The sequence below is a fragment of the Pseudobacillus sp. FSL P4-0506 genome, from assembly GCF_038003025.1.
Classification (GTDB): Bacteria; Bacillota; Bacilli; order Bacillales; family Domibacillaceae; genus Pseudobacillus.
Genome location: NZ_JBBOOI010000001.1, coordinates 1 through 102500, shown reverse-complemented (window position 1 = coordinate 102500; position 102500 = coordinate 1). Strand labels below are relative to the sequence as shown.

The following is a 102500-nucleotide window of genomic DNA, read 5'->3' as shown; positions in this document are numbered from 1 at the left end:
GGCCAAATCATAGGTTACTGTGGAATGTGGCTCGTACTGGATGAATCGCAAGTTACCAATATCGCTATCCTCCCGGAGTTTCGTGGCAGAGGGTGGGGGGAGAAGCTACTCGTCGCTGTAATGAACACTGCCAGAAAGAGGGGAGCGTCTATCATGTCTTTAGAAGTACGTGTAAGCAACGAATCTGCTCAAAATTTATACAAAAAGCTGGGCTTCCAGCCAGGTGGGATTAGAAAAAATTATTATTCTGACAATCAGGAAGACGCATTAGTAATGTGGGTGAATTTATAATGAAAAAAGATATTTATATATTAGGATTAGAAACAAGCTGTGACGAAACGGCAGCAGCCATCATAAAGAATGGCCGGGAAATCGTATCTAATGTTGTTTCTTCGCAAATTGAAAGTCACAAACGCTTTGGCGGAGTTGTTCCTGAAATTGCGTCCCGGCATCATGTAGAGCAAATTACATTGGTCCTCGAGGAAACATTGCGTCAAGCCGATATGGCTTTTCAAGACCTCGATGCCATTGCCGTTACTAAAGGACCGGGTCTTGTGGGGGCTCTTTTGGTGGGAGTCAACGCGGCTAAAGCGTTAGCCTTTGCCCATCAGCTGCCACTTATAGGTGTTCATCACATAGCTGGCCATATTTACGCCAATCGTCTGATAAAAGAATTTGCTTTTCCGCTGCTGTCTCTCGTTGTGTCGGGTGGGCATACTGAGTTGGTACTTATGGAAGAGCACGGCAGTTTTCAAGTAATCGGTGAAACGCGTGATGATGCGGCAGGAGAAGCATATGATAAAGTAGCTCGAACATTGAACTTGCCTTATCCAGGCGGTCCTCACATTGATCGTCTTGCTGCTGAAGGAGAGCCAGTTATTGATTTTCCTAGAGCCTGGCTCGAAGAAGGGTCATATGATTTTAGTTTCAGCGGTCTAAAATCAGCAGTTATCAACACTCTCCACAATGCAGAACAACGAAGACAAGAATTGAGACCGGAAGATGTAGCTGCTAGCTTTCAGCAAAGCGTGATCGATGTTTTAACAGCGAAAACCATAAGAGCAGCAAAGGAATATAAAGTGAAGCAAGTACTGCTAGCCGGCGGGGTTGCTGCGAATAGAGGGTTGAGAAAGGCCTTGGAAGAACAGTTTGCCGAACTCGAGGATATCGAACTGATTATTCCGCCGTTAAGTCTTTGTACCGATAATGCAGCTATGATTGCCGCTGCGGGAACCATTCTATATGAGCAGGGAAAATTTGAAGATTTGGCGATGAATGGCTATCCAGGACTGGATATCGAACAATAATAAAATAAAAAGAAAGGACTGTTTTTCCACTAGTAACGCCCTAATGGAAAAACAGTCCTTTTTACTTGTTCACAAGCTGTGAATAACATGTGTATAAAAAGGTTATTCTGTGGAAAAGTCCTTTTTAAACTGCTGGAAAGCTTGTGTGTTTTGTGGATAAAATTGATTATTTTTGTGGATAATGTGTAAAAGTAATTAGGAATCAAGAAAACCGGCATGTTAGTTTGTGGGTAAGTCTGTGTATAAACGTCACAGCAGCCAATGGATTAGAGCCTACTCATGAAGAGTTTCCCACTCTTGCATAAGCTGCTCAATTTCTGTTTGACAAGCTTCGGTTTTTTTCTGAAGTTCCAATGACTTTTCATGATCCTGAAAGATTTCTGGCTGGCAAAGCAAGTCTTCGGCTTCTTCGAGCTCTGCTTCTAGGCTTTCAATTCTTTCTTCTATTTCTTCAATACGTCGGCGTTTCTGACGCTCTTTTTTCTTTTGCTCTTTATCTATATGGTAGTTGGATGAATCAGACGGTACGACTTCTTCAACGATTGGCAAAGAGGATTTTTCCAATTCAGCCAGCTCTTTTTGCTCTTGTTTTTTCGCGACATAATAATCATAATCCCCAAGATACTCAGTCATGCCATTATCGGACATTTCAATGACTTTTGAGGCAATACGATTGATGAAATATCGGTCATGGGAAACGAATAAAAGCGTCCCAGGATAATCAATCAACGCATTTTCTAACACTTCTTTGCTATCTAGATCAAGGTGGTTGGTTGGCTCGTCCAAAATAAGAAAATTAGCTTTTTGCATCATGAGCTTGGCAAGAGCCAGCCGTGCTTTTTCGCCACCGCTTAATGCATGAACCGGCTTTAGAACGTCATCTCCTGAAAAGAGGAAGTTGCCGAGCACTGTACGTATTTCTTTCTCATCACTGGAAGGGTAGTCATCCCATAATTCGTTTAATACGGTTTTATTAGAAGTTAAGTTGGCCTGTTCCTGATCATAATAGCCAATGAATACGTTAGTACCGAGAGAAAATTCTCCAGCTAATGGCCGCAGTTTATCCACAATTGTTTTGAGAAAAGTAGATTTACCAGCACCGTTTGGTCCGACGAGTGCCGTGCTCTCTTCACGTTGTATATACAGATTGAGATTTTGGGCAACTCTTTCTTCATCATAACCAATAGCAAGATTGTTTACTTTTAACACTTCATTGCCGCTCTGTTTTTCAATTTGAAACATGATATTGGCCGATTTTTCATCGCCATCCGGACGTTCCATCCGTTCCATCCGTTCAAGCTGCTTGCGGCGGCTTTGGGCTCTTTTTGTTGTCGAAGCCCGGGCAATATTGCGCTGGATGAAGTCTTCCAGCTTCGCTACCTGCTCCTGTTGCTTTTCAAACAGCTTCATATCTTTTTCGTATTGTTCGGCCTTCTGTTCTAAATAGTTACTGTAATTCCCATGAAATTTTTTAATGTGCTGCCGAGAGATTTCGTATACTTGGTTTACAACTTTATCAAGGAAGTAACGGTCATGGGACACGATCAAAATAGCGCCGTTGTAGCCCTGCAAATATTGTTCCAGCCAGGAAAGTGTATCAATGTCTAAATGGTTCGTCGGCTCGTCCAAAATAAGAATGTCGGGTTTTGTCAATAATAGCTTTCCCAGTGCGAGCCTCGTTTTTTGGCCGCCACTTAAAGTAGAGATTTTCGTTTCATAGTCAAAATCATGAAAGTTCAAGCCATGCAAAACCGAACGGATATCTGCTTCGAACTGATAGCCGCCGGACTCTTTAAATTCATTTTGCAGCAAATCATATTCCTTGGTGACTCTTTCATATTGGCTGGCATCTCCGTAAACAGCGGGATCCGCCATTCGCTCTTCCAGATGCCGCAGCTGCTTTTCCATGCTGCGCAAATGCGAGAAGACGGAAAGCATTTCATCCATGATTGATAAATCAGATTCCAGCCCGGTGTTTTGAGCAAGATAGCCGATTGTCGCATCTTTCGGCTTTAAGATATTTCCGGAATCATAAGAGAGGATACCGGCGATTATTTTTAAAAGAGTGGATTTTCCTGCTCCGTTTCTACCAACTAGAGCGATCCGGTCTCTTGTTTGTACTTCAAGTTTAATATTCGACAAAATGAGCTCTGCGCCGAAGTATTTTGTAAGCTGTTGTACTTGCAGTAAAATCATTCTTCTCACCTCAGTTTTCTACTTATTAGTGTAGCTGATTCTATAGGCCTGGGCAATTCTCTTTCACCCTTTCTGGGCGATAGAAAGGAAATAAAGTTGAAAGACAAGCCGTGCAAAATATTGTATGATGGAAGGAGTGATTGAATCGAAAGGTTATCAGTTTGGAAACAGCAAGCGCTGGGGGTATAAATATGAACCATGATCCATTAAGGATTCCGCAGGCGACGGCCAAGCGTCTGCCATTGTATTACAGATTTATCCAAAACTTGCATTCTTCTGGCAAGCAGCGGGTCTCATCGGCAGAATTAAGCGAAGCAGTAAAAGTAGATTCGGCGACGATTCGCCGCGATTTTTCTTATTTTGGAGCACTTGGTAAGAAGGGATACGGCTATAATGTCAGCTATTTATTGTCGTTCTTTCGCAAAACACTTGATCAAGATGAAATAACAAATGTAGCTCTTATTGGGGTAGGAAATTTAGGAACCGCTTTTTTGAATTATAACTTTATGAAGAATAACAATACGAAAATACAAATAGCCTTCGATGTAGATGAGGGAAAAGTAGGCAAGACGATTGGGGATGTTCCAATTTATCATCTGGATAATCTGGAAGAGAAACTACAATCAAAGGAGGTACCAGTAGCTATTTTGACGGTTCCTTCTACTGTGGCCCAAGGCATTACAGACCGTCTTGTGGAATGCAATATTAAAGGCATCTTGAATTTCACACCTGCGAGACTGAACGTTCCTCCAATGATTCGAGTGCATCACATTGATCTGGCTGTTGAACTGCAATCGTTAGTTTATTTTTTAAAGAATTATCCGGATGTCTCGGAAGAAAAGTCGGAATAGAATTATGCCGAAAAATCGGTTATGATGGAGGAAAGGAGGTGCTGCATAAATGGGATTAAGTGTAGGCAGTATTATATTGATTGCTGGAGCAGCAATATTAATCTTCGGACCGAAAAAACTCCCTGAGCTTGGACGCGCGGCAGGCGACACGTTGAAAGAATTTAAGAATGCCACGAAAGGGCTGGCGGACGACGATAAACCAGAGGATAAGAAGGATCCTCAGTAAGGTTAGGATGAATGACAATGAGTCGACAAGACATGACAATATATGAACACATTGGCGAGTTGCGGAAACGGCTCATTATAGTAATCGCTTTCTTATTCCTCACTATGATTGCCGGTTTGTTTCTGGCTGAGCCGATTATCCGCTATTTGCAGCATGCGGACGAAGCGCAGGAATTAACAATGAACGCTTTCCGTGTGACAGATCCTATAAAGATTTATTTTCAAATGGCTTTTGTCATCGCTTTTGTATTGACTAGCCCTATGATTCTTTATCAGTTGTGGGCATTCGTAAGCCCAGGACTGCTTGAGAAAGAGAGAAAGGTAACGCTTAGCTACATCCCGTTATCCTTGCTGCTATTTCTCGCCGGAATTGCTTTTTCTTATTTTATTTTATTTCCGTATATCATTCATTTCATGATGAAGTTATCCGGAAACTTGCAAATTGAGCAGGTTATTGGCATTAACGAGTATTTTCAATTCTTATTTCAAATTACACTTCCATTCGGCATCTTGTTTCAGCTGCCGGTTGTTACAATGTTTTTGACAAGGCTGGGGATTATTACACCTATGTTTCTTGCGCAAATTCGCCGCTATGCTTACTTTGTTCTGCTAGTGGTAGCAGGGCTTATTACGCCGCCGGATGTGATATCACAGATTATCGTGATGATTCCATTAGTTATTCTTTATGAGATCAGCATTTGGATCTCAAAGATTAGCTATAAAAAAACATTGCAGGCCGAACTGGAAGCGGAAAATGCAGAATAAAATAAGGCTGTCCAAAAAAAGAGCCGAACTTCCGCAAGAGCGAAAGTCAGCCTTTTAGAGAACAGCCTTATTTTTTTTCGTTGCTTTTCAAGCGCCAATACATAAAGAGCAGGCGAATGCCGGAACCAATATCCATCGTTGCCAGCAAGATGAGCAAGTAAGTGAAAAAGCCAAAGCCCCCCGTGTTGACATCTTGAATGGCTAAATAAGTAAAGAACGCGCCGAGAATAAGATAAAAAATCCCGGTCGTTAACGGTGATTGTTTCATTAAATTCCTCCAAATTTTAAAGCTATAAGCCTAAAAAAGCCAAGTAATAAAGCTTTGTATTTTTTCCGTTTCTTTCATCATCCGCTCTAATTCATCCGCATAAAAATATTGCACGACAATGACCAAGGAATTCATAGCCACATGGGCGAATATAGGAACAAGCAGTCTTTTTGTTTTTACATATAGAAAAGCAAACGTGAATCCCATCGATGAGTACAGAATGACATGTTCAGGTTCAGCATGAGCAAGGGCAAAAATAACGGAGCTGATCAAAGCGGATAGCCAGAAAGGAAACTTCTCATACAAGCTTCCAAAAATAATCTTTCTAAAAACGATTTCCTCTAAAATCGGACCGAAAATGGCAGTGGCAACCATCATCAATGGGACAAGCTCAATAATATGAATAATCGTTTCTGTGTTTTCGGACCCCATGTTAATTCCTAAAGCCGTTTCGATAGCGACGGCAATTCGCTGGCCAAACAAGGCGAGAAAGATGCCCGCCACTGCCCAAAAGATGGAAGGTCCCACCGGCAGTGGAGTCATCCGTTCAAGACGGCTGTTTCTGGTATCTTTCCGAAGGAGAAGCAATACAATAATCAGGGTGACCATGAAGCTGAACACCAGCCAATAGCCGGGAATAAGATTTTTCAGCGTTTGCGGATCACCTCCAAGGGCAAGCCCTGCTTTAAATAAAAGCAGAGGAGCAACCAGCCCCAACAGCTGCATTAAAATATAAGCGATTAAAATATAACCATACGTCTTCTTCAAATGAAAAGAGCTCCTTTATTTTAAGAGTGGAAGCGCCTGTTCAGCCGCACAGCTGGAACTTTGAGCGACTGGGCGCTGGAATAGATAATCATACAAGCATAGGGAAAGCCTGAGAAGCTGAAATCTAATAGTACTTAAAGAGTATTTTACTAATAAACAGACGATCATTCAAACGGAAGGGATTGTCACTATTTTCTCCCATTTAAAAAATGATTTGTAAAAAAAATTACTTCTCCCTTGCAAAAAAAAATCATTTTATTTATTATATTAATTGGGTTAGCACTCTTCATATGAGAGTGCTAATAAATAAAAACATTACATATATTCCAAGGAGGTTGTTTCACTTGTTAAAACCACTAGGTGATCGCGTAGTAATTGAGCTGGTTGAATCAGAGGAAAAAACAGCCAGTGGCATTGTATTGCCAGATTCAGCGAAAGAAAAACCACAAGAAGGGAAAATTGTGGCAGTCGGCAACGGACGTGTACTTGAAAGCGGAGAAAGAGTAGCGCTTGAAGTAGCTGTTGGCGACCGTATCATCTTCTCTAAATATGCTGGTACAGAGGTGAAATACGAAGGCAAAGAATTATTAATCCTTCGTGAAAGCGACATCCTTGCTGTAACAGGTGAATAATTAACAAATACTTATCTATTTTAAATAACTTAAATAATCAGGGAGGTTTTTCATATGGCTAAAGAGATTAAATTTAGCGAAGAAGCACGCCGCGCAATGCTTCGCGGGGTAGATCAGCTGGCGGATGCCGTAAAAGTAACTCTTGGACCTAAAGGACGCAACGTGGTTCTTGAGAAAAAATTTGGTTCACCGCTTATCACAAATGATGGTGTGACAATCGCGAAAGAAATCGAACTGGAAGATGCATTCGAAAACATGGGTGCGAAGCTTGTTGCTGAAGTAGCAAGCAAAACAAACGACGTAGCTGGTGACGGTACAACTACGGCGACAGTTCTTGCGCAAGCAATGATCAGCGAAGGCTTGAAAAACGTAACAGCAGGCGCAAACCCTGTTGGCGTGCGTAAAGGAATGGACCTTGCTGTTCAAACAGCTGTGGAAGCATTAAAAGAAATCTCTAAGCCAATCGAGGGCAAAGAGTCTATCGCACAAGTTGCAGCGATTTCATCTGCTGATGAAGAAGTTGGCCAATTGATTGCTGAAGCGATGGAGCGCGTTGGCAACGACGGCGTTATCACAATCGAAGAATCAAAAGGATTCACTACAGAGCTTGACGTAGTAGAAGGTATGCAATTCGACCGCGGCTACGCTTCTCCATATATGGTAACAGATTCTGATAAAATGGAAGCTGTTCTTGAAAATCCATATATCTTAATCACAGATAAGAAGATTGCAAGCATTCAAGAAGTACTTCCTGTACTTGAGCAAGTAGTTCAACAAAGCAGACCGCTTTTAATCATCGCTGAAGACGTAGAAGGCGAAGCTTTGGCTACACTCGTAGTGAACAAACTTCGTGGTACATTCAACGCTGTAGCGGTAAAAGCACCTGGATTCGGCGATCGCCGTAAAGCAATGCTTGAAGATATCGCTGTATTAACTGGCGGTGAAGTGATCACTGAAGATTTAGGTCTAGATCTTAAATCTGCAAATATCACTCAACTTGGACGCGCAGCAAAAGTAGTTGTTTCTAAAGAAAACACAACGATCGTTGAAGGAGCAGGAGACTCTGCCCAAATCGAAGCCCGCGTCAACCAAATCCGCGTTCAATTAGACGAAACAACGTCTGAATTCGACCGCGAAAAATTACAAGAGCGCTTAGCAAAATTAGCTGGCGGCGTAGCTGTGATCAAAGTGGGAGCAGCGACAGAAACAGAACTAAAAGAACGCAAACTTCGCATTGAAGACGCATTGAACGCTACTCGTGCAGCTGTTGAAGAAGGAATCGTTTCTGGTGGTGGTACAGCACTTGTAAACGTATATAACAAAGTAGCTGCATTGGAAACAGAAGGCGATGTAGCAACTGGTGTGAAAATCGTTCTTCGCGCGCTTGAAGAGCCAATCCGCCAAATTGCCTTCAACGCAGGCCTTGAAGGATCTGTCGTTGTCGATCGCTTAAAACGCGAAGAAGTAGGCATCGGCTTCAACGCAGCAACTGGCGAGTGGGTAAACATGATCGACACTGGTATTGTTGACCCTACGAAAGTAACTCGCTATGCGCTTCAAAACGCAGCATCTGTTGCTTCTATGTTCTTAACAACTGAAGCAGTCGTTGCTGACAAGCCAGAAGAAAACGCTGGTGGCGGCATGGGTATGCCGGACATGGGCGGCATGGGCGGCATGATGTAATAAGCCGCTTCATCCCTTGAGAGTTAAGGGTGTTATGTAAGATGAGAGTGGAATGCTAACATTTTGCTAACATAAAGGTTTTTAATAGAGGCTTCTCATGAGTTCGCTGAACTTATGGGGGGCTTCTTTTTTATTTCTTGCGTGGCGTGGAGATAGAAATTTTCGCGATGTGATCATCCGAGTGACCAAGCCTGTCCACCATTTGCTCGAGCCCTGCCCTTGTATTATATATGCCGGTTAAGAAGTAAAGAGGAAGCTCATTTTAAAGATGAGGATTAAAAGGCAGCAAATCTAGTTTGTGAATGGATAAACAGGGGCATTAATGAAGAAAGGAACTGCGTTTGCAGTTCCTTTTGTTATATCGCTATCGGGCAAATTAGTTAAGGAAGAAATATGCTAAAATACCTTGAAAAGAGTAGGTGATTTTATGAAATATACTATTTCGTCTCTATTTCTATACATCATCTCGCGGGGAAGAAGGTAGTGCTGTGAAAACAACAGGAATTTTTACCGACAAGGCCGATATATATGCGAAATATCGCCCTAGTTACCCTAATGAATATATTGATTATTTGTTTTCAGCTAGCCAGCTGAACCATGAGCGGATTGTGGCCGATATTGGCTCAGGTACCGGGATATTTAGCCGCCAGCTGCTGGAAAGAGGTTTAAATGTGATTGGAGTGGAGCCAAATGATGAAATGAGAAAGATGGCTGAGCAATCGTTAAAACGATATTCTCGTTTTAGATCAATAAAAGCAACTGCTGAACATACAACTGTGAAAGGGAGGAGTGTGGATTTAGTAACTGTTGCCCAGGCATTTCATTGGTTTGATAAAAAAGCATTCAAAATCGAATGTCAACGGATTTTAAAACAAAAGGCAAAGGTGGCTCTTGTTTGGAATAGCAGAGATTTAACTAACCCCATTATTAAAGAAAATGCGGAAATTTGCCAAAAGACCTGTTCAAATTTCAAAGGATTTAGCGGTGGCATAGAGGAAACTCCAGAAGTGTTTAATCGCTTTTTTAAGGATGGAAAGTATGAGTTCAAAAAGTATCAAAATGATGTATTTTTTGATTATGAAGGTTTTGTGGGAAGGAATTTATCAGCCTCCTATGCGCCGAAAAAAAATGACGAAGAGTATAAAAGGTTTGTTTTTCTCCTGTCAGAGTTATTCGAAAAATACAGCAAGAATGGAAAAATTGTTCTCCAAAACATAACGCAAAGCTATCTAGGCGGTGTTTAAACAACCAAACATAAAGGGGATTTAATTGAAGTTCCTAGGTTAAACCATTTTTCTATTTAGACTCACTGCAAAACAATTATAAGTAGTGTGGATTGTCCACACTCAGTCGGACAACTTTCTTAAGGGACGACCGTTTATATTCAATCGGGCTTGCATCGCCTCGTTTCGATCGCTTTTCTTAATTGCAGGTGGCCATCATTTCTAGCAAATATAAATGGGTTGTCTAAGATTTAGGAATCAGCCAATAGTTTACGTAAAAGGATAGAAGCAGGAGAATAGAAAGATTATATTTTTATGTGTTTTCAAGGCTCCCAGCTACTTTGGCTGGGGGCCTTTTTCTGTTATATTTGATTGCTGATTTTCACTGCAGGCGAACGCTTTTCCCGCTGAAGCCGCAGCCTTATTAAACAAGGGTTCCGGAAAAATGGTGATTCGTAAGTTAACTTTAATCTGGATCAATGGGAGCCAGCTATTTCATTCGATGAACAAAATTTGTCGGTTTTACCCTTTCTATAAAATTAGGCTTCTGTATTAGTAACGATACCCATGTATTTTACATAATTTGTTGATGAGTGCTCGAAATACTAAATGCATCCATCCAGTATACAGTTCTTTTGCGATTTAACTCGGCTATTCCTGTTTCAAGTTTTTGGCACCTATTTAAATTTTGTTTGAGGAGGAAATGAAAATGAATGATTTCCAAAGTGAACTTCAAAGCTTGAATGTTGGTGATTTCCAAGCGACGCAGGCAATCCCTTGGGATCAAAATCAGTACTATACGGACCAAGATCGACAATTGGGTAGTTTTGGCCGATGCTCTAGTTGTTTTAGATGTTCTAGCTGTTTTAGATGCTTCAGCTGTTTTAGCTGTTTTAACTGCTTTAATTGCTTTAACTGTTTTAGATGCTTTAACTGCTTTAGTTGTTCTCGTTGCTCATCTTGCTCCAGATGTAGCGGCTGGGGAAGTTAATCGTTTAGTTTTTCCTTTGAGAAAGTCCCCTGTATTGTTGCAGGGGACTTTCAATATAGGATAAGACATAACGGACAAATTGCTGTACATACGATGATAGTGGCAGTGATAATGAACAACTATGCTCATAAGGGGTAAGGAGGATAGAGATGGCAAATTTGAACCCTTCTATGCGTCTGAAAGTAAAAAGGGACACGTTTTATCTCCCTGAACCAAATAGAGGTGTGTATTTTCGAAACAACTTAAGTTCCTTCCGTATCGAAGGTAGTGGGATCGATCAATGGGTTGAAAAATTGTTGCCGATGTTCAATGGGGAGTATACGTTAGGACAGTTGACTAACGAATTGCCTGGCCCCTACCGGGATCGAGTATATGAAATTGCAGAAGTACTGTATGAAAATGAGTATGTTTGTGATGTAAGCCAGGACCTTCCGCATCAATTGTCGGATGATCATCTTAAAAGGTATGCATCTCAAATTGAATTTGTGGACAATTTAGTTGGTTCTGGGGCAGCCCGTTTTCAAGTTTTTCGTCAGGCCAAGGTGCTGGCAGTTGGCTCTGGTCCTATTTTAAATTCATTGGTTTCTTCTTTGATTGAATCGGGTTTGACTAAGATCCAAGTGCTAATCACAGACGAGGTGTCCACCAACAGACAGAGGCTAAAGGAACTCGTGGAACATGCGCGAAAAAAAGACCCAGCGGTTGACTTAAAGGAGGTTCCGCAAAAGAAGGAGAGTTGGCAAGAAATAGTGAAGCCTTTTGATTCCATTTTGTATGTGAGTCAGGAGGGAGAAGTAGAGGAACTTAGACATCTTCATAAAGTTTGCAGGGAAGAGAAGAAAATGTTTCTCCCTGCCATATGCCTGCAGCAGGTAGGTTTAGCAGGGCCATTAGTACATCCGGATTCCGAGGGATGTTGGGAGTCAGCCTGGCGTCGTTTACACCATTCTGTCTTATTCAAGGATAAGCAATTCCCTTCCTTCTCTGCCATCCCGGGATCGTTGTTAGCTAATGTGGTCGTATTTGAACTGTTTAAAGAGATTACAGGAGTTACAGGATTGGAACAGAATAATAGGATTTTTCTTCTGAATTTGGATACATTGGAGGGAAACTGGCATCCGTTTCTGCCTCATCCACTTATAACGAGCGATATATTCGCTGAATGGGTTGAAGATATTGAAAACCGACTCCAGACAGGTTTGGAGAAAGTTGAGCCAGGTAAATTACTTCTTTATTTTAACCAGTTGACATCAGAGGAATCGGGAATCTTCCATATGTGGGAGGAGGGAGATTTAAAGCAGCTTCCGTTAGCTCAGTGTCGTGTTCAGGTAGTCGACCCGCTGTCAGAGGGACCAGCAGAGTTGATGCAAGACATCGTCTGTTCGGGTTTGACTCATGAAGAGGCGCGAAGAGAAGCAGGACTAACTGGGATTGAAGCGTATGTGTCGCGAATGGTCGGTTTGGCCGTGAAGACTCTGCCGCTAAATAAACATGTTGATGGAGTTTTAGTAGCATCTGAGGAAATTGTCGGGGTTGGAGCTGGTGAATCGTTTGTGGAAGGTGTAGGCCGCGGGTTACAGAAGTGTTTGGCTGAGGAGCTTAACAAGCAACAACTTAATCAGAAGTATGCTGTCTCTCCAGTACATTTAAGTTTTATAGAAGATGAAAGATGCCGGTTCTATTTAGAGGCATTGACTACAATGCAGGGAGCACCCGTTATCGGAGCAGGGAAGGAAGTATCCGGTTTTCCTGTAGTATGGGTAGGTACGAAAGATGGATGGTATGGGCGTGCAGATTTAAATATAACTATGGCGTTACGGGGGGCATTACAGCAGGCACTTATCAGAGTGCAAAACAAATCGGATTCCTCTAATGAACTAGCCTGTGAAGTAACGTCCGTATTTTTGGAAGAAAAAACGCCAGTTAGTCTTAGTATCCCTGCGTGTGAAGAGAGGATACAAGCCGACATCCTACAAGGAGCCATGGAAACATTGAAACGGAATGGAAAACGGGTCCTAGTATTCGAATTAGGGCTTGAATCTGTTTTTAAAGAGCAACTAGACGGAGTGTTTGGTGTTTTGCTGAGAGAGGAGGAGTCACAATGAGTTCCTTCATATTGATTGTCGGGGAAGGGATGTTGGCGGAACTCGTAAGTGATGAACTGTTAGCACACCACCAAGTTATTCGCAAGTCCAATTTAGAGGAAGAAGTTCCGGAAAATATGGATTTGGCCCTTTTTTTGGATGATGGTTGGGAACCCTCTGTTCATCGAAAGGCGGAAGAAGTGTTACGAAAGACTGGTACTCCCTGGCTCAGAGGCTTCATTTCATTTGGAGAAGGTGTAATTGGTCCGCTTGTACGGCCCAATGCAGCCGGTTGCTCTCAATGTGCGGACATGAGACGTCTCATGGGAGGACGTGACCGTACAGAGATGTGGGAGGCACAACAGAAGCCGGCTGTGGCCGGAGGGATGGGAAGTGACCCGTGGGCTTCAAGTACCGGAATTTTACAAATGGCTTACCTGATCGGGGGTGAGGTCCAGAATGTATTACAAGGTAATCAGGCTTATTCGGAAGGGAAGGTATACCTAATTGACTTGAAAACATTGAAGGGCTCATGGCATTCTTTTCTGCCCAACCCGCTATGTCCGGTCTGTGGTCGATTACCCGATGATTCAAAGAGATTAGCCCGAATTTCGCTGCAGCCAAGCCCGAAAATCAGTTCCAGCAGTTTCCGCTGCCGCCCGTTGGATGAGATGAAAAAAGTTATTGTCAAAGACTATCTGGATAATCGTACTGGCCTTTTGAATAGTAAAATGTATGACCTAGTGCCTCCATTTGCTGATGCGAGTGTCAATCTGCCTATGTTAGCCGGAGATGAGGGGACAGCTGGACGGACTCATTCCTACGCAGAAAGTGTGTTGACAGCCATTTTAGAGGGATTGGAGCGGCACTGCGGTTTAGAGCCACGTGGCAAACGAACAGTGATACATGACAGTTTCCGTAACCTGGAAAATCAAGCGCTTAATCCATTAAAGGTAGGTGTACACGCAAAGGAACAATATGCGCAGCCTGGTTTTCCATTTAAATCGTTTGATCCTGACCGATCCATTAATTGGGTATGGGGATATTCGTTATTAGAAGAGCGTCCAATTCTCGTACCTGAGCTCCTTGCTTATTACAGTGTTGGATGTGGATCACAAGGTTTCATCTATGAAACTTCCAATGGCTGTGCGCTAGGAGGAAGTTTAGAAGAGGCCATTTTCTATGGAATTATGGAAGTGGTCGAGCGTGATTCATTCCTGATGACTTGGTACGCGAAGCTGAATCTTCCGCGCCTGGATCCTTTTACAGCTGACGACCAGGAGTTGAGCTTAATGCTCGAACGGATGCGAGCCGTCGCTGGATATGATTTGTATTTGTATAACTCCACCATGGAACATGGTATTCCAAGTATTTGGGCAATGGCTAAAAATAGAAAGGAAAAGGGATTGAATCTCATCTGTGCAGCTGGAGCCCATCTTGATCCGGTACGGGCGGTGAAAAGCGCGGTTCACGAGCTTGCTGGCATGATGCTGACCCTTGATGAACAATTTGAGGCGAACCGGAAGGAGTACGAAAGAATGCTGCATGATTCTTCCTTGGTGAGGCAGATGGATGACCACGGCATGCTTTACGGTTTGCCGCAAGCAGAAGAGCGCTTAAGTTTTTTACTTGACAACAATGGCCCCATGCGGACTTTTAAAGAGGAGTTTAAGTGGAAGTCGAATCATACGGATCTGACCGATGATTTGCAAGACATCCTTCAGGTGTTCCGTCAGTTAAATCTTGATGTAATTATAGTAGACCAGTCGACCCCAGAAACGATGCGAAATAAATTGTATTGCGTAAAAGTACTGATTCCGGGGATGTTACCGATGACATTCGGGCATCACCTTACCCGCCTGACAGGGCTTGAGAGGATACTCCGAGTCCCTATGGATCTTGGGTATACGAATAAACCATTGACACCAGAACAACTCAATCCATATCCGCATCCATTTCCTTAAGCAGTGATTAGGAGGTAGAGGATGAATCTGGAAGAATTTCTGCACAACCTTCATTTTAATGTTGATAAGGCAAATCAGCCGAACTGGGAAGTGGATTGGGAGGATGCCCCTCTTGCATATAAACTCTACCGTGGACTACCGGTTATTCCGTTGTCTGCGGAAGTACCGCTAACACTTATTAGAGGAGAACCTCCCGTAAGACTGGACCTTAATAAAGTCGGTCATTTTCTCTGGTATGTGTTCGGTTTCACTCAATTGAGTCAATCCGTCTCTCCAATGGATTCCACAGAGCAAGGTTCCTACCCTTTGCAGTCGTACCGGCGGTTTGCTCCTTCTGGTGGGGCGCTGTATCCCAACGAATTGTACGTGTATTTGAAGATAGAGGGAATCCCTGATGGCGTCTACCATTATGATGTAGCACACCATAGCCTGGTATTGCTGCGGGAAGGGAATTTCGATTCCTATTTAGCTAGGGCTCTGGGCAATCGGTGTGATATCTCCTCGTGTTTTGGTGTTGTCTTTGTGTCGACAATGTTCTGGAAAAATTTCTTTAAATACAACAACTTTGCGTATCGGCTCCAAGGGCTGGATGCTGGTGTGCTAATTGGACAGTTAATGGAGGTAGCGAAAAGGTTTGGCTTCGCCTCAGGTGTGTACTTTCAATTTCTTGATACCGCAATCAATCATCTGCTTGGACTATCGGAAATGGAGGAGAATGTATATAGTGTAATCCCGCTATCGGTGGAAGCAACCCTCTGGTCTACTAGCGGAAGGGACCTATACAAAAATGTTATATCGGAGGAATTGACACAAGAGCTGCCAGCCATTCAACCAGAACATTTCGAGCAGTCGCTTAGTGTCAAAGAATATCCGATGATAACTGCGATGAATGAAGCTTCTAGGCTGGATTCCACATGGTCATTTCGGGTGATAGAGGGGAGGGCAATGCCTGAACGTATGGAGTGCACGGTGGCATTGCCTGATATAAAGCCCCTGTCGTATGACCTGGCCGAGGCCTGCGGAAACCGATTTTCTCCCGACATGGATTTCATTTTAGGGAAAGTGAGTCAAGAACAACTGGCCACCCTTCTCCTGGAGGCAACGGCTTCTTTCTCATACAGAAATGATTTGGATGAAGCATATAGGAGTAACGGCCCTCGTGTAACAATTTACGGCTGTTTATATAACGTCGAAGGGATTGCAAATGGGTCGTACTATTATGACAGCGCAAAGCACAAGTTAAGAGAAATATGTCCTGGAGACCATCGACTCCATTTGCAGACTGGAATGTCTCTGGATAATGTGAATTTGCTCCAAGTGCCACTTTGCCTGCATGTGGCTGGTGATAAGGAATTCCATAAAACAGAACTAGGATACAGGGGGTATCGAATCCAGCAGATGGAAGCAGGCATGCTCGTGCAACGATTGCTTTTGGCTGCATCAGCTCTCGGAATGGGAGGACACCCACTTCTCGGATTTGACGCGAATTTGAGTGATGAACTCTATAAGATGGACCAACAAGGAAAGACCAGTTTAATCCAAATACCTATTGGCCCCTATCGCCCTCGTCCTTGGCTGAGGGGAAGTCTGCACAGCTAATTTAGGGGGGAAAGCTATTTATCTTGTGAGGGTTAAGTAAGGTGAGAGGGCTAACATAAAGTTTTTTAAAGGAGGCTTCTCATCAGTTCAATGAACTTGTGGGAGGCTTCTTTTTTCATTTCTTGGATGATGTAAGGGTACACATCTTTTGTAATTTGATCAGCAGGAGGCCATGATTTATTCGAGTGAGACATCGGCCTTGGCAAAAAGCGAAGTATGTGTATGCTTTATGTTGACTTAGCATTTAAATCTGCCACTCTGTTTTAAGAAGTTCTAATAACAATGGGATAACTATTAAGCGTTCAATGACTTCACACCAGTGAAAGACAAGAAGAGTGATTAGGTGTTATCTCATACCGGCATCATTACAGCCACTGGACAACACATACAACGTGGGTTTAAAGGAAATGGAAGTATACTTCTGGAAAGTTAATTGACGAATGTCTTCCATATATAACTTATATTGCTTAAAATAAAGTGAAAAATAGGGAGATCGTCATATGAAAAAGAAGTATGCCTTATGTTCGATAGTAACGACTCTTTTATTAGGGGCGTGTACAGGAATGAATAAGGCAGATAAGAATATAAACAGGACAATAGATAAAGCGGTAGCAATCCAGGCGGATGGAGAGCGGTCAGCACATCCCGCAGTCCAAGATTATTATACCCGGACTTTCCTCGTTTCTGATAGAGAAGCCGAAAAAGGATTTTATGAGATGAGAACATGGACAGATGCCTATTCTATTCTTATCCCTGCTGAAGCTACATTGGATGAGACCTATTACATGAAACGCGGACAGTCATGGGAGCAATTCCTTTTTTCGTGGATTGACGAGGAGACAAACATCTCGTATGGGGTCCAGGGACAATTCGAAGATGGAAGTTCAGAGGAGTCTGGCTTGAGGCGTTTGACGAGATATATGAATTTCAAAGATGAGTATGAGAAATCGGAGGACGATCATCATATTTATTATTATGGCAAGCTGATTACTGAAGTGGGCGGCAAAGACGGCAAGGAAAAGGTTCCTGTCTATTCATACCTTGGGTCCATAAAAGATAAAGGCAGCAGTAAAACATTGTCGCTCATTTATGAGCATAATTGCAGCGATTGGACCAACACATGTGAAGCGGATACGAAGGAGATCGAAGAGCACTTTTGGCGTTTGGTAAAAACTGTAAAATTTGACGACTGGTTTTGTTATGGAAAAGGGAATGGCGTAAGGGAAAAGTTTTAAGTCTTTCATATATCCCGAAGCAGAGCATTATTCAGGAATCGTCATTATTTTTAGTAATGTGTTTCAATTGAATAGTTTAAATCAAACAGGCCTTCCATTCATTCAGTTGATGAAAGGCTTTTTTTGACTATCCGTATGTTTATTGGAGATACTGATGAATAGTGATATAACCTTCTTGTTATATATCAAAAAGGTTCTCGAAAAACTATCTAATATGTGGTGATTGAATCAGTATATTGCAGGATTTTGCTACATACTATGTAAAGTTATATAAGCGTTACATGAGAGTATCATCGGCACATAACTTTTTCTATTTTAATCGGTGCTTGGACACAAGCGTTTGATGAAGGAATAAATGCCATAACGAAAAAGGTTGAAAAATTTTTATAATAATCTTTTCAAACATGTTGACACACATATCTTTTATGTGTTAAATTTATCTCGAATTAAAGATAATTTAATTTGAGATAAATTATTTCAAGATAGCTTAGTTGAAGATAATGGTTGCTTTCTCGACTTTATTTTTGAAAGAATACCTTAACTTAAAAAACATATACTCAAGGGGGAATTTTATAATGGCAAAATTTACAGTGGATCAATCACACTCTAGTATTGGGTTTGAAGTAAAACATATGATGGTGTCAAAAGTGAAAGGGAATTTTGACGCTTACACGGCAGAAGTAGAAGCAGCCGATTTAACAGACTTAACAACAGCTGATATTGCTTTTACGTTTGATGTGGCAAGTATTAATACTCGCTCGGAAGATCGCGATAACCACTTGAAATCAGGAGATTTCTTTGATGCAGAAGCATACCCGTCGATTACGTTCAAATCAACAAATATCTCAAAAGACGGCGATGACTATAAAGTAACCGGCGATCTAACCATTAAGGACGTGACAAAGCCAGTAACATTCGATGTTGAATTTGGTGGAAAAGGTACCAACCCATGGGGAGTAGAGGTTTACGGTTTTGAAGCATCGACAAAAATTAACCGTGAAGAATTTGGACTCACATGGAATGCGGCACTTGAAACAGGTGGCGTATTAGTCGGAAAAGATATCAAGATTACAGTGGAATTAGAAGTTAATCCACAAGCTTAAGTTCATGCATATGTGGGAGGCACTCTATTGAATCTATACCAGCTTAGAGGTATAGATTCAATAGAACTCTCTATACTATAGGAATGACAAGCTTTTACAATAAAAAGAGAGCAAAGAGCTTTATTTTTTTATCAATTATCTCGAATTCGAGATAGTTATAGGAGGTAATCAATAATGAACGAATTAAAAGGAGTACACCATGTTACTGCCATTACAAGCAGCGCAGAAAAAATTTATGACTTCTTTACGTATACACTTGGCTTACGGTTGGTAAAGAAAACGGTCAACCAGGATGACATCCAAACATATCACTTGTTTTTTGCCGATGATGCAGGGAGCCCGGGTACAGACATGACGTTTTTCGATTTTCCTGGCATTCCAAAAGGAATCCATGGAAACAATGAAATATCAAAAACCTCTTTCCGGGTACCAGCTGATGAAGCGTTAGATTATTGGGTGAAGCGATTTGATAAATATGATGTAAAACATAACGGGATTCAAGAGCAATTTGGTAAAAAGGTGTTGTCTTTTGTGGATTTTGATGACCAGCAATATCAACTGATCTCAGACGAACAAAATGAGGGAGTGGCTTCCGGGACACCATGGCAAAAAGGGCCAGTTCCTCTGGAGTATGCTATTACGGGATTGGGGCCTGTCTTTGTGCGAACAGCTTATTTTGATTATTTCAAGGAAGTACTGGAAAAAGTATTTCATATGAAGGAAGTGGCACAGGAAGGATCATTCCACTTATTTGAAATGGGGGAAGGCGGCAACGGTGCGCAGGTTATTATGGAGCACAATACCGTTTTACCTCAAGCACGCCAAGGATTTGGCACAGTTCACCATGCGGCATTCCGGGTGGATGAACGGGCAGACCTAGAGTCATGGCAACAGCGGTTAGCTGGATTTAACCTTCCTAATTCTGGCTATGTAGAACGCTATTATTTTGGCTCGTTATATACAAACGTTGCCCCTTCCATTCTCTTTGAACTAGCAACGGATGGCCCTGGTTTTATGGGAGACGAACCTTATGAAACACTTGGAGAAAAGTTATCTTTGCCGCCGTTCTTTGAAGAGAAACGTGAAAAAATTGAGTCACTCGTACGGCCAATTAATACCGTGCGTAGTACAAAGAACTTTGAGAAAGAATACTTGTAAGGAAGGGAAAGAAGCCACATGGGATTTTTAACTAAATTATTCGGCTCACAATCAAAGGAGGAACCATCAATGACTACAATAAATATCGGTATTATTTTAGGATCCACTCGTGAAGGACGTGTCAGTCCACAAGTAGGTGCCTGGGTAAAGGAAATAGCGGACAAACGCGGGGATGCAAATTATACAGTGATCGATATCGCAGATTACAAATTACCCCTACTAGGTGAACCAGGTGCCGACGCTTCAGGAGCGGCTGCATGGTCAGAGATCATTGCGAAACAAGACGGATTTGTATTTATTGTACAAGAATACAACCACTCAATAACAGGCGCGCTTAAGAATGCATTAGACTATTTACGTGAGGAATGGAATAACAAAGCTGCTGGTATCGTTTCTTACGGTTCAGTAGGCGGTGCTCGGGCAGCAGAACATTTACGTGGAATTTTAGGTGAATTATTAGTAGCGGACGTGCGTGTTCATCCAGCATTGTCACTATTCACTGATTTTGAAAACGGCACAGAGTTCAAACCAAAAGAGGTACAAGAAAGCTCAGTAAACCAAATGTTAGATCAAGTGATTCCTTGGGCCACTGCTTTAAAGACCATTCGTTAATTAAGATACACCATGTGCATGGTGACATGCACATGGTGTTATATAGTATGAAGACTGTGCAAATCGATATCAAGTGTATTGAAGGATGTGCTCAGTCGTTGTACGCCATTTTATAAAGGAATGGGTGAAGGGAAATGGAAAAAATCGCAGGGCATCATCATATTTCCATGATCACAAAAAATGCAAAAGAAACGAATGATTTTTATCAACATGTTCTTGGTTTACGCAGGGTAAAAGTATCTGTTAATCAAGATGATCCATCGATGTATCATTTGTTTTACGGAGATTTAACGGGAAGTCCAGGAACAGGGTTAACATTTTTTGAAATGCCGATGGCTGGCCGCACCCATCGAGGGACCAATGCGATTACCAGGATTGGTTTGCTAGTACCATCCATTGAAAGTCTTATGTATTGGAAAGAGCGTTTCGCTTTGTTTGGAGTGGAACATGGAGACATAACAACTTATGCAGGAAGAGACGCTCTTCATTTTGAAGATCGGGAAGGGCTCCGCATGGTGTTGTTAAATAATAACGGAGAACCTGTTCCTGATCATTGGAAGGAATGGAAGGATTCTGATGCTGAACAACGGCATCGCATTCTTGGAATGGGTCCGGTTGAAATAACTGTTCATTCTTTAAATCATTTGTCTAGCACGTTAGAAAATATTTTTGGGTATGCACTGTTATCACGCACGGATAAACAAGCCATTTATCAGTCGATGGCAGGTCAATCATTTGGAGAGATTGTCATTATCGAACAAGAGGGACCTAATGAAAAGCCGGGCAGAGGAAGTGTTCACCATTTAGCGATTCGTGTGAAAAATAGAGAAGAGTTGCGATTATGGGAGAAGCGCATCAAGGATTCGGGCTTTGCCATTATAAAAACAGCTGACAGATATTATTTTGAAAGTATTTATTTCAAGGAACACAACGGAATTTTGTTTGAATTAGCAACTGATGGGCCAGGCTTTACTGCTGATTCCTCTATTAAAGAGTTAGGAAAAACACTCGATTTGCCTCCATTTTTAGAATCAAAACGCGGTGAAATTGAGGCGAAATTGGAACCTATTGAATAAATTTTATGTACCAGTAAGAAAACAAGTACAAACCAACGAATAAATGGGAGAGAGAAAAGATGAAAAAACAGACAGCAGGGATTCATCACATTACTGCAATTGTAGGGCATCCACAAGAAAATATTGACTTTTATGCAGGCATATTGGGCTTGCGTCTTGTTAAACAAACCGTGAACTTCGATGATCCAGAAACATACCACTTATATTTTGGGAATGAAGGTGGCAAGCCAGGAACCATTATTACATTTTTCCCTTGGGCAGATGCATATAGAGGGCGTATAGGCGACGGACAGGTTGGGGTGACAACTTATGTTGTTCCTCCGGGTTCATTAGATTTCTGGAAGGACCGATTCACTAAGTTTGATATAGACTACACAATAGCAGAACGATTTGGTGAAGCATATGTACAATTTGAAGATCCACATGGTTTACAACTTGAAGTTGTAGAACGTGAAGGGGGAGAAGAAAACGGTTGGACATTCGGCAACATTACAAAAGACGTTGCCATTAAAGGCTTTGGGGGAGCGATCCTCTATTCAAGTCGCCCTCAAGAGACTCAAGCAACGTTAGTTGATGTAATGGGACTGGAAGTAGTGGGGACAGAAGGAAACTATACACGTTTTAAATCGACAGCAGATATTGGCAATATCATTGACTTGAAAATGACAACAGGTGTCCGAGGAAAAATGGGAGTGGGGACAGTACACCATATCGCATGGCGGGCAAAGGATGATCATGATCATTTGGAGTGGCAAGGCTACGCGATGGATAAAGGCCAACATGTAACAGAAATTAAAGACCGTAACTATTTTAATGCGATTTACTTCCGCGAATCAGGGGAAATCTTGTTCGAGATCGCGACAGACCCTCCAGGCTTCGCCCACGATGAAACATATGAAACGATGGGCAGTCATCTTATGCTGCCATCACAATATGAATCGTTCCGTGACCGTTTAGAGAAATCACTAATTCCTATTCATGTGCGTCCATTGGATGAGTGAAATAGAAGGGATCTATTAAATAGACAAACACACTAGAAATGAGGCCATAAAATGAAACATATTTTTCGATTAGGAGAAAAACCAGATAAACCCGTCTTGCTTTTATTGCACGGTACAGGTGGAGATGAACATGGGTTATTGGCATTGGCAGAAATCGTTGATCCGGAGGCTTCTGTACTAAGTGTACGAGGGAACGTATTAGAAAATGGAATGCCGCGTTTCTTTAGAAGATTAGCTGAAGGTGTATTTGATGAAGAGGACCTAATTTTTCGTACAAATGAGCTGAATGATTTCTTAGATGAAGCAGCTAAAGAATACGAATTTGATCGTCAAAATATTATTGCCATCGGTTATTCAAATGGTGCCAATATCGCAGCAAGCTTGTTATTTCATCATGCAAATTCTTTAAAAGCAGCGGTATTGCACCATCCTATGGTACCGAGACGGGGAATCGATCTCCCCAATTTATCAGGAAAGAAAGTATTTATAGCAGCTGGAACAAATGATCCGATTTGTCCACAACAAGAGTCCATAGAGCTTCAACAATTATTAGAAAGTGCCCAGGCATCAGTCACTGTGCACTGGGAAAATCATGGTCATCAATTAACTATGAGCGAAGTGGAAACGGCTAAACAATGGTATGAGCAAGTTTGGAAATGAAGAGAAATCGTATTGTGATAGATATCATAGTACCTTGATATAATGAGGTTAGAGGCGAATGCTCACTTTTTTAACGAGAACTTGCTTCTTAAAAGGGCCTTTCATCTGTTTAAGAAACTGGTGAGAGGCCTTTTTTCTATGTTAGCGTTCATGTAAGCCTCACATGTCTATAGGCCCCGTAGACTGCTGAATCTCCCTTGTTTTAAGGGATGTTCTGATCAATATCTGCTTTTTAACAAACGAGTTAGCCGCGTTTCAATTAGTTGGGTGATTTTAGTTCAAAAGTTCTATTGATCTTTATGCGATCATCGGGCTATTTTATTGAATAGTTAGTGTTATGTAGAAAGGACAGAATGTGGTGTAACTCTGTTCAGATTTAGTGGTAATATCTGCATAACAGGTACATGTCCATCTTCGAAATAAAGATTGGTAGAAGTCCCGGCCTGAGCATAAAGTTAAACTATTAATAAAGAGGGCGCAGCCCCGGCTATTCAGGCTCGAAACACCTATCAATAACATAGAAGGGACTACTACTTATGAAAAATGCAATATATTATATATTTGTGAGCAACAAAAAGGGCAAAGAGCAGAAAAGTATGTTATAATTTGTCGATGAAAGCTGTAATTTCACTACTAAAGCAACAAAGTTTCTTAACAGGAAGGAATGTGAAAGAATGAGTAACGGAATTTTCAAAATCCCAACACCTACAAATGAGCCTGGCAATACATATGCTCCAGGTACAAAGGAAAGGGAAACGTTAAAGGCAGAATTAAAACGCCAATCTGATATCGTTGTTGATATCCCTGTAATCATTAATGGCGAAGATAGAAAGACAGATACAGTGAAGCAAGTAGTTATGCCACATGATCATCAACATGTTCTAGCAAACTATTCACAAGCTGGAGAAAAAGAATTACGTGATGCTGTAGAAGCGGCAATGGCTGCAAAAGAAGCATGGGCAAATATGCCATGGGAACACCGTGCAGCTATCTTCTTAAAAGCAGCTGACTTAATCTCTGGTCCATACCGTGACCTAATGAATGCTGCTACGATGCTCGGACAATCCAAAACAGCTATTCAAGCTGAAATTGATTCTGCTCAAGAGTTAATCGATTTCTTACGTTTTGGCGTTGATTATGCTAATCAAATCTATCAAATTCAACCAGCAAGCATGAAAAATGTTTGGAATCGTACAGACTACCGTCCATTAGATGGTTTTGTACTAGCCATTTCTCCATTTAACTTCTCAGCAATCGGCGGGAACTTACCAGCAGCTCCTGCAATGATGGGGAACGTAGTTGTTTGGAAACCAGCAACAACTTCTTTATTAGCAAACTACTACTTTATGCGTATTCTAGAAGAAGCAGGATTACCAAAAGGCGTAATCAACTTCGTACCTTCTCGTGGTTCACAAGTATCTGAAGTAGTATTAACAGATTCTCGTATGGCTGGATTCCACTTTACCGGATCAACAAGCACGTTCCAGACAATTTGGAAAACAGTTGGAGAAAATATCGCAAATTATCAATCTTACCCTCGTCTAATTGGGGAAACAGGCGGTAAAGACTTTGTTTTCGCTCACGAAAGTGCACAAGCAGACAAAGTGGTAGCTAGCCTTGCTCGTGGAGCATTTGAATACCAAGGTCAAAAATGTTCTGCAGCTTCCCGTGCTTACATTCCAGCTAGCATGTGGGAAGAAGTAAAAGCAGGTTTAGTAGAAGAAGTTGCGAAACTTAAAGTTGGGGATGTTCGTGACTTCCGTAACTTCATGGGTGCAGTAATTGATAAACCAGCATTTGATTCCATCACAAGCTATATCGAATATGCAAAAGGTTCGGAAGAAGCGGAAATTATTGCTGGTGGCACGTATGATGATTCTGTTGGTTATTTCGTTCAACCAACAATCATTGTGACAACAAATCCAAACTTCAAAACAATGACAGAAGAAATTTTTGGACCAGTCCTAACGATCTATGTATACGAAAATGAGCAATTAGAAGAAACATTACATGCTGTTGATACAGCTTCTATGTACGCATTGACAGGTTCAATCTTTGCACAAGATCGCCAAGCAATTCAGTATTTAGAAAACCGCTTATCTGGCGCAGCTGGTAACTTCTATATCAATGACAAACCAACTGGTGCGATGATTAACCAACAACCATTTGGTGGTTCTCGTGGATCTGGTACAAACGATAAAGCAGGTTCTGTCTTTAACATGATTCGTTGGACAAGCCCTCGCGTTATCAAAGAAAACTTTGCACCAACTACAGATGTTGCTTATCCATTTATGGATGAAGAATAATATAAATGCAAAAGAGGCTGAGCCATTTTGGCTCAGCCTCTTTTTTATGCATTTTACTCTATCTTCTATCTCCAGCATGAGCGGTTATCATCTCCTTTCCTAGACAAAACAAATGGATCAAAAGCTTTATATGATTGTTCTAGCATATAAGCTGTCCCTTATGCCAACTAACGGGGAGGCCAGCTTTTTATATGGCTATTGTTTTGTTTTTATTTTATCCTCCGTTCAAAAATATGGTTCACTGAATTAATCATTTTCTTGAATACTGGTTTTGTTGTGATATATGAAGGGGCTGTCAGGCTGATCAGATTAAGCCATTAATGGACATGAGAAGGATATGATTAAGAAGTGGGATGATTCCATTTTTTCTAAATTATATAACAAAAGTATTGCATGTTTGTATGGAGGTTGAAATACTATAAGTAGACTATGAATTGGAGAATAGGAGAGGTGGAAATGAAAAATCGTTTTTATTTACCCATCGTCATGATCGTTCTACTGTTACTTGGTGCTGTCGGAAGCGCCTCAGCTTCTACTGTCACATATCATCCATCCCTTGTTCATAAGACGGGGAAGCTGGCTTATGAACATACCAAATATTTAACCTACAAAATTGGCAGCCGTGTAGCCGGTACAGCAAAAGAAGCAGAGGCAAGGGATTATGTGGAGAGCCAGTTTAAAAGAATGGGATATAATACGACTGTTCAACCGTTTTCTTACACGAGAAGAGGGGTGGAGTACCATTCATCCAATGTGATTGCTTATAAAAAAGGGAAGTCCAGTAAGGAAGTCATTGTAGGAGCCCATTACGATTCAGTTGCAGCCGGGAAAGGTTCGGATGACAATGCTTCTGGTATTGGTGTCATGCTGGAAACAGCTGAAGTATTAAAAAATATCAAGACCCCTTATTCCGTGAAATTCATTGCTTTCGGTGCAGAAGAGGCAGGATTGAAAGGTTCAACCTATTATGCTGGCCAAATGACAGAACAGGAGATTCATCATACAGTCGGAATGATTAATTTGGATAGTTTAGCTGTTGGTGATCATATGTATGTCTATGGCAACCTAGGGGATAAAGGCTTTATCCGCGACCAGGCTCTCAAAATCGCCGGAAAGAAAAAGCTGGATATTGGCACCAATCCGGGGGTAAACCCAGAGTATCCAGCAGGGACAACGGGAGATTGGAGTGACCATGCGCCATTTAATGAACTGGGCATCCCGTATGCTTACTTTGAATCAACGAACTGGGAAATCGGAGACATGGATGGTTATACTCAAACTGTCAAGCATGGCGGTGTATGGCATACTTCAAATGACACGTTAGATTTCATTGAAAGAGAGTTTCCTGGAAGGGTAGAGGAACACCTAAAGACATTCAGTCAGGCTTTGACCGAGCTTGTAAAGTTTTTCGGCGAGACAAGTACTGCGAAGTAAATATTAAACAATGAAAAAGCCAAGGGTGCGTAGACGGGACTGACCCCTATTTTTGAGACAGGGATCAAAACACCTTTAAGCAGCCAGCTGCCGATATTTGACCGGTGGCTGGTTGTTTAGTTTCGCTTGAATACGGATATGGTTATAATAGTGAATATAGCTTTCGACAGTTTGCTCTACGATAGCCGTCGTAGTGCTTGTCAACTCGTCGAGATAGAACGTTTCAGACTTTAGCGAGGAATGAAACGATTCGATGGAGGCATTATCAGAGGGTGTCCCTTTCCGGGACATACTCATGGTAATGCCTTTTTCTTTGACTGCCTGCTGATAAGCATAAGATGTGTACACAGATCCCTGATCGCTGTGCAGAATGCATCCCTCTGGGAGGGGTGGCAGCTGGGCCAGCGTATGTAGCACAAAATCTGTATTCTGGCAGCTTCCTAAAGAATAGGCAATGATTTCGCCGTTAAATAAATCCTGAATACTTGAAAGATACAGCTGTTTCTGGCCAAAAGGCAAGTATGTAATATCTGTGACGAGCTTTTGAAGAGGCTGATTTGCCTGGAAATCTCCTTTTAACAGGTTATCGGAAATATGACAGGGCTGTCCTGTTCGTTTGCGTTTCTTCACTTTTACCCGGCACTGCCAGCCATACTTCTGCATTACACGCTGTACCGCTTTATGGTTAATCGACATCTCTCGTTTTAATAAGGCCGTGATTTTACGATAACCATATCGAAACTTAAGGTCCCGGCACAACGTGCCGATTTTTCGTTCAACGATCTGCCTGGCTGTTTCTTTCCGGCTCCTGCTCTTCCAGCGATAATAAGTGGATCTAGCAATGCCGAGATGCCGGCATATTTCCCTGACGGGCATGCTGGTTTGGAGTTCTTTTACTAATTCTACAGCTGTTTCTGGGACCACTTCCTCTCCAATTCTTTGTACTTTTTTAGTACTTCAATCTGCTGTTTCAAATACCGATTTTCTGCCTTCAGTTTCTCTGTTTCACTTTCATACTCAGCCCCTTTTCCGAAGGAATACTGCTTGCCCACTGGCTGTTCAAATCGATGAAACTCGCCTGCTTTGTACCATTTCATCCATGTTTTAAGCTGTGTCTTATTTCGAATGTTTAATTCCTTTAAGACTTCTTTGACCGGCACCCCAGCTAATCTCATTTTTACAGCCTTCATTTTTACTTCCGCTGGATAACTGACTCTTGTCCCCATAGAAAAACACCTCCAAGTTATTTTCGAGTATCCCATACTCGTTTTCAACTTAAAGGTGTTTTTTATTTGTCTCACTTTATGGGGTCAGTCCAAGACTGCATCTCTTGGCTTTTTTTATTCTCTTTAGCAAGAAGTAATGGCCTCTGCTCTGATTTCTTGCCATTCCTTGCTCCTTTTAACTTGCTGAGGTAAAAGCGAATTTCTGTCATCTTTCTTGTTTTTAATGTTTATTCCTCTAGAAGGCGGTCTAAAGGAGTAGCAGACACAACGCGAGGAGGGTGCAAAATGCATAATGAACATGTTGTCAAGCAGATGGTGAATGAGACAAAGAAGCAAGAACAAGCGAAAGGGAACACGAAAGGAATCCAGTGGTGGCAGCTTTCGCTGATTGGCATCGGCTCGATTATCGGGGCGGGTTTTTTATTAGGGACGGGACTTACCATTAAGACGGCCGGCACTTCTATGATTTTTGCTTATCTTTTAGGAGGGATTATTGCGTTCCTGGCCTTCAGTGCTTTGGCGGAGATGTCAGTTCACGATCCTCAGGAAGGCTCATTCCGGACGTATGCCAAACTCGCTTTTGGGCATCGGATGGGATTTGTCAGCGGATGGATGTATTGGATTTCCGGTGTGCTGATTATGTCGAGTGAAGTGACAGCTTTGTCCATTTTCACTCAGTACTGGTTTCACGATGTTCCATTATGGGTTTTTGCGATTATTTATTCGGTGCTCGCCCTTGGAATCAATCTTTTAGGGATGAGCAACTTCGGAAAAGTCGAGACGGTATTTGCTGTGATTAAATTGTCCACTTTAGTGATTTTTATCTTGTTTGGCGTCTTGCTTCTTTTAGGGGTTATTTCCCCGGGGGCCGCCAAGATGCATGCAGGGTCTGTTTTTCATATGTCTAATATGTTTCCGCACGGCTTTACCGGCTGGTGGTCTTCTCTTATTTTTGCCCTATTTTCTTTTGGGGGAATTGCCGTCATTGGAGTGACTTCCACCGAGCTTAAGCATAAGGAAGATGTCAGTAAATCAGGGATTGCTTTAATCATCACATTAGTATGTCTATATGTCTTTTCTCTCTTTATGGTTGTATCAATGGTTTCTTGGACGAAGATTGGCGAGGGAGAGAGTCCATTCGTAACAGCGTTATCAAACTTCCCGATTCCTTATTTGGGGACCATTTTTAATATCATTATTATTAGTGCGGCATTTTCAACGATGGTCGGGTCGCTGTTTTCTATTACAAAGGTTTTAATCTCCTTGTCAAAGGATGGGGATGCACCAAAGTCGTTGTCTCATATAACCGAAAAAGGAGTTCCTTTGCGAGCGCTGATCCTTGGAATATCCGGGCTGGCTGCGTCTGTTATTGTTTCTTTCTTTCTGCCGAGTACCGTGTATGAGTATCTAACCACCGCAGCAGGAGTAACGCTGATTTTGAATTGGTGTATCATTTTATCTTCCCAAATTAAACACCGGAAGACTTATATGATCAGGGAAGCTGCACACACTTTTAAAATGGCGGGGGCACCTTTTACCTCCTATACTGGAATTTTATTAATTGCCTTTGTTCTATGCGGCGCGCTTCTCCGAGCTAATGAGCGATATGGCCTATTTATCAGTCTGGGAATTGTTCTAATGATCTTCTTGGCTTCTGCTTTCTTTACAAAAGAGAGAAGGGGGTAAAAAGATGGGACTTGGAATGATGTTAATTAAACTTGCCAGTGGTTTTGTGGCTCTTGTGATTTGTATGAAGTGGACAGGTACAAAAGGAATCTCTAATTTGACTCCTATTGACTTTATCTGGAGTATTATGCTTTCGGAAATATTTGGAAACGGCCTTTATGATCCACAAGTGAAATGGTATGTCGTGTTGATCATGCTCCTGGCATGGTGTGCGATCAAATTACTGTTTGATAAAATTATGTTTCATACAGATAAGGTGGAAATTTTTATATCTGGAAAGGAAGTTTTAATTATTCGTGATGGAGAACTTGATCATAAGATGCTCGAAAAGAATTGCCTGGATTTGAGAGATTTAAAAGAAGCATTAAGAAAGCAAAGCATCTTTTCCATCAATGAAGTGGAACATGCGTATTTAGAAAAGGATGGAAGTATAACAGTCAAAAAGAAAGCGGCATTTGAACCGGTTACAAAGGGCGATTTAAATATAAAGGTTAAATGATAGCTATTCGATTAACATTGGTTTAAGGAAATAGAGAAAAGGGAAAAGCGTAGGACGGAAGAAAATAGATAGAAGGAGGAGTCTTTCATGGCTAATAACAATGAGAAAGATAAAATGACAGTCGAAGAGGCTGGCCGCAAAGGCGGAGAGACTACAGCCCGTAAACATGGCAAGGAATTTTACCAGGAAATCGGAGAAAAAGGCGGCGAAGCACGCGCTGAACAGCGTGAGAACGACGATGATAATAAATAAAATGAGGAAGCTGTTCTATTAGTCAGTAAACATGACTTTTAGAACAGCTTCTTTTTTCTATAGTAAACATCGTTCCTATGGGTTTGAATATATTTCCATAAAGGAAAAATAATCTTTAGAGAAAAGGTAAAAAAGCCAGGCGGACTACCTGGCCTTCAAAGTATGATAGTTAAGGAATAAGGGGGAAAAGCATTTTATGATCTTGTCTTGTTATAGGGGACAACAGAGATTATGCGGTACCGCAGCTTAGACAGACTCGTATTAATAAGTTGTTGTGATAGAGTGTATTGAGTAGGAAGCATTTAAAGAGGACTTAAATCCAAAGAGCAACGTCTATTAAACATGATCCTGGGGAGTGCTTGTGTTTCTGGCTTGCTAAATGACTTTTCGTGGGATATCTTGACAGTCAAAGAGAAGCACACATCAACACACTGATGACTTTCTCATCTATATAACCAATCATTCTCTCTTTCCTTATTTTCTAATATAATGATTCTGCGATGGATCTTATTCTACTAGTGCTATTCATAAGGGGACACAAAAGAGAGTAATAAAAACTTTATAAAATGTTAATTCTTACAAGAAGTGCAATGAGGACTTGCAACAGCAATTGAATATTTACAACTAGGTCAGTATCAGTTGTTGTAATTCTGACGCCTCTTGAGTTCTCAACGTATGTTTGCTGCCGATTTACTTGGCTTGATTTTAGTCTTCCCAATAAATCTTGTGTAATTCTTTCGGCTTTTTCACTATCCGCAATTGATATGCTGATAACTAATGCGATGGCAGCTTGGAGCGCTACTTGCACAGAGAGTGCAGCTTGTGTGTCAGTTGTTACAATCTCCACATCTGCCGAGTCAATGACGATAATCTGCTCAAAAGATTGTTGGATTGTTTCAATTGTCCCAGTTAAATCCTGATTCTCATTGCTTAATGGATGACTTGATGAGGGGTCTAACGCACTCCAACTTCTATGGCATCTTCTTTCAGTTAGATCCATACCCTGCACTTCAGGGGCTTCACCGGCCCATACCCTACTTTCCTTCATTCTTTATTTCTCCTTATCATTTTTTATTTTTCCTAATGACCTATTTCTCGACATTTTTTGTTAGATTCTCTACGTTCTTTTTTAAATCTTTTAAGAGATTTTGTAATTCTTTCTTTTCACGTGCACTTAGTTTTGGTTTGTTCATTTTTGCCCCATGCTTCTTAAACAATTCACCAATCAAAAGGTCCATACTGGTTCTTGTGATTGAATCCTGTTGTTTGCCAAATTTCCCTGCCACTTAAACCCCTCCTTAATCATTTATCTACTGTTAAGATATGTACGGTGGAGGACAGATGTATGGATGCTTGTACTGAGTTATTTGCCTTTTTCTACAGGGCACCGTGTATCGCTCATCTTTTGTTTTAAGCTGTTCGTAAATTTAGTCCATTACACAACGATAAGCAAAGCATTAATTATTCATGACAATGTCCACAAAATGAGAGACATGAGGCAGCATGTCGATTTCCTTTTTTCTTGTACAAAGATAGGTAGGCCGCTTAATATCAATATCTTTAACATAGACCCTTGCGACCTGTTTTTGCTGAATATAGTCGGCTACAGCGATGGAGGGAGCCAGCATGACGCCAAAACCCGCGGCAACTGTTCGGATCGATTCATTTAATCCATATAGCTGCATGCCGATCTTTGGCAGAGGGGTTTTATGAAGATTGCATAAGGCAAGCAACAAATCTTTAGTGGAGCTGCCTTTTTCCCTTAAAATAAATGGCTCATCCATTAACTTTTCAAATGAAATGGTTTCTTCAGCAAGATGGTGATGGGAGGGAACAATAAAACAATATTCCAAATCCATTAGGAATTGATAATCCAAATCGGGGTGATGCTTGCTTTCTTCAATAACGAAAGCTAGATCGGCTTTATAGTGAAGCAGCTGCTCGATGACTTGCTGTGTATTTTCTGTTTTTACATTAATCATGACAGATGGATACGTTTCTTTGTAATGACACAACCATTTAGGCAATAGGAAATTGGCCGGCACGTAGGAGGCGGCAATATTTAAGTCATCTACTCCTGAATCTTTTATTTGGTCTATCTTATTTTCTATGTCATTCTCCAGATCAAACAGTCTCTGTGCTTGTTTATAGAGAAACTCACCATTAGGTGTAAGGGTGATTCCTCTTCCTTTTGATTCAATTAGCGTAAATCCCATTTCTTTTTCTAAATTCCGAATTTGAATGGTAACAGCTGGCTGACTAATTCTAAGGATAGCTGCTGCTTTGGAAACACTTTTCAATTCAGCCACTTTTGTAAATAAGCGAAGTGCGTGTATATTCATCTTTAAATCCCTACCTATAAATATAATTTATAAAACAATATAAATTATATATTATATTTATTGTTTTTACTTTTGTATTCTTTATATAGAGGAATAAAAATCTACAGATTTCACAACAGATGACTAACAGGGAGTTATAAACATGAAAATTGTTGTACCAAAGCCTTTTATGTATAAGGCAAAGACAAGAGCTGTTCTTTTACTTCATGGTTTTACCGGCAATACGATTGATGTCAAAATGCTCGGAAGGTATTTGCAGGAATACGGTTATACTTGTCATGCTCCCTTATATAGAGGGCATGGAGCAGATCCAGATCGACTCATTCAAACAGGTCCTGAAGATTGGTGGAGAGATGCAGTAGATGGGTATGACCATCTGACTTCAGAGGGATATGAGGAAATCGCTGTTATTGGTATTTCATTGGGAGGAACCTTCGCTTTAAAATTGGCTTCTTTTTTAAAAGTGAAGGCGGTTGTCTCGATATGTGCCCCTGTCTTAGCAAAAGATATCGAGGGTTTATATAGACGTGTGAACGATTACGCAGAAGGATATAAAAAATTTGAAGGGAAAAGTGATGGACAAATACGAGTTGAAATGAAAGACTTCACTAACATGCCAGTGGCTTCTTTGCAGGACTTACAGCAACTTATTAGTCAGGTGAAAAATAGCTTAAAGGCGATTGCCTCTCCTGTTTTTGTTTTGCAGGGGAGATTGGACCATCCTGTCTATAGAGAAAGTGCGGATATTATCTTCAATACAGTGAATGTAGAAAATAAGCTTATTCGCTGGTATGAAGATTCGGGTCATATTATTACACTAGGGAAGGAACGCCAACAGGTGTATGAAGACGTCCGTGTGTTTCTAGATTCCCTCGAATGGAAAAGACAGAGTGAATCTGATGATAACCATGAGTAAAGACAAACAGGCTGCCATGAACAAAGAGCATATCCAACAAGGCACGCCAGCCTTCAAAAAAGCTAATTTTGCATTATTTGCCGCTGGTTTTATTACGTTTGCCAACCTATATATTACCCAGCCGCTCTTGCCAATCTTCACGAAGGAGTTCCATGTCACACCAACAATGGCCAGCTTGTCTTTATCGTTAACTACACTTTCGCTGGCATTTGGTCTGCTTATTTTCGGTTCTCTTTCCGAGGCATGGGGACGAAAAAATATCATGTCCATTTGCATTGTCATAGCCTCTCTGTTAACTTTGGTCGTCGCATTTTCACCGTCTTTTAAGCTTCTTCTTATGCTGCGGATTATACAGGGGTTTGCTTTTGCTGGAATTCCTTCTATTGCTATGGCTTATTTAGGGGAAGAAATAGAGGGAAGAAGCTTAGGTGTGGCCATGGGTCTTTATATTAGTGGAAATTCCATCGGTGGACTTGCAGGAAGAGTGCTTATGGGAACGATAACTGATCTTGTTTCCTGGACAGCAGGTATGATTTTGCTAGGAAGCATCAGTCTAATTGCCTGTGTGTATTTTATGTGGGCGCTTCCGCCTTCCAAGCATTTTGTCTCACAGCCATTAGCTTTAAGGCCGCTGTTCCGGTCGCTCATGTCTCATTTGAAAGACCCGGTCTTGGTGTCATTGTTCTTGATCGCTTTTTTCTTGATGGGCAGTTTTGTAACTGTGTTTAATTATCTTGGTTTTAAGCTGACGGAACCGCCTTATTATTTAAGCATGACAATTATCGGCTGGATTTTTCTTGTTTATTTAGTAGGCACATTTAGTTCAACTTGGTTTGGCATACTTGCTGACAGGTATGGACGCCCTTTATTGATACTGACGGGCACAGTGCTTATGCTGTGCGGTGTGTTACTGACCTTGCCCATACCAATATTTTATAAACTGATTGGTATTGTCATATTTACATTCGGATTCTTTGGCGCCCATTCTGTTGCAAGCGGGCTAGTAAGCCGACATGCTACGCACGATATTGCTCAAGCCTCGTCCCTTTATTTATTTGCCTATTATTTAGGATCAAGTGTCGGTGGAGCAACAGGCGGTGTGTTTTGGTCGCTCTTTGGGTGGTCTGGAGTGACAAGCTTTACTATAGGATTATTAATCATCTCTCTTCTTTTAGTTCTAAGGGTAAAAAAACTATCTAAGGCCTGATAGGAAAAGGGATTGGGTAATAGAGAAAGAAGCTAATCCCTTCTCTATCCCCTTGTTAAAAGCCTCCTTTTTACTTATTACAGTTAACCGGATTTGGCTCGTCACCTTTGCTGGTAAATGATAGAATACAAGTGACAGAGGTTTAGAGGCAGGGGAGGTAAAGTGTGATGCAGGTTATTCGCACCTTGATTGTAGATGATCATGCTATCGTTAGAATGGGTGTAAAAATGCTTCTCGGAAAGCAGGGAAATATTGAAGTGGTGGGTGAAGCGGCTGATGGGCAAGAAGCTGTTGAGAAGGCGTTGTCTCTAAAGCCGGACCTCGTTATTATGGATCTCAGCATGCCTCCTGGCAAAAATGGTTTAGAAGCCACACGAGAATTAAAACAATCCCTTCCTGAAACCCAGGTTTTAATACTTACCATGCATGATGATGAGGATTATTTGTTTCAGGTGCTGCAAGCAGGCGCTTCAGGCTATATTTTGAAAAATGCACTTGATTCAGAATTGCTTACCGCCGTTAATGCCGTATGGGAAGGGCAAGCTTACTTGCATCCCTCTGCAGCTAAATCATTAGTGGAAGATTTTTTGAAACGAGTGAACTGCGGGGAAGATCTTTCTACCTATAAATTGTTAAGCAACCGGGAAGAGGAAATACTCGTATTCATTGCAAAAGGCTACAGCAATAAAGAAATCGCTGAGATCTTATATATTAGTGTAAAAACGGTGGAGACTCATAAAAGCCGGATAATGGATAAGCTTGGCCTTCAAAAAAGACATGAGCTAGTTGCCTATGCAATGAAAAAGGGGATGCTCAGTCTTGATCATCCCTTATAAACTATATAATGAACCAGAGAATATCAGGGAAAGCCCTGATATTTTTTTGTGTTTTCTGCCTTTATAATAAATAAAAAGTTATGAAAGGAAAGGATGAAGTATGGATAACAATATATTGGTCTATGCAGATAATGCCGAGCATGCACTAGAAGCTGTTAAGCGTGTTGTAAAGTGCGAGTCCGGCCCTTCCACAGCAACCATTACTTTTCTTTATATCCTTCCTGTTTCCGACCATCTGCAGGAAGTTTTTCAGGAGGGAGTGAAGCTTGCGGAGAAGCTTCATGACTACTCAGAATTTTTTCAGGAAGCAGGCAACTATCTCAACGAATTACAAATAAACCACAAGAAAATGGTTCGAATGGGGAACCCTTCCCAAGAAATCGCTTTAATCACCCAGTCGGATTGCTACGATTTGTTGGTTATTGCAAAGACTGCAAGTGAAGAGAGTGTAAAGTTAATTACACAAAAAGCAAAATGTCCTGTTTTCACTTTAAAGAACAACCATGAGGATTAATATTTTAACTGCTGTATAAAGTTTTGTAAGTGTCTGAAATGTTGCACGAGCTGTTTATAAGTGGATAAAGCTGTATCCCAATTTTCTGCTTTGGCCGCTTGTTCTATATCTTTGCTCAATTGGGTGAATTGCTCTGCATAAATGATAGCTGCAGAGCCTTTTAAATTATGCGCAGTTTTTACAGCCAAATCTTCTGAACGTTTCACAATCGATTGATGAAGGCGCTCCATTAAATCTGGAGTTGCTGATAAAAACATCTCCAGAAGCTCCTTTACCATGCTGCTGTCTCCGTAGCTTTTCTCCAGCTGATGGATAGCAATAGGGGCACTTTCCTGACCCTTACTAAGTACATCCACTTTTGTCTCCGGGAGAGACGACTCGCTTTTCGGCATCCAATGCTCAAGGACTTCACGCAGCTTCTCAAGTTTGACCGGCTTGCTTAAATAATCGTCCATGCCTGCCTTCAAATATTTTTCTCTGTCGCTTTTCATAGCATTGGCGGTCATGGCGACGATTGGTATTCGTTTCTCTGACGAGGGACTGTTTCGGATTGCTTTTGTCGCTTCTATTCCATCCATTATGGGCATCTGAATATCCATTAAAATTAAAGCGTAGTCATGTGTAGTTATTTTTTTAACGGCTTCTTGCCCGTTAGTGACGACATCCGCTGTATACCCTAGTTTTTCTAATTGAAATAAGGCCACCTTGCGATTCATCGGGTTGTCTTCTACTAGAAGAATTGGATGGTTCCTATTTATTCTTTCATGCTGACCGGTCATGCTATTCGTTTTCCTTTCCTCATTTGTGCCTTTTTTTGGTAGAGGATGGGCTAGGCTGACTATACAATCGAATAGCTGTGATTGTTTCACTGGCTTTGAAAGGCATGCGTCATACTCAGAGACAATTAAATCGTTGTTTTGTTCATTAAAATCATTAATTAAAATGAGATGAAGCTTTGACAAATAGGGAGTTTGCTTAACGATTTGGATAAACGTAGCAGGGTTCATTCCGAGATTCTCCAGATGAACGATAACGAGGTGATAAGGCTGTCCGTTAACAGCTTCTCTTTGCAGCTCTGCCAGTGCATCGATGCCATTATCAACACTTTTGTTCATCATTCCCCATGAGCTAACATACTTTTGCAAAATCTCACATTCCTCTGGATGATCATCTACAATTAATAGGCGCAGATGCTCCAAGGGCATATCGACCATGCGCTGTTCCATTTGCTTAGATGACTCCTCGATCGAAAACGGCAGGTTAAACCAAAAAGTTGATCCGTTTTCTTTCTCGCTTTCTACGCCTATCTCTCCGTCCATCAGTTCTACTAGCCGTTTTGATATGGCCAGTCCAAGGCCAGTCCCGCCGAATTTGCGAGTGGTCGAACCGTCTGACTGGACAAAAGGTTGAAACAAGCCATCCTGTTCTTCATCTGAAAGGCCAATTCCTGTGTCAATAATGGCAAAATGGATAACGGCTTTCCCGTCCTTGACTTCCTTTAAGATCGCGCGTATAAGGACATTTCCTTTTTCCGTAAATTTAACGGCGTTGTCGGAAAGGTTCAAAAGAACTTGACGCAGCCTCCCGGGATCACCAATAAGCACGTTTGGAATGGAAGGATCTATATAGGTTAGAAGCGATATCTCTTTATGGCGAGCCTTTGGCAATAAGATTTCTGCAATTCCTTCCACTAATGAAGTAGGGGTGAAGGAGACGTGCTCTATCGTCATTTTTCCCGCTTCCATTTTGGAGTAATCAAGAATATCATTAATAATCGTCAGGAGAGCTTGAGACGAATCTCGAATAATGCTGATATATTCCCGTTGCTTATGATTGAGGGGTGTATCCATTAATACATCAACCATTCCAATAATACCGTTCATCGGTGTCCGGATTTCATGACTCATATTTGCAAGAAACTGTGATTTTAACTTCGAAGCTTCAAGAGCGTGGTCTCGGGCTAGTGCTAGCGCCTCTTCCATTTTTTTGCGGTCTGTAATATCAATGCCAGATCCGACTACCTCGATGACAAAGTTGCTTTCAAAAATAGGGGAAAGGGAGATGTAAAATACCTTTCCGGCAAACGACCATTCATAGTTTACATTTTCTCCTTGAAAGGCTCGTTCATGATAGCTTTCTAATTCCATAGCTACATGTTTAGGAAAGATGTCAGATGGCGTTTTGTTTAAAGTGTTCATGGTCGTCAAGCCAATTTCTTGAGCGTTTTGTCCTGCCATTAACGTATAAACGATTTTTCTGTTTCTATCTTTTTTCAATTTAAATATTAGATTTTGCAGGTTTTTTACCGTGTGCTCAAAATTATCTCTGAGTGCTTTTTCCAAAGCTGCTTCTGTTTTTTTCCTTTCTGTAATGTCTTTTACAATACCTACAAAATGCATATCTTCCTCAATGAAAAACTGTGTAACAGCTAAATCCATCGGGAAAGTGGTCCCATCTTTGCGCTTCCCGGTTACTTCACGCCCTATTCCAATAATTTTGGCGTCACCGGTTTCCATGTAGTTGTCGATATACGTATCATGTTGGCTTTTATAAGGCTCGGGCATTAATGTATTTACTGTTTTTCCAATAATCTCCCCAGAAGAATAGCCAAATATCTTTTCTGCAGCTGGGTTGAATGATTCTATAAGTCCTTGCCGGTTGATCGTAATAATTCCGTCTATTACATGATCAATGACCAATTGGGCAATTTGTTCCCATCCATGCTCCTGTTTAGGATTCATTGTGTTCTCCTTTTCGTTAGCAAGCGTTCTTTTTCGTTTCATTTTACAAAAAAATAATGGGCCATTCCATAAATCTGTGTTAGAAATCAGGAAATAAAGGGAAATTTCATCGTAACTAAGGGAATGCCCTGATACCCGAAAGGTGTTCTTTTTTATATGATGGAATGAAGAACAATAAGAAGATAATGGAGGAGATATATATGACAAAGTACGAGAATATTCTCGTCGCTGTGGATGGCTCGAAGGGAGCACAGCGGGCGTTCGCAAAAGCATTAGATATGGCAGTTAACCAGAAGGCCCGCTTAACGATTGTGCATGTAGTAGATGCTACAGTTTTCCTTCCGGTAGAGCAATACAAAGATATCATTACAGCAGGGTCAGAGGAATACGGCCGGGAGCTGCTTGACCGCTGTGAAAAGGAAGCAAAAGAATTTGGTGTAGAGAACGTTAGGACGGCTCTTGAATTTGGTTCTCCCAAAGGACAGATTCCGGGGGTGGTGGCGACAAAATATGAAGCGGATCTGATTGTCGTAGGCGCGACTGGCTTAAATGCACTAGAGCGCTTCTTATTAGGAAGTGTATCGGAGGCAGTTATTCGCTATGCCCCATGTGATGTTTTAATCGCGAGAGAGTAATCATAAAAAGAAGCGTTAGATAAGCAAGTATTGATGCAGAATCAGGGAATATCCCGATACCTGAAGAACATTCTGTCCTCTATTATAAGAACCGAGAACACAACATTTTTATGGGGGAGATACTTATGGAAAAGTACCAAAACATTCTCGTCGCTGTGGATGGATCAGAGGAAGCAAAGCGGGCATTAACAAAAGCAGCAGGCATGGCAGCCGAAAATAATGCCCACTTAATTATTGTTCACGTAGCGGACCTTAGATATCTTACTAGATTGGAATTGTATGAGCGTTCTATCGTGTCTGAGGCAGAAAAACATGGTCGCGAGATGCTTGATAACTATAAAGAAGAAGCAAAAAAAATTGGCGCAGAGAATATTAGCACAGTCCTTGAGTTTGGCTCTCCTAGAATGGAAATTCCAAAAAACATTGCAGCCAAATATGAAGCAGATTTGATTGTTGTAGGGGCAACGGGTTTAAATGCGGTAGAAAGATTATTAATCGGAAGTGTATCAGAAGCGATTATCCGTCATGCTACCTGTGATGTCCTGATTGCAAGGACAAGAAATAACTAGAGAAAAAGAACCTATTTGAAGTAAACGAGCAGTGAATAAATGGTCGTCCCCTCTCACTTCCAGTGTTTGCAGGCATTACACTGGAAGTGAGAGGGGATTTTACTGTACCTAGAAAAATAGGAAAAGCTCAAACGTATTTCCTCACTTGAGAAGGAGCACTTGATTAAACTAAATGTCTCACAAATAAAACCCTGTCTCGATGCAGTCCGTCATAGTTAGAGTAAACTGAAACGCCATCGATTTTTTTATCGCCTTCTTCAATAGCAAAGCCCATCTTGGCATGATAGGCAATCGAAGCCTTATTGACAGGGGAGGTTATACAGCGGACTACATTTCGGCCATGTTGCATAACGGCAGTAAAAAATGATTATACAAATGCTTTCCAATATCATGCCTTCTGTAATCAGGATGAACTCCAACAAAATGAATATAGGCTTCATTTGGGTGGGATTGAGAAAGAAAGCCTATTAGAAAGCCCACAAGCTTGCCATCCTTTTCTGCCATGAAACTTGTATATGTAAAATGGTCAAAGAATAATTTTGGTAACATATCAGCCATATTCCTTCCTCCCCACCATTCATTGATTAGGGGAGAAATGGTGTAATAATCAGGACCTATCACTGAACGAATTTTCATTTATCCCTCCAATTGTGTAAGAAACCACATGCATTCCACTTTACCGTAAAGTGGAATGCATGTGGTTTTTTCGTTCTTCAATTAAAGAAAAAGATGCTTGTTTCGTTGTTTGTGCACTTAAGAGCATGGAACATGAGGAGGGATTTTCACAGTTAATAAAATAAAGGGGTGAAAATTTGTCCCTCTCAAAAAGTAAAAAACTTTACTTTTCTGTATAAAACCTTACAATCACAAGGTTCCTTAAGGGGTTAAAGGTTGTCATGAAGATTGCAATCTAATAAAGTGGATAAAAAAATCAATCTGCAGATAAGCTGTGCTTTTTTGAAAGCGATTGCCGGAATGGATAGACGGGTTAACCGCTCACACATAAGGCAGCATGCCTAGCTGTTTTTAGCGGCCATGCAGAAAGCATATGTTTATGAATTGAGCAAAGGTTTCAAAGGAAAAGGGGAGAGAAAAATAAGTCATGAAATTTTAGTAAAGGCAAATGAGATGAGGAATGAGCTAGTAGGCTATCGCAGATATCTTCATCAAAACCCCGAAATTGGATTTGAACTTCCTAACACTGTCGCTTACGTTGAAAAAATATTGACTGACATGGGAATGAAACCAAAAAAGTAGGAAAAGCCGGTCTTGTCGTAACCATCGGAAATGGCAATGGCAAAACGATTTTGTTACGAGGGGACATGGATGCCCTGCCGATGGAAGAAAACACAGATTTGCCTTTTAAATAATAAATGTTTGGGATGTACATCATAATCTTATCTTCAGCTAAATATGATGAATAGTAAAGTGGAAGTCATGGGGGTGAAATATGCAGAACCAGCCACAGCTGCCTGGCCATGTTAGTGCTGAGCAGTTTAATCAGATGTTGGTCTCTCCTGAATCATTTGCTGCGAAGCCCGAGTCTCTTACTGAACAGATGTTTGTTGAGCGTTCACTGACAGAAAATAGATTTTGGCTCAGGATTATGAAGGAACATGCTTTGTTTTTAGGAGAAGGGTTTAATCGTAAGGATACACAGCTCATACAGCAAACAGACAGGTTTCACTACTATTTTGAACAGCAGGAAAAAAAGGCGCACCAAGTGCCAAACAATGTAGCGCTAGTAAGAAAATTAAATGAGGAAAGCATAGAGCTAGTCCATGGCTTCCGGAACTTCAAAAGAAATTTACTAATCATGATCATAAATTGTAAAGTGAGCGGTTTTAATTTTCCTTTACTTGTTGACCATATTGCAAGGGAAGCCGAGTATTTTATGCGGACGTTAAAAAAGTTTAATAAGGGAATTTTAGAGCCTATTCAGGATGCCATAATTAATGAAAATGTCTTCTGGCTTAGAATCATGATGGAGCATTCCCGCTTTATTTCTTCATTACTGGACCAATCTGAAAGGAACTTAGTTAACACCGCGAGAAAATTTGGAGACGATTTTGAGACACTATTAAATCAAGCAAGAGATGTGGAATCCATGCTGTATCATAAACAGCCAACATACCCAATTATCGGCAGAATGAATAAAGACAGCGAAAATGCTGCTACAGAACTGCGAGCATTCAAGAAAACGGGGCTCGATCTGATTCGCTCTTGCCAGATTCGTAATGTAATCAATCCTTTATTAGCAGACCATGTTTTGCGGGAGGCGGATCATTTCTTGTATATGATTCATGTCCTAGAGGAAAGGCTGAATAAGAAAATGGCGGAGCAGCAGCGCTAACAGTTCTTATCTTTAGAAGAAGTGAGTATATGATGAAGACTGCAAAGGCAGATTTTGTTGATGGATTTATACCAAAACATACTTATGGTTTAGTGGATGACACTTCCGTTGAAGGCGGGCATGTTTATTATTGTAAAGTTGATGGCCAGCGGCACCGTGTGAGAGGCGTCGATCAGCCAAATGCAGGTAATAAAGGTATCAGTTAGCAAGAAGGCCTCCAGGAGCTGATTAAACAGTGGAAGGCCTTTTTGCGCTTTTATTACTTAAAGATAAATCGTCTTTCTCCATGATCATTTTGCAATTCAAATAGTGCCGGATTGCTGACGAAGCGACTAAGAAGTATATAGGCTGCCTCATCTGTTATGTCATCAGGGATTGTAATTCCGCTAAATGAGACCGAAGAAATAGAGGTGTGAAAATCGTACTTGAATTCATCATCCCCTGCATACACAAGTGCCAGCTTTCCTTTCCAGTCAATTTGGTAAGTTTGATGTTCAGTCTTTGTAAATTTGATTTCATGAAAGGCGGACGCATCGTGACCGAGCAAATAAACATCAAATGCAGTCAGGTCTAGATTGAGCTCTTCTTGTTGCTTCTCGGATAAAAAATCAATTTTAAATTCCATTCCGTCTAATGCGGCCAGATCAAATGGTGCCTGATCGCTTCCTACACGAAAACCTTTATTATCCCAAGCTTCGGATGACAAAGTACAGCTGTGATAGTTATTCCATACAATCTTAGCTTGCCAATCGTCTGCTTCTTCGTGATCCTCTTCTTCTAAATCGTCCTCCGAATCATCCTCATCATAATCCGCTGTTTCTAAATGAAAATCAAAATACAATCCTGCTTTTCCTTCTAAGGCCTCTTCTTCTTCATATTTGAAATGAGCCTGCCATTCAAATCGGGCTATTCGATGCCCATTTGGCCAAGGGTTATCTACAAAATAAATCCGATCCATCGTTATACACTCCTTATTTTGCATTTTCACTGTTTCAGGAAGCTTCCCTTCTTTCTAATTACAGTGGAGATTCCAATAATGTAAATGTATTCAAATTTCATTGTATAATAGAAAGATCAGTAGAAACATCCTGATTTATTACTCGCTTTCTGTGAAGACTTTGAGAATTAATATATTTAGGGGGACTGTATATGAAAAATCAGTTCTATTTGATCAATGCTTTTACTAAAGAAGCGTTTAAAGGAAATCCTGCAGCCATCGTTTTCTTGAGAGAAGAGCGAGCGGAACAATGGATGAAATTATTTGCGAGAGAGTTAAATCAGCCGATCACCACTTTTATTACAAAAGGGGACAGTGATACCTATCAACTTAGATGGTTCACACCGGCTAAAGAAATTGATTTGTGCGGGCACGGGACATTAGGAGCCGCGCACATTCTGTGGAGCGAGGGCTTTTCTTCTCCGGACGAGGTTATTACGTTTGACACAAAGTCGGGTCTCCTGCAAACAGAGCGATTAGAGCAACAAATTAGTTTAAGATTTCCTATAAAAGAATCCGCTTATGTAGAGGCAACCGCTCAATTGCAGCGGGCTATTAATTTTCCTATAAAAGAAGCTGCCTGGGCAGAAGATCGTTATATTTTAGAGCTGGAAAGTCAAGACATGGTTCACAACACCATACCTAATATAGAAGCGGTGAAAGAGTTAGAAGGATCAGGCCTCATCATTACTAGCCGAGGAGCAGATACATACGATTTTGTATCAAGGTATTTTGCCCCCAAGATAGGAATCGATGAAGATTATGTGACTGGCTCTGCCCATTGTGCCTTGGCATCCTATTGGCGCAGCCGCCTAAACCAAGAGAAATTTATTGCCTATCAAGACTCAAAGCGCGGGGGCGGAATAAAGCTGACAATCCAAGGAGACACAGTGGAATTGAGTGGAGACTGCATTACGATGATTAAAGGACAGTTATCGTAAGAGAAAACTGGCAAACTCATTTAACTGATGTTCTTTACACATGATGAGTCATATAGTATAGACCTAAATTGGCTGTGTTCGTTTATGATGCATACGAACACAACCAATTTCAGTGTAAGGTTTCCAGATGTCATCTTAAAGATTTCTCATGAGAAATACTACGTAGTTGATAGACGTTAAAGAAGAGAAGGCAATACAGAAAGGAATGAAATCAATGAATATTACAACATTTATAGGCAGTTCTAGAAAAGAAAGCAATAGTGAACGTCTTGCAGATTTAGTAACGAAAGATATCAAACATCAAAAAATTTATTTAAAGGATTTATTTATTCAACCGATTCACGATTTGCGTCACGCGGAGGGCGGCTTTCAATCAGTAGAAGATGATTATGACATCATCATCAACGCTTTCTTAGAAAGTGACATCGTTATCTTTTCTACGCCTATCTACTGGTACACTATGTCGGGGATCATGAAAAATATGGTTGATCGGCTCAGTCAGGCCATCCGGGATGAACGGTTTCCGCAGTTCACTGAACATTTACAATCTGTAGAAGCCATCGTTCTAGCTGTCGGCGGTGATGAACCAAAAATTAAAGGACTGCCTCTTATCCAGCAATTCCAATATACGTTTGATTTCTTAAATATGCATTTTTCTACCTATATTTTAGGAGAAGGCAACCGGCCGGGTGATATCTTACAAGATCAGCAAGCGCTAATACAAGCAGAACTATTAAATAAACGATTAAAGGAGTTAAGCTAGGGAAAGCGAAACCTTCTACGCTTCATAGGAGCAATTATCTCTCCTCTATTCATGCAGTTTTGAAACATTTCTATGCGGGTAAATGGAAATCAATAACAGCAGAGGAGAGATCAAAATGATTAAACTTGAAACGGAATTGGAAGGAAAGAGGGCATTATACGGAGAAGTATGTAGCTTATTCGAACATCATGGGCTCGTCATTGGCGGGAACTGGGAATTTGATCATGGAATGTTTGATACGACCTTGTATAGTGATGGGGGAGAATCGATTTACTTGCGCCTGCCATTCGATGTAGAGTCGGGCATGCTGGATGAAGATGATGCCTTGCTCGTCTTCAAAACACCTTTTGTCATTAAGCATATCGCCAATATTGGCTTAGATGATGATGAAAGCCCGGCGCTTGCATCCACCGGGTTGGATCAATTCCAAAGTCCGGATGACAAGGATGCGCCAATACATCGGAAAACGAATTGGGCCCTAGAAGGAGAGCAAAAGATTGCTCAAATAATCGATGAAATTCAATTTAGCCAAATTTAATAGGAGAAGCATCTTTAACTGTTCATAGCAGTTTGCTTGAGCTGGATTTTATAGGCCGGCTTTTTGATTTCTCTGAGCTCGCCCAATTAACCCTGCAGTCCAGGTTGATAGAGAAGCCCCTTTTTTTCTATTTGTTTGGTTAATTCTTCAGCAAAGGGGAGATGGGGATGAATCGTATACCGGACCGGATTTGGGGTTAATCCCATTGTTTCCTGCAAAGGAAGTAATCTCAGCCAGCCCTCAAGCTGTAATGCTCTTGCGATGATAAGATCAAAGTGATCTGCGATGTCAGGAGAGCAGCCGTTTACTTCTATGAAGTGCTGCATCAAGTCATCCCATTGCTCCTGTGTCGAAACTAATTGAGTTCTCATAATGTGTTGAAATGAGTGGCACTTTCTGCAAATAAGTTGGATATCTATGAGATGGCACACCTTATTTGCAAAATCGTATTCTTCTATCTCGTGAAGATGAAGGTGCCTCATTTCCTTCCCGGCCGCAGGGACCCATCCACAAATCGAGCATTTTTTTCCTTGCTGCTCCAATACTGCCGGGCGCAATTTTTTCCTCCAAAGGTGGTCTGTGACCGTCTTTCTGACCGTATTTCCGTGAAACATTGGAGGTTTAGCTGAAGGAAGCAGCTTAAAGTTCGTTAGGTCCCATTCTTCTGTCCTCATAAAATCATCTTCCTTTCTGTAAAAGTCAAACATTCAATCAAGTGGTTGAATGGGAAACATTTAAATAAATCTTCTTACTCTATGACTGTTACCCTGCCATCTTTATATTCGAATAAATAATCGCCTTCTTCGGCTAATAGAACAGGCAAATACTGATTGATCATTTCAGCAATCCCTAAATTGTCAGGGTTCATTATCCAATCGATGTGTTTCCAATCGAGAATGCCTTCTCTTGTTTTTTTATTGGTTCATTTCCTAATGCGGGATCCACTTCAAATAAGTACACGTATAATCCATCTTTTTTTCGATCACTCGTATCCCAGGTAATAATCCCTTTTGAATAATATTGATTTACTTTGAAGCTAGTCTCCTCAAACACCTCGCGAATGGCACCCTCATCCTCTGTTTCACCCGCTTCATATTTACCGCCAACACCGTTCCACACGCCCATGATAGGCGGCTTTTTGCGGTTTAACATTAAGATCCTATCATGACTTTTAAAAAAACAAACATTGTATTTAAACACGTAATCAGTCCTCTGCTTACATTCATTTTTATCGTCTAATTATAGAATACTGTCTAAATTAAATGATCACCAGTATCAAATAGTTTATAGTAATTTTGTGGAGAGGCTGGACGATATTTACAAATTTCAATAATAATAAAGAAAGAACAAGCCCGAAAAAGCTTTATTGCTTTCTTAAATAATGGGCTCTGTTAAAGAGGCATGCTGTTTTTTTCAATTGCCGATTGTAACGGAAAGCGTCCGCTTGCAGTGAAAATCATTGTAAGTATGAAGCTGAATAATGCCAAAGAAGAAGCAAGGAAGCAGAATGATATTTAAAAGCTAATTTTAGCGAGCACTTTAGAATTTACGATACTTTGTACGATAATATGGGCAACTTTAGATTTGAATATGCGGCTAAGGTGAAGGAGGAGGAAGGTGGGACACCAGTCTTACTTTGTGTACTTTAGAGGTCTAGACTGCAATAGCCAAGGAGCCTTTATCCTATTGGCTGCCTGCCATATTCGCTGTTAGCGGGTTCGTTCAGCTCTTATATATATGATTGAACTTAAAAAATCCATTCTTTTGGAGAGAACAGGGGGAAGAAATGAGAGTTTGTATAGAGAGTTTCGAAGGTTCGTATCCTTTTTATGTTGACGAAGTATTATCTGTTTTTGGTGAGGAAGTTAAAGACTTTAATTGGGTTTTTACTGATATTGAAGGCTACATTTTTCATGAAGAGAAGGAGGTTACATTACCAGAGCTTGAAGGGGATCTCGTAGTGTTAACAGGAAGTGAACTCTATTCTATTATTCAAGAATATAACATTCTATTAATATTCGGAGTCATTACCTGTGTTAGCCTTGATTTTAATATAGATGAAGTGAATGAATTTCCTTCTATTAACGATAACAGTTACTATTGGAGCAGAAATTACAAGTCTCCGCTTAAAGAAGCAAGAATTGAATTTGGTTTTTTTGATACGACCGTTGTCATTGTAACTACTGATGAGGCAGATTTAGTTGGAAAACTCAAGAGAAGTTTCCCGGCAATGTGTACTTTTGATGCCTTTTTAGAGAAGAGTTAGAAGGAGTTGGTAAGATATATTTTATTGAAAGCCAATAAAAAATACTATATGCCAATCCATTCTTTTGGCGTTCTCATTTTCTCTGCCATTCATTAAGATTCCCGATAATAGTTATGAGGTAGTCAGATAAATTTACGGTAAAAATTTATTGAATATTCAAAATTTAGACGTTAAAATTTTAATAACTTAAATGTATTGAAAATTCATCAAGCAGGATCAAATAACTAGGAGGGAAAGCTTGTTGGCCGTGTCTGTAGAGTCTGCCGTAAAATATTCAAATCCATATAAGAAATGAGGATGACAAATGAGCAAAGTCGATCTTTTATTTAAAAACGCCAATGTACTAACATTAGACAGCAAAAATCATCGGGCTGGCTCCGTCGCAGTATCAGAAGGCAGGATTGTTGGCATTTGGAAAGAGAAGGAACCTTCAAAAAGTGAATTGGAAATAACAGCCCAAACAGATGTGGTGGATTTAAGAGGAGCCACGCTTATTCCGGGATTTATCGACACCCATAATCATATTTTGGCATACGGACAAATGAAAAACCAGTTGAACTGTGGCACGCCGCCTAACCGGACAATAAACGATATAGTGGAGGTTATTCGAGAGAAAGCCAAAGAAATACCGGCCGGAGAATGGATTCAAGGATATGGCTATGACGACACTCTTCTTCTGGAAAAGCGTCATATTACTAGAAAGGATTTAGATCAAGCGGCTCCTCATCATCCTGTTTACATTACACACACCTCCGGGCACCTGGCTGCAGTCAACTCACTGGCTTTGCAAATAGGTGGTTTAACGGACACGATTTCTGATCCACAAGGCGGACACTATGGACGAGATGAGAAAGGCCGCTTGAATGGAGTGCTGTATGAATCAGCTGCCATGCAGCCAGTTATGAATCAGATGCCTAAACTGACTGTAGATGATATGGTCAATGCATTAGGCGAAGCGGCAAAGGACTACGTAGCACAAGGAATTACAACGAATTCAGATGCAGCCATCTTCGGAAAGGATGATTTTGAAGCTCATTTAAAGGCGGCAGAAAAAGGGGTAAACCCTATGCGCACGCAATTGCTGATTATGCATCACCTTCTTCGTAAAGGAGGCATGTTCGAGGGATATTCGGCTGCTGAACTGGACAGAGAAATTAGGGAGCGCTCTGGCGGCATGGCCAGACTTGATAGTGCGAAATTGTTTCAGGATGGCTCTATTCAGGGGTTGACGGGAGCTTTGCGACAGCCATATTATCAGAATCCTGATGTTACTGGTGGTTTGATTCATCCACAGGAAGCCTTTAATGAAGAGGTGGCCGATCTTCATCAGCGCGGCTTTCGGATTGCGACCCACGGAAATGGGGACCGCGCTATTGGTTCGATAGTAGAGGCATATGAATATGCTTTATCTAAGCATCCTCACGGCGATCATCGGCACCGCATTGAACATGTCCAGACCGCTACATCAGAGGATTTAGCAAAAATGAGGGAGCTTGGGATAGCTGGTTCGTTTTTCATTAACCATGTCTATTATTGGGGAGACCGCCATGAAAAAATCTTTTTAGGACCAGAGCGAGCAAGACGTATCAGTCCGTTAGCGGAAGCTATTAAGTTCAACTTGTTGTTTACGCTTCATTCTGATTGCCCGATTACGCCTATTTCACCGTTATTTTCTGTGTGGGCAGCAGTGAACCGTTTGAAAAAGGACGGCAGTATTCTCGGACCTGAGCAACGCATTGATGTCATCACAGCGTTAAAAGCCATGACTATTTACGGAGCCCAGCTAAACTTTGCTGAAAGCGTTTTAGGAAGTATTGAGATTGGAAAGCAGGCTGATTTTGCTGTGCTGGAGGCAGACCCTACAGCAATCCACCCAGAGGAAATTAAAGACGTTTCCATCCTCGCTACTTATATTGCCGGACAACCAGTTTATGGACATGAAGCGATAAAAACTTCCTAAACCGGCTATTAAAAGGCTGATGGCTCAAAAAATTGATTCTCATGGCAAGATAGGGACTAAGGGCAATTTACAGTATGCTGAAGCTATTTACGGACCAATAAACTTTAGGGGGAATCCATTTGAACGGATCCACATATGGTCTTAATCCAAAAATGATCATATTTTTGCTATTTATGGGTAATTTGATCTCTGGTCTGGATCGCTTTCTTATTAATTATGGAATTGTACACATCTCCAAGGATTTGCAATTGAACGCTTCTTCAACAGGATTGATATTAAGTATTTTCTTCTTGGGATATGCGATTATGCAGCTTCCCGGTGGATGGTTAGCTGATCGATTTGGTGCTAAATTAATACTTTTCCTTTCCATCGTTGGTTTTTCCCTGTTCACTGGCTTGACAGGATTAGCTTGGTCGCTTGCTTCGCTCATTGCCATTCGCTTTATTTTTGGCTTGGCAGAAGGCAGTTTTTTCCCTGCAGGGGCAAAATTAATTTCTTCCACCATTCCTCAAGAGCAAAGATCTCGGGCGATGTCTTTTTATCTTTCCGCACTGACGATTGCAGGTGTTGCCGCGCCTTTATTAGCTACAACGATGCTTCTTCAAATTGGCTGGCGGATGATGTTCGTGGTCATTGGGGTGTGCGGCTCTTTAATCGGCTTGTTGTATTGGTATTACTTAAAGCCGAAAAGAGAGCGTCCGCACCAGGAGAGCTCACCATCAATGGCTGAACAAGCCGAGCCTCCGGTAAAAGGTGTATTTAAAGTGTTGTTGAAAAATCCTATTGTATGGAGCTTAATGATAGCCTCTTTTGCCTACGGTTTTATTAGCTGGGGAACTGCCTCGTGGGTGCCGACTTATTTGGTAAATGAACGAGGGCTTAATTTGCGGGCTTTAGGTATCTTACAAATGATTCCTGCTGTCACGGGATTTGGTTTCTTTCTTCTAGCTGGTTATGTACTGGATAGAGTCAAGTCTGGCAATGAAAAATGGTTTGGAGCTGTTGCTGGAATAGGAATTGCAGTGATGGTGTATTTAATGTTCAATGCCCAGACGATTACAGGGTTAGTGATCTATCAATCGATATTGCCTATGTTCGCGGGGGTGCTATCAGTTGTTATTTTTAGCTTGCCGATCAAGCGCCTGCCAGAGGCGGTGGGTGGATCAGCTGTCGGAATGATTAACCTTGGTATGCAGGTAGCCGGTTTTGTTGCTCCGATATCAATCGGCTTTATGATTGATCTTTTTAACGGTTCCTATGACGGAGTCGTCTGGCTGCTCGTTGCCTTTGGCATTGTTTGTTGTTTAGCTTTCCTTACACTTACTTCGGATAAGGAAAATAGGGTGGAAGAGAATATTGAAACAAAAATTCCAATAAGCAGATAAAAAAAGGAGGAGAGTTGTTGGAAACAACTCTCCTCCTTTTATACTTTATAAGCTACCTCATTTGTCGCTAACGCACGTTCTTTACAACGTGTTTTTTAGGGAAGGCTGGTTTTACCTCAGCAATTAAGATCGCTGTCATAATTAGTACAGCTCCTATTACCATCCGTGCCGTTAATACTTCATGTAAAATTAAAACAGATAACAGCATACCGAAAAATGACTCTGTCGATAGGATAATGGCTGCCTTTGTAGCTGTGGCATACTGATGGGCAATATTTTGAAAAAGATAGGCAATCGCTGTTGAAAAAACCGCTAAATATCCAATTGAGTATAGCGCTTCTTTCTCAATGGTTGTTGGTATGTCGCCTCGAATGAAGACAACAACTATGCTAATCAGCGTAGCTGTGATGAATTGCATCATTGTCAGTGAAATGGCATCCTCTTTTTGAACAAAAAGATTCGTATAAAAAATATCAAAGGCAAAGGCAAAGGCGCACACAAGCGACAATGTATCACCTATATTGATGGTCATGGAACCTTGCAATGATAAAAAACCGATCCCTACAAGAGCCATGATTGAGCCGGCTACCTCATATCGATCAAGCTTGCGCTTGTAAATGAGATAAGCAATAAGCGGTACCACCACAACATTGACGGCTGTTAAAAAGGCATTTTTCGAAGGGGTAGTGTATTGCAAACCGACTGTCTGTAAAGCAAAGGCAATATATAAAATGGTTCCTAAAACGGCTCCTTTCCATAGGACCGATTTAGTGAATTTTTTAAATTTATATCCAAACAGCAGTGCAAGGATGAGTGTAGCTAAAGTAAATCTTCCTGCCATTACTTGATAAGCGTTTAAATATTCGAGTGCCATGGCAGTGACAACAAATCCGCTTCCCCAAATAACTGCTGTAATTAGCAGCATTCCGTCCCCTATATATTGTTTCATCTCTTCTCCTCCTGACTAAAATAAGGATATCATGAGAAGGGATACAATGATTTAAGTGTTTTTCTAAATTTTTGAGTTTATTTTTGGACGGATTCCAATGTTACAGTCTTTTCTTCGATCGTTTGGAGCAGCAAGTATAATGTCACTGCTGAAGATAAATTTTCATAAAAAACGAGATCGTTGCTAACAGGGTCTATTAATTGGCGTATTTTCGCCAGACGGTAACGAATCGTGTTGGGGTGACAGTGATGGACGGAAGCTACTTCTTTTACATTCCCTTTTTTTATCACAAAGGTGATCGCAGTATTTAGTAAGTCCCGGTCTGATTCTTTCTCCAGCAGCGCTCCCAAGTACGTTTTTACATAATTGTCCGCGAATTGCCCATCTTTTCGATAAAGCTCAATCAACAGCCGAACAGACGCCAGCTGCTTATAATGGCAAACAGGACGGCTCTCAATTTCGGCAATAATACGGGCATAGTAAGCTTCTTTGACGGCTAGGTGGAGCCCGGTCTGCGTAAGGTGAGCCTGACTGTAACCAATTGTTAATGCATCTGATGGAATCGCATAGAGCCCCATCCATTCCTTTAGTATGTTTTCAAATTGCAGCTGCTTGTTTCTGTCTGTAAAAATGACGAGCACACTTTGTTTGTATGTAGAAACAATGCCCGATTTTAAAAAAGAATCCAGGCGGGAAAAGGCAGACATCCATTCGTCGCTATCCGTCTGTTTCATATGAATATTCGCCGCAAACGCATAGTCGTCGAATGATTTATTTAGTTGCTGTAGAAAGGTCTGTATTTGATCAGCTGCTACCTCCTCTTCAATGAGGCAGCGCATCATATTTTCTAAAAAGAGCGCATGATCACTTTTCTTTATATGGTTCACCACTTCTAGAATGATGTCCTCAAAAAACTCATCTCCGCCGAAGCGCAAAATGGGGAAGTTTTGTTCATTTGCAAAAGCTAGAACATCATCGGGTAGATCTTTAAAAACGACTGGCTTATAGGCTAAGGCACTTACCTTTAAGTCAATCAGTTTTCTCACCGTGTCAATCAAACATCCGGGATTTTGATTAGCAAATAACAAGCTGCTGAGTACGAGGCTATGGGGGTTGAAGATCGTATCCCTTACTTGCTGAATACCTGCAGCAAATTCAAAGTCTAAAATTTCGACAGTCTGAATGACATTGCGCAATGCATTACGGCCGGCTACCACAGAAAAATCCTTTGCCACTGGCAACTGCAAAAAATCCCTTACCATCATTGCCCATCATCCTTTCAAGTAACGTAGGTAACTTAATTATAAAGCATACAAGCGTGATGAAAAGAGACACAAATTAAGCAGAAAGGCCTTAAGTATGTGTATAGTCCCTCATCCTTTCCATATTAAGAAAGCAGGTGAGCGTGCAGATAATCCCAAATGCTTTTGCCGATTAATATAACCGTCATCCCGATAAATAGTACTTTAACATAGGCAGCACCGCTTCTAATGGCTACTCTTGACCCTGCGAGTGCTCCTATGATCATCGCTATGCCCATAGGTATTCCATAAGCGAAATGAACGGAACCAAATAAAATAAATGTAATGAGTGCAGCCAAGTTACTCCCGAAGTTTAATACTTTTGCATTCCCGGCTGCTTCAACAAAATCAAATCCCAAAATTAAAAAAGCAAAGAGAAGGAATGAACCCGTTCCCGCGCCTAGAAACCCATCATAAAACCCAATAATGAATGCCGCAAAAATAATAAATAGCGTCATTTTAAAGGACAGCTTTGTAAAAGTGGATTCCACTCCCCAATCTTTTTTGAACAGCGTATAGATCGTTACTAGAATTAAGAGTATTAAGATGAGTGGTTTTAAAAATTCTGATGGGATAAGCTGAACTATATAAACACCTATTCCAGATCCTATGATCGACAAAGGAAGTAGCTTCAGAACCAATTGCTTCTTGACCTTTCCTGAACGCAAGAAAGAAATGGTGCTTGTTAAGGCGCCCATCGTGGCGGCCAGTTTGTTCGTTCCTAAGGCGATAGATGGGAGAAGCCCGGTAAATAGTAAAGCAGGAATGGAAATGAGCCCGCCGCCTCCAACTACAGAATCAATAAAAGCAGCAGCAAAGCCCGCTACCATTAAAAAAGTTAACAGACCGAAGTGAATCTCTTCCATACAAATCTCCCTCCAATATGCGTATATTTTAACAGAAAGTGGGTTGAGGTGAGAGAGGGGATATCGACTTGTTTTCTGACATGCTAAAGCCTGATCTGCCTTTCGAGATGCGCTTCTTTCACTTTCCTTCATCGAAAGAAGCGATCATGGAATTGATTAATGAATGGTTTATCCAAAAGGTTGTGCCGATAAAAAATAACCCCGTCCAATTCATTACTTGGCCGGGGTGAGCTGTCATTATGCGTAAGAATGCAATCCAGAGATGATTAAATTAACAAATACTTGATTGAAAATAATAATTCCAAAGCCTATGATAGCCATCCAGGCCGTCCTTTCACCTTCCCATCCCTTGCCAATTCTCAGGTGAAGCAAAGCAGCATAAAATAAAAAAGTGATAAGTGCCCATACTTCTTTTGGATCCCAGCCCCAAAACCGGCTCCAGGCCATTTGGGCCCAAATCATGGCGAATATCAAGCCGCCAAGAGCAAATAAAGGAAAGCCAATAACCACTGACCTGTAGGTAACCTCATCCATCAAGTCAATATTTACTCTTTGTGAAAAGGGCTTTAACAAAGAAGTGATTTTGCGTTTAGTTGTTAAGCGGATGAGTGCATAAATTAGGGTCCCAGTGAAAAATGACCAAAGAATTGCGTTTAATTTTTTAGCATCTATAAAAACCGGTATTTCAATGAGACCATTTTTATGATTAAGAACTTTTGTGCTATTTGGTGACTCTATAACAACCGATCCTTTAGGAACAGTGATAGCGGGCAACTGGTATTGATAGACCTCCACTTGTTGCTGTTGGTTCTCGAATCGCAAGCTCTTGGTATAATCTGTTACATTAAAGGACGTCGTAATAATGATAAATCCTAAAACGACTGTTAAAAAATACATAATTAATTCTAAAAAAAATGTTTGCTTGCTTTTTCGGTGTGGATCAACAGTTTTCAATAAAAAAATTAATCCTGTAATAAATGATATGGATAAAACGGCACTAGAAAAAGCAACGGTAATGACATGTATCGTTAGCCATTTGCTTTGGAGAGCCGGAATCAGAGGAGAAACTTCTTTTGAAAAAGCATTTGCATAACCAAGGACCAGCAAAGATATGGGAAGAACAAAGAGACCTATTACACTCTGGCGGTATATATAATACATGATTAAGAAACTGCCCACCAACATGATTCCAAAGAAAGTCATAAATTCATAAAGGTTGCTTACAGGAGCGTGTCCGGAAGCATACCATCTACTCGCAAAATATACTAGCTGCAAGAGAAATCCAGTTATTGTTAGTAAAAGCCCGATTTGAGAAAAAATCTTCTTTTTTGATTTTACTGATAATCCCCACGGCACAATAGCAACTAAATAGATGAGAAAAGAAATATATAACGCTGTACTGCTTAAATCAATTAATGAATAGGTAGACATTTCAAACCCCCTAAATTTCATGTGGCTGTAGATACTTTTTTGCCATTTGAATTCGCTTTCTTTTATGTATATAGAATCAGTATAGCTTCTTATCTTCCATTTTTGGTAATATGTGTGTGAAAATTATGTGTCCCAAATAATTGTGATTTCCACTAAAGATTCTGATACTCTAAATATCAAGGATAGCTTAACTACCTGATGCAATCATTAATTAACACATAACTTAAATGAATGAGAAAGGCGAGTCGCAACAATAATTGTTTAATTTTTTCCTGAAATTATTGATGACGGCTCTTTTTAATAGATATCCTGTCAATTGTTCAAGGGGATAAGGCAGACAGAAAAACTTACACAAAGAAAAGAGGGCGAGGGAATGGAGCATAAAACTGAGGGGGCGGTTGCTAGAGTTAATCAGGAGGGGCGATGGGACAGCTATATTGATTCACCCGAGAAGCAGCACCAGCTCTACCGGCGGACGTTAATGATTGTCATTCTTTCACAAATTTTTGGCGGGGCAGGGCTTGCAGCGGGAATCACTGTTGGCGCTCTTCTCGCCCAAAGTATGTTAGGAACAGATAGTTTTGCCGGAGTGCCGACAGCGTTGTTTACTCTTGGCTCTGCTGGTGCCGCTCTGTTTGTAGGCCGGCTTTCTCAGCGATTTGGACGCCGTTTAGGGCTTGGAGCAGGATTCTTAGCGGGCGGCATTGGTGCCATTGGAGTCGTTATATCGGCGGTAACAAGCAATGTTATCCTGCTTTTTATTTCGTTGTTCGTCTATGGAGCCGGGACTGCCACAAACTTGCAAGCGCGCTATGCCGGTACGGATTTAGCCAGTTCTACACAGCGGGCAACAGCGGTGAGTATGGCAATGGTGTCTACGACACTCGGTGCGGTGGCAGGCCCAAATCTGGTTGGTGTTACAGGGCGATTTGCTACATCTATTGGTGTTCCTGCATTATCTGGACCATTTATTCTGGCGGCGGCAGCCTACATTCTTGCCGGTTTGGTGCTTCTTTTCTTGCTGCGCCCCGATCCTTTTGTTGTGGCAAGAGCTATTGAAGAAAGGCGCATAATGAATGAACCTGATATTTCGGCTAAAAAGGCCGCTGTACCTGCTGCCAATAGTCGAGGAGTTATTGTGGGGGCAACAGTCATGGTCTTAACGCAAATAGTGATGGTGGCAATTATGACCATGACGCCAGTCCATATGCGTCACCACGGACATGGATTAAATGAGGTGGGGCTTGTGATTGGTATTCATGTTGGTGCCATGTACCTTCCCTCTCTTGTGACCGGTCTTCTTGTTGATAAGGTTGGACGCATGGCTATGGCGATTGCTTCTGGCATTACTCTGCTTGCAGCTGGAGGATTGGCAGCTCTAGCACCTGCTAATTCAATGTTTCTGTTGATTACTGCACTTGCTTTGCTGGGGCTTGGTTGGAATTTTGGGCTGATTAGCGGGACAGCGCTTATTGTTGATGCTACTCACCCGTCTACACGGGCGAAGACACAAGGGACGGTTGATGTGTTAATCGCTTTATCAGGAGCAGCAGGTGGAGGACTTTCAGGAGTGATTGCTGCTCATTCAAGCTATGCCACTCTTTCGATAACCGGCGGTCTTCTTTCTTTCTTGCTTATCCCAGTTGTTATTTGGTCACGGAGAAGCCGCATTTGAAGAAAGAAAGAAGAGACTGGATACGAATATTGACATTTATAAAAAGATAGCTATAATAGGTATTGCAAGTGGATACTTGCATTTTGGAGGAAGTGAATGTCATGGCAACTCAGGAAACTGCAGATAAAATTATTAATGCAACCATTGAGCTTGTGCGAGAAAAGGGCTACAAAGCAACGACGACAAAAGCCATCGCTGAAAAAGCCGGTGTGAATGAAGTGACCATCTTCCGTCACTTTGGCAGCAAGAAGAGTATATTAGAATCTGCTGTCCAAAGGTTTTCTTATGTGCCGCTTTTATCTAAAGCGATCCGCGAAAAAGTCGTCTGGGAGTTGGAAGAGGATCTATATTTACTGTCAAAAGCTTATATGGATTATTTAGTTTCCATTCAAGACTTTGTATTGATAGGGTTTAAGGAAGCGGGGCTTTTTCCGGAAGTAGATGAAGAGATCGCCAATATTCCATTAGAATTAAAGAAAGTTATGATGGATTATTTTCAAGCAATGGAGGAAAAAGGGAAGGTGGACTGTCCAGATATTGAATCAGCGGCTCTACAGTTCATCTATATGAATTTCGGCTTCTTTTTATCAAAGGCAAGGCTTGGCTCAAAAGTATCGTCTTTATCCATCGAAAACTATTTAAAAAACAGTGTACATATTTTTTCTAGGGGGATCACCCCCTAGAAAAAATTTTAAATAATATGCAAGTATGTACTTGCTTACAGGGGGATAAAAATGAATGCACTTAAATATTTTTTTCGGCAACCGGAAACCTTTGTTGGTATTTTAGCAGCAGCAGCTTTTCAGATTATCTTTTTCTGTGTGTGGATGACTGCTTATGATGGAGTAGATGAACGGATTGAAAACTTACAGATCGGGATTGTCAATGAAGACACAAGAGTTGGAAGAACCGTCGAACAAAACTTAGCGAGGGCTCTGCCGTTTAAACTAGAAAAGTATGAATCACTGGCGAAGGCAAGAGTGGATATGAATAAGCGTCATATTGATATGATTATTCAAATACCTAAGACACTTAGTGAAGATATTCAATCTGGAAGCACTGGAAATGTCGTTTATTGGATTAATCAAGCAAATGCAAGTATGGCGAAGTCTATGATGGAAAGCACAGCTAGTCAGGTAACCAGCCAGGTGAATAACAGCTTATTTTTAGTCCAAAAGAGCGAGTTATCTGGAGCTTTTCAACAGCAGATTACTCATATGATGCCTGCTGGAAAGTCAGCTGAAGCTGTTAGCCAGTCGGTTACAGAGCTGCTTAAACAAGTAAAGGATGAGCCTGTCAAAAGCTCTATTGTAAAAACAAATAAAGCAAAAGGATTCGCTGCTACAATGGTACCGATGATGATTGTGCTTTCATCATTTGTAGGCGCGATGGTGCTGACGATGCAGCTGCAAAATGCAGCACAAAAGTTAAAGAGCTCTTTCGGGAAGTGGGAACTTTTTTTCTCAAGGCAGATCATGAACATTGCTGTATCCTTCTTGCTAGTTATTCTAACAGTAGGGTTAATGGTTATTTTTAAGATTGGTGGTGAACATTCACTCATAGCCATCTACCTTTTCCAAGCTTTAGTATTTTGGGCTTTTCTATCTTTTGCCCAAATGTTTGTATTCTTGTTCGGCAACGGGGGAATGGTATTTAATATTTTGGCGTTATCTCTCCAATTAGTCACTTCTGGCGTCATTGTGCCAAAGGCGGTACTGGCCAATGGGTATAGTAGCCTTGGAGGATTTCTTCCGGCGACTTATGCAGCCGATGGCTATTACACGATTGTCTTTGGCGGGGATTCAGGAAATATAAGTGGAAATATGGGACAATTGCTATTAATGATTTTTGTGACAATGATCGTGTCAGCAACAGCAGTGTCTTTCAAGCGTGCCCGTTCCCCGCAGATCGCCCAAGAACAGACAGCTCAAGAAGGGCGATAGAAAGTAAGCAGCCGCAGGAAAGGTGGACTTCTATCCTGCGGCTTTTCTTGTTGTATTCACTTTTATTTTACAGTGAAGCGGATGAGTCCTTCTCTTCTTCCATATTTAGATCGGATAGTTTATTTTTAGAGAACTTTGCCAGAGCTAGCATATAAACGATGCCGATGGCTACCCAAACAAGTCCAGCTACAAGGGCATCGATGTGCAAATGATACCATAAAATCCCTGTTAAGCCAGCTCCGATAAGAGGCATAATTAGGAAAGAAAAAATATCCTTTGCTGTTTTATATCTTTTTTTCCGGAACACAAAGTAAGCAATAACAGACAAATTCACAAATGTGAAGGCGATTAGTGCACCGAAATTGATGACCGCTGAGATTAATTCTAGACTTGGCGCGATGGCGAGCAATGAAACGGCTCCGACTAATATGACATTAAAGGCAGGTGTTCGAAATTTGGGGTGAACGTAGCCGAACAGTCTGCGCGGCAGTACGCCATTCCGGCCCATTACGTATAAAAGGCGGGAAACACTGGCATGAGATGCGAGTCCGGAAGCGACAGTAGCAGCAAAAGCTCCTGATAAGAAAAAGAGCTTAAAGATAGATCCACCGACAAATAATCCGATTTCCGGCAAGGTATCGTCTGTTACTTTAAAGCCAGACAAATCCGGGAAAAGAGCCTGTGCAAAATAACTACAAACAAAAAAGATTCCTCCGCCAATCAGAACTGTCAGCATAATCGCTTTAGGCATGATCTTCTGGTCAACGGCCTCTTCTGTATACATCGTCACCGCATCAAAACCGATAAATGAAAAACAAACGACTGTGGCCCCTGTCAAAATAGCAGTTAAATGTATATTGGAATGAAACAATGGTTCGGTTGTGAAAATAGTTCCTTGCCCCATACCGTTAGATAATTGTTTAAATGCAAGGAATAGAAATGCCGCGATTAAGACTACCTCAAATACAACGAGAATAGAATTGAGACTGGATGTTTTTCCCATGCCCCACATGTTGATAGCAGTGATGATAATTACGTAACCGACAACCCAAATCCATGAAGGAACATCCGGAAAAACAGATTCCATATAAAGACGGATAATTAGTGCATTGATCATGGGAAGCAGCAAATAATCCAATAATGACGACCAGCCGACTAAAAAGCCGAGGTGAGGGTTCATTGTTTCTCTTGTGTACGTATAAGCAGACCCTGCGCTTGGAAATACTTGGACCATTTTTCCGTAACTAATAGCCGTAAATAACATAACTACTAGGGCCGCAATGTAGGCAAGTGGAACCACTCCATTTGTTTCTTTCGATACGATGCCGAACGTATCGAAGACAACCGTTGGAGTCATATAACCGAGCCCGAGACCAACAATCGCCCAAAGTCCAAGTGAACGTTTAAGTGTATGATTTCCTGACATATATCAACTCTCCCTTTTGTTCTCAAGGTGTCATTCAACAACTTGAAACGCTTTCATTTATTGGATACTCAGAACTACAGAGAGGCTTCAAGGTGGGCGTTTCATCATACATTAGTCCCTCCTTTTGATAGCTGCTTTCAAAATTTCTTCGCTTTAAACATTTGCAATTTTCGCGCCAATTAGTGGTATTTATTAGCTCATAGGCTTAATTTGTTTAAATAAACGATAAATCCGTTGAATGGATAGTGAACATGTATATTAGAAAAAGATAATTTTTATGAATTTTTGAATAATTTAACCTTGAGTGCATAAAAGAACTGTGTAAATAATGAGATGATGGGTAAATAGATCTATAAATGAGATTGATAATAGTTCTTCGGTTTTAGGAGGAGGGGTGTCATTTGAACGAAGAAACACAAAAAGCAGCTTTTATAAAAGCTGCTTTTGATAGATAAGGATTTAGTTGCTATGCTGATTTGATACTTTAACCATTTGCAGGATTTTTTGAAAAGCGTCATCTGTAGTTGCAGCTTCAATAGTAATCCTTTGCTTATCAGGGTAATGCTTAGTTGAATATTCATATTTAGGATCATAATAATATTCAAGCAAAAGTTTAATGGCCAAAGCAAAATCATGGCTTTCTAGCGCTTCTTCAATCTGCTTGGCGATAGGTGTGTGAATGCGCTTTTTAATTAGTTGAAAGGCTTCCTCGAAATGATGTGGATATTCCCAGGGCTGATAATCTTCTAAAATATTTCGCACTCTTTCTTCGACAGGCAGATGAAGAAACAGCTGAAGGCTGTTTTCTTTTTTCTCATTCAAAAAAGGAGGCAAATATACTTTTCCAATTCGTTTGCTTTCTCCTTCAATGAAAACAAAGGGTTCATCCTGATAACGCCGGATTTCACTGATAAGAAGGGAGTCGAATTTTTTCTGGTTGCTTGGCTCAAGGCCGATTTGTCCAAAAATTGACCCGCGATGACCGGCCATTTTTTCAAGATCAATGACAGGATAACCATGTTTCGATAACCGTTGCAAGATAGCAGTTTTCCCCGAGCCAGTGTATCCATTTAGCACGAATAGCTTCGGTTTGAATTGCTGGTTTTCTAGTTCCTGGACGACCCATTGACGATAGGTGCGGATACCTCCCATCAAACGGTTAGCACGGATGCCCATTAATTCAAGAACAGTGGCGGCCGTTTTGCTGCGCATTCCTCCGCGCCAGCAAAATACAGTCATAGGCGTTTTAATTTGTTTAAATTCAGCAATAAATGCGGGGAGCTTTTGTGAAAAAATTTGCAGTCCTCTTTCTTTTGCTGCTTCCACCCCTTGCTGTTTATATATGGTTCCAACTTCTGCGCGTTCCTCATCGTTAAAAATAGGAATGTTGATGCTGCCCGGGATGGTGGCTTCATTAAATTCTTTTGGAGAACGAACATCAACCAGTGTATGTGTCTCTTTTTCCTGTGAGGCCAATAAATCAGGCAGCGAGATATCTTGAAACATCTAGTTCACCTTCTATAGTTAATTAAGCGGTTGTACAACAATACGGCCTTTATTTTCTTCCGTTACTTCTCCAATAATTTTCGCCTCTACGCCTCGCTCTTGAAGCTCCTTAGCAAGCTGCTCCGCTTCATGGCCCGCTACTGAAATTAACAGCCCGCCAGACGTTACAGCATCACATAAAATCCAACGATCCACTTGATCAAGCGACTCAGGATAAGTAACGATCTCTTTTACATGTTCGAAGTTATTTTTTGTTCCACCTGGCACAGAACCTGCTTCAGCCAGTTCTTTCACTCTTGGAAGTACAGGAACTTGATCAGAATAAATTCGCAGTCCGACATCGCTTCCTTTTGCCATTTCCGAAGCATGCCCTAAAAGGCCGAAGCCAGTGACATCAGTAGCAGCGTGAACGTCATAGTCTGCCATTACTTCAGCGGCTGTTTTATTAAGAGTAGCCATTACTTTGGTTACGCGTGCGATTTCTTCTTCAGATAATAAATCTTTCTTTAGAGAGGTCGTTAGGATGCCGACGCCGATCGGTTTTGTTAAGATGAGCCGATCTCCTGGCTTTGCTCCAGCATTGGTTCTTACCTTCTCTGGGTGAACGACTCCTGTAACGGCAAGGCCGAATTTAGGCTCCTTGTCATCAATAGAGTGACCGCCTACCAATGTAACACCCGCTTCTTGTAGTTTATCACCCGCTCCGCGCAAAATTTCAGTAAGGATGCCTTTATCTAGTGTAGCGATAGGAAAGGCAACGATATTCAATGCTGTTATGGGTGTTCCTCCCATTGCGTACACGTCGCTGATGGCATTGGCAGCCGCCACTTGTCCGAAGTCATAGGGCCTGTCAACGATCGGTGTGAAAAAATCGACAGTCTGAACGATAGCTGTCGTATCATTTAAGCGATATACTCCTGCATCATCGCTCGTATCAAGTCCAACAAGCAAATTGGGATCAGATACAGCAGGCGGCAGTGTATGCAAAACCTGAGCCAAGTCGGCAGGGCCTATTTTACATCCACAGCCGCCTTTTGAAGACAAAGTAGTTAGTTTTATGGAATCAAATTTATTCATTTTAAATCAGCCTTTCATAAATTGAATATCTTTTATTTTAGCATAGGAAAAGAAAAAGGCCTGTGATGGTGACTTGAGCAGTCAAAGAGTGAATCCAAATACAAACTCATCTTAATGTGAGTATAGACAAAGTCTGGCTAAAACACACTTAGAGTGACGATGAAATTTTAATTGCAGCTTTCCTATCTAACCATGTAGGTAGAAACAAAACCTAAAATATAGCGCTGGGAGTTTGAAAGAGGAGGTTAAGAGGCGCGGATTCTTCATTTATAAAGCATGATACATTCTTTCTTTTGATGTGTAGATAAGGAGTAAAGAAGAATAAGAGTAAAAAGAAATTGCAGCAATCTGCCGGTGAGTATACGTTATAAAGAAATTAGCTAGCGAATGAGCATGATCGCTTCTTGAGTTCTCATTATTAAGAAATGATTATAAAAATTGCGAAATGCAGCTTCTTGCTAGTAACAGCCTATAAAACAACCAAAAGTATCTACTAATAGGTTGGCTGGTTGTTTTCTCTTCTTAAAAATGAGAAATAATCGGCAAAGTTTTTAAAGAGAGGCGCTGTGTTTTTTTGGTATGCAATTTGCATTAATTTTGTAAGCGTTTTATTTTTGAGGAAAAATGCCGATCTGGTAAAACAGCAGATGGAGAAAATAAGGGGAGAGAGGAGTCAAAATATGAAGGAAAAAGCCAGGAGAGAAGTAAAAAAGCCATCTATATGGCTAGCTTTAGTACCAGTTTTATTTATGATTGTTTCTTTATCCATTTCAGTCATTAAATTTGAAGCTGATCCACATATTCCACTGTTTCTTAGTACAATTGTCGCTGCGGTGATTGCTGTAAAATTAGGCCATAGCTGGTCAGATATTGAGAAAAGTATTTTTAAGACCATTATGTTGTCACTTCAGGCCATATTAATTTTAATGATCATCGGCTCGCTCATGGGTACATGGCTGGCGGGGGGCATCGTTCCAACGATGATTTATTATGGATTAGAAATTATTTCTCCCGCCTATTATTTGCTTGCTGCTTGTGTCATTTGTTGTATTGTGAGCATGGCAGCCGGTAATGCATGGTCAGCGGCAGGAACAGTTGGCATTGCATTGATGGGAATCGGACAAGGCTTAGGTATCCCTTTGCCAATGGTAGCGGGTGCCATTGTCTCGGGCGTTTACTTTGGGGATAAAATGTCTCCTTTATCGGAAACGACTAATTTAGCGCCAGCTGTTGTGGGAATTGGTCTGTTTGAACATATACGGAATATGATTTATACGACAGGGCCGGCATTAATCATCGCTCTCATTCTATACGGCATTCTTGGCATCAAATATTTTGGCGAGGGTTCCCGTGTGAATGATGTAGAATTGATTCAAAACATCCTTACAGACCAGTTTGTTATTTCTCCATTTTTGCTTATCCCGCCTCTCCTTATTATCGTCATATTAGTTTTAAAAATCCCTGCCATACCGGGACTGACCATTGGGTCCATTGTTGGCGCTTTATGTGCTTTGTTTGTACAGGGAGCAGGTATGCAGGATGTTATTGCTGCCATGCACACTGGATTTACAGCGGACACGGGAAATACGATTACAGATGAATTGTTGAATCAGGGCGGAATTGAAAATATGATGAGCATGATTGCCTTAGTTTTGATTGCCATGAGCTTTGGGGGAGTGCTTGAAAAAGCGCAAATTCTTGAAACAATTGTGGAAGTATTAGTAAGGAAAGTAAAGAGAACGGGCAGCTTAATTGCCACTACAGTTGTCACATGCTTTTCAGCCAATGCAGTCGGATGTGAACAATACATGTCGATCATCATACCAGGTCGTATGTACTTAGCGGAATACAAAAAAAGAGGACTTCATCCTAAAGTCTTAGCACGAACATTAGAAGATGCAGGAACGATGAGTTCACCATTAATTCCTTGGACGACATGCGGCGTCTTTATGCTCGGTGTTCTCGGAGTTAGCGCTTTTGAGTATGCGCCATATGCTTTTCTTGCCTGGATCAGTCCACTGATCGCTATTGTATACGCCTATCTAAACATTAAGATAGATCGGATTCCGATTAGAGAAGAACTCGCGAAAGAAGAACTTGTAAGAAACATAGACAAAATTACTCCATAATTTATCCGAGTATAGAGCTTTATCTTTTCGTTAATAAACTTTGTTCTAAAGTGAGGAAAATAATCAGAATATTTAATAAATGGTGATGGGATGATAAAAAAATTGCGCTTAAAAGGTTCCTATAAAGAAATAGGAAAAGGGCACGGTTCAGAAGGGAAAAGAGAAGTGCTGAAAAGTTTGGAAACTTATGAAACTCTCTTTTATGATTATAGTCAAATTCGTTGGAATGAAGCGAGGGAGATGGCTTTGAAGCACGCGGAAGCCATTTCTAAGTATGATGATGATTTAATTAAAGAAATGGAAGGAGTCGCTGCTGGAGCTGGCGTTGATTTTGAGGATATTTTGGCATTAAATACACGAAGTGAAATAGCTTTATCCGGTAAATACAGCCAATTTTCTGATGGATGCACAGCAATTGGTGTCATGCCCCCTATGTCTTCGGGTGTCATCATTGGACAGAATTGGGATTGGAAATCAGCACAGTCAGAGAGCCTTCTGTATGTAGAAATTGAGCAGACAGGAAAGCCAAATATAAAAATGATGACAGAGGGAGGGATCATTGGAAAGATCGGTTGCAATTCCGCTGGGCTGGGTGTTTGTTTAAATGCCTTGCTAACAGACAAGAAGTCTAATCGTATACCTATACATTTAGGGCTAAGAAGTGTATTAAATTCTTTTACCTATTCAGAAGCTATTTTGAGAATAGATGAAGGTCTCATGGCATCCGCTGCTAATTTTTTAATCGGTTCAGCAGAAAATCAAAACGGCATAGTTATGAATGTAGAAGTGAGCCCAGCCGGCATTGATATTGAAGAAAGCGTGGATGGCTATGTTGTTCATACGAACCATATTTGTTCCTCATTTATTAAATCTCATATAGCAGATAAAAATGAATACATTGAAACAGACTCACTGGTCAGAATGAACCGGGCAAGACAGTTAATCAGGGGACAGGCGGCTCAAAATAAAAAAGCGGGGGAAGCCAGTTTTAAACAATGGCTTTCAGATCAATATAACTTTCCCGATTCAATCAATCATTTTATCAACGACAAGCTACCTCCTCATAGAAGAATGGAAACTATCTTTTCTATCATTATGAATCTCTCAGAGAAGAAAATGCTTGTTTGCGTTGGAAAACCTTCGCAAGGTCCATACGTGGAAATGTAGCTAGAAGAGCTAGCGGAAGGAGGGCGGAGAAAGTGTGAAGCAAATATCATTATGGGAAGCGACGGAAAGAGAGAGAACACATAGGGGGAATTTACAGGGAGACAGAACGTGTGAGGTAGTGATTATCGGCGGGGGCTTTTCTGGTTTATCAACAGCGTATCATTTACAAAAAAATAACTGCCAAACAGTTATCCTTGAGAAAGAAAAGGTCGGCAGCGGGGCAAGTGGAAGAAATGGGGGCCAGATCTTGACCGGGTATGTGCTGTCTATAAGCCAGCTTACCAAAAAATACGGGCTGTCAGCAGCAAAGCAAATGCTGCAATTAACGTTGGATTCCATTGATCTTATTGAAGAGATTATTCAGGAAAATAACATTAAATGTCACTTTTATCGTGAGGGGCATCTGCATGCAGCTTATAAACCAGCACATTTAGAAACACTGAAGCGTGAACAGGAGAGATTGATGAAGGATTTTAGCTATGAAGTGCAAGTGGTCGAAAAAGCGGAGATGCAGCAGGAGTTGAATACTCCGCTTTATGCTGGGGGATGCATTGATAGAAACAGCGCTATTTTTCATCCGCTTAACTATGCACTGGCGCTGGCGAATCGGGTGGAAGAGCTGGGAGGGACAATTTATGAAAAAACAGAGGCCCTTAAAATTGACAGAATCCCGAATGGAAAAGTAACCGTGACAACAAATGAAGGCAAAATCACAGCGGATCAGATCGTGATCGTTACGAATGCTTACTCAGGAAGCCTCCATGAAGCCATTGGCAGATCTGTTATTCCTATTGAAAGTATTATGATTGCAACGGAGCCGCTGCCACCTGATACATTAAAAGGATTAATCAAGAAAAACCGAGGGGTCTACGACACGAAAAATTTGCTGTATTACTTTAGAAAAACAGCTGATCATCGTCTTGCCTTTGGCGGGTCGGGGAGAACAACGAGCCGGCGTGATGCTGGACGCTTATTCTTCCAACTTCGTGAAGGGATGAACCGGGTATTTCCTGACTTGGAAACCGCCCGTATTGAATATGAATGGAGCGGGAAGGTAGGCTTTACAAGAGAGAAAATCCCGTACATGGGGCAGCTTGAAGATGGGACTCATTTTGCTTTTGGATATGCAGGCCATGGAGCAGCCATGTCAACGCTGATGGGGAAACTACTCGCAGCGAACGTCCTTCAACTGGAAGAAGGGAAAAACCCACTAGAGAAAACAACCTTAACCCCTATTCCTTTTTACCGTCAGCACGCCAAGATCGTTAGTGTCATGAAATATTATTATCAGCTTTTAGATAAATTTTTCTAATTCATTTTCTGAGTAAGCTTTTTAACATAGCTGTCTGAAAGCCAGTAAATAGCTGGTTTTCCGGACAGCTTTTATTGTTAGTGTAAGCTTGATAAATAATTTATCAATTTTGATAATAACTTCTCATAAATGAGAAAAAAGCAAAAGGTAAAGAAAAGCCTACGAATATTCAGAATATTTTTTAAGGTGGGTATTTCTCTTCTCATAAATGAGAAAGACACATCTGTTTGATGCTGATTTCACTTGTTTTAGAAGTTGGCATAGCAGTTGCATTATATAGAAATGTAGCTATACACATAAAAGGAGAGGAAGAAAAATATGAGGAAATCTAATGAAGAAGCACTCCAAATAGCGACTGAGATATTGGAGTTAATTGAAAGCGATTCACTTAGTGAGAAGCAGAAAGATCAAATTATTGAAGATTCGATTTATAACTTTACTAACTTTGTAAATAAGGCAATTCTTGATCACCGTAAATCGGCTTCTACCGACTTTTCATTTGTAGAGTGGGAAGATGAGAAAGCTATTTTCCGTGACACGAAGAATCGGGAGTTTATCGACTGTCTTGGCGGTTATGGCGTTTACTTGCTGGGGCATCGTCATCCGAAAGTGGTAAAAGCAGTAGAAGCGCAATTAAAGCGGTATGCTTTGCACAGCCAGGAGTTAGTTGATCCGCTGCGCGGATATTTATCTAAGCTTGTAGCTGCTATTACACCGGGGGATATGCAGTATACTTACTTCACGAATTCAGGCGCCGAGGCTAATGAAATGGCACTTAAACTGGCGCGGCTCGCCACAGGAAAAACTCATTTTATTTCCACTGTAAATGGGTTCCACGGCAAAACATTTGGGGCTCTATCTTCGTCAGGAAAGGCAGTATTCAGAGAGCCATATTTACCGCTCGTCCCTGGATTCCACCACGTGCCGTTCGGCGATGCCGATGCTATGGAGAACATGATTAACCAGCTTGAAGCGACTGGAGAGAAAGTGGCGGGGATTATTGTTGAGCCGATCCAGGGAGAAGGCGGCATTAACATTCCATCCGCTGATTATTTTCCAAAATTAAGAGAAATTTGCGACGAGCATAACTGTGTCCTGATCGTTGATGAGATACAAACTGGCATGGGCAGAACAGGAACTTTGTTTGGTATAGATCATTGGAATGTGGTTCCGGATATCATGACACTCGGCAAAGCGTTCGGCGGCGGAGTCATGCCGATCACTGCTATGGTTGCCCGCCCTCATTTATGGGAAAAGATGGAGGAAAATCCTTTCTTGCTCGGTTCCTCCACATTTGGCGGAAACCCGCTCTGTTGTGCAGGAGCCATTGCGGGAATCAAAACGATACTAGAAGAAAATATCGTCGAGCAAGCGAAAGAAAAAGGCGATTATATTGTGGAGAAGTTAGCTGAAATCCAAAAGAGTTATCCGGAAGTCATGGTCGCCGTGCGCGGAAAGGGATTGTTAATTGGCATGGAGTTCGCCACGAATGAGATTGGCTTTGAGCTGGCCAAACGATTATTTAACGATCAAATCCTCGTAGGAGGGACATTGAATAATGCTACGGTGATCCGCATTGAGCCGCCTGCTGTTATTACGTATGAGCAGATTGATACGGTTATTGGTGCGATTGACAAACATGTAGCCAATCTGGCAAAAAAAACGGCTGTAACTAGTTAATAACAGGGCTGTGGAAGGCCCTGTTCAAATAAAGAAGAAGGAGATAGATAGTGAATGAGCCAGGCAGAAAAGTTATCAGTAATTGGTGAGTGGACAGATGCCACAAATCTACAGAAATTCTATATAAACGGTGAATGGATTGAGCCAATTAGCAAGGAGATCCTGTCTGTTATTAATCCGGCTACAGGTGAAGAGCTTGCTAAAGTAGCCTCTGCTAACGCGCAAGATGCAGAAAGAGCCATACACGCAGCACGATCCGCATTTGATAAAGGCCAGTGGCGTACCATGTCAGCTCACGAGCGGGCGAACATGCTCATGGAATTGGCAGCAAAAATTGAAGAACATCAGGAAGAACTGGCCGAAATCGAAACAGCTAACAATGGAAAAACTTTGAGAGAAGCACAAGCAGATGTTGCGGAGGCAGCAAAAACGTTTCGTTATTACGCAGGATTAGCGACGAAGCCATCAGGTGAGACCTTCGAGACAGGCGAGCCTCTCGTTTCGCGTGTAGTAAGAGAACCAATCGGCGTGTGCGGCCAAATCATCCCATGGAATTATCCTCTTCTTATGGCTGCCTGGAAGCTGGCACCAGCACTAGCAGCAGGCAATACATGTATTTTAAAACCCTCAGAATTAACACCATTAACAGCTATCCGTCTCTTTGAACTAATTGATGAAATTGATTTTCCAAAAGGAGTGGTCAATTTAATAAACGGCACAGGTCCGGATGCGGGGCAGCCGTTAGTTACTAGCTCTCTCGTTGATAAGATCGCTTTTACAGGCGGCACTGTCACTGGAAAGAGGATTATGAAGGAAGCAGTAGGAAACTTAAAAAAAGTATCGCTTGAATTAGGGGGGAAATCTCCAAATATCATTTTTGCTGACGCTGATTATGAAAGCGCTTTAGATTATGCGGCCTTCGCTATTTTTAACAACTCGGGACAAGTGTGTTCGGCAGGCTCGCGGCTGTTAGTTGAAAGGAAAATCTATGATCGCTTTACTAGTGATTTAGCTGAGGCGACTAAGAAAATCCGTGTAGGCAACGGAGCCGATCCTTCTTCACAGATGGGGCCAGTTATCAGTAAGCAGCACATGGAAAAGATAGAAAGATATATTGCAGTAGGTAAGCAGGAAAAAGCAACACTCCTCTGCGGAGGCCGCCGCTTGCTTGACCAAGGCCGTGAATATGGCTACTTTATTGAGCCGACCATCTTTATCGATGTGGATCCGCAAGCGACAATTGCCCGGGAAGAAATCTTTGGCCCAGTTCTTTGTGTGATTCCATTTGATACAGAAGAAGAAGCGCTTGAAATCGCCAATGACTCTCCTTATGGACTAGCAGCAGGGATTTTCACATCAAATACGGCGAAAGCAGAACGAATGGCCAAATATATCCGAGCGGGAGTGACGTGGATTAATACGTATGAACAAAATTTAGTAGAGGGGCCTTGGGGCGGTTATAAAGAGAGCGGGATTGGAAGAGAGCTTGGAACCTACGGATTTGATGAGTATACAGAAGTGAAACAAATTATTAATACATTAAAGGTAGAGCCGACAGGGTGGTTCGCGGATTGACCACTTTCAAAAAGAGGAATGGGAGGGGATAACTTGAGTGTGCCCATGGTTGAATTGAAAAGGGTAGCGAAAAGATTTAAAGATTTTGTCGCTGCAGAAGATATTAACATTTCTGTAAAGCCTGGAGAGTTTCTCACGCTGCTTGGGCCTTCAGGCTGTGGGAAAACCACAACCTTGAGGATGATTGCGGGATTTGAGCAGCCATCAGAGGGTGAGGTATGGGTGAATGGACAGATGGTCAATCACGTGGAGCCATATAAACGAGATGTAAATACCGTTTTCCAGAACTATGCTCTCTTCCCTCATATGAATGTATTCAATAACATTGCGTACGGGCTGCGCATGAAGAAAGTACCTAAAAATGAAATTAAAGAACGGGTAGAGAAAATACTTAAGCTCGTACAGCTGGAAAAGTTCGCTTCAAGAAAGCCTGATCAGCTGAGCGGCGGCCAAAAGCAACGGGTCGCTATTGCACGGGCTTTAGTGAATAACCCGAAGGTGCTGCTGCTTGATGAGCCGTTAGGAGCGCTTGATTTAAAGTTGAGAAAACAGATGCAGGTAGAGTTAAAACATCTTCAGCAAGAACTTCAAATTACATTCGTTTACGTTACCCATGATCAAGAAGAAGCATTAACGATGTCAGACCGAATTATCATCATGAATGAGGGAGTTATTGAGCAAGTTGGTTCACCGACTGAAATTTATGAACGTCCGAAGACTAGATTTATTGCAGATTTTATCGGTGAAACGAATCTATTCCAAGGCACTATAGTCCGAGCGGACGATCAATATGTCTTTCTTAACTGCGACAGCCACGAAATGAAAGTTTGTCACGAATTCAGCAGCCATATATCAGATGAAGCCTATGTGGCGGTTCGTCCTGAGAAGATTAAAGTCCTTGCTGCTCCGGAAAAAGAAATGACGGTTATAAAGGGCCTGTTTCAAGAAAAGATTTATGTTGGTTCGGTGACGAAATTAATCTTTGCACTGCCGAATGGACAGCATGTAACGGTTAATGAGACAGAAGAAAGCAGAAAAGCAATGGCGACAGGAGAGCAATTCTATGTTGGCTGGCATCCGCAGGATGCTGTATTGCTAACGTCCTAGCAGCTTTAAAGGAGGTGGGAAAATCGGAAAACTATGTAAATGCAGAGATGTATCTGTTGGGCAAATACTTGTATTTCATTAAATACCAAAAGGGAGAGGAATATTCATGAGAGCGATTGTTATGGGAGTAGGCGGAGTTGGACAGGTGGTAGCGTCGGAATTAGTTAAATCAGATTATCTTAAGAAATTAGTATTAGCTGATATTGTTACAGATCATGCAGGTGAGCTTGCAAAGGAGTACGGCAAAAAAACCAACGCTGAAATTATTGTTAAGCAAGTAAATGCAAGTAACTTAAAGGAAGTCGAAGCCTCCTTTCAAGATGTAGATGTTGTTATTCACTCAGGACTTCCAGATAACAACCTTGTTGTGATGGAAGCCTGTCTAAACACTAAAACCAATTATATAGATATGGCTGCAGCCAGCCCAGCCGGCTTGAAAGAGCAATTATCATGGAATGATCGTTTCAAGCAAGCTGGAATATTGGGAATTATGGGACTGGGCTGTGACCCTGGATTTGCAAATATCGCCGCTCGTTACGGCGTTGATGAATTAGATACAGTAGAGTCCATTTCCATTCGGGATGGGGACAATTCAAAGGTTGATTATGACGGATTTTGTGCTTACTTTAGTCCGCAAACGGCAATTGAGGAATGCTTGGCAAAGCCAAATTACTGGACAGACAAAGAGGGAATTCAATATTATTCGACACCGTTTGCTAATAAAGATGAATTTGAGTTTCCCGAGCCAGTCGGTTGGATGGATTGTTACAACGTAGAACATGAAGAACCGGTAACGATTGGAGATACAATCGGCAAGCAAAAAGGCTGTAAATATGTTGATTTTAAATATGCTCTTCATCCAGACTTTGTAAACACGCTTCAAGTTCTAAGCTATCTGGGGCTGGATAGCAGGGAAGAAATTAATGTGAAAGGAGCAACCGTTGCACCCATCGATGTAGTGGTGAAAACCATGCCTAAGCCAGCAGACTTAGCCGGCAAAATCCATGGGTACTCAGCAATTGGCGCTCTTGTAACAGGAACAAAAGGCGGGAAGAAGAAGGAATTGTTCATCTATACGATGGCTAACCATGACGAGGTATATGAACAAAGCGGGTTTCAGGCAACGGTTTGGCAGACGGGGGTTCCGCCAGTGGCAGCAGTTGATATGATGGCAGCCGGCTTGATGAATCAAACAGGTTGCATCCCGCCCGAGTTAATTGAACCCACTCCTATCTTAGAAAAAATAAAGGCCAGAGGGATGAATTGGGACATCATCGAGAAGACGGCACCGATCTATAAAGCAAAGAATAAAGAGCTAACAAACGCTTAATTAACTGAATATTCTGTCGTATTTTTCGATATGTAAATACTTTTATACATGGATGGGGCTGGAGAGCAGAGTGTGTATCTGCCGGGAACAGCCCCTCATTAAAATTTACGGAAAAGCAGGTGAGAACGATTGAAAAAAGAAAATGTGACTATTGCTACCGATCTTCCTATCAAGCCCAAAGTTAAAACCTCGAAAAAAAAAATTAACTTTGCTGCGATTTGGACACTTTCCCCCGTTACGATTTGGCTGCTGTTGTTTTTATTTGTACCGCTCTTTTTCATACTCATTGTCAGTGTGATGTCAAGAGGGACTTACGGAGGAATTGAGTATACATTTACTCTTGAGAATTACGCTCGGTTCTTTGAACCTCTGTATCTTCGAATTATTGTTGTCTCTATTGTTATGGCAGCGGCGACTACCTTCATCTGTGTTGTCTTCGGCTATCCATTTGCTTATATAATCGCCAAGTCACCTGTTAAATACCGGACCTTGCTGCTATTGCTTGTTATTGTTCCTTTCTGGACGAATTCTTTAATCCGTACGTACGCATGGATCGTTTTGTTAAGAACAGAGGGCGTTATCAACACTCTTTTATTAAAAATTGGACTGATTGCTGAGCCGCTTACTTTGCTTTATAACAGTGGAGCAACTTTGATTGGTTTTGTATACACATTGTTTCCTTTTGCCGTTTTACCTTTATACGCTTCTATTGAAAAGCTGGATCGAACATTTCTGGAGGCGTCGAGCGATCTTGGAGGGAGGCCATGGCAAACATTTTTAAACGTCACTTTGCCGCTTACCTTTCCCGGAGTAGTTGCCGCCTCTCTGCTTGTCTTTATCCCAACTTTAGGGCTGTTTTTTATCTCGGATTTAATGGGCGGAGCTAAGACGATGATCATTGGCAACCTAATTAAAAATCAATTTCTTACTGCTAGAGACTGGCCATTTGGTTCAGCAGCCTCGATTATTTTAATGGTTCTCACCTTGGTGATGATCCTCTTCTATTTGAAAGTATCTGGCGGAAAAACTGATGATACGGAGTTGTTGTAATATGAGCAAACTTACTCGTTTGCCTTCTGTTGCTTATGCCGCGTTTATATACTCATTCCTGTATGTCCCTATTGTTATATTAGTTGCTTACTCATTTAATGATTCTAAGCTCAACGCAGTTTGGAAAGGATTCACATTTGAGTGGTATGCCAAGCTATGGACCAATACCAGCATTTTAGAAGCAGCGAAGATCAGCCTCACCGTCGGATTTTTCTCCACTGCTATTTCCACTATGTTAGGAACGTTGGTAGCTGTAGGGATGTACCGATATCAATTTAGAGGAAAAGGAATAATAGATGCCATGCTCTATGTTCCTCTTGTAATGTCTGAAATAGTCATGGGCATTGCATTATTAGCGTTCTTTTCGATGGTACAAATCCCATTAGGAATGGGCACGCTGCTTGTGGCGCATGTAACTTTCTCGATCCCATTTGTAGTGGTTGTCATTAATGCAAGGTTAAAAGGGTTCGACCAATCCATCGAAGAAGCATCCAAAGATTTAGGAGCAAACGAATGGCAGACATTTCGTTTAATTACTTTTCCGCTTTTAGGCCCGGCTATTGCGGCAAGTGCCATGCTGGCATTTACCATTTCAATTGATGATGTTATTGTCAGCTTTTTTGTGGCTGGCCCAGATAGCACCACGCTGCCGCTGCAAATTTTCTCGATGGTCCGCCACGGGGTAACGCCGGAAATTAATGCTTTATCGACTTTAATGCTTGTTGTCACTCTTACCTTTGTTATTGTGGCTCAAAGGTTACAAACGAAAAAAAGATAAGAGTGGTTGATTATAAGGAAAATTACTGAATCGGGGGGAATGGAATGTGAAAGCGAGAAAGAAGGGTCGTTTACTGCTTGTGTTGCTGCTATTAACTTCTCTCGTTGTGGGAGGCTGTGGAAGTGAAGCAACTGACAGCTCAGACGAAAAAGTGCTCAACGTCTTTAACTGGGCCGAATATTTACCGAAAAAAGTTATTAAAGATTTTGAAAAAGAAACAGGGATTAAAGTCAATTACGGGACTTACTCTTCCAATGAGGAGATGTTTGCTAAATTAAATACCGGTCAAGGCCAGTATGATTTGGCCGTTGCCTCGCTTTATTATGTTGACGTGCTTATAAAGGAAGGGCTTGTTGAAGAAGTAGATAAAGAGAAAATCCCTAACATTAAAAATATTGGAAAAGAGTTTTTAGGAAAGGATGCAGATCCCGATGACAAGTATTCCGTCCCTTATTTATGGGGAGAGGAACTGATCGTCATGAATACAGAGCTCGTAGATAAAAAGGTGACTTCTATTAAAGATTTGCTGGACCCGCAATTTAAAAATAGTCTTGTCATGTTGGATGACCCGCGTACAGTCATTGGAGCCGCCCTGGCTGTTCTAGGTTATTCCCCAAACAGTACAGATGAAAAAGAAATAGAAGAGGCTGGAAAATGGCTCGAGAAATTAAAGCCGAATATTAAAGTGTTTGATAGCGATAACGCCAAAGCACTATTGGCGAGCGGAGAAGTGAAAGGCGGCATTGTCTACGGAGCTGAGGCGAGCCTCGCTATTCGAGAAAATAAGGCGATAGAAAAAATATATCCGGAAGAATTTTTAAGTTTGTGGCAGGACAACTTTGTTATCCCAAAAGGAGCGAAGCATAAAGAGAACGCCTTGAAATTTATTGATTACATTCTTCGCCCAGAAGTAAGCAAAGAGGTAGTAATGGATTATCCGTATGCCAATCCAAATACAGAAGCCGTAAAGCTCTTGCCTGAAGATATTCAAAAAGAAATTGATATTCCAGCAGAAGAGGCAAAGAAAGGCACATATATGAAGGATGTAGGAGAAGCAACGGTTATTTACGATAGAGTGTGGGCGGAGTTAAAGCAATAAAGGCAAATAGCCACTTTATTTTGGTCTGATCAATAGGGAGGGTTCTTCTGTGAAGGTAGCAATTGTTGGCGTAGGCGGTGTAGGCCAGGTGTGCGCTTCGGAACTAGTCAAGCAAGAGTCTCTTGAAAAGTTAGTGCTAGCGGACATTTGTATAGAAGCTGCAATGAGCATTGGGGAGAAATTGCAGACACAGACAAGGAGCGAAATTCTTGTGAAAGAATTAGATGCCCGCAACGTAAAGGAAATGACTCTTGCTTTTAAGGAGGTTGATGTAGTTCTTCACACTGGATTGCCTGAAAATAACTTTTATGTCATGCAGGCTTGCATAAATGCCCAATCCAATTACATTGATATGGCTTCAGTATCGAACGATTCATTGTGGAAGCAGCTATCATGGGATAAGAAATTTAAACAAGCAGGCATTCTCGGAATTATGGGTCTGGGATGCGATCCGGGATTTGCCAACATCGCTGCCCGTTACGGTGTGGATGAACTGGATACAGTTACTGAAATTTCCATTAGAGACGGCGACTGCTCAAATGTGGATTACGAAGGGTTCTGCATGTACTTTAGTCCTAAAACAGCAATTGAAGAATGCCTCGCTCTGCCTAACTACTGGACAATAGAAGAAGGCGAGCGGGTTTACCCTGTTCCATTCGCAAACAAGGAAGAATTTGAATTTCCGGAGCCGGTTGGACGGATGAATGTGTATAACGTCGACCACGAGGAACAAACAACGCTTGGAGAAACAATAGGTAGAAAAAAAGGTTGTAAATATGTTGATTTTAAATATGCCTTGCCTGATGACACGGTAAATGCTTTGAAAGTCATCCGAGACCTGGGGTTGAACAGCGAAGAGGAGATAGAAGTCAAAGGTGTAAAGGTAGCGCCGATTGATATGGTCGTTGCCTTAATGCCAAGACCAGCAGAATTGGCTGGTAAAATTCATGGTTTTTCTTGTATTGGGGCTCTTGTTAAAGGAACCAAAGATGGAAAAGATAAAGAGCTGTTTATTTATACGCTAGCCAATCATGATGAAGTCTATAAACAGTCGGGCTTCCAGGCTACAGTTTGGCAGACAGGTATCCCGCCAGTAGTGGCCGTCGATATGATTGCTGAAGGGACACTTGCTGCCAAAGGCTGCATTCCGCCTGAGTTAATTGAGCCGAAGGTATTTATGAAGAAATTAAAGGAGCGAGGAATGCAGTGGTATGTAAGGGAGAAGTCAACGACATATCTGACAAACAGTTAATTATAGCAAGGTTCCTATAGTATCCAATTAAGAAAAGATCGGGGGAAAAGGCTCAGTGGCTAAAGCAGATATCGTTTTAAAAGGAAATGCTATTTTTACAGGAGTAAATGATGAACCCGTCTCGGGGGCAGTCATTATTAAGGACAATAGAATTAGTGACATTTGTTCAAAAGAAAAAAGCAAAGATTATATTGGCAGCGACACGAAAGTATATAGCTTTGATGACGAGCTGATCATGCCGGGGTTTCACGATTTCCACCTTCATTTATTCTTGGGAAGTTTATATGCGGACAGCGTGTCACTCATCGATGCCAAGTCGGAGCTGGAAGCCGCTATAAAAGTGAAAGAGTTTGCCGATCAGCGGCCGGAAGATCCCTGGGTGTTCGGTTTTAGGTGGTATCACGTCCATTGGGATAATCATACACTCCCAAGCCGTCAAACCCTTGATGAGTTGATTCCGGATCGGCCTGTTTTTTTAGTCAATGAAGAAGGCCATGGTGTCTGGTTGAATACGAGAGCCATGCAAATGCTAGGCATCGATAGACATACTGCAGAACCGGCTTTTGGAAAAATATTTAAAGACGAGACGGGGGAGCCGACGGGTGTTCTCTATGAAACGGCGATCAGTTTAGCTCAGGCTGCTTTTCAATTGCCAAAAGAAAAAGAAAAGAGGTTGCTGGAGAGGTTTTTAAGAAAAGCGGCCAGCTTCGGGATCACCAGTGTTAGTGACATGCTGCCGCTTACAGGGTATGAATTAGGCGATATCCACTTATATAAACAATTTGAAGAAGAAGAAAAGTTAACGGCAAGAATTAATTTTTTGACTGTGTTGAACGGAAAACTGGATTATGCTAAACAAGTTCGCCAGTTGTTTAATTCCAGTAAATTGAAGTTTTCCGGCTTAAAGCAGTTTCTGGATGGCGTACCGGCTACTTATACAGCTCTTCTGCTGGAGAACTATACAGACTTCCCAACCAAAGGTGAGCCTTTCTTACCTCCGGAAACAATTAAATCGTGGGTTACTGAAGCCGATCGAGAGGGCTTTAGAATTCGTCTGCATGCTTGTGGGGACGGGGCCGTACGGTTAGGGCTCGATATCTATGAAGAGGCGATGAAAGCCAACGGCAGCCGGGATGCCCGACATACAATTGAACATATTGAAGTTATTGATCCGGCAGATATTCCCCGTTTTTCTGAATTAGGTGTAATGGCATCCATGCAGCCGGAGCATATGAACACAGAAGAATTTGCGAACAACGTTTATTTGTCTCGTCTTGGAGAAGAACGTTCCAAGCGGACATGGCCGATTAAAAGTTTACAAGATTCCGGAGCCAAGCTGGCTTTTGGAAGTGATTATCCCATCGTTGAAATTAACCCGCTCCCGGGAATTTATCGGGCGGTTACAAGAGTGAATGATAGCGGTGAACCAAATGGAGGATGGAACCCGGAAGAGAAAATTCAATTGGCTGATGCAATAAGATGCTACACTTCCGGTTCTGCTTACGGAGTTTTTGCAGAGGATGAACTTGGCACGCTGGAAAAAGGAAAGCTGGCCGACATTGCTGTTTTAGACCGGAATTTGTTCAATTTGCCTGCAAAAGAAATCCTGCGGGCGAAAGTAAAACTGACAATTATGGACGGAGCTGTTGTTTATGAACAGGCATTGTCTGGAAAATTAGCTATTCAATAAAGTCTTCTACATTTAGCAACTCTTCGGGAGGATGAAAAGAAGATGAAAAAAGGCAAGCGGGGGATCATATATTGGTTTAGCATCAGTTCACTTATACTATTGGCTGGGTTCATTCTAGGCGGCTGCAACCAAGAGGGGAAATCAAAAGAAGATGAAAAAGCTGTAAATATTTTTAACTGGTCACAGTATATTCCGGATCACGTCATCGAAAAATTTGAAGAAGAGACGGGAATAAAAGTGAACTATGATACGTACGCATCTAATGAGGAAATGTATGCAAAATTAAGCGCTGGTCAATCAGGGTATGATGTTGTGGTTCCTACTTTATATTACCTGGAAATTATGGAGAAACAGGGGATGCTCGAAAAGATCAATAAAGACAATCTTCCTCACCTGAAGAATATTGACCAGGATTTTATGGGTCTGTACGTCGATCCCAAGAATGACTACTCTGTTCCTTTTATGTGGGGGACAGGCATTATTGCCGTCAATGAAAAGCTCATTGATAAGGAAGTGACAGGATACAAGGATTTATTTGATCCGCAGTTTAAAAACAGTATTGTTGCTTCCGATGATATGCGCTTTGTTTTAGGTGCCATGCTCGCTATGGAAGGGAATGATCCAAACACACAGGACGAAAAACAAATTGAAGAAGCGGGCAAGCGAATGAAAGAGCTGCTGCCCAATATTAAACTGTTTGACAACGAAAGTCCTAAAACCGTTCTGGCAAATAACGAGGTGAAGGCAGGGATTTTATATGGGGGTGAAGCTATCCTGGCACAAAGGGAAAACCCTGATATTAAGCTTGTACTGCCCAAAGAATACCTTCTTTTATGGCAGGAAAATTTAGTGATCCCAAAAGGAGCGCCACACAAAGAAAACGCCGAAAAATTTATTGACTTTTTACTGCAGCCTGAAATCAGTAAGGAGATTACTATGAGCTACCCGTATGGAAATCCGAACAAGGAAGCTTTAAAGCTACTGCCGGAGGATCTCCGAAGCTTGATCGAGCTGCCTACAGATGAGCTGAAAAGAGGCATATATGCAAAGGATGTAGGAGAAGCAACAGCAATCTATGACCGTGTGTGGGCAGAGGTAAAGCAATAAATTAGCATGATCTTCGATGTAATGAGGAAAGGGCGGTTTTTATGCCGGTTAAAAAACCATCAAACTTTGATAAAAAGATCATTGTCCGTACGATTCGAACAGATGATTTTCATGAGATCATTGAGTTATCCAAAATTGCTTTCCCGCAAATGGAGCCGTGGGAAGCTCAACATTTGGAAAGCCACTTAAAGGTCTTCCCTGAAGGGCAATTTTGTGTGGAATACGGCGGAAGAATTATTGGGTCATGTTCAAGTTTGATTGTTGATTTTGAAGAATATGATGATGACCACAGCTTTGATGAGATTACGGACGACGGCTTTATTAGAAACCATGATCCGAAAGGATTGAATCTTTATGGAATTGATGTGGCTGTCCATCCAGATTTTCGCGGTATGAAAATAGGTCAGCGGCTCTACGAAGCTAGAAAGCAGCTTTGCAGAGAAAGAAATTTAAAGAGTATTATTATAGGCGGAAGAATTCCTAACTACAGTAAGCATGCTCATCGGTTATCAGCAAGGGAATACGTTGATGAGGTAATGAAGCAAAATCTATATGACCCGGTATTAACTTTTCAAATGATGAATGGCTTCGTATTAAAGCGAGTAAATTCCGATTATTTATCAGATGATCAAGCGTCTCTTAAACATGCAACACTAATGGAATGGTATAACGTCGATTACTTGCCAAAAGCCCAACATCATTATAAAAGGGCTTTTCCCGTGAGAATTTCAGTCGTGCAATACATGATGAAGCAGATCCACTCCTTTACTGACTTTGCGAATCAATGCGAGTACTTTATCGATGCGAGCGCTAATTTCAGATCGGACTTTGTGGTATTTCCAGAAACCTTTACAATGCAGCTTCTATCTTTTCTTGGAGAAGATATTCCTAGCTTGCAGGTGAAAAAATTAACTAGCTTTACTGAACAATATATAAAAACATTTACTGACTTGGCGATCAAGTATAACGTAAATATTATCGGCGGCTCTCACTTTGTCGAGGAAAATCATTCTATATACAATATTGCCTACCTATTCAGACGGGATGGGACGGTTGACAGGCAGCGTCAAATTCATATCCCGGCGGATGACCAAAAATGGTGGGGGATACAGCCGGGCAATAATATTCATGTGTTTGATACAGACTGTGGGAAAATCGCCATGTTAGTTAGCTATGATATTTTATTTCCAGAGCTTGCTCGCCTCGCTGTTGATAAGGGAGCACAAATCATTTTTACGCCATTTTCAACAGAGGACCAACAAGGGTACTTGAGAATTCGGTATTGTTCACAGGCCCGGGCGATTGAAAATCAAGTTTATACGGTTATTGCTGGAACTGCCGGGAATTTAACACATGTTCCGCATATGGATGTCCAATACGCACAATCAGGTATTTTTTCACCGTGTGACTTTACTTTTCCGGAAAAAGGAATTGTTGGTGAGTGCAATCCAAATATTGAAACGATCATCGTTGGGGAAGTAGATTTAGAAACTTTAAGAAGAAGCCGAAATATCGGAACGGTTACACCGTTAAAAGATAGAAGAATGGAATTTTATCATACGGAAAGTAAAAAACTAGACCAGGTTGAAACTGAGCGGGTATAACCTTTTCTCACACAAATGGTTTATAAGTCCATAATAGTCAAGAAAGCCTTTTATATTAGACTTGCACAGAGAATCCCTGTCTTTTGCTAATGTAGAGGGCTTTTTTGGCCTTAAAAGGCTGAACTAAGAAGCCGTACATAGTAAGCTCTTCCATAAATAAGAGGGTTTTTAAATTGGAAAATAGAAGTAAGTGAGTAGATAAATCTGAGAGGAATAGGAGTGAGGTCGTGACATTTTTACAGGGGATACAGGAGCTTGTACAACAGATTGCAGATGCGATATCGGCAGCGCTGAAAGTCGAAACAGAAATAATAGATGAAACAATGACCGTCATGGCTGGAACAGGAGAGTGCAGGAAAAGAATCAATACGATAGAAGAGGGCGGAAAAAAAGAGGCGGGTTATGTGTATGGACGGGTTCTTATAACTAAACAGGCATTCGTAGTAGAAGACGCCCGCAACGATCCAATGTATGATCCGCTTGTTAATACGGGAGAGCTAGAAGAAGTGGCAGAGATTTGCTGTCCAATCATATACAAAGAGAAAGCCATTGGCGTAATCGGACTTTTAGCATTTGACCAGGAACAACATAGCAGGCTTATTAAGAACAAAAAGCAAATGTTGAATTTTCTGTGGCGAATGGCAGAGTTAATCACTGGAAAAGTAGCTGAAATGGAAACGACAAATCAATTGCTGCTAACGAAAAATAAATTAAATACGATCTTGGAATCCATTCAGGACGGAATTTTGGCTATTGATCGCCAGGGAGTCATTACTCATTGTAATTACACAGTTGAAATGCTGCTAGATATGCATAAAGAGCAGATCATTGGGAAACAGCTCGAGCATATTTTACCGGAATCGCCGATGCTGTCTGTTTTTAAAACAGGAAAAGGGTATTCGGAAAAAGAAGAAATCTATCAAACACCTAAACAACACTTCCACTTTATTGTAACAGCCACCCCTATTTTCAATCAAAATCAAGTCTACGGAGTTGTTGCCTCCATACGCAAAATGTCTGATGTAAGAAAACTCGCTTATTCTTTAACGTCAGGTGAGCTGGATTTGTCGTTCGCTGAAGTAAAAGGAAAAAGCAATATTATTAAGAGCTTAAAACAACAAGCGATGAAAGTGAGCAATAGTCATTCTAATATTTTAATTACCGGGGAGAGCGGAACAGGGAAAGGGGTATTTGCCATGGCTATTCACAATGCCAGCAATCGAGCTTCAGGCCCTTTTATTTCTGTTAATTGCGGATCCATCCCAGAAACTTTGTTGGAGAGTGAGTTGTTCGGCTACGCTAAAGGAGCATTCACAGGCGCCAATAAAGAGGGAAAGATTGGCAAGTTTGAAATGGCAGATGGAGGAACAATATTTCTTGATGAAATTGGGGACATGCCCTTGCATTTGCAAGTGAAGCTTTTGCACGTATTGCAGCATAAAAAAGTAGAACGGGTGGGCGGGAGCAGTCCTATCCCCATTGATATTAAAGTGATTGCTGCGACCAATCAAAGCTTGGAGAAAATGGTGCAGGAGGGTGAGTTCCGAGCTGACCTGTATTTCCGCTTAAATGTCATCCCGCTTTATTTGCCGCCGCTAAGGGAAAGACAAGTGGACATTCCTATTTTAATGAATCATTTCTTATCTAAACATACCGCTTCTCTAAATAAGGAAATACATGAGTTTGAACCAAAGGTGATTGAGTTGTTTCAAAATTATCACTGGCCTGGAAATGTACGTGAATTAGAAAATGCAGTGGAATATGCAGTGAATATGGAACAGACCAATCGCATTACTGTTCAAAGCCTTCCCGTGCGGATGCTTGAACAAAGAGATTACACCTCCGAGCATCCTTCCTTGAAGGCGATGCTCAGCCTTCATGAAAAGAATATTTTACAAAACATGCTTAACAAACACGGCTATTCAGTCAAAGCAAAAAAGCAAATCGCTGCCCGGTTAAACATCAGTCTTGCCACTTTATATAGAAAACTAGAGGAACATAATCTGCCAAATGATCACTTTTCCATCAGCTCCCCTCATTTAACGAATCGCTGAAGGAGAGCATGAAAGACTGCGAAATTCCTAGCGGTCTTTTTTTGTTGCTTTTTTTTGTCTCTTCAAAGGCCTTATTCATTCCCTTTTATTGAGCAAATCATATGTATATTTTTTCTCGGGCGGACCACGCTATATAAAAGTAAAGGAAGGTACATAAAAGCAAGGAAATCTATGGACAGGAGAGAGTGACATGCCACTAAATATTACTCAAAAGCTGATAAAAGGGCATCTTCTTTCTGGTGAAATGATTCCAGGAACAGAAATTGGATTGAAAATTGATCAAACACTGACTCAGGATGCGACTGGAACAATGGTTATGCTGGAGTTAGAGGCTATGGGGCTTGAGCGGGCAAAAACTGAAGCATCCGCTCAGTATGTGGACCACAATTTAATTCAAGTAGATAGCAAAAATCCAGACGACCACTTGTTTTTACAAAGCGCTACTCGGCGCTTCGGATTATATTACAGCCGCCCGGGGAACGGAGTGAGTCATCCTGTGCATATGCAGCGGCTTGCTAAACCGGGAAAGACCCTTCTGGGATCGGACAGCCATACGTGTGCGAACGGATGTATGGGAATGCTAGCGATGGGAGCCGGTGGACTTGATGTCGCTTTAGCGATTGCAGGCGAGCCTTTTTACGTGAAAATGCCTCAAGTGTGGGGAATTAAGCTGACTGGAAAGTTAAATGACTGGGTGAGCGCTAAGGACGTCATTTTAGAGTTGCTGCGCCGACATGGCGTGAAGGGCGGCGTCGGAAGAGTCATTGAGTATTATGGACCGGGAGTCGCAACGCTCAGTGCCATGGATCGTCACGTGATTGCGAATATGGGAGCAGAACTAGGGGCTACCGGGACGGTTTTTCCATCGGATGAAGAAATTAAACGATTTTTAAAAGAGCAGGGACGGGGAGAAGATTGGATCGAGTTAATGGCTGATGAGAGCGCTGCTTATGACATAGATGAAGAAATGGATCTAGCACAAGTGGAACCGCTCATCGCTAAGCCTTCAAGTCCGGGCAATGTTGTGCCTGTATCAGAAGTCGCCGGTACGCCTATTTATCAGTCTTATATCGGCTCATCAGCCAATCCGGGTTTTCGGGACTTTGCGATCGCCGCTGAAATTGTTAAAGGAAAGGAAGTAGCAGAAGGGATTTCCTTTGACGTCAACCCGACCTCAAGACAAATGCTAACAGATCTAGTGAAGGAAAGCCATATCGCCAGTCTTTTACAATCAGGAGCACGTCTGCATCAGGCAGGCTGCAACGGTTGTATTGGAATGGGACAGGCCCCGGCAACAGGACGCAACAGCTTGCGCACAACGCCCCGTAACTTTCCTGGTCGCTCCGGAACGAGAGAAGACAGCGTTTATTTATGTAGTCCCGAAACTGCTGCGGCATCTGCCTTAACAGGAGAAATTACCGATCCGCGCACGCTTGATTTTCCGTACCCGAAGATAAAAGAGCCAGAAAAGCCAACGGTAGATATTAATTTGCTGGAGCAACCGCTGCCGTATGAAGAAGCAAGGAATATACAGCTGCACAAGGGGCCGAATATTGCCTCTATTCCAGAAATGGATGAGATGCCTGACGAGATGGAACTACCTATTCTCTTAAAGATGGGTGACAATATTTCCACAGATGAAATTTTAGCTGGAGGAGCTCGTGTTCTCCCTTATAGAAGCAACCTTCCGGAAATCAGCAAGTTTTCTTTTGAGATTATCGATAAAACATATTACACGCGCGGGAAGGAAACGATTGCAAGCGGCGGGCATGCCATTGTAGGTGGAATGAACTATGGCCAGGGGTCAAGCCGTGAACATGCGGCCCTTGCCCCGAGATATCTCGGCTTAAGGGTTGCTCTAGTGAAAGACTTCGCCAGAATACACTGGCAAAACCTTGTAAACTTTGGCATTTTGCCACTTACGTTCATACATGAAGAAGACTACGACAGTCTCAACCAGGGAGATGTTTTACAGCTTTCAGAGTTAAGGAACAAAATTCAGCAAGGGAATGAGTTTACTATTAATGTAAAAGGCAACACTCAGCTTATACATGTGAAACATTCGCTGTCTGAGCGCCAGGTTGAAGTGATGCTGAAAGGCGGAATGATTAACTGGGTGAAAGCAAGGCAGAGGAAAAGTGTATAGCTTCTGTCAGAATAAATCAGCGTCTAGAAACTCTATGGAGGGATGAAAATGGTAGACAGAGAAAATACATGCAGAGCATGCGAGGGAACTGGCATGCTTTCCGATGATGAAGGATGGCAATATAATTGCAGTGTTTGTCGAGGAACAGGACACATTAGCGCAGAGAACAGCTATGATTCCGCCAGAATCATGTCTGTTGATGAAAATAATCGTTTATTAGATTAATTAGAAAAGGGCTGTCTCTGCAAAGAGACAGCCCTAAATGGTTGAAAAGTGTATGGATCTCTTTACCTCGATCACTCAAATTTTCTTTTATAATGGGCCAAAGCCAAAAGAGGAAAGATATAGCGATAACCATGGTAGTGAATGTAGAAGCTGCCAGCCATTCCCTGTCCGGCAGGGTAATCCATTGTCCAGTCCCTTTTATCATAAGAAGCGAGCAGGTAAGAGACTCCAGCCTGGATTTCCGGTGTGGGCTGGTCAGCGGTTGAAATGAGGGCATCCAGAGCCCAGGATGTATGGGTTAAAGTGCTTGCGTGCAGAGGAATATATGTGTTTTCGCTGTCACTTACGCAAGACTCGCCCCAGCCGCCATCCTTGTTTTGAATCCGGCATAGCCAGTTGACCGCCTTCTGAATAGAAGAGGTATGGGGACTTATCCCGACAGCCGTCATTCCGGTAACAGCTGCCCACGTGCCATAAATATAGCAGATTCCCCACCGGCCATACCACGAGCCGTCTTCTTCCTGATGATGTAAAAGCCAGTCCACTCCTCGTTTGATTAGATGGTGGTTTTTGCGTAAATTTGTATAGCTGCCAAGAAACTCAAGGGTCCTTCCGGTCAGGTCTGCGCTGCTCGGGTCGGTTAGCAGAAAGCGGCCACCTTCAATTGGCAGCAGATTCAATAATTTTTTGTCTGTGTTTTTTTCAAAAGCAGGCCAACCGCTATCCTTATTTTGCATCGATGCGGTCCACTGAACGCCTTTTTCCCATGCTTGACGGACAGTAGAGGAACGTCTCACGAGTCGCGAGAGCGCTCTTAAGGCGGCGGTTGTATCATCTACGTCGGGGTTCATTGTGTTGATGTCTGAAAATCCCCAACCGCCGGGAAAAGCTTGGGGGTTATGAAACGCCCAGTCGCCGTATTTATATTGCTGGCGCCTGATTAAGTATTTACTCGCCTTTTTAATGGTCAAGTCAGATGAGGGAACACCAGCTTCTTGCAGAGCATAGCTAATCAAAGCTGTATTCCACACGGTTGCTGTTGTGTACTGAATGTGAGGGTGACCGTTAATTGTACATTTCATTGCGTGTAAGCCATTGATCGCCTCTATAATAACCGACTCCCCTTTCTTATGCCCAAGAGACAGCAAGGCAAATATCATGAGGAAGGTAGAGCTGAAATAACTGTAAAGCGTTCCGTCCGGTTCAATGTGATCAATCATGTATTGTTTGGCCCTTTGCATAGCTAAGGAGCGTATATAGTGAGGAAAGCCGATTAGACGCTTTACTTCCTGTTCAACCATCGAACAAAGTTTTTTGGTTCCACGTGTTTCCGGCCAATGGAAAGAACCATCGGATCTGGAAGTAAATAAGTCGGAAAGATCTGGACTCTTCTTTGTTCTTTTACTGTATTTTTTGTTTGATAAAATCATGATAGGTATGAGGTTGGCTCGGCCAAATACAGAGAAATCATAGAGGTTGATCGGAAAAGACAACGGTAGAAGAACTAGTTCAATTGGAATTGGAAAGCAAGAAGGCCACCGATATTGACCGGTTAAAGCCAGCATGGTCTTCGTCAGCATGTGTGATTTTTCGATTCCGCCTTTTGCGAGGATGAATTGTTTTGCTGCTTGCAGCCGTTGATCTTCTTTTTGATAATAACCGGAATAAAGCAGAGCATAGTAGGCTTCAACAGTTATTGTGACATTCCCATCCTTCTCATCATGAAAAAGCTTCCAGGCTCCATTGTCTTCTTGTTTGCTCATGATCCGATTGGCTAATCCACGAATTAAGTCTTCATCATTTATTTCTAATGTCCTTAATAAAATAATCATGTAGGCATCGGTTGAGATACCAGTTTCAAAGGGATAATCCCATGAACCATCGGGTGTTTGGGATTGTTTGAGCCGGTCAACAATTGGACGGATTAAGTCTTTTGTCCGAGACTTCATCAAAGTGCCATCCCCCTCACATAAGAGCAGTTTTCTCTATACATATTCGTCTATAAAAAAAGAATTCTTTAGAACTGAATAATTACGGAGGTGACCGATCATTTTTTTCTCAAAGAAGCAGGAGGAGAAACCGTCGCTGCCGGCAAATCTTGTTGATCTTAGGAAAGATTTAAAGACAAAGCTTAAAGAGATTCCGATGCCTGGTGAGGTGAGCCTGCCGAGGAAGGATCAGCAGCTTTTACAGAAAATCCGCTTGAAAACGTCCCAGTTGAATGCCAATAACATTACAAGAACGAAAGCTTATCTGGACTTTTACTGTCTGTATCCAGAAATCCATTGGGCATTCCTCGGACATATGGTATCCAGAAATGGGGGATGGAACATGACGGATTTACAAGGAGAGCTGCATGCCCGTCTTCTTAATAAAGAGAAAAGACATATGTTTTTTAGTTTTTTGGAAAGGGGCAACTGGCTTATTTTTCAGGATGCCTATCCGCAGCTTTTATTATTTATGGAAAGCAAAAGGGAAAATAAAAATATGTTTTATCTGCTGCCGTACTTGAACGTATCTGTATTTATGGAGGTAGTCTGGAATCATTATTGGAAAAAGGAGGATCGCGTCCTTCTTGCTGTTGCTCTCATCGTAAATGAACAAAACTATCTAGAAAAAAGAGTTATGCAGAAGTCATTATTTCAAAAGCAGGTCTTTCAAACATTAGAGTTTGCAGTGCAAGATCTTTTTTCTTTTAATCATCTTCTCTTTCCTTTTTATATGGATGGATCGTCAGTAGAGAAAGCCGAACTTGTAGGTGTAACGCTTCATCACTTCGACTCTTTACATGAACGGATTAGGGTAGGAAAGCGCTTATATCGTTTGCTTTTTCAAGATAAAACTCTACTCGAAAAGATGTTTGATTGGGCGATTCGCAACCGTCATACCGGTACGCGGAAGGATTATTGGCCGCACATTTTTAATGATATTAACGAAGGAATACCAGGAGCAAGACTGACAAAAAGGTTGAAGGGCTGTCAATTGAGAAAAGGAGAGCCCCGACTATATAGCCCAAAGCTTGAATTTGCCTGGAAAAATGCTGAACATTCCCCGGCGGAGGTAGGAGATTGGTTTGATTGTATAGATGTAATTGCCTACTTGGGAAAAGAAAATGAAATGATAGATGGAGAGATTATGAATGAATACTGTAAAACACTTGAAAGGCTTGAGTTGGCAGCTATTGCGAAAAAGGCCATTTTTACTTAAGGCGGCTCCGTATTTTCCGGCTGTGATTGCTGCATCATGGATGGGCACTTATCTCGATCTTTACTTTGTTGGAAGAAATCTATATGAATTTCCACTTCGTCCTTTTCCTGATATTTTTCCTATAAACGTAGCCTTTACTCTTTTCGTTCTACCGCTTTTTACTGGGTTGTTCCTGTTCCTGATGAATAAAATGAGAAAATGGGGAAGAGCTTTTTTTATCTTGTTTGTCAGTTTAATCATGCCGGTGGTTGAGAAAGCATCAGAATTATGGGGATTATTTAAGCATAGCAATGGATGGAATCACGGTTATTCTTTCTTTGGTTACTACTTATTTCTCGTTCTTATTTGGGGGATCTTTAAAAGATCAAAAGAAAAGTAAAGACAAACATAAGAGTCATTTCCAGAAGAAGGGAGGCCAAGCAAGGAAGAGGTGTGGGCTCTTTTTTTCCTTGCGAGAGTAGGAATCTCTCAAAATTAAAAAGGTTTATTTTTTAGTAGGCAGCTGTTAAAACAAGTGAGAAAATGAAGAAAAAGTAAAAGGGGTCAGGTCATTCCCATGTACGTCATAGTTGACTTTTTCACCCACTGTCCCTATTATTTATTATGTTCATTTTTATTTCGTGAGCCAAAGTTTCGACTAACATAGTGCATATTATATAATGATATTTAGATAGAACAGGGGTGAAAATGAAGTGAAGAAAGCAATAAATAAGAATTTGTTTTCTCTTAGCAAGCCGATGGTTTTCTTTTCATTGGCAGTCATTCTCCTTTGGTTGAAAACATATGCAGCGTATCAAATAGAGTTTGATCTTGGCATTGATAATGTCATGCAGAAATTCTTGTTATTTATTAATCCGATAAGCTCTGCTGTACTCTTTCTAGCTTTTGCTCTTTTTGCAAAAGGGAGAAGATCCTTTATATGGATGATTGTCATTGATTTCTTATTATCTTTTCTGCTTTATGCCAATATTGTATACTATCGTTTCTTTACTGATTTTATTACGCTACCGACACTTACCCAGACGGATAATGCCGGCGATTTGGGGAAAAGCATTGGTGCTTTGCTAAATCCGTATGACTTTATTTATTTTCTTGATACGATTATTTTAATTGTGCTTATGTTCTCTAAGTATGTGAAGCCTGAACCGGTGAGATTAAAGAGCCGCCAAGTAGGGGCCGTTTTTTTAACGGCTGTTATCCTTTTCGTAGTCAACCTTGGACTTGCTGAATCGGATCGGCCGCAGCTGCTAACAAGAACATTTGACCGTAACTATCTTGTGAAATATTTAGGAATGTACAACTATACAATTTATGATGCGGTTCAAAGCTCTAAAGCGTCCACGCAGAGAGCATTAGCTGATAGCAGTGACACTACAGAAGTGGTTAACTTTACGAAGTCGCTTTATGCAGAGCCGAATCCCCAATATTTTGGCAAGGCGAAAGGAAAGAATGTCATTTACATTCACTTGGAGTCTCTGCAAAACTTTATCGTTGATTACAAGCTGAATGGAAAAGAGGTAACTCCGTTTCTAAATTCACTGGCCCATGATCAAAATACATTTTACTTTGATAACTTCTTCCATCAAACAGGGCAGGGAAAAACGTCAGATGCTGAGTTTATGCTAGAAAATTCGTTGTTCGGACTGCCGCAAGGATCAGCTTTTTCTATGAAAGGGCATAACACGTACCAGGCAGCACCAGCGATCTTAGGACAGCAGGGATATACATCTGCGGTATTCCATGGCAATAAAAAATCTTTCTGGAACCGTGATGAAATTTATAAATCATTAGGATTTAACAAATTTTTTGACTCCAGTTATTATGATATGAACGAGGAAGATGTATTGAATTACGGGTTGAAGGACAAGCCGTTCTTCGAGGAATCTATCCCGTTGCTCCAAACGTTGAAACAGCCATTTTACGCGAAGTTTATCACATTGTCGAACCACTTCCCGTTTCCGATGAATCAAGAGGAAGCAACGATTGAACCTCATCACACGGGAGATCGTTCGGTTGATGGTTACTTCCAAACAGCCAGATACTTGGATGAATCAGTAAAAGGATTTATTGATTACCTGAAAAAATCGGGGCTATATGATAATTCCGTAATTATTATGTACGGTGATCACTATGGTATTTCTGATAACCATAATAAAGCCATGTCTATTGTAATGAATAAAGAAGTAGATAAATTTGAAAATGCTCAGCTGCAAAGGGTGCCATTGTTTATTCATGTACCTGGCGTTAAAGGCGGAGTGCAGCATCAATACGGTGGACAGGTTGACCTGCTGCCGACGGTCCTTCATTTGCTAGGAATTGATACGAAACAATATGTGCAGATGGGGACGGACTTATTGTCACCGCATCATAATGGAGTCGTTCCATTCCGTAATGGAGACTTTATCAGCAAGGATGTAACGTCTATTAAAGATAAATATTACAACACAGCTACTGGAGAAGAAATAGAAGCAACAGACGAAATAAAGAAAGAGGCAGAAATCGTGGAGAAAAAGCTTCGGCTCTCAGATAAAGTGCTGAATGAAGATTTACTCCGCTTTTACACTCCAAATGGCTTCCAGCCCGTAAATCCTTCCGATTACGATTATACACATCGCACGGATGAAAATGCGGAAGCAGCAGAAGCTGAATAATTTATCTTTCGAGAAGTCTTAGCACCTGGCTTCCAGGCAAAACCAGAGCCTTCTCATGAAAATAAACGATTCCGGCCTAGTGACCGGAATCGTTTTATTTTTTCTTCTTTGAATATAGAAATACCTCTTCAGCGAGATCATCAATGAATCTTGTACCTACTTCTCTATTTACATATTTAAGCTCTGCGGCGATTTTAATAATAAAAATACACTTCTCAGTCGACAGTTGAATAAGGGACAATATTGTATTTACAGCGATTAAGAACTCTTTATAATCCTTTCCTTTTCCTTCGTATATAACAAATCCGTCGGTTTCGACCGGGTTAAAATCAGAATCTCCATCCATTGGCAGATTATCATGTATAACGGAAAAAGAATAGGCAGGTGGTTGTAGTTCAGGCAAGTCTGTTTTATAAAGGCTTTTGGCATGTTTAATTAATTGCTTTACTTTTTTATCTTGGAATGATTGTTTTAGCTGCTCAATGAATTTTTCGCCTCCAGAGCCTTCTTCCAGCCCGTTCCAGCATATTAGTAGCTTTTCATTCATGTTGATTCTCTTCTCCCTTTAGTTTTTGTACTAGTCTTATACCCATTTTTCTTTGGGAGAGACTTATTCAGGTGAAGCTGAATAAAAAAAGTATGAAGTATTGCTTTCAAGAATATCAATGTTTGGGACGGCTGACAAATGAAAGGCGGAAAAGGGCGGTATAAAGATTGAAGAAGCGGGAAACGTGGTAACATAACGGATAAAGGGGAGATGAATTTGACTAGTCCATTTACAGATGACAGTTTATCGTTGCATACAGATCTGTATCAAATTAATATGGCTTATACTTATTGGAAAGATGGCACTCATGAAAGAAAGGCATTATTTGATTTGTTTTTTAGAAAAATGCCATTTGAAAATGGGTATGCTGTATTTGCAGGATTAGAGCGTGTGATTGCTTATCTGAGAGACCTTCAATTTACGGACAGTGATATTGCTTATCTGCGCAGCATTGGGGAATATGAGGAGGCATTTCTTCAGTATTTACAAAAATTAAAGTTTACAGGCAGCCTCCGCTCCATGAAGGAAGGAGAGATTGTGTTTGCCAATGAACCACTCATTCGAGTGGAAGCCCCACTTATTGAAGCACAGTTAATCGAAACTGCCTTATTAAATATCATTAACTTTCAAACATTGATTGCAACAAAGGCCGCCCGAATCAAAACCGTATGTGGTAATGATGTAGTGATGGAATTCGGTACAAGGCGGGCGCAGGAAATGGATGCTGCCGTTTGGGGAACGCGTGCCACATATATTGCCGGATTTGATGCTACAAGCAATGTGCGTGCCGGCAAGCTGTTTGGCATTCCGCTGGCAGGCACCCATGCGCATTCAATGGTTCAAGCTTATCGTGATGAATATACCGCTTTTCGTAAATATGCAGAATCCCATAAAAACTGTGTGTTTCTAGTTGATACTTACGATACGCTAAAATCGGGCGTACCCAATGCTATTCGAGTGGCAAAGGAGATGGGCAGTCAAATTCACTTTGCAGGCATCCGTCTCGATAGTGGGGATCTCGCTTATTTATCGAAAGAAGCAAGAAAGCAGCTAGATGATGCCGGTTTCCAGCATACAAAAATAGTTGCTTCTAATGATTTGGATGAACATACCATTTTAAACTTGAAGGCACAGGAAGCTAAAATTGATACGTGGGGGATCGGTACAAAAGTAATTACAGCTTTTGACCAGCCGGCTCTAGGAGCAGTCTACAAACTAGTATCCATTGAAAATGAGAACAAGAAAATGGAAGATACCATTAAAATCTCCGGCAATCCTGAGAAAGTGTCCACTCCAGGGAAAAAACGCGTATACCGGATTATCAGCCGGGTGAGTGGCAAGTCGGAGGGGGACTATATTGCCCTTGAAGAAGAAAAGCCGTATGAACAGGAGAAGATCAAAATGTTCCATCCTGTACATACGTATATCTCTAAGTTCGTCACTAATTTTGAAGCGCGGGATTTGCATGAAGACATTTTTCTAAATGGTGAACTTGTCTATGAACTTCCAGAGCTAACTAGTATCCGCCAGTATTTGCAGAGCAATCTGGATCTTCTGTGGGATGAGTACAAACGAATTTTAAATCCGGAAGCTTATCCAGTCGACTTGAGTGAAAAATGCTGGAATAATAAAATGGAGCTTATTCAAGAAGTGAAGGAAAAAACAGAAAAAAGACTGAAACAGGGTCAACTTGAGGAGGAGAGAAAAGAGTGACAGATTTACAAAAGAAGATTATCGAAGAATTGAAAGTAAAGCCGGTCATTGATCCGCAGGAAGAAATTAGAAAAAGTATTGATTTTATGAAAGCATATTTACGAAAGTATTCTTTTCTAAAAGGCTTCGTCCTTGGCATTTCAGGAGGACAAGATTCTACGCTGGCTGGAAAATTAGCACAGATGGCGGTTGATGAGTTGAAAAAGGAGACGGGCTCGGACGAGTACAAGTTTTATGCCGTGCGGCTTCCAAGCGGTGTTCAAAAAGATGAGGATGATTGTCAAGATGCCCTTGATTTTATCCAACCTGACGAAATTCTTGCTATCAATATTAAGCCGGCGGTAGACGCAAGTGAACAAGCGTTAAAGGCAGCGGGGATCGAGCTGTCTGATTTTGCAAAAGGAAATGAAAAAGCCCGTGAGCGGATGAAAGCCCAGTATAGCGTTGCTGCTATGAGACATAGTGTCGTTCTTGGGACTGACCATGCGGCTGAGGCAATTACTGGTTTCTTCACTAAATATGGTGATGGCGGAGCTGACCTTGTTCCGCTCTATCGTTTAAATAAGAGGCAGGGCCGACAAATGCTCAAAGCTTTGAATTGTCCAGAGCACTTATATACCAAAGTGCCGACAGCTGATTTGGAGGATGAGCGCCCGCTGCTTCCTGATGAAACGGCTCTCGGTGTATCATATGAATACATTGATGATTATCTGGAAGGAAAAGAGGTGCCAGAAGCGGCCAGAGAGCGGATTGAACAATTATATTTGAATTCACAACATAAGCGGCATTTGCCGATTAACATTTTTGATGACTTTTGGAAATAAAGCTAAAAAGCATTGGAGAATTAATTCTCCAATGCTTTTTCATTTCAAGCGCTGTAAGGGGCTATCCTTATTTAGGAGGAGAGCGAGAAGAATGTTGGTTTTGAATTCTATACCGCAAGCGCATTTTGCGCAAAAAATAAAAGCGCTTTCTTTCTGTAATAAATATTCTATAATTGGATATATATTCATCATTTATCTCTTTTTACCTATTATTTTCAGGAGGGAAGGAGAAGAGGGTGAATAAAAATTGACAACATAGATTATTGCTAGGGGGCACGATATGAAGAACTTTGAAGAACTAGTAGCTTTAGTGACAAATTGGATTTGGGGTCTTCCGATGATGTTATTGCTTTTGGGAGGAGGCCTTTTTTTAACGGTCCGTTTAGGTTTTTTTCAGTTTCGTTATCTTCCACATGTGTTGAAAGAAACATTTGGGAAAATGTTTGTAAAGAATGATGCGCCGGGCTCGGTTACTCCTTTTCAAGCAACGACCTCTGCTCTTGCTTCTACAATAGGGGCAGCTAATATAGTGGGTGTTCCAGTAGCGATCGCTTTAGGAGGGCCAGGAGCTGTTTTCTGGATGTGGGTTGTAGCCATGATTGGAATGGCCTCTAAATATTCTGAAGTAGTGCTTGGAGTAAAGTATCGCACAAAAAACGAAGAGGGAGAATGGACTGGCGGGCCCATGCATTATATTGAGAAAGGTCTCGGTTGGAAGCCTGTAGCTATGTTCTTTGCCTTCTTCTTAATGCTTGAAATTATGGCAAGTACGATGGTTCAATCAAATTCCTTGTCTCAAACAGTTGAATCTGCATTTAACCTTCCGCCAATTGTAACGGGGGTTATTGTCCTCCTATTAGTAGGATTAGTTACACTCGGTGGGATTAAACGTATCGGTTCTGTTACAGAAAAGTTTATCCCTTTAATGGTTGGTGTTTATTTAGTAAGCGCTTTTATTGTGTTAGGTGCTAATGTAACTGAAATTCCTGCTGCCTTCACATTAATATTTAAATCTGCTTTTACGCCTACCTCAGCTGCTGGAGGATTCGCGGGTGCTGGAGTGGCAGCTGCAATCCGCTGGGGGCTGGCCCGTGGAATTTATTCAAATGAAGCAGGGATGGGGACGGCTTCAATCGCCCATGCAGCAGCGAAAACAGAACATCCAGCTAAGCAAGGTTTGTGGGGCATCTTTGAAGTCATTATTGATACACTTGTCGTTTGTACAATGACAGCTTTAGTTGTTTTAACATCTGGTGCCTGGCAGGAAGTTCCGGCAGATAAAGCATCTACAATGGTTGTAACAGCCCTGTCTAATGTGGTGGGAGAAGGCATCGCTGGAACACTTATTTCCATCTGCTTATTCTTCTTTGTGCTTTCAACGGTTGTAGTCATCGTGTTTTATGGAGAAAAACAGGCAGAATATTTATTTGGTCTAAAGTTTTCCAAGATTATGCGTTTTGTTTATTTAGCTGCTATTCTTGCCGGAGCGGTAGGGGGATTAAAGGTTATTTGGCAGTTCCTTGATTTAATGCTCGCCATGATTGTTTTACCAAATATAGTGGCTCTGTTATTCTTAAGTGGAGAAGTAAAAGAGGTTACAAAAGATTATATTCAGCGATATATTAAAAAAGGTCAGAATAAGCAAAAGAGACGTTCAGCATAGAACTATAAAGTCCTTGTAGGAAAGTAATTGAAAGCAATACGGGCTTTGAAAACATCAGAGAGAGGTTGATCGTTATGTATGGTGAATTAAAACATTTATCTATAGAAGAACAGGTAGAAAAATTAACTAAAACGTTAGTGGGTATTCCTAGTGTGAATGGTTCAGAGAATGGTGAAGTAGCAGTGGCAGATGCGATCTTAGGTATTTTGCGTTCTTATCCATATTTTCAGCAGAATCCAGCGCTTGTTTGGGAACAGACAGCCGTTGATGATGCACTGAATAGGAAGAATGTCTTCGCTTTTATCAAAGGTGGAGTGAATGCCAAACAAACCATTATTCACCATGCTCATATTGATACAGTGGGGATTGAGGATTTTGGTGCGTTGCGTGCCCATGCATTTGATCCGGATTATCTGCAAGATTTCTTCAAAGAATTTGAGCAAAACCCGGATGTTCAGGCAGATGCCTGTTCCGGAGACTGGATGTTTGGGCGCGGATCGGTTGATATGCAAAGTGGAGCAGCGGTTCATTTAGCCAATCTTCTTTACTTTTCAGAACATCGAGAGGAGCTTCCAGGAAACCTGCTTGTCATGTTTAATCCTGATGAAGAAAGCCAGCATGCCGGCGTGAAAAGTGCGGTTTTTGAACTTGAGAGACTGAAAAACGAATGGGATTTAGAGTACGTAGCCGCTATTAACAATGATTTTATCACTCCGCAGTATGATGGCGACACAACGAGATACATTTACACAGGGGCAGCCGGGAAAATACTGCCGAGCTTTTATATTTATGGAAGAGAAGCACATGTAGGAGACACGTTGCAAGGGGTAGACCCGAATTTCATTGCGGCTGAACTAACGAGAAGAATTCACAATAATGTGGAGCTGTGTGAAAACATTCCTGATGAAATGGTGCTGCCGCCAACATGTCTCTTCCAGCGAGATAATAAGTTCACATACAATGTACAAACAGCAACGAGCAGCTATTTATATTTCAATTACTTCTTATATCGTGATTCTGCGGCTGATGTGATGAAAAAGCTTCGCCAAATTACTGCTGAGGCCTGTCAGGAAATTACACAATATTTGTCGAACCAATATGAAGAATACTTGAACCGTTCAGGCCTGCCCCGGAAAAATTTAAACTGGGATATCGAGGTGGTGTCACTTGAGGAGTATAGCCGAGATTTAAAAAATAGGGGAATTGATGTAGAGAAAGTGTGCGCAAAAGTGACGGAAGAGCATAAGATGCTTGATGTAAGAATGATTTCCTTCAAGATTGTGGAAGTGCTGAATGAACTGGACCCTAAAAAGAAGCCGCGAGTGGTCTTGTTCTTTGCTCCTCCATACTTACCGCATAACTTTTTGAGAGAAGATAATCCTGCGGAACAAGCTATTTTGAAAACGATAAAAAATGTTTTAGCTGAGGCCAAGCAGGAGAGCGGTGAGAATTTTGAAGTGAAGAAATTCTTCCCTTACTTAGCGGACGGCAGTTATCTATCCATTCATGAAACGAATGAAGAGTTACAGAGCTTATTAAATAACTTGCCGAGTCTCGGTGGGCTGTACACGCTTCCGGTCGAAGAGATCCGCCGCTTAAACATCCCTTCTATTAATATGGGCGTATACGGAAAAGATGGTCATAAGTGGACGGAAAGAGTCTATAAGCCATACTCGTTTGGTGTTTTGCCTAAGCTCATTAGAGAAACAACAATCAGTTTGCTGAACCATGTACCTGTAAAAGTAAATTAAAGAATGAATAAAAGCCAGGCTCTTCCTTCTGGATTTGATGTAGGCATCCATAGAGGAGTCCTGGCTTTTCGTTATAGTATAATAATTAAAACAAGTCAGATGAATGGCTTGTAGATTATTATGCAATGATTGTTTCTTCTATGCTTGGAAATTTAATTTTGGGCACCCTAATAGATGTATCGACCCAATCTGTTATGCAGCTGCTATGGAAGAATGTTTTTTTTATTCTTTTGTACTTGCCGAGCTATTTATTACAGCTGCCATCATAAACAAACCGCTGCTTCTTTTATCGATCTTGGCTTTAATGAACTATAAAGCAATGACCACAATAAGTGAAAAAGTTATTTTATCAAAAGAAGGCAGTGTTTCTCTTTAGGGTGACCACTATTTTAGTGGTCTTGCGGGATACGGCGTTGGCTCTGGCCCGTTAGAGAATATGGAACAGAAGCATTTGGCGAGGAGATTGTTCTTCGGTAATTGCTAATCTGGAGTGTTAGGGACCTCGTGGTTCTCGATCTTATTTTGACTGCAATCAATGCAGAAGAATCAATGTGCCCATCTGTTTAAAGGACCTTTTTAATCAGTTGGAATCGGGGAGCCACAAAAGCGGTTACATCCTAAGTGTGTTTTTTACTGAATATTTAATTAACAACAGAACAGCTTGACCGCTGTGGTTGATAGATATAAAATGAGGTCAAATTAGCTCGAATAATCGATTTCTCCTTCATATATTTTCGACAATATGGGTCGAAAGTTTCTACTAAATCACCGTAAATGATTGGACTATGAGGGCAGATTCTTTTTGTAAACAACTAGAATTCTGCTTTCAGCGCTGAAAGGATTCTAGTTTTTATTTTATGTACATCGAGCAGTATCTTATTGCACAATAGAGGAGTGGAAAGAGTGGCAGGAAAACCGGAATTACATAACCAGGAAATGATCCTTGTTTTAGATTTTGGCAGTCAATACAATCAATTAATCACCCGTCGTATTCGGGAGTTTGGTGTGTATAGCGAGCTTCATCCGCATACAATCACTGCAGAAGAAGTAAAGGAAATGAACCCGAAAGGCATTATCTTTTCCGGCGGACCAAATAGCGTTTACTCAGAAAACGCATTTCATTGTGATGAAAAAATCTTCGAATTAAATATCCCGATTTTTGGTATTTGTTATGGCATGCAGTTAATGACGAAACATTTTGGCGGCAAAGTAGAGCCTGCTTCACACCGTGAGTATGGAAAAGCAGCCATTCAAGTGAAAAATGAAACTGCACTCTATAAAGGACTGCCAGCAGAACAAGTTGTCTGGATGAGCCATGGTGATTTAGTTACAGCTGCACCTGAAGGCTTTTCGGTTGATGCCGTGAACCCTTCTTGCCCGATCGCTTCGATGAGCAATGAAGAGAAGAAGCTTTACGCCGTGCAATTCCATCCGGAAGTGAAGCACTCTGTATACGGCATTGAGCTTTTGAAAAATTTTGTGTTTGAAGCATGCGGTTGCAGTGGCGACTGGTCGATGGAGAACTTTATTGAAGTCGAAATGGAGAAAATTCGTCAGGTAGTCGGCGATAAGAAAGTACTCTGCGCACTAAGCGGTGGTGTGGACTCTTCTGTCGTAGCTGTGCTGATTCATAAAGCCATTGGCGATCAGTTAACATGTATTTTTGTGGATCATGGACTGTTGCGAAAAGGCGAAGCCGACAGCGTTATGGAAACATTCGCTCAAGGTTTTCATATGAACGTTATTAAAGTGGATGCTAAGGACCGCTTCCTGAATAAATTAAAAGGTGTGTCTGACCCTGAACAAAAGCGTAAAATCATTGGTAATGAATTTATTTATGTATTCGATGATGAAGCTACTAAGCTGGAAGGCATTGAGTTTTTAGCTCAAGGTACCCTTTATACAGACATTATTGAGAGTGGTACAGCAACAGCGCAAACAATCAAGTCTCACCATAATGTTGGCGGACTGCCTGAGGACATGCAATTTAAATTGATTGAGCCTTTAAATACCTTATTCAAAGACGAGGTTCGCGCTCTTGGAACAGAGCTTGGTATTCCAGATCACATTGTTTGGCGGCAGCCATTCCCAGGACCTGGACTAGGTATTCGTGTTCTTGGTGAAATTACTGAAGAGAAGCTCGAGATTGTACGTGAATCTGATGCGATCTTACGTGAAGAAGTACGCCTGAACGGTCTTGAAAGGGAGATTTGGCAATACTTCACTGTGCTGCCGGACATCCGCAGTGTAGGAGTAATGGGCGATGCCCGCACGTACGATTATACAATTGGTATTCGCGCAGTTACGTCTATTGATGGCATGACTTCTGACTGGGCAAGAATTCCTTGGGATGTGCTTGAAAAGATTTCAACGCGTATCGTTAACGAAGTCCCACATGTTAACCGCGTGGTGTATGATGTTACGAGCAAGCCGCCTGCTACAATTGAGTGGGAATAAGTTTAAGCAAACTATACAAATGAGAAGGAAGTAAATTTGTGTGTTTTCTTTGTGTGAGCTTGGAGATATTAGTGGTCACAAGCCGCCTGCTTACAAAGGCAACAGATATTTGGATATTTCTTTGTCATTTGATACCTTAGCTGCACTTCGGACAAAATGTCCGAAGTGCTTTTGTTTTTTGGGGAAGAAACAACTCTAACCTTATGGAAAAGAGTGATGTCATGTATCTGAGAATGGTTAAGTATAAGAGAGAGTAAATTTATTTTTAAAAAATGTTGACGATGTTTAATAGAGCTGGTATAGTATTAAGAGTCGCCAATGGAAGTAACTGAAAATCCACAGGGACACAGCATGATAACTTCTCAGAAAAAAGTTTTAAAAAACTTTGACAAGAAGAAGTGAATGTGGTAAGATAATAAAGTTGCTATTGAGCAGCGGTTA

The 102500-nt window shown here is 41.4% G+C and carries 87 protein-coding genes, 2 pseudogenes and 1 riboswitch (1 of these 90 running past the window's edge); of the genes and pseudogenes, 68 read left to right on the top strand and 21 right to left on the bottom strand.

Annotated features, from left to right (window positions below; all coding sequences use genetic code 11):
• Both rimI and tsaD read left to right on the top strand, forming a co-directional pair.
• Positions 1-291 carry the 3' portion of a ribosomal protein S18-alanine N-acetyltransferase gene (rimI, locus tag MKZ02_RS00445; protein WP_340851313.1) on the top strand. 156 nt of this gene lie to the left of the window's left edge, so only the last 291 of its 447 coding nucleotides appear in the window; the start codon falls outside the window, past its left edge; its stop codon occupies positions 289-291.
• Positions 291-1307 (top strand): tRNA (adenosine(37)-N6)-threonylcarbamoyltransferase complex transferase subunit TsaD, encoded by a 1017-nt coding sequence (gene tsaD, locus MKZ02_RS00440; RefSeq protein ID WP_182917077.1) that lies wholly within the window; start codon positions 291-293, stop codon positions 1305-1307. The genes rimI and tsaD overlap by 1 nt, the downstream gene beginning before the upstream one ends.
• Positions 1308-1580: 273 nt before the next feature.
• On the opposite strand, the gene MKZ02_RS00435 is transcribed toward tsaD, so the two are convergent.
• Complete coding sequence (locus tag MKZ02_RS00435; RefSeq protein ID WP_340851311.1) at positions 1581-3503, bottom strand: ABC-F family ATP-binding cassette domain-containing protein; 1923 nt, start codon at positions 3501-3503, stop codon at positions 1581-1583.
• Positions 3504-3694: 191 nt separating this feature from the next.
• On the opposite strand from MKZ02_RS00435, the gene MKZ02_RS00430 reads away from it, so the two are divergent.
• From MKZ02_RS00430 to tatC, 3 genes are read left to right on the top strand one after another with little or no spacing between them, the layout of a single operon-like run.
• Entirely contained in the window at positions 3695-4354 is a 660-nt protein-coding gene (locus MKZ02_RS00430) for a redox-sensing transcriptional repressor Rex (protein WP_120036097.1), read from the top strand.
• 49 nt (positions 4355-4403) lie between these two features.
• Positions 4404-4580 carry a twin-arginine translocase TatA/TatE family subunit gene (locus MKZ02_RS00425; protein WP_120036098.1) on the top strand — a complete coding sequence of 59 codons (177 nt, stop codon included), beginning with the start codon at positions 4404-4406 and terminating at the stop codon, positions 4578-4580.
• Between the two features lie 17 nt (positions 4581-4597).
• The gene (gene tatC / locus MKZ02_RS00420; protein ID WP_120036099.1) at positions 4598-5344 is read left to right on the top strand and encodes a twin-arginine translocase subunit TatC; all 747 of its coding nucleotides are present in this window, start codon (positions 4598-4600) and stop codon (positions 5342-5344) included.
• A 67-nt stretch (positions 5345-5411) separates the two neighbouring features.
• On the opposite strand, the gene MKZ02_RS00415 is transcribed toward tatC, so the two are convergent.
• Positions 5412-5612, bottom strand: a complete 201-nt coding sequence (locus MKZ02_RS00415) for a YdiK family protein (RefSeq protein WP_120036100.1) — start codon at positions 5610-5612, stop codon at positions 5412-5414.
• 30 nt (positions 5613-5642) lie between these two features.
• Positions 5643-6380, bottom strand: a complete 738-nt coding sequence (locus MKZ02_RS00410) for a CPBP family intramembrane glutamic endopeptidase (RefSeq protein ID WP_120036101.1) — start codon at positions 6378-6380, stop codon at positions 5643-5645.
• 344 nt (positions 6381-6724) lie between these two features.
• Here MKZ02_RS00410 and groES point away from each other — a divergent pair, with 344 nt between their 5' ends.
• The 16 genes from groES (at position 6725) to MKZ02_RS00330 (ending at position 27141) form a co-directional block, all read left to right on the top strand.
• Positions 6725-7012, top strand: a complete 288-nt coding sequence (gene groES / locus MKZ02_RS00405; protein WP_120036102.1) for a co-chaperone GroES — start codon at positions 6725-6727, stop codon at positions 7010-7012.
• Between the two features lie 54 nt (positions 7013-7066).
• Positions 7067-8695, top strand: a complete 1629-nt coding sequence (gene groL, locus MKZ02_RS00400) for a chaperonin GroEL (protein ID WP_340851307.1) — start codon at positions 7067-7069, stop codon at positions 8693-8695.
• Between the two features lie 488 nt (positions 8696-9183).
• Positions 9184-9939 (top strand): class I SAM-dependent methyltransferase, encoded by a 756-nt coding sequence (locus MKZ02_RS00395; RefSeq protein ID WP_340851306.1) that lies wholly within the window; start codon positions 9184-9186, stop codon positions 9937-9939.
• Between the two features lie 682 nt (positions 9940-10621).
• Positions 10622-10909, top strand: coding sequence for a heterocycloanthracin/sonorensin family bacteriocin (locus tag MKZ02_RS00390; protein WP_340851304.1), 288 nt, complete (start codon positions 10622-10624; stop codon positions 10907-10909).
• Positions 10910-11058: 149 nt separating this feature from the next.
• The gene (locus MKZ02_RS00385; RefSeq protein WP_340851302.1) at positions 11059-13014 is read left to right on the top strand and encodes a putative thiazole-containing bacteriocin maturation protein; all 1956 of its coding nucleotides are present in this window, start codon (positions 11059-11061) and stop codon (positions 13012-13014) included.
• Entirely contained in the window at positions 13011-14957 is a 1947-nt protein-coding gene (locus MKZ02_RS00380; protein ID WP_340851301.1) for a TOMM precursor leader peptide-binding protein, read from the top strand. Before MKZ02_RS00385 ends, MKZ02_RS00380 begins: the two co-directional genes overlap by 4 nt.
• Positions 14958-14978: 21 nt before the next feature.
• Entirely contained in the window at positions 14979-16556 is a 1578-nt protein-coding gene (locus tag MKZ02_RS00375; RefSeq protein ID WP_340851300.1) for a SagB family peptide dehydrogenase, read from the top strand.
• 500 nt (positions 16557-17056) lie between these two features.
• Positions 17057-17791: a hypothetical protein gene (locus MKZ02_RS00370; RefSeq protein WP_340851299.1), complete on the top strand. Its 735-nt coding sequence runs from the start codon at positions 17057-17059 to the stop codon at positions 17789-17791.
• 575 nt (positions 17792-18366) lie between these two features.
• The gene (locus MKZ02_RS00365; RefSeq protein ID WP_120036109.1) at positions 18367-18894 is read left to right on the top strand and encodes a YceI family protein; all 528 of its coding nucleotides are present in this window, start codon (positions 18367-18369) and stop codon (positions 18892-18894) included.
• A 174-nt stretch (positions 18895-19068) separates the two neighbouring features.
• The gene (locus MKZ02_RS00360) at positions 19069-20052 is read left to right on the top strand and encodes a ring-cleaving dioxygenase (protein ID WP_340851297.1); all 984 of its coding nucleotides are present in this window, start codon (positions 19069-19071) and stop codon (positions 20050-20052) included.
• 18 nt (positions 20053-20070) lie between these two features.
• Complete coding sequence (locus MKZ02_RS00355; protein ID WP_182917078.1) at positions 20071-20664, top strand: NADPH-dependent FMN reductase; 594 nt, start codon at positions 20071-20073, stop codon at positions 20662-20664.
• 134 nt (positions 20665-20798) lie between these two features.
• Entirely contained in the window at positions 20799-21740 is a 942-nt protein-coding gene (locus tag MKZ02_RS00350; RefSeq protein WP_120036112.1) for a ring-cleaving dioxygenase, read from the top strand.
• A gap of 59 nt (positions 21741-21799) precedes the next feature.
• A complete protein-coding gene (locus MKZ02_RS00345; protein WP_340851295.1) occupies positions 21800-22741 on the top strand; it encodes a ring-cleaving dioxygenase in 942 nt (313 codons plus the stop codon).
• A gap of 51 nt (positions 22742-22792) precedes the next feature.
• The gene (locus tag MKZ02_RS00340) at positions 22793-23401 is read left to right on the top strand and encodes an alpha/beta hydrolase (protein ID WP_340851294.1); all 609 of its coding nucleotides are present in this window, start codon (positions 22793-22795) and stop codon (positions 23399-23401) included.
• Between the two features lie 674 nt (positions 23402-24075).
• Complete coding sequence (pruA, locus tag MKZ02_RS00335) at positions 24076-25707, top strand: L-glutamate gamma-semialdehyde dehydrogenase (RefSeq protein WP_120036115.1); 1632 nt, start codon at positions 24076-24078, stop codon at positions 25705-25707.
• A gap of 456 nt (positions 25708-26163) precedes the next feature.
• On the top strand, positions 26164-27141 hold the full coding sequence (locus MKZ02_RS00330; RefSeq protein WP_340851291.1) for a M20/M25/M40 family metallo-hydrolase: 978 nt from the start codon (positions 26164-26166) through the stop codon (positions 27139-27141).
• 75 nt (positions 27142-27216) lie between these two features.
• On the opposite strand, the gene MKZ02_RS00325 is transcribed toward MKZ02_RS00330, so the two are convergent.
• Positions 27217-28367 (bottom strand): IS3 family transposase gene (locus tag MKZ02_RS00325; protein WP_340851290.1). Its coding sequence is split into 2 segments (ribosomal slippage): positions 27217-28094 and positions 28094-28367, totalling 1152 coding nucleotides; the frame shifts between segments, so codons are not numbered across the junction.
• Positions 28368-28652: 285 nt separating this feature from the next.
• Between MKZ02_RS00325 and MKZ02_RS00320 the strand changes: the two genes are divergently transcribed.
• The 3 genes from MKZ02_RS00320 (at position 28653) to MKZ02_RS00310 (ending at position 30804) form a co-directional block, all read left to right on the top strand.
• A complete protein-coding gene (locus MKZ02_RS00320; RefSeq protein WP_340851288.1) occupies positions 28653-30053 on the top strand; it encodes an amino acid permease in 1401 nt (466 codons plus the stop codon).
• Between the two features lie 4 nt (positions 30054-30057).
• Complete coding sequence (locus MKZ02_RS00315) at positions 30058-30552, top strand: DUF421 domain-containing protein (RefSeq protein ID WP_120036118.1); 495 nt, start codon at positions 30058-30060, stop codon at positions 30550-30552.
• A gap of 87 nt (positions 30553-30639) precedes the next feature.
• Positions 30640-30804 carry a KGG domain-containing protein gene (locus tag MKZ02_RS00310; RefSeq protein ID WP_120036119.1) on the top strand — a complete coding sequence of 55 codons (165 nt, stop codon included), beginning with the start codon at positions 30640-30642 and terminating at the stop codon, positions 30802-30804.
• A 559-nt stretch (positions 30805-31363) separates the two neighbouring features.
• On the opposite strand, the gene MKZ02_RS00305 is transcribed toward MKZ02_RS00310, so the two are convergent.
• From MKZ02_RS00305 to MKZ02_RS00295, 3 genes are all read right to left on the bottom strand, one after another.
• Positions 31364-31852: a spore coat protein gene (locus MKZ02_RS00305; protein ID WP_120036120.1), complete on the bottom strand. Its 489-nt coding sequence runs from the start codon at positions 31850-31852 to the stop codon at positions 31364-31366.
• 40 nt (positions 31853-31892) lie between these two features.
• Positions 31893-32090, bottom strand: a complete 198-nt coding sequence (locus MKZ02_RS00300) for a hypothetical protein (protein ID WP_120036121.1) — start codon at positions 32088-32090, stop codon at positions 31893-31895.
• A gap of 171 nt (positions 32091-32261) precedes the next feature.
• Positions 32262-33146 (bottom strand): LysR family transcriptional regulator, encoded by an 885-nt coding sequence (locus MKZ02_RS00295; protein WP_120036122.1) that lies wholly within the window; start codon positions 33144-33146, stop codon positions 32262-32264.
• A 142-nt stretch (positions 33147-33288) separates the two neighbouring features.
• Between MKZ02_RS00295 and MKZ02_RS00290 the strand changes: the two genes are divergently transcribed.
• The 4 genes from MKZ02_RS00290 to MKZ02_RS00275 all read left to right on the top strand — a co-directional run bounded on the left by MKZ02_RS00290 (position 33289) and on the right by MKZ02_RS00275 (position 36619).
• Positions 33289-34062, top strand: coding sequence for an alpha/beta hydrolase (locus MKZ02_RS00290; RefSeq protein WP_340851286.1), 774 nt, complete (start codon positions 33289-33291; stop codon positions 34060-34062).
• Complete coding sequence (locus MKZ02_RS00285; protein ID WP_120036124.1) at positions 34046-35269, top strand: MFS transporter; 1224 nt, start codon at positions 34046-34048, stop codon at positions 35267-35269. The genes MKZ02_RS00290 and MKZ02_RS00285 overlap by 17 nt, the downstream gene beginning before the upstream one ends.
• A gap of 167 nt (positions 35270-35436) precedes the next feature.
• Entirely contained in the window at positions 35437-36105 is a 669-nt protein-coding gene (locus MKZ02_RS00280) for a response regulator transcription factor (protein ID WP_340856279.1), read from the top strand.
• A 100-nt stretch (positions 36106-36205) separates the two neighbouring features.
• Positions 36206-36619, top strand: coding sequence for a universal stress protein (locus MKZ02_RS00275; protein ID WP_340851285.1), 414 nt, complete (start codon positions 36206-36208; stop codon positions 36617-36619).
• Here MKZ02_RS00275 and MKZ02_RS00270 read toward each other — a convergent pair.
• Positions 36616-39360, bottom strand: a complete 2745-nt coding sequence (locus MKZ02_RS00270) for a response regulator (protein WP_340851284.1) — start codon at positions 39358-39360, stop codon at positions 36616-36618. The two genes, MKZ02_RS00275 and MKZ02_RS00270, sit on opposite strands and share 4 nt — an antisense overlap.
• A gap of 200 nt (positions 39361-39560) precedes the next feature.
• Here MKZ02_RS00270 and MKZ02_RS00265 point away from each other — a divergent pair, with 200 nt between their 5' ends.
• Together MKZ02_RS00265 and MKZ02_RS00260 are read left to right on the top strand one after the other, a co-directional pair.
• Positions 39561-39995: a universal stress protein gene (locus tag MKZ02_RS00265; RefSeq protein ID WP_340851283.1), complete on the top strand. Its 435-nt coding sequence runs from the start codon at positions 39561-39563 to the stop codon at positions 39993-39995.
• A 125-nt stretch (positions 39996-40120) separates the two neighbouring features.
• Positions 40121-40564 (top strand): universal stress protein, encoded by a 444-nt coding sequence (locus tag MKZ02_RS00260; protein ID WP_340851280.1) that lies wholly within the window; start codon positions 40121-40123, stop codon positions 40562-40564.
• Positions 40565-40727: 163 nt separating this feature from the next.
• Here MKZ02_RS00260 and MKZ02_RS00255 read toward each other — a convergent pair.
• Positions 40728-41200 (bottom strand): annotated as a pseudogene (locus tag MKZ02_RS00255) (GNAT family N-acetyltransferase).
• Between the two features lie 814 nt (positions 41201-42014).
• Between MKZ02_RS00255 and MKZ02_RS00250 the strand changes: the two are divergent.
• Positions 42015-42917 (top strand): DUF2935 domain-containing protein, encoded by a 903-nt coding sequence (locus tag MKZ02_RS00250; protein WP_120036130.1) that lies wholly within the window; start codon positions 42015-42017, stop codon positions 42915-42917.
• Between the two features lie 29 nt (positions 42918-42946).
• The gene (locus tag MKZ02_RS00245; RefSeq protein WP_340851279.1) at positions 42947-43123 is read left to right on the top strand and encodes a hypothetical protein; all 177 of its coding nucleotides are present in this window, start codon (positions 42947-42949) and stop codon (positions 43121-43123) included.
• A 53-nt stretch (positions 43124-43176) separates the two neighbouring features.
• Here the strand turns inward: MKZ02_RS00245 and MKZ02_RS00240 are convergent, their stop codons facing one another.
• Positions 43177-43875, bottom strand: coding sequence for a hypothetical protein (locus MKZ02_RS00240; RefSeq protein ID WP_340851278.1), 699 nt, complete (start codon positions 43873-43875; stop codon positions 43177-43179).
• A gap of 191 nt (positions 43876-44066) precedes the next feature.
• On the opposite strand from MKZ02_RS00240, the gene MKZ02_RS00235 reads away from it, so the two are divergent.
• The 3 genes from MKZ02_RS00235 (at position 44067) to MKZ02_RS00225 (ending at position 46156) form a co-directional block, all read left to right on the top strand.
• Positions 44067-44855 carry a PhzF family phenazine biosynthesis protein gene (locus MKZ02_RS00235; RefSeq protein ID WP_340851277.1) on the top strand — a complete coding sequence of 263 codons (789 nt, stop codon included), beginning with the start codon at positions 44067-44069 and terminating at the stop codon, positions 44853-44855.
• 214 nt (positions 44856-45069) lie between these two features.
• Entirely contained in the window at positions 45070-45618 is a 549-nt protein-coding gene (locus MKZ02_RS00230) for a flavodoxin family protein (protein WP_120036133.1), read from the top strand.
• A gap of 115 nt (positions 45619-45733) precedes the next feature.
• The gene (locus MKZ02_RS00225) at positions 45734-46156 is read left to right on the top strand and encodes a YugN family protein (RefSeq protein ID WP_120036134.1); all 423 of its coding nucleotides are present in this window, start codon (positions 45734-45736) and stop codon (positions 46154-46156) included.
• An 86-nt stretch (positions 46157-46242) separates the two neighbouring features.
• On the opposite strand, the gene MKZ02_RS00220 is transcribed toward MKZ02_RS00225, so the two are convergent.
• Both MKZ02_RS00220 and MKZ02_RS00215 read right to left on the bottom strand, forming a co-directional pair.
• On the bottom strand, positions 46243-46830 hold the full coding sequence (locus MKZ02_RS00220; protein WP_120036135.1) for a hypothetical protein: 588 nt from the start codon (positions 46828-46830) through the stop codon (positions 46243-46245).
• Between the two features lie 193 nt (positions 46831-47023).
• Positions 47024-47308, bottom strand: a complete 285-nt coding sequence (locus MKZ02_RS00215) for an NUDIX domain-containing protein (RefSeq protein WP_259455685.1) — start codon at positions 47306-47308, stop codon at positions 47024-47026.
• A 634-nt stretch (positions 47309-47942) separates the two neighbouring features.
• Between MKZ02_RS00215 and MKZ02_RS00210 the strand changes: the two genes are divergently transcribed.
• The 3 genes from MKZ02_RS00210 to MKZ02_RS00200 all read left to right on the top strand — a co-directional run bounded on the left by MKZ02_RS00210 (position 47943) and on the right by MKZ02_RS00200 (position 51767).
• On the top strand, positions 47943-48422 hold the full coding sequence (locus MKZ02_RS00210; RefSeq protein ID WP_120036136.1) for a hypothetical protein: 480 nt from the start codon (positions 47943-47945) through the stop codon (positions 48420-48422).
• A 304-nt stretch (positions 48423-48726) separates the two neighbouring features.
• Positions 48727-50382 (top strand): amidohydrolase, encoded by a 1656-nt coding sequence (locus tag MKZ02_RS00205; RefSeq protein WP_340851271.1) that lies wholly within the window; start codon positions 48727-48729, stop codon positions 50380-50382.
• Between the two features lie 119 nt (positions 50383-50501).
• Positions 50502-51767, top strand: coding sequence for an MFS transporter (locus MKZ02_RS00200; protein ID WP_340851270.1), 1266 nt, complete (start codon positions 50502-50504; stop codon positions 51765-51767).
• 67 nt (positions 51768-51834) lie between these two features.
• On the opposite strand, the gene MKZ02_RS00195 is transcribed toward MKZ02_RS00200, so the two are convergent.
• The 3 genes from MKZ02_RS00195 to MKZ02_RS00185 form a co-directional block, all read right to left on the bottom strand.
• Positions 51835-52716: a DMT family transporter gene (locus MKZ02_RS00195; RefSeq protein WP_120036139.1), complete on the bottom strand. Its 882-nt coding sequence runs from the start codon at positions 52714-52716 to the stop codon at positions 51835-51837.
• A 77-nt stretch (positions 52717-52793) separates the two neighbouring features.
• On the bottom strand, positions 52794-53981 hold the full coding sequence (locus tag MKZ02_RS00190; protein ID WP_340851268.1) for a PucR family transcriptional regulator: 1188 nt from the start codon (positions 53979-53981) through the stop codon (positions 52794-52796).
• Between the two features lie 122 nt (positions 53982-54103).
• The gene (locus tag MKZ02_RS00185; protein ID WP_340851267.1) at positions 54104-54883 is read right to left on the bottom strand and encodes a sulfite exporter TauE/SafE family protein; all 780 of its coding nucleotides are present in this window, start codon (positions 54881-54883) and stop codon (positions 54104-54106) included.
• A 68-nt stretch (positions 54884-54951) separates the two neighbouring features.
• Between MKZ02_RS00185 and MKZ02_RS00180 the strand changes: the two genes are divergently transcribed.
• A complete protein-coding gene (locus MKZ02_RS00180; protein ID WP_340851266.1) occupies positions 54952-55113 on the top strand; it encodes a hypothetical protein in 162 nt (53 codons plus the stop codon).
• Between the two features lie 7 nt (positions 55114-55120).
• On the opposite strand, the gene ccsB is transcribed toward MKZ02_RS00180, so the two are convergent.
• The gene (gene ccsB / locus MKZ02_RS00175) at positions 55121-56314 is read right to left on the bottom strand and encodes a c-type cytochrome biogenesis protein CcsB (protein WP_340851264.1); all 1194 of its coding nucleotides are present in this window, start codon (positions 56312-56314) and stop codon (positions 55121-55123) included.
• A 373-nt stretch (positions 56315-56687) separates the two neighbouring features.
• Between ccsB and MKZ02_RS00170 the strand changes: the two genes are divergently transcribed.
• The 3 genes from MKZ02_RS00170 (at position 56688) to MKZ02_RS00160 (ending at position 59932) form a co-directional block, all read left to right on the top strand.
• Complete coding sequence (locus tag MKZ02_RS00170) at positions 56688-57989, top strand: MFS transporter (RefSeq protein ID WP_340851263.1); 1302 nt, start codon at positions 56688-56690, stop codon at positions 57987-57989.
• Between the two features lie 101 nt (positions 57990-58090).
• Entirely contained in the window at positions 58091-58672 is a 582-nt protein-coding gene (locus MKZ02_RS00165) for a TetR/AcrR family transcriptional regulator (RefSeq protein ID WP_120036144.1), read from the top strand.
• A gap of 51 nt (positions 58673-58723) precedes the next feature.
• Positions 58724-59932 carry a YhgE/Pip domain-containing protein gene (locus tag MKZ02_RS00160; RefSeq protein ID WP_120036145.1) on the top strand — a complete coding sequence of 403 codons (1209 nt, stop codon included), beginning with the start codon at positions 58724-58726 and terminating at the stop codon, positions 59930-59932.
• Positions 59933-59999: 67 nt separating this feature from the next.
• Here MKZ02_RS00160 and MKZ02_RS00155 read toward each other — a convergent pair whose 3' ends face one another.
• The 3 genes from MKZ02_RS00155 to selD all read right to left on the bottom strand — a co-directional run bounded on the left by MKZ02_RS00155 (position 60000) and on the right by selD (position 63941).
• Positions 60000-61358, bottom strand: coding sequence for an APC family permease (locus MKZ02_RS00155; RefSeq protein ID WP_340851262.1), 1359 nt, complete (start codon positions 61356-61358; stop codon positions 60000-60002).
• Between the two features lie 459 nt (positions 61359-61817).
• Positions 61818-62864 (bottom strand): tRNA 2-selenouridine(34) synthase MnmH, encoded by a 1047-nt coding sequence (mnmH, locus tag MKZ02_RS00150; RefSeq protein WP_340851261.1) that lies wholly within the window; start codon positions 62862-62864, stop codon positions 61818-61820.
• Positions 62865-62882: 18 nt separating this feature from the next.
• Positions 62883-63941: a selenide, water dikinase SelD gene (gene selD / locus MKZ02_RS00145; protein ID WP_120036148.1), complete on the bottom strand. Its 1059-nt coding sequence runs from the start codon at positions 63939-63941 to the stop codon at positions 62883-62885.
• Between the two features lie 680 nt (positions 63942-64621).
• Between selD and nhaC the strand changes: the two genes are divergently transcribed.
• From nhaC to MKZ02_RS00060, 17 genes and pseudogenes are all read left to right on the top strand, one after another.
• A complete protein-coding gene (nhaC, locus tag MKZ02_RS00140; protein ID WP_340851259.1) occupies positions 64622-66070 on the top strand; it encodes a Na+/H+ antiporter NhaC in 1449 nt (482 codons plus the stop codon).
• Between the two features lie 90 nt (positions 66071-66160).
• The gene (locus tag MKZ02_RS00135) at positions 66161-67237 is read left to right on the top strand and encodes a C45 family autoproteolytic acyltransferase/hydolase (RefSeq protein WP_120036149.1); all 1077 of its coding nucleotides are present in this window, start codon (positions 66161-66163) and stop codon (positions 67235-67237) included.
• A gap of 34 nt (positions 67238-67271) precedes the next feature.
• Complete coding sequence (locus tag MKZ02_RS00130; protein ID WP_120036150.1) at positions 67272-68549, top strand: NAD(P)/FAD-dependent oxidoreductase; 1278 nt, start codon at positions 67272-67274, stop codon at positions 68547-68549.
• A gap of 315 nt (positions 68550-68864) precedes the next feature.
• Positions 68865-70229: pseudogene (locus MKZ02_RS00125) on the top strand (putrescine aminotransferase); the annotation flags it as partial.
• Between the two features lie 54 nt (positions 70230-70283).
• A complete protein-coding gene (locus tag MKZ02_RS00120) occupies positions 70284-71804 on the top strand; it encodes an aldehyde dehydrogenase family protein (RefSeq protein WP_340851257.1) in 1521 nt (506 codons plus the stop codon).
• A gap of 18 nt (positions 71805-71822) precedes the next feature.
• Positions 71823-72911, top strand: coding sequence for an ABC transporter ATP-binding protein (locus tag MKZ02_RS00115; RefSeq protein WP_406910235.1), 1089 nt, complete (start codon positions 71823-71825; stop codon positions 72909-72911).
• A gap of 106 nt (positions 72912-73017) precedes the next feature.
• Positions 73018-74241, top strand: coding sequence for a saccharopine dehydrogenase family protein (locus MKZ02_RS00110; RefSeq protein ID WP_120036153.1), 1224 nt, complete (start codon positions 73018-73020; stop codon positions 74239-74241).
• Positions 74242-74457: 216 nt separating this feature from the next.
• Positions 74458-75291, top strand: a complete 834-nt coding sequence (locus tag MKZ02_RS00105) for an ABC transporter permease (RefSeq protein WP_259455814.1) — start codon at positions 74458-74460, stop codon at positions 75289-75291.
• A 1-nt stretch (position 75292) separates the two neighbouring features.
• The gene (locus tag MKZ02_RS00100) at positions 75293-76069 is read left to right on the top strand and encodes an ABC transporter permease subunit (RefSeq protein WP_120036154.1); all 777 of its coding nucleotides are present in this window, start codon (positions 75293-75295) and stop codon (positions 76067-76069) included.
• Between the two features lie 46 nt (positions 76070-76115).
• The gene (locus MKZ02_RS00095; RefSeq protein WP_340851255.1) at positions 76116-77168 is read left to right on the top strand and encodes an ABC transporter substrate-binding protein; all 1053 of its coding nucleotides are present in this window, start codon (positions 76116-76118) and stop codon (positions 77166-77168) included.
• A gap of 49 nt (positions 77169-77217) precedes the next feature.
• Positions 77218-78420: a saccharopine dehydrogenase family protein gene (locus MKZ02_RS00090; RefSeq protein ID WP_340851254.1), complete on the top strand. Its 1203-nt coding sequence runs from the start codon at positions 77218-77220 to the stop codon at positions 78418-78420.
• A 55-nt stretch (positions 78421-78475) separates the two neighbouring features.
• Positions 78476-80110 carry an amidohydrolase gene (locus MKZ02_RS00085; protein ID WP_340851252.1) on the top strand — a complete coding sequence of 545 codons (1635 nt, stop codon included), beginning with the start codon at positions 78476-78478 and terminating at the stop codon, positions 80108-80110.
• Positions 80111-80152: 42 nt separating this feature from the next.
• The gene (locus tag MKZ02_RS00080) at positions 80153-81217 is read left to right on the top strand and encodes an ABC transporter substrate-binding protein (RefSeq protein ID WP_340851251.1); all 1065 of its coding nucleotides are present in this window, start codon (positions 80153-80155) and stop codon (positions 81215-81217) included.
• Positions 81218-81258: 41 nt separating this feature from the next.
• Positions 81259-82821, top strand: coding sequence for a bifunctional GNAT family N-acetyltransferase/carbon-nitrogen hydrolase family protein (locus tag MKZ02_RS00075; RefSeq protein ID WP_120036159.1), 1563 nt, complete (start codon positions 81259-81261; stop codon positions 82819-82821).
• Between the two features lie 227 nt (positions 82822-83048).
• A complete protein-coding gene (locus MKZ02_RS00070; RefSeq protein WP_340851249.1) occupies positions 83049-84875 on the top strand; it encodes a sigma-54-dependent Fis family transcriptional regulator in 1827 nt (608 codons plus the stop codon).
• A gap of 190 nt (positions 84876-85065) precedes the next feature.
• Positions 85066-87021, top strand: a complete 1956-nt coding sequence (locus MKZ02_RS00065; RefSeq protein WP_120036161.1) for an aconitate hydratase — start codon at positions 85066-85068, stop codon at positions 87019-87021.
• Between the two features lie 48 nt (positions 87022-87069).
• Entirely contained in the window at positions 87070-87246 is a 177-nt protein-coding gene (locus tag MKZ02_RS00060) for a hypothetical protein (protein ID WP_182917083.1), read from the top strand.
• Positions 87247-87317: 71 nt separating this feature from the next.
• On the opposite strand, the gene shc is transcribed toward MKZ02_RS00060, so the two are convergent.
• Entirely contained in the window at positions 87318-89195 is a 1878-nt protein-coding gene (shc, locus tag MKZ02_RS00055; protein WP_340851248.1) for a squalene--hopene cyclase, read from the bottom strand.
• A 100-nt stretch (positions 89196-89295) separates the two neighbouring features.
• On the opposite strand from shc, the gene MKZ02_RS00050 reads away from it, so the two are divergent.
• The 3 genes from MKZ02_RS00050 (at position 89296) to MKZ02_RS00040 (ending at position 93104) form a co-directional block, all read left to right on the top strand.
• Positions 89296-90453, top strand: a complete 1158-nt coding sequence (locus tag MKZ02_RS00050) for a DUF2515 family protein (RefSeq protein ID WP_340856275.1) — start codon at positions 89296-89298, stop codon at positions 90451-90453.
• A complete protein-coding gene (locus MKZ02_RS00045) occupies positions 90386-90832 on the top strand; it encodes a CBO0543 family protein (RefSeq protein ID WP_340851247.1) in 447 nt (148 codons plus the stop codon). Before MKZ02_RS00050 ends, MKZ02_RS00045 begins: the two co-directional genes overlap by 68 nt.
• A gap of 358 nt (positions 90833-91190) precedes the next feature.
• On the top strand, positions 91191-93104 hold the full coding sequence (locus MKZ02_RS00040; protein ID WP_120038090.1) for an LTA synthase family protein: 1914 nt from the start codon (positions 91191-91193) through the stop codon (positions 93102-93104).
• 94 nt (positions 93105-93198) lie between these two features.
• On the opposite strand, the gene MKZ02_RS00035 is transcribed toward MKZ02_RS00040, so the two are convergent.
• Complete coding sequence (locus MKZ02_RS00035; protein WP_340851245.1) at positions 93199-93651, bottom strand: hypothetical protein; 453 nt, start codon at positions 93649-93651, stop codon at positions 93199-93201.
• A gap of 276 nt (positions 93652-93927) precedes the next feature.
• Between MKZ02_RS00035 and MKZ02_RS00030 the strand changes: the two genes are divergently transcribed.
• The 6 genes from MKZ02_RS00030 to guaA all read left to right on the top strand — a co-directional run bounded on the left by MKZ02_RS00030 (position 93928) and on the right by guaA (position 102059).
• Positions 93928-95364 (top strand): nicotinate phosphoribosyltransferase, encoded by a 1437-nt coding sequence (locus MKZ02_RS00030; protein ID WP_445324333.1) that lies wholly within the window; start codon positions 93928-93930, stop codon positions 95362-95364.
• Positions 95361-96188, top strand: coding sequence for an ammonia-dependent NAD(+) synthetase (nadE, locus tag MKZ02_RS00025; protein ID WP_120036165.1), 828 nt, complete (start codon positions 95361-95363; stop codon positions 96186-96188). The genes MKZ02_RS00030 and nadE overlap by 4 nt, the downstream gene beginning before the upstream one ends.
• Before the next feature lie 91 nt (positions 96189-96279).
• Positions 96280-96432: a hypothetical protein gene (locus tag MKZ02_RS00020; RefSeq protein ID WP_340851241.1), complete on the top strand. Its 153-nt coding sequence runs from the start codon at positions 96280-96282 to the stop codon at positions 96430-96432.
• Positions 96433-96468: 36 nt separating this feature from the next.
• The gene (locus tag MKZ02_RS00015) at positions 96469-97851 is read left to right on the top strand and encodes an alanine/glycine:cation symporter family protein (RefSeq protein ID WP_340851240.1); all 1383 of its coding nucleotides are present in this window, start codon (positions 96469-96471) and stop codon (positions 97849-97851) included.
• Between the two features lie 74 nt (positions 97852-97925).
• Positions 97926-99602 carry a M20/M25/M40 family metallo-hydrolase gene (locus tag MKZ02_RS00010; protein WP_340851239.1) on the top strand — a complete coding sequence of 559 codons (1677 nt, stop codon included), beginning with the start codon at positions 97926-97928 and terminating at the stop codon, positions 99600-99602.
• 704 nt (positions 99603-100306) lie between these two features.
• Positions 100307-100408: riboswitch (purine riboswitch) on the top strand.
• 97 nt (positions 100409-100505) lie between these two features.
• Positions 100506-102059, top strand: a complete 1554-nt coding sequence (gene guaA, locus MKZ02_RS00005; protein WP_120036168.1) for a glutamine-hydrolyzing GMP synthase — start codon at positions 100506-100508, stop codon at positions 102057-102059.
• The last annotated feature ends 441 nt before the right edge of the window (positions 102060-102500 follow it).

What these genes read in the sequence shown, in the direction of transcription:
- tsaD (WP_182917077.1), top strand. Translation starts at nt 291, where the DNA reads ATGAAAAAAGATATTTATATATTAGGATTAGAAACAAGCTGTGACGAA.
- MKZ02_RS00435 (WP_340851311.1), bottom strand. Translation starts at nt 3,503, where the DNA reads ATGATTTTACTGCAAGTACAACAGCTTACAAAATACTTCGGCGCAGAG.
- MKZ02_RS00430 (WP_120036097.1), top strand. Translation starts at nt 3,695, where the DNA reads ATGAACCATGATCCATTAAGGATTCCGCAGGCGACGGCCAAGCGTCTG.
- MKZ02_RS00425 (WP_120036098.1), top strand. Translation starts at nt 4,404, where the DNA reads ATGGGATTAAGTGTAGGCAGTATTATATTGATTGCTGGAGCAGCAATA.
- tatC (WP_120036099.1), top strand. Translation starts at nt 4,598, where the DNA reads ATGAGTCGACAAGACATGACAATATATGAACACATTGGCGAGTTGCGG.
- MKZ02_RS00415 (WP_120036100.1), bottom strand. Translation starts at nt 5,612, where the DNA reads ATGAAACAATCACCGTTAACGACCGGGATTTTTTATCTTATTCTCGGC.
- groL (WP_340851307.1), top strand. Translation starts at nt 7,067, where the DNA reads ATGGCTAAAGAGATTAAATTTAGCGAAGAAGCACGCCGCGCAATGCTT.
- MKZ02_RS00390 (WP_340851304.1), top strand. Translation starts at nt 10,622, where the DNA reads ATGAAAATGAATGATTTCCAAAGTGAACTTCAAAGCTTGAATGTTGGT.
- MKZ02_RS00385 (WP_340851302.1), top strand. Translation starts at nt 11,059, where the DNA reads ATGGCAAATTTGAACCCTTCTATGCGTCTGAAAGTAAAAAGGGACACG.
- MKZ02_RS00380 (WP_340851301.1), top strand. Translation starts at nt 13,011, where the DNA reads ATGAGTTCCTTCATATTGATTGTCGGGGAAGGGATGTTGGCGGAACTC.
- MKZ02_RS00375 (WP_340851300.1), top strand. Translation starts at nt 14,979, where the DNA reads ATGAATCTGGAAGAATTTCTGCACAACCTTCATTTTAATGTTGATAAG.
- MKZ02_RS00370 (WP_340851299.1), top strand. Translation starts at nt 17,057, where the DNA reads ATGAAAAAGAAGTATGCCTTATGTTCGATAGTAACGACTCTTTTATTA.
- MKZ02_RS00365 (WP_120036109.1), top strand. Translation starts at nt 18,367, where the DNA reads ATGGCAAAATTTACAGTGGATCAATCACACTCTAGTATTGGGTTTGAA.
- MKZ02_RS00360 (WP_340851297.1), top strand. Translation starts at nt 19,069, where the DNA reads ATGAACGAATTAAAAGGAGTACACCATGTTACTGCCATTACAAGCAGC.
- MKZ02_RS00355 (WP_182917078.1), top strand. Translation starts at nt 20,071, where the DNA reads ATGGGATTTTTAACTAAATTATTCGGCTCACAATCAAAGGAGGAACCA.
- MKZ02_RS00350 (WP_120036112.1), top strand. Translation starts at nt 20,799, where the DNA reads ATGGAAAAAATCGCAGGGCATCATCATATTTCCATGATCACAAAAAAT.
- MKZ02_RS00345 (WP_340851295.1), top strand. Translation starts at nt 21,800, where the DNA reads ATGAAAAAACAGACAGCAGGGATTCATCACATTACTGCAATTGTAGGG.
- MKZ02_RS00340 (WP_340851294.1), top strand. Translation starts at nt 22,793, where the DNA reads ATGAAACATATTTTTCGATTAGGAGAAAAACCAGATAAACCCGTCTTG.
- pruA (WP_120036115.1), top strand. Translation starts at nt 24,076, where the DNA reads ATGAGTAACGGAATTTTCAAAATCCCAACACCTACAAATGAGCCTGGC.
- MKZ02_RS00330 (WP_340851291.1), top strand. Translation starts at nt 26,164, where the DNA reads ATGAAAAATCGTTTTTATTTACCCATCGTCATGATCGTTCTACTGTTA.
- MKZ02_RS00320 (WP_340851288.1), top strand. Translation starts at nt 28,653, where the DNA reads ATGCATAATGAACATGTTGTCAAGCAGATGGTGAATGAGACAAAGAAG.
- MKZ02_RS00315 (WP_120036118.1), top strand. Translation starts at nt 30,058, where the DNA reads ATGGGACTTGGAATGATGTTAATTAAACTTGCCAGTGGTTTTGTGGCT.
- MKZ02_RS00310 (WP_120036119.1), top strand. Translation starts at nt 30,640, where the DNA reads ATGGCTAATAACAATGAGAAAGATAAAATGACAGTCGAAGAGGCTGGC.
- MKZ02_RS00305 (WP_120036120.1), bottom strand. Translation starts at nt 31,852, where the DNA reads ATGAAGGAAAGTAGGGTATGGGCCGGTGAAGCCCCTGAAGTGCAGGGT.
- MKZ02_RS00295 (WP_120036122.1), bottom strand. Translation starts at nt 33,146, where the DNA reads ATGAATATACACGCACTTCGCTTATTTACAAAAGTGGCTGAATTGAAA.
- MKZ02_RS00290 (WP_340851286.1), top strand. Translation starts at nt 33,289, where the DNA reads ATGAAAATTGTTGTACCAAAGCCTTTTATGTATAAGGCAAAGACAAGA.
- MKZ02_RS00285 (WP_120036124.1), top strand. Translation starts at nt 34,046, where the DNA reads ATGATAACCATGAGTAAAGACAAACAGGCTGCCATGAACAAAGAGCAT.
- MKZ02_RS00280 (WP_340856279.1), top strand. Translation starts at nt 35,437, where the DNA reads ATGCAGGTTATTCGCACCTTGATTGTAGATGATCATGCTATCGTTAGA.
- MKZ02_RS00275 (WP_340851285.1), top strand. Translation starts at nt 36,206, where the DNA reads ATGGATAACAATATATTGGTCTATGCAGATAATGCCGAGCATGCACTA.
- MKZ02_RS00270 (WP_340851284.1), bottom strand. Translation starts at nt 39,360, where the DNA reads ATGAATCCTAAACAGGAGCATGGATGGGAACAAATTGCCCAATTGGTC.
- MKZ02_RS00265 (WP_340851283.1), top strand. Translation starts at nt 39,561, where the DNA reads ATGACAAAGTACGAGAATATTCTCGTCGCTGTGGATGGCTCGAAGGGA.
- MKZ02_RS00260 (WP_340851280.1), top strand. Translation starts at nt 40,121, where the DNA reads ATGGAAAAGTACCAAAACATTCTCGTCGCTGTGGATGGATCAGAGGAA.
- MKZ02_RS00250 (WP_120036130.1), top strand. Translation starts at nt 42,015, where the DNA reads ATGCAGAACCAGCCACAGCTGCCTGGCCATGTTAGTGCTGAGCAGTTT.
- MKZ02_RS00245 (WP_340851279.1), top strand. Translation starts at nt 42,947, where the DNA reads ATGATGAAGACTGCAAAGGCAGATTTTGTTGATGGATTTATACCAAAA.
- MKZ02_RS00240 (WP_340851278.1), bottom strand. Translation starts at nt 43,875, where the DNA reads ATGGATCGGATTTATTTTGTAGATAACCCTTGGCCAAATGGGCATCGA.
- MKZ02_RS00235 (WP_340851277.1), top strand. Translation starts at nt 44,067, where the DNA reads ATGAAAAATCAGTTCTATTTGATCAATGCTTTTACTAAAGAAGCGTTT.
- MKZ02_RS00230 (WP_120036133.1), top strand. Translation starts at nt 45,070, where the DNA reads ATGAATATTACAACATTTATAGGCAGTTCTAGAAAAGAAAGCAATAGT.
- MKZ02_RS00225 (WP_120036134.1), top strand. Translation starts at nt 45,734, where the DNA reads ATGATTAAACTTGAAACGGAATTGGAAGGAAAGAGGGCATTATACGGA.
- MKZ02_RS00220 (WP_120036135.1), bottom strand. Translation starts at nt 46,830, where the DNA reads ATGAGGACAGAAGAATGGGACCTAACGAACTTTAAGCTGCTTCCTTCA.
- MKZ02_RS00215 (WP_259455685.1), bottom strand. Translation starts at nt 47,308, where the DNA reads ATGTTAAACCGCAAAAAGCCGCCTATCATGGGCGTGTGGAACGGTGTT.
- MKZ02_RS00210 (WP_120036136.1), top strand. Translation starts at nt 47,943, where the DNA reads ATGAGAGTTTGTATAGAGAGTTTCGAAGGTTCGTATCCTTTTTATGTT.
- MKZ02_RS00205 (WP_340851271.1), top strand. Translation starts at nt 48,727, where the DNA reads ATGAGCAAAGTCGATCTTTTATTTAAAAACGCCAATGTACTAACATTA.
- MKZ02_RS00195 (WP_120036139.1), bottom strand. Translation starts at nt 52,716, where the DNA reads ATGAAACAATATATAGGGGACGGAATGCTGCTAATTACAGCAGTTATT.
- MKZ02_RS00190 (WP_340851268.1), bottom strand. Translation starts at nt 53,981, where the DNA reads ATGATGGTAAGGGATTTTTTGCAGTTGCCAGTGGCAAAGGATTTTTCT.
- MKZ02_RS00185 (WP_340851267.1), bottom strand. Translation starts at nt 54,883, where the DNA reads ATGGAAGAGATTCACTTCGGTCTGTTAACTTTTTTAATGGTAGCGGGC.
- ccsB (WP_340851264.1), bottom strand. Translation starts at nt 56,314, where the DNA reads ATGTCTACCTATTCATTAATTGATTTAAGCAGTACAGCGTTATATATT.
- MKZ02_RS00170 (WP_340851263.1), top strand. Translation starts at nt 56,688, where the DNA reads ATGGAGCATAAAACTGAGGGGGCGGTTGCTAGAGTTAATCAGGAGGGG.
- MKZ02_RS00165 (WP_120036144.1), top strand. Translation starts at nt 58,091, where the DNA reads ATGGCAACTCAGGAAACTGCAGATAAAATTATTAATGCAACCATTGAG.
- MKZ02_RS00160 (WP_120036145.1), top strand. Translation starts at nt 58,724, where the DNA reads ATGAATGCACTTAAATATTTTTTTCGGCAACCGGAAACCTTTGTTGGT.
- MKZ02_RS00155 (WP_340851262.1), bottom strand. Translation starts at nt 61,358, where the DNA reads ATGTCAGGAAATCATACACTTAAACGTTCACTTGGACTTTGGGCGATT.
- mnmH (WP_340851261.1), bottom strand. Translation starts at nt 62,864, where the DNA reads ATGTTTCAAGATATCTCGCTGCCTGATTTATTGGCCTCACAGGAAAAA.
- selD (WP_120036148.1), bottom strand. Translation starts at nt 63,941, where the DNA reads ATGAATAAATTTGATTCCATAAAACTAACTACTTTGTCTTCAAAAGGC.
- nhaC (WP_340851259.1), top strand. Translation starts at nt 64,622, where the DNA reads ATGAAGGAAAAAGCCAGGAGAGAAGTAAAAAAGCCATCTATATGGCTA.
- MKZ02_RS00135 (WP_120036149.1), top strand. Translation starts at nt 66,161, where the DNA reads ATGATAAAAAAATTGCGCTTAAAAGGTTCCTATAAAGAAATAGGAAAA.
- MKZ02_RS00120 (WP_340851257.1), top strand. Translation starts at nt 70,284, where the DNA reads ATGAGCCAGGCAGAAAAGTTATCAGTAATTGGTGAGTGGACAGATGCC.
- MKZ02_RS00115 (WP_406910235.1), top strand. Translation starts at nt 71,823, where the DNA reads ATGGGAGGGGATAACTTGAGTGTGCCCATGGTTGAATTGAAAAGGGTA.
- MKZ02_RS00110 (WP_120036153.1), top strand. Translation starts at nt 73,018, where the DNA reads ATGAGAGCGATTGTTATGGGAGTAGGCGGAGTTGGACAGGTGGTAGCG.
- MKZ02_RS00100 (WP_120036154.1), top strand. Translation starts at nt 75,293, where the DNA reads ATGAGCAAACTTACTCGTTTGCCTTCTGTTGCTTATGCCGCGTTTATA.
- MKZ02_RS00080 (WP_340851251.1), top strand. Translation starts at nt 80,153, where the DNA reads ATGAAAAAAGGCAAGCGGGGGATCATATATTGGTTTAGCATCAGTTCA.
- MKZ02_RS00075 (WP_120036159.1), top strand. Translation starts at nt 81,259, where the DNA reads ATGCCGGTTAAAAAACCATCAAACTTTGATAAAAAGATCATTGTCCGT.
- MKZ02_RS00065 (WP_120036161.1), top strand. Translation starts at nt 85,066, where the DNA reads ATGCCACTAAATATTACTCAAAAGCTGATAAAAGGGCATCTTCTTTCT.
- MKZ02_RS00060 (WP_182917083.1), top strand. Translation starts at nt 87,070, where the DNA reads ATGGTAGACAGAGAAAATACATGCAGAGCATGCGAGGGAACTGGCATG.
- shc (WP_340851248.1), bottom strand. Translation starts at nt 89,195, where the DNA reads ATGAAGTCTCGGACAAAAGACTTAATCCGTCCAATTGTTGACCGGCTC.
- MKZ02_RS00045 (WP_340851247.1), top strand. Translation starts at nt 90,386, where the DNA reads ATGAATACTGTAAAACACTTGAAAGGCTTGAGTTGGCAGCTATTGCGA.
- MKZ02_RS00040 (WP_120038090.1), top strand. Translation starts at nt 91,191, where the DNA reads ATGGTTTTCTTTTCATTGGCAGTCATTCTCCTTTGGTTGAAAACATAT.
- MKZ02_RS00035 (WP_340851245.1), bottom strand. Translation starts at nt 93,651, where the DNA reads ATGAATGAAAAGCTACTAATATGCTGGAACGGGCTGGAAGAAGGCTCT.
- MKZ02_RS00030 (WP_445324333.1), top strand. Translation starts at nt 93,928, where the DNA reads ATGGCTTATACTTATTGGAAAGATGGCACTCATGAAAGAAAGGCATTA.
- MKZ02_RS00020 (WP_340851241.1), top strand. Translation starts at nt 96,280, where the DNA reads ATGTTGGTTTTGAATTCTATACCGCAAGCGCATTTTGCGCAAAAAATA.
- MKZ02_RS00015 (WP_340851240.1), top strand. Translation starts at nt 96,469, where the DNA reads ATGAAGAACTTTGAAGAACTAGTAGCTTTAGTGACAAATTGGATTTGG.
- MKZ02_RS00010 (WP_340851239.1), top strand. Translation starts at nt 97,926, where the DNA reads ATGTATGGTGAATTAAAACATTTATCTATAGAAGAACAGGTAGAAAAA.